Source organism: Pseudomonas sp. GW822-FHT06B12 (assembly GCF_058799675.1).
Genome location: NZ_JBXALR010000004.1, coordinates 1 through 111912 on the forward strand (window position 1 = coordinate 1; position 111912 = coordinate 111912).

Sequence of the window (111912 nt, forward strand, 5' to 3'; positions counted from 1 at the left end):
AGAGGATTTTGATACGGCCAAGCTTTTCAGCGAAAAGCACTTCGCGAAAGCTTGACCGGAAACAGAGTATCTACGGGGTAGCAGGTATCTGACCGTTCCCACGCGCGAGCCTGGGAATGATCAGCGGGGCAGCAGGTATTTAGACCGCCATTGGCGCGGTCATTGGCGCGTGGTGCTCGTAACCTTCCAGCGAGAAGTCGCTCGGCTCGATCTGCTCCAGCCACTCCGGTTGGTACACACCCGTCTTGGCGAACTCAGGCACACGCTCGGAAATCACCAGTTTGGGCATCGGGAACGGCTCGCGCTTGAGCTGTTCGTTGAGCATGTCCAGGTGGTTTTCGTAGACGTGGGCGTCACCGATAAAATAGGTGAACCAGCGCGGCGTGTAACCGGTCAGGCGACCGATCAGGCTCAGCAGCGCGGCGCCTTCGGTGAGGTTGAACGGCGTGCCCAGCCCCAGATCGTTGGAACGGATGTAGAGCGTCAGGGAAATCTCTTTGGTCTCGACGTTCGGGTGGAACTGATACAGCAGATGGCATGGCGGCAAGGCCATTTCATCGAGCTGGGCGCAGTTCCAGCCGTGGAACAGGATACGGCGGCTGCCCGGGTCCTTGATGATGGTGTCGACGCACTGGCGAATCTGGTCGATCGCCTTGTACAGCACCACGTAGGCCTGGCCGTCTTCTTCGCCTTCGGCGATCTGCCGATAACCCTGGTTCAGCGTCTGCTCGATAGCCGCCTGATTGCTGACCGGGATCTGCTTGTACGCCGGCCATTTGCGCCATTGCACACCGTAGATCTCGCCCAGGTCGTCTTCGCCCTGACGGAACGGGTTGGCCAGCCACTGGGCGTTTTCGTTGGCGTTCTGGTCCCAGACCTTGCAGCCCAACGCACGGAATTCAGCGGCGTTGTTCACGCCCCGCAGGAAACCGACCATCTCGCCGATGGCCGATTTGAAGGCCATCTTGCGGGTGGTGATCGCCGGGAAGCCTTCTTTCAGGTCATAGCGCAGCATCGCGCCGGGAAAGCTGATGGTGTTCACGCCGGTACGGTTGGCTTGCTTGGTGCCGTTCTTGATGACGTGGGCGACCAGATCGAGATATTGCTTCATGAATTACCTGTGTCCTTGAACGCAGGGTCGTGACCCTGCGTTCCGAATGTAGAGCGCGGCGCCTTAAGACGCCGGAGTCACGGGAGCTGCCGGCGCGCGGTGGTACGCCAGCCAGAGCAGGAACAGCCCGCCGATGATCATCGGGATGCACAGAATCTGCCCCATCGTCACCCAGCCGAACGCCAGGTAGCCAAGTTGCGCATCCGGCACTCGCACCAGTTCGACAACAAACCGGAAGATCCCGTAGAACAGCGCAAACATCCCGGACACTGCCATGGTCGGCCGCGGCTTGCGCGAGAACAACCAAAGAATGACGAACAAGGCCACGCCTTCGAGGGCGAACTGATACAACTGCGACGGGTGACGCGGCAGCTGCGCCGGATCGCTGAACGGCGGGAAAATCATCGCCCATGGCAAGTCGGTCGGCTTGCCCCACAACTCGGCGTTGATGAAGTTGCCGATACGCCCGGCACCCAGGCCGATCGGCACCATCGGTGCGACGAAGTCCATCAGTTGGAAGAACGACTTGCCGTTCTTTTTGCCGAACCACAGGGCCGCCAGCATCACGCCGATAAACCCGCCGTGGAACGACATGCCACCCTTCCACACTTCAAAAATCAGCGTCGGGCTGGCGATGTAGGCGCTCAGATCGTAAAACAGCACATACCCGAGCCTGCCGCCGACAATCACCCCCATCGACATCCAGAAGATCATGTCGGAGAGCTTCTCCTTGGTCCAGGTCGGGTCGAAGCGGTTCAATCGACGCGACGCCAGCATCCAGGCGCCGCCGATGCCGATCAGGTACATCAGGCCGTACCAGTGGATTTTCAGCGGGCCGATGGCCAGGGCCACCGGGTCAATCTGCGGGTAAGGCAGCATTGCGACTCCTCGTTAGAGTTGAAACCTAAAATTCCTGGCGCGACCGTGCCACGCCGGGATTAAGCCAGGATTGCGTAGCGGTTCCTGGCAAAAAGAACTCAAAGCAAAAAGCTCAGGCCCACGCAAAACAGCAAAGCGGCAAACAGTCTTTTCAGCAAACGCGGCGACAGCTTGTGGGCCAGTCGCGCACCGATGCGGGCAAAGACCATGCTGGTCAGGGCGATCCCCAACAGCGCCGGTAAATAAATGAACCCGAGACTATGAGCCGGCAGACGTGGATCGTGCCAGCCCAGAATCATGAAACTTAATGCACTGACGAGCGCAATCGGCAGACCGCAGGCCGAAGACGTGGCCACCGCTTGCTGCATCGGCACACTGCGCCAGGTCAGAAACGGCACCGTCAGCGAGCCTCCGCCGACCCCGAATATCGCCGAAGCCCAGCCGATCACACTGCCGGCCAGGGTCAGACCGAACTTGCCGGGAACCGTTCGGCTGGCCTTGGGTTTGACCTCCAGCGCCAGTTGTACGGCAACGATCAACGCGAACACGCCGATGATCTTCTGCAAGTTCGGCCCCGAGATGGCTTCGGCCGTCAGCGCGCCAAAACCCGCGCCGAGCAGAATACCAAGCGTCATCCAGACAAAGATCGGCCAACGCACGGCACCGCGGCGCTGATGCTCGCGCACTGCGTTGACCGAGGTAAAGATGATCGTCGCCAACGACGTGCCGACCGCCAGATGCGTCAGGATCGAGACATCGAAGCCTTGCAAGGTGAAACTGAACACCAGTACCGGGACGATGATGATCCCGCCACCCACGCCGAACAGCCCGGCCAGCACACCCGCACAGGCGCCCAGCCCCAGATAGAGCAGAAATTCCATGAGCGCATCCCGAAATAAGTGCGGCATGGTAACGGATGCATGGTCTCAAGCTCCACTGGATGGCGATGGATACCCACCGGATCTGTGCGTAGAGTGGGCAAAAAAAGCCAAGAGGGATCACCCCATGTGCTTGATCGTCTTCGCCTGGCGGCCGGGTCACGCCCAACCGCTGATCGTCGCGGCCAACCGTGACGAGTTCTATGCGCGCCCCAGCCTGCCGCTGGCGCAATGGCCCGAAGCGCCGCAGGTTTACGCCGGGCGCGACCTGGAGGCCGGCGGCACCTGGCTGGGTATTGGCGCCGACGGACGTTTCGCTGCATTGACCAACATCCGCAACCCGCACCAACCGCCAGCACGCAAATCGCGAGGCGAGCTGGTAGCGCGATTTCTGACCGGTAATTTGCCCATTGCTGAATATTTGGCCGACGTTGTCGACAGATCGCTGGAATATGCCGGGTTTAACCTGCTGATCGGTAATCGTCATGAGTTGTGGCACTACAACGCACGCGAGCCTGGGCCGGTCAAACTGCAATCAGGGATCCATGGGCTGTCGAATGCCGGGCTTGATACGCCGTGGCCGAAGGTGCTCAAGGCCAAGGCGGCGTTGAGTGAAGTACTGACTGATCCGCAGCCACAGGCTTTGCTGGCCCTTTTAGGCGACCCGCAAACGGCACCGTTCGCCGATTTGCCGGATACCGGCGTTGGGCTGGCGACCGAGAGTTTGTTGTCGAGCGTGTTTATTGCCAGCCCCACGTATGGCACGCGAGCGAGTACGGCGCTGATTGTGCAGGCGGACGGGACGCGGCTGATAGTCGAGCGCAGCTTCGGCCCGTATGGCGGGCATTTGGGGGAAGTGGAAGTCAGGGATTAGGCGGTGTCGGCACTGGCCTCATCGCGAGCAAGCTCGCTCCCACAGGGTTTTGTGTTGATCACAAAATAGTGAACCTACACAAATCCACTGTGGGAGCGAGCTTGCTCGCGATGGGTGCGCCACAGGCTCAGAGGGGCTTGATCGCTGCCGGATTAATCATCCGCGCCAACCCAAGGTTCTTCAGCGCCAATTGCAGCGAGCTGTGGATCACTTGCGGGTTGTCGATGGTCATCAGCTCGGCAAGCAGATCCCGGGCCCAACTCAGGTTGATCTGGCGCAGCATCCACTTCACTTTCGGCAAGTTGGTGGCGTTCATCGACAGGCTGTCGAAACCCATCGCCATCAACAGCACCGCTGCCGCCGGATCACCGGCCATCTCACCGCAGATACTCACTGGCTTGCCTTCGGCATGCGCGTCACGCACCACGTTTTGCAGCGCTTGCAGCACCGCCGGGTGCAGATAGTCGTAGAGATCGGCAACCCGTGGGTTGTTACGGTCCACGGCCAGCAGGTACTGGGTCAGGTCGTTGGAGCCAACCGACAGGAAGTCCACCTGCCGCGCCAGTTCCTTGGTTTGGTACACCGCTGCGGGAATCTCGATCATCACGCCAACCGGCGGCATCGGCACGTCGGTGCCTTCGTCGCGCACTTCACCCCAGGCGCGGTGAATCAGGTGCAGGGCTTCTTCCAGCTCATGGATACCGGAGATCATCGGCAACAGAATGCGCAGGTTGTTCAGGCCTTCACTGGCCTTGAGCATGGCGCGGGTCTGCACCAGGAAGATTTCCGGGTGGTCGAGGGTCACGCGAATCCCGCGCCAGCCGAGGAACGGGTTGTCTTCCTTGATCGGGAAGTACGACAGTGACTTGTCGCCGCCGATGTCCAGGCTGCGCATGGTCACCGGTTGCGGATGGAAGGCCGCGAGTTGCTCGCGATAAATCGCCAGCTGCTCCTTTTCGCTCGGGAAGCGCTGATTGATCATGAACGGCACTTCGGTGCGGTACAGACCCACGCCTTCGGCACCGCGCTTCTGCGCCCGCGCCACGTCCGCCAGCAGGCCGGTGTTGACCCACAGCGGCATGCGGTGACCATCGAGGGTCACGCACGGCAAATCACGCAGCGCATCCAGCCCCAGCGCCAGTTGTTTCTCTTCTTCGACCACGTCGGCGAACTGCTTGCGCAGCACGTCGCTCGGGTTGGTGTAGACCTCGCCGTGGTAGCCGTCGACGATCATCTGGATGCCGTCGACCTTGGAATACGGCAGATCGACCAGGCCCATCACCGTCGGGATGCCCATGGCTCGCGCCAGAATCGCCACGTGGGAGTTACCGGAACCGAGTACCGACACCAGCCCCACCAGCTTGCCTTCCGGCACCTCGCCGAGCATCGCCGGCGTCAGTTCTTCGCTGATCAGAATGGTGTTGTCGGGGTAGACCAGGGTCTGCTGACGTTCTTCCTGCAAGTAAGCCAGCAGGCGTCGACCGAGGTCTTTGACGTCCGAGGCGCGCTCACGCAGGTAGGCGTCGTCCATCAATTCGAAACGGTTGACGTGATCAGTGACCACCTGACGCAGCGCGCCCTGGGCCCACTGGCCAGTCTTGATCACGGTGGTCACTTCGCTGCCCAGCGAAGCGTCGTCGAGCATCATCAGGTAGACGTCGAACAGCGCCCGCTCTTCCGGCCGCAATTGCGTGGCGAGCTTGGCGGACAGCGCGCGCATGTCGGCGCGCACGCCTTCGATGGCGGTCTTGAACAGACCCAGCTCGGCATCGATGTCGGTGATGGTCTTGTCAGGCACCACGTCCAGATCGGCCGGCGGCAGCATGACCACCGCAGTACCGACCGCCGCACCGGGCGAACCGGGTACGCCGACGAACTTGGCTTCCTGGATGCCTTTGCCCTGACGCCCCAGACCACGGATTGAACCGGTGGCCTCGGCGTGGGCGATAACGCCCGCAAGCTGGGCGCTCATGGTCACCAGGAAGGCTTCTTCACCCTCGTCGAACTGACGACGTTCTTTTTGCTGGATGACCAACACGCCGACGACGCGGCGGTGGTGAATGATCGGGGCGCCGAGGAACGAGGCATACCGTTCTTCACCGGTTTCGGCGAAGTAGCGATAGCGCGGGTGATCCGCGGCGTTTTCGAGGTTAAGGGGTTCTTCACGCGTGCCGACCAGGCCAACCAGACCTTCGTTGGGCGCCATGCTGACCTTGCCGATCGAGCGCTTGTTCAAGCCCTCGGTGGCCATCAGCACGAAGCGGTTGGTCTCGGGGTCGAGCAGGTAGACCGAGCAGACCTGGCTGCCCATGGCCTCTTTGACGCGCAATACAATAATCCCCAACGCCGCCTTGAGATCCTTGGCGGAGTTAACTTCCTGGACGATCTTGCGCAGCGTATTGAGCATGGCTCGGGGTCGAACTCCGTCGTCAGTCGCGCGCTAAAAGGCGCGGGGCAAGCTCTTTGAGAGCGCGGCGATAAACTTCGCGCTTGAATGTCACCACCTGGCCCAACGGATACCAATAACTGACCCAGCGCCAGCCATCGAACTCCGGTTTACCGGTCAAATCCATCCGCACCCGCTGCTCGTTAGAGACCAGGCGCAGGAGAAACCATTTCTGTTTCTGGCCGATGCACAGCGGTTGGCTGTGCGTTCTGACCAGGCGTTGCGGCAAACGATAGCGCAACCAGCCCCGGGTGCAGGCGAGAATTTCAACATCTTCGCGCTCCAGCCCCACTTCTTCGTTCAACTCGCGGTACAAGGCGTCTTCCGGCGTCTCCTGAGGGTTGATACCACCTTGAGGAAACTGCCAGGCATCTTGATTGATACGGCGAGCCCATAGCACCTGGCCAGCATCATTCGTGAGAATGATCCCGACATTGGGGCGGAAACCATCGGGGTCGATCACGGCAACAACCTCGCAAACGCATGTCGCCGCATTGTTCCACAAAGGTTGTGAAGGCGGCAACGAAGCTTCCTACGTTATGTGCACTCTTGTGAAAAGACCGTATTCTGGACGCCTTTTTACAGACTTATCAGCGAGTAACTGCAATGCGTCTGGCTTTATTCGACTTGGACAACACACTTTTGGGCGGCGACAGCGATCACGCGTGGGGGGATTACCTGTGCGAACGCGGCTTCCTCGACGCCGTCGCCTACAAAACGCGCAACGACGAGTTCTACCAGGACTACCTGGCCGGCAAGCTGGACAACGCCGCGTACCTGAATTTTTGCCTGGAAGTGCTCGGTCGTACCGAGATGGCCGTGCTCGACGAATGGCACCGCAACTACATGCGCGACTGCATCGAACCGATCATATTGCCCAAGGGCCTCGAACTGCTGGCCAAGCACCGGGCGGCCGGCGACAAGCTGGTGATCATCACCGCCACCAACCGTTTCGTCACAGGTCCGATTGCCCAGCGTCTGGGCGTCGAAACCCTGATTGCCACTGAATGCGAAATGATCGACGGTCGCTACACCGGACGCAGCACCGACGTGCCGTGCTTCCGTGAAGGCAAGGTGACGCGCTTGAATCGCTGGCTGGAAGAGACCGGCATGTCGCTCGAAGACAGCTATTTCTATAGCGATTCGATGAACGATCTGGCGTTGCTGGAGGAAGTGGCAAACCCGGTGGCCGTGGACCCGGACCCGAATTTGCGGGCCGAGGCCGAGAAGCGTGGCTGGCCGGTAATGTCATTGCGCGACTGAATACGCCATCGCGAGCAAGCTCGCTCCCACAGGGTTTTGTGTTGATCACAGAATCGTGGACCTGCACAGACCCAGTGTGGGAGCGAGCTTGCTCGCGATGGGGCCAACCCGGTATCAGGCCTTAAACCGGTTTGGCGCCCATCAACCCGGCAATCGCGATAAAGCAGACAAAACTGAACAACGCCAAGGCAAACGTAAACTTGCCACTGCCCCCCGGCGCCACGCGCAGCTTGTTAAGCCGCACCAGCAGCCAGAACACCGCCAGCGCGCCGACGGTGTAGATCAGGCTGGAGCCCAGAATCCAGATCTGCCCCAGCGGCCAGCCCACCAGATGTACCATCCACCATCCCGTGAACGGCATGCTCAGCAATGCCAGGCCCATCACCAACCAGACAAACACCCACGGCCGCTGCAACGTGCGCGCGTGTGCCGTCACGTCACCGTTACGGCGAGCGCGCCAGACCCAGATTGCCAGCCCCAACGCACCGACCAGCAACAGTACGGTCGCCAGGACATGTGCAATTTTCAGGGCGGTTAACGTTTCCATTGTTCGATTTCCTTATGGATTGCCCATCAGCGTAGACGCTCAGCCGAGGAACAGCTTATACGCCGGGTTGTCGCTCTCATCCCAATACGGGTAGCCGATTTCTGCCAGCGCTGCTGGCACCAGATGACGCTCTTCGTGCGGCACTTGCAGACCGGCGACCACCCGACCATCGGCCGCGCCGTGGTTGCGGTAGTGGAACATCGAGATGTTCCAGCGTCCGCCGAGCTTGTGGAGGAAGTTGAACAGTGCGCCCGGACGCTCCGGGAACTCGAAGCGCAATACCACTTCATCGACGACATGTGCCGCACGACCGCCAACCATGTGGCGAATGTGCAACTTGGCCAGTTCGTTGTCGGTCAGGTCAAGCACCGGGAAGCCCTGCTCGGTCAGACTGGCGACCAGCGCGCTGCGTGGATCGTTTTCCGGGTGCGTCTGCACGCCGACAAAAATGTGCGCTTCGCTGCCGGTGTTGTAGCGGTAGTTGAATTCGGTGATCTGGCGCTTGCCGATGGCTTCGCAGAACGCCTTGAAACTGCCCGGTTTCTCCGGGATGGTCACGGCGATGATCGCTTCACGGCCTTCACCCAGCTCGGCGCGCTCGGCGACGTGGCGCAGGCGGTCAAAGTTGACGTTGGCGCCGGAGTCGATGGCCACCAGAGTCTGCCCGGTTACGCCGCGCAACTCGACGTACTTCTTGATCCCGGCCACGCCCAGGGCGCCGGCAGGTTCAGTGATCGAGCGAGTGTCGTCGTAGATATCCTTGATCGCCGCGCAGATTTCGTCGGTGCTGACGGTGATCACTTCATCGACGTAGTCTTTGCAGATCTCGAAGGTGTGCTGGCCGATCTGCGCCACCGCCACGCCATCGGCAAAGATCCCCACGGTCGGCAGCACCACGCGCTCGCCGGCCGCCATGGCCATTTGCAGGCAGTTGGAGTCGTCCGGCTCAACGCCGATGATCTTGATCTCGGGCCGCAGGTACTTCACGTATGCCGCAATCCCGGCGATCAGGCCGCCACCGCCCACCGGAACGAAAATCGCGTCGAGCGGGCCCGGGTGCTGGCGCAGTATCTCCATCGCCACGGTGCCCTGCCCGGCAATGGTGTGCGGATCATCGTAAGGATGGATGTAGACGTAGCCCTTTTCGTCGACCAGTTTCAGCGAGTAGGCCAGGGCTTCCGGGAAAGAATCACCGTGCAGCACCACTTTGCCGCCGCGTGAACGCACGCCTTCGACCTTGATCTCGGGGGTGGTCTTGGGCATGACGATGGTCGCTTTCACGCCCAACACCTTGGCCGCCAACGCCAGACCCTGCGCATGGTTACCTGCGGAGGCGGTGACCACGCCACGGGCGCGCTCTTCATCGCTCAATTGGGTCAGCTTGTTGTAAGCGCCGCGAATCTTGAACGAGAACACTGGCTGCAAGTCTTCGCGCTTGAGCCAAATCCTGTTGCCCAGCCGCTCGGAGAGCTGGCGAGCAGTCTGCAATGGGGTTTCTATGGCAACGTCATAAACGCGCGAGGTGAGGATCTTTTTGACGTACTGTTCGAGCATCGGAAAGCATCACTGAGCGGGTTGGGCAGGGCCAAGGAGTCTAACCCGGCTTTCGCTCGGACGACCACACGAATCCAGAGGATTTAGCCAGGCATGGGGCTATAATGCGGGCCTTTCGTTCCCCTTTGGCACCTCGGAGCCCGCATGACCCAGGATCAACTCAAACAGGCAGTGGCTCAGGCCGCCGTCGATTTCATCCTTCCAAAACTCGACGACAAGAGCATCGTCGGGGTCGGCACCGGCTCCACCGCCAACTGCTTCATCGATGCGCTGGCCCTGCACAAGGGTGCCTTCGACGGCGCGGTTGCCAGCTCCGAAGCCACCGCCGCGCGCCTCAAGGGCCACGGCATTCCGGTTTATGAGCTCAACACCGTCAGCGACCTGGAGTTCTACGTCGATGGCGCCGATGAAAGCGACGAACACCTGAACCTGATCAAGGGTGGCGGCGCCGCCCTGACCCGCGAGAAGATCGTTGCGGCCGTGGCCAAGACCTTCATCTGCATCGCCGACGCCAGCAAACTGGTACCGGTCCTGGGCGCGTTCCCGCTGCCGGTCGAAGTGATTCCGATGGCCCGCAGCCACGTGGCCCGCGAGCTGGTGAAACTCGGCGGCGATCCGGTTTACCGCGAAGGCGTGTTGACCGACAACGGCAACATCATCCTCGACGTGTTCAACATGCAGATCACCAATCCTGTCGAGCTTGAGACCCAAATCAACGCCATCGTCGGCGTGGTCACCAACGGCCTGTTCGCTGCCCGTCCGGCAGACTTGCTGCTGCTGGGCACGAGCGAAGGCGTGAAGACCCTGCGCGCCGAGTAAGGCGAACACATTATTGTGATGCCTCCTGTGGGAGCGAGCTTGCTCGCGATAGCGGTGTAACAGTCAACATGGATGTTGAATGTTATGACCGCATCGCGAGCAAGCTCGCTCCCACAGTTGTTCTGCGGTGTTAGCTAGGGTTGTGGTGGTTTCTTGAAGACGTAAAACAGGTTGGGCTCGCTGACCAGGTACAGCGTGCCACTGTGGTCCATGGCGATACCTTCAGCTTGCGGCACGGTCTTTTCTAACCCCTGACGCCCCTCATTCAGCGACATCGTGCTCAACGGCCGGCCGTCGATATCCAGTTCCAGCACCAGATGCGACTCATCCGACAGCGCCAGTAAATGGCCGCTGCGTTCGTCATATTGCAGGCTCGACAGGTCGCGCACGAACAGCCCGGCATCGCGCTTGGGGTTGTTGACCACGTGCACCGCGTAGGACTTCTCCGGGTTGTAATGCGGGAAACCCTGCACTTCATAGATCAGCATCGGGTCGCGCTCCTTGGCGACGAACAGCCGCTTGCCCACCGAATCATAGGCCAGGCCTTCAAAACCTTTATTGGTGCCCATGTGCACGCCTAGGGTCATCTGTTCGGCATCCGCGGCATCCAGAAACGTCGTTTCATCCTTCAGATGAATCTTGATCAGGCGCTGCTGGTACTCATCGGCGATCACATAGGTGTCGGCGCTGATGAACTCCACCGCCTCCGGGTCGCCAAAGCCGATCAACTTCACACGGCGCAGGATTCGCCCGTCGAGGGAGAGCTCGATCAGCTCGGCGTTTTTGTTGGTCACGGTGAACAGGCTTTTGCGCACCGGATCAAAGGTCAGCGCCGAAACGTCAGCGACCAGCCCTTCGATGACCTTCGCCTCGACGACCACCTGGTAATCATCGAGCGCGATGGACTGACCGTCGGCCGGATGCAACCAGGCTTGCAGGTTGAACCAGCCGCGCTCGAACAAACGATAATGCTGCCCAGCCGCGCCCAGCGCCACGACGGTAGCGAAGAGCACGATCAGGACTCGGTTTTGCGGTTTAGCGAACACTGCTCTTGAAGCTGCCGGCGCCCGGCAGTTCCAGCACCAGTTCATCGCCCACGTTCAACGGACCAACGCCGACCGGGGTGCCGGTCATGATCACGTCACCGGCTTGCAGCGAGAAGCAGCCCGCCATGTGCTGGATCATCGGCACGATCGGGTTGAGCATCGCGCTGCTGTTGCCGTCCTGGCGAACTTCACCGTTGATGGTCAGGCGGATACCGATGTCGGTCAGGTCCGCGAAGGTGCTGCTGACCACGAACGGCGCCAACACGCAGGCACCGTCGAACGACTTGGCGATTTCCCATGGCAGACCTTTGGATTTCAGCTCGGCCTGCTTGTCGCGCAAGGTCAGGTCCAGCCCCGGTGCAAACCCTGAGATCGCGTCCAACACTTCTTCGCGGCTCGGTTTGGTTGACAACGGCTTGCCGATCAACACCGAGATTTCCGCCTCGTAGTGCACCGAGCCACGCTCGGTCGGAATCGCAAAACCACCTTCCAGCGGCACCACGCAACTGCCCGGCTTGATGAACAACAGCGGCTCGGTCGGCACCGGGTTATCCAGCTCCTTGGCGTGTTCGGCGTAGTTACGCCCGATGCACACCACTTTCCCGACCGGGAAATGAATACGCGTACCGTCGACATACTGGTGCTGATAGCTCATTACCGACTCCTTCCTTATTGATTCATCAGGTACAGCGGCTTCAAACAGCGAAGATCTTGCCCGGATTCATGATGCCATTCGGGTCAAACACCGCTTTGACGGCTTTCATGTACTCGATCTCAACCGGGGAACGGCTGTAGGTCAAGTAATCACGCTTGGTCATGCCCACGCCGTGCTCGGCGGAGATCGAGCCGTTGTACTTCTCGACGGTTTCGAACACCCACTTGTTGACGGTCGCGCACTTGGCGAAGAACTCGTCCTTGCTGAGGTTTTCTGGCTTGAGGATGTTCAAGTGCAGGTTGCCGTCGCCGATGTGGCCGAACCAGACGATTTCGAAATCCGGGTAGTGTTCACCGACGATCGCGTCGATTTCCTTCAGGAATGCCGGCACTTTCGACACAGTGACCGAAATGTCGTTCTTGTACGGCGTCCAGTGGGAAATCGTTTCGGAGATGTATTCACGCAGCTTCCAGAGGTTTTGCAGCTGCGATTCGCTCTGGCTCATCACGCCGTCCAGCACCCAGCCCTCTTCGACGCAGTGTTCGAAGGTTTCCAGGGCGTGGTTGGCCACTTCCTCGGTGGTCGCTTCGAATTCCAGCAGCGCGTAGAACGGGCAATCGGATTCGAACGGCGCCGGCACGTCGCCGCGCGCGAGGACTTTGGCCAGGGCCTTGTCGGAGAAAAATTCGAACGCCGTCAGGTCGAGCTTGCTCTGGAACGCGTGCAACACCGGCATGATCGAGTCGAAATCGGCGGTGCCGAGGACCATCGCGGTGAGGTTTTTCGGGGCGCGATCAAGGCGCATGGTCGCTTCGACCACAAAACCCAGGGTGCCTTCGGCGCCGATGAATAGCTGACGGAGGTCGTAACCGGTAGCGTTCTTGATCAGGTCGCGGTTCAGTTCCAGCAGGTCGCCCTTGCCGGTCACGACTTTCATGCCGGCGACCCAGTTACGGGTCATGCCGTAGCGAATCACCTTGATCCCGCCGGCATTGGTGCCGATATTGCCGCCGATCTGGCTCGAACCGGCAGAAGCGAAGTCCACCGGGTAGTACAGGCCGTGCTCTTCGGCGCGATTTTGCAGTTGTTCAGTGACCACGCCCGGCTGGCAGACCGCAGTACGGTCGGTCAGGTTCACGTCGAGGATCTGGTTCATATAGTCGAAGGAAACGACCACTTCGCCATTGGCCGCCACGGCAGCAGCGGACAGCCCGGTGCGTCCGCCGGACGGCACCAGCGCAATCTTGTGCTCATTCGCCCAACGGACGATGGCCTGGACCTGTTCGGTGGTCTTGGGGAACACGATGGCCGTCGGGGCCGGGGCGAAATGCTTGGTCCAATCCTTACCGTAAGCATTCAGGGAGTCGGCATCGGTCAGCACCTTGCCAGGCTCAACCAGGGTCTTCAGCTCTTCAATCAGGGCGGGATTGGTCATCGACAGAACTCTCGAACAATTCATGGTCATCCTGAGTACGCTTCACGTCGCAGGAATGAGTGTTTGCGGGGTGCATATGCTAGCATACCGCCCCCGCAGGATAGTGCCCAAAGGCTGTTCTGCGGCGACGGCTTTCCTGCCGCTCGGGTCAGCGTCTGCTGGCCACTTCCCTGCCATTTTTCTCCGGGACACAGGTTTACGCAGATGAGCAAGACTTCTCTCGATAAGAGCAAGATCAAGTTCCTTCTTCTCGAAGGCGTCCACCAATCGGCTGTCGACGTCCTCAAGGCGGCGGGCTACACCAGCATCGAGTACCTGACGGGTTCTCTGCCGGAAGCCCAGCTGAAGGAAAAGATCGCTGATGCTCACTTCATCGGCATTCGCTCCCGCACTCAACTGACCGAAGAAATCTTCGATCACGCGAAGAAACTGGTGGCTGTCGGCTGTTTCTGCATCGGCACCAACCAGGTCGACCTCAACGCTGCTCGCGAACGCGGCATCGCGGTCTTCAACGCACCGTACTCCAACACCCGTTCGGTGGCCGAGCTGGTGCTGGCCGAAGCGATCCTGTTGCTGCGCGGCATCCCTGAGAAGAACGCTTCCTGCCACCGTGGCGGCTGGATCAAAAGCGCGGCCAACTCCTTCGAAATCCGCGGCAAGAAGCTGGGTATCGTCGGTTACGGCTCGATCGGCACTCAACTGTCGGTCCTGGCTGAAGGCCTGGGCATGCAGGTGTACTTCTACGACACCGTGACCAAGCTGCCTCTGGGTAACGCCACCCAGGTCGGCAACCTGCACGAGCTGCTGGGCATGTCCGACATCGTGACCCTGCACGTACCGGAAACCGCTGCCACCCAGTGGATGATCGGCGAGAAAGAAATCCGCGCCATCAAGAAGGGCGGAATCCTGATCAACGCTGCTCGCGGCACCGTGGTCGAGCTGGACGCCCTGGCGGACGCGATCAAGGACAAGCACCTGATCGGCGCGGCCATCGACGTATTCCCGGTGGAGCCACGCTCCAACGACGAAGAGTTCGCAAGCCCGCTGCGTGGCCTGGACAACGTGATCCTGACCCCGCACATCGGCGGCTCCACCGCTGAAGCGCAAGCCAACATCGGCCTGGAAGTGGCTGAGAAGCTGGTCAAGTACAGCGACAACGGTACGTCGGTGTCCTCGGTCAACTTCCCGGAAGTGGCCCTGCCGGCTCACCCTGGCAAGCACCGTTTGCTGCACATCCACGAAAACATTCCGGGTGTGATGAGCGAGATCAACAAGGTTTTCGCCGAAAACGGTATCAACATTTCCGGTCAGTTCCTGCAGACCAACGAGAAAGTCGGCTACGTCGTGATCGACGTCGACGCCGAATACTCGGACCTGGCGCAAGAGAAGCTGCAGCACATCAACGGCACCATTCGTTGCCGTGTGTTGTTTTAAGGGCAGCTACAAGCTTTAAGCTTCAAGCGGCAAGTCGAGGTCTGGCTGTTGCTTGAAGCTGATAGCTTGAAGCTTGAAGCCAATGAAAAGGGAGACCCGCGGGTCTCCCTTTTTGTTGGCGCTGCCTTTATTTCACCGTCACGGTGATTTTTTTCGAGACAATCGGCGCGTCGAACGGCACGTGGTTCTTGTCGCCCAGCTCCAGTTGCAAGGTGTGCTTGCCCGGCGTCAGGGTCACCTCGGTTTCGGTCTGGGCCTTGCCGAAATGCAAGTGGTTGGCGTCCGCCGGGATCGGCATGTTCTCGGCCGGCAATTTATCGACGTCGATCAGCAGGTGGTGGTGCCCGGTGTGTACGGTCTGGTCACCGGCTGGCGCCAGGGCAATGCCCTCAACCGCGAATCTGACCTTGAAGGTTTTGTCCACGGTCGCTCCGTCCGCCGGAGAGACGATATACACCTTCGCACCCGCAGGGGCCTTGGTGCGGGGGACGTCCGCGGCGCTCGCCAGCATCGAAGCGCTGAGCATCAGACCGGCGAGAACTGCACGTGACATAAAGGTTTTCATTCTTTTCTCCAGTTTTGAACTTAATCTTTACGGTTGTGACAACTTCGTCGCAATTCGTTGTCGAAGCTCCTCAACACCATAGCAAAGCGCACCGAAACAGCGCGTCGCACATAATGAATTCAAGGAGTGACCATGCGCTTTCTGCCTGGCCTGATACTTTTACTGCCCCTTTTGAGCCCTTTTGCTCACGCTGAACTGATCGATGATGTAAACGACCGAGGCGAGTTGCGCATTGCCCTTGAAGCCAACACACCACCGTTCAATTTCAAGGAAGACGGCAAGCTCAGCGGCTTCGAAGTCGAACTGGGCCAACTGCTGGCCGTTGAGCTGGATGTGCGCGCCGACTTCGTTGTCACCGATTCAACCGATCTGCTGCCGGGGGTCGAGAGCGGCAAGTACGACGTCGCCATCAACCACATAGCACTGACCCCGGAGCTCAAGGATCGTTTCGACTTCAGCGAGCCTTATAGTTATTCAAGCGCACAATTGATCGTGCGCCAGGAAGAACAACGCCCGCTCGGCACTTTGCTGGCGCTCAAGGATGTGGCGGGCAAACAGCTCGACGCAGCCTTCAGCGATCGCTTGCTGATTCCCTACGCCCCCCGCGACAGTCGTCTACCGGTGAAAGAAGGTGCCAAGGTCGGCCCGACCCTGAGCCTGGCGATTCCGTTTCAGAAGGGTAATCCGGCGTTCCAGGCCAGCCTCGACCGGGCCCTGCAACGGATCAAGGCAGACGGCCGATTGATGGCGCTGTCGGAGAAGTGGTTCGGCATGGACGCGAGCCAGCCGCCGAAACAGTAATCCAATGGAGATCCAATGTGGGAGCGAGCTTGCTCGCGATAGCGGCCTGACAGTCAACATCATTGTTGAATGTGATGCCCTCATCGCGAGCAAGCTCGCTCCCACATTAGTTATGTGAAGACTGTTGGATGAGTTGGGCCAACGCGAGCGCAGCCTCAGCCAACTCCAGTTCGCTGAACACCTGCACCCCATTGCGGGTCAACAAGGCCGCGGTGACGCCCTCGCCGCTGACCTTGACCCCGCTGAAGGTCCCGTCATAGGTCAGCAGGTTGCCGCAGGACGGGCTATTGGCCTTGAGCACGGCGATGCGGATGGCGTGTTTTTGCACCAGTTGCAATGCCTGATGGGCGCCCGAGAGAAACTCGGCGCTGACGTCCTCGCCCTCGGTCGTTATCACTCGCGCAGTACCGTCGAGCACCTGAACGCCCTGCCCGCCAGGAATTTCCGCCGCTGCCCGAGGCGTTGGCAAACCGCCGGCGACTTCCGGGCACAAGGGAATCACCCGACCTTCGGCGATCCACTGTTCCAGTTGATTGAACGGCCCACTGGCCCCGCCGTCGTAACGTACGCGGTGGCCCAGCAGACAACGACTCACCAGAATTTTCTGCATGATCAGAACGGCTCGTTGCCGCGCCGGCGAAACCAGCCCGTCAATGACAGGCGCTCGCGGGTCGCGGGCAGGACTTCATGGGGTACTTCGCCCGACAGGAACACCACCAGGCAACCGCCGGTGGGCACCACATCGTGCTCTCTGCCCTCCTCCAGGTACATCCGCAACTGGCCGCCATGCTCCGGCAGCCAGGCGTCGTTGAGGTAGATTACCGCCGAAACCATGCGCCGGTCGTCGTCACGAAAGCGGTCAACGTGCTTGAGGTAAAACGCACCCGGCGGGTACAGCGCGAAATGGCTTTCGAAATCCTCAAGCCCGAGAAACAACCCACGGTTCATTGCCTCGCGCAGACTGTCCATCAACCCCAGATAGCGGTCACAGGCGTCGACCTGCCCGGGCTCAAGCCACTGAATATGATCGCCGCGAATGCCTTCGCGAATCTCCGAGAAAGGCCCGCGTCCCACTGCCGCTGGCGCCAGTTCTCCCTCGGCCGCACGTTTACGGCACTCAGCCGCCAGTTCCTGGGTCAGCCCCAGAGGCAGGAAAATATTCTGCTGCGACCAGCCGCGTTCAGCCAGGTCGTCGACGATACGTAACAGCAGCGGGTGATCCGAGGGTATTTGCATGGCGCGCATAGTATTCCTGCGCCAGCAAATCCGACAGAGCCGTGTAGCGGAGGCTCGTCGGATAAGGTGATGACCCTGATACGAATTCTCGACAACCTGTGTTCGGCCCCGGAGAATAGTCGCCTGCCGACAGGAGTCCTTATGCGCCGTTTGCTTTTTTCACTGTTGATGCTCTGCACTTTGCCCACCTGGGCAGACGGCCACGACCAGTTGTACAAGGTCGCCGGTTGGCCAGACCAACGCGCGCATTTTAACGATGCCCTCTCCGCCGCCCAGCAGCGCTACCAAAGCAGCCTGCCGCCTGCGGTGTTCCAGGCCCTGGTCAATAACAGCAATCAGCGCTTTGCCCCACAGGCCATGGACCGTCGGGCCGAAGCGCAACTGCGCAAAAACCTCGCCGACCCTACACCTGCGCTGGCGTTTTTCCAGTCGCCCCTGGGTCGCAAAATCATCGCCGCCGAGCTGCTGGCGACCCGCCGCGACCAGTTGGCAAAGAACGCCAAGGGCCTGCCGAAAGTCGAAGCCAGCGACACCCGTCAGTTGATCATTGGTCATTTGGCCCAGGCCCTGCCGGCGCGCGAAGCCGGGGCTGAAGTCAGCCTGGCGATTGCCGGCGTGGCGGCCGACAGCCTGAGCCAGATGATCCCCGGCCTGCTCGGCGGCGGTCAGGCCCAAGGCATGCTGAACGGCCAACGCCAGCGCTTGATGGAACAGATCGGCTCCGACTTGAACAACACCCTGCTCTACGTTTATCGCGACTTATCGGATGACGAACTGGAGGAGTTCGCCACGTTTGCCGAGTCCTCTGAAGGCAAGGCTTATTACCAGGCGGCGTTGGCGGCGATTCGGGCGGGATTGGCGGTAGGACAAAGCACGTCGAGTCTCAGCCAGTAAGCTTCGGTGCCCGGAAGATCGCCATCGCGAGCAAGCTCGCTCCCACACTGGACCGAGTCGTCAGTAAATACGCGGTCAATTGTGGGAGCGAGCTTGCTCGCGATGGGGGCCCAACAGTCGCTAGAGATTCCGCCCTTTGATGCGCTTGGTCAAAAACCCGAAATACTCCTGGCGCAACGCCTGGGTTTCATTCGCCAGATGATGGCGGGCCTCGGGCAGCTTCAACACCTGCGGTCGATCGAACTTGCCCCCCAGCACTTCAAGGTTGTGTTCCCAATCCACCGTCATGTCCGCCTGCCCCTGAATGATCAGTGGCCGGCGATTGCTGCGCGGAGCCGCTTCGATACGCTTGATCCACCGCGCCAGAGCCCCAACCCAGGCAGTTGGTAAACGCAGCGGCTGTAGCGGATCGGCTTGCAGGAATGGCAAGAACGCCGGGTCGTTGGTGTTCTCGCTGAATCGCCGGGCAATGCCTTTGACGAAAGGCTTCATCAGGTGATAACTCAAGCGCGACCAGCCCCAGGAACGTGGCCGAACCAACGGCGAAAGCAGCACCACCTGCCCTTGCGCCGGACTGTCTGCACCTTGGTTCAGCACATGATCGATAACAATCGCGCCACCTGTACTCTGCCCACACAGGTGCCAGGGTTGCGGCAGGTCCAGAGCGCGCGCTTCATCGAACAACCCTTGCAGCGCCGCCTGATACTCGGCGAAATCCTTGATGTTGGCGCGCTCGCCGCTGGACAGTCCATGCCCCGGCAAATCGCAGGCAATCACCACGAACCCTTGATCCAGCGCCCAGTCGATCACATGCCGGTAAAGGCCCATATGATCGTAGAAACCGTGGAACACGAACATCGTCGCCACCGCCCGTTGCGGCCACCAGATCTGGCTGACCAACTGATAGCCATCGACCCGAAAACTGCCGAGTCCGCTCTTGGCCGGGACGCGGCGCTGTGGGAAATCCAGCCCATAAAAATGCTGATAGGCCTGCGCTTCCTCCGACAACGGCTGCGCCTCGGCCAAGGGCCGCAGGCTGGCACGCAGATGATCGGGGTTGAAGGTCGCAGGCATGACGGATTTCCAGGCAAAGCGCGCAGCGCAAAACAGACTTTATAGGCCTGCGATATTCATCTGTCGCGGCAAGCATGGCAAGCTACGCGACCTTCAAGGATGGTTCCGCATGCGCCCGCACTACCGCACGACACTGCTTGCCAGCCTGCTCGCCCTTATGTGCGCCGGCATGCTGTGGGCCGCGTATGACTGGTTTCAGGGGCGCTACCTGCGAGCGTTCAGCTCACACACGGCGGTGTTTTCCGGCGATCCGTTGAGCCTGCCCGCCAATCTTGCGGGCCCCGGCCCGATTCGCGTCGTGCATTTCTGGGACCCGGCCTGCCCGTGCAACGTCGGCAATCAACAGCATCTGGCCGAACTGCTTGAGCACTTTGTACCGCAAGGCGTCGAGTTTTATGCCGCCCAAAAACCCGGCAGTCATGGTCAGTTACCCAGCACCTTGAGCCGCCTGAAAACCCTCGACGTCCTGCCGGGTTCCGAGCAGATCCCCGCAAGCCCAGCGGTAGCGATCTGGGATCGCAGCGGCAAACTGGCGTATTTCGGGCCGTACAGCGAAGGCCTGACCTGCAACTCCAGCAACAGCTTTATCGAACCGATCCTCCAGGCACTGAGCGAAGACCGCCCGGTGAGCGCCACGCATACCCTCGCGGTGGGCTGCTACTGCCCGTGGGCGAAAGCCAACGAAACACGTTAGGGTATTCCGGACTTTTCAAGGAAGGTGATGCCCGGTACACAAGGTCTGTGCTAAATGTTGACGCCCCTGGCTGGCGCAACCCCAAAGAACAAGGAGTCACCATGAAACGCGTCCTGACCCTGCTGGCCCTGCTGCTCGTCGCCCTCGCGGCAGGTGGTGGCTGGTACGTGTACAGCAAGCAGCCGATACGTCAGGGTCAGGTGGAATTGCAGCGCCTGCAAGGCTCGGTGACAGTGCGTTACGACGAGCGCGGCGTACCGCATATCCGCGCCGAGAACGAAACCGACCTCTATCGTGCCCTCGGTTATGTACACGCCCAGGACCGGCTGTTCCAGATGGAAATGATGCGGCGCCTGTCCCGTGGCGAGCTGGCCGAAGTTCTCGGACCAAAACTGCTCGACACCGACAAACTGTTCCGCAGCCTGCGCATCCGCGAGCGTGCCGAGAGCTATGTGGCCGCACTCGACCGCCAGTCCCCGGCGTGGAAGGCCCTGCAAGCCTATCTGGACGGGATTAACCAGTATCAGGACAGCCACGCCGCGCCGATGGAGTTCGACGTACTGGGCATCCATAAGCGCGCGTTCACCGCTGAAGACACCGTCAGCGTCGCCGGCTACATGGCCTACAGTTTTGCCGCGGCGTTTCGCACCGAACCGTTGCTGACTTATGTGCGCGATCAACTGGGCAGCGATTACCTGAACGTCTTCGACCTCGACTGGCAGCCCAAGGGCGCGCTGGCCAAGCGTCAGTCCAGCAAGAGTCCGGTGCTCTCCGCCACTGACTGGAAAGACCTCAACGCCATTGCGCGTCTGAGTGAGCAGGCACTGGCCGACAACGGCCTGCCACAGTTCGAGGGCAGCAATGCCTGGGTGATTTCCGGCACGCGCACCCAAAGCGGCAAACCACTGCTGGCCGGTGATCCGCACATTCGTTTTTCGACGCCGTCGGTGTGGTACGAAGCGCAACTCTCGGCGCCGGGCTTTGAACTCTACGGGCACCATCAGGCCTTGGTGCCGTTTGCCTTCCTCGGCCACAACCTGGACTTCGGCTGGAGCCTGACCATGTTCCAGAACGACGACCTCGATCTGATCGCCGAGAAGGTCAACCCGGACAATGCCAATCAGGTCTGGTACCACGGAAAGTGGACCGACATGGTCAACACCGAACAGCAGATTGCCGTGAAGGGCCAGGCGCCCGTCACATTGATGCTGCGTCAGTCGCCTCACGGCCCGATCATCAACGACGTGCTCGGCGCCGGCGCCGGCAAAACACCGATCGCCATGTGGTGGGGGTTCCTCGAAACCCAGAACCCGATCCTCGAAGGCTTCTACCAGCTCAACCGCGCCGACACCCTGGCCAAGGCCCGTGCGGCAGCGGCCAAGGTTCATGCGCCGGGGCTGAATATCGTCTGGGCCAACGCCAAGGGTGACATTGGCTGGTGGGCGGCGGCACAACTGCCCAAACGCCCGGCCGGGGTCAAGCCGTGGTTCATTCTTGATGGCAGCACCAATCAGGCCGACAAGGAAGGTTTCTACCCGTTCAGCGCCAACCCTCAGGAAGAGAACCCGGCACGCGGTTACATCGTCTCGGCCAACTTCCAGCCGGTTTCGCCGACAGGCATGGAAATCCCTGGCTACTACAACCTGCCGGATCGCGGTCAGCAGCTCAACCGCCAGCTCAGCGACAAGAGCGTGAAATGGGACATCGACGCCAGCCAACAACTGCAACTGGGCACCACCACCGGCTACGGCCCTCGACTGCTGGCGCCGCTGTTGCCGGTACTGCGTGAAGTGGTCGGCGACCCGCAAGAGTTGAAACTGGTCGAGCAACTGGCGCAATGGAAAGGCGATTACCCGCTGTACTCCACCAGTGCCACACTGTTCAACCAGTTCGTGTTCAACCTGGCCGATGGGGCGTTTCACGACGAGCTCGGCGACAGCTTTTTCGAGACCCTGCTCTCGACCCGAGTCATCGATGCCGCGTTGCCTCGGCTCGCCGCGTCCGCGGATTCGCCGTGGTGGGACAACCGCAATACGCTTGGCAAGGAGACCCGCGCCGACGTCGTCAAAGCCGCGTGGCAGGCGAGCATCGCCCACCTGAAAGCCACCCTTGGCCCTGACCCGTCGCAATGGCTGTGGGGCAACGCCCACACCCTGACCCATGGCCATCCGCTGGGCATGCAAAAGCCATTGGATCGAATCTTCAATGTCGGCCCGTTCGACGCCCCCGGCAGCCACGAAGTACCGAACAACCTCTCGGCCAAAATCGGCCCGGCACCGTGGCCAGTGACCTACGGCCCATCGACCCGACGGATCATCGACTTCGCCGACCCGGCCCACGGCCTGACCATCAACCCGGTCGGCCAAAGCGGCGTGCCGTTCGACTCACATTACGATGACCAGGCCGAAGCCTATATCGATGGTATCTACCAAGAGGCGCATTTCAACGAGGAAGAAGTGACGGCCAATACCCGCAGCACCTTGAAGCTGTTGCCGGCGCGAGTGGCGCAGTAGGTCGAGATTTTTGTTGGTAGGGCTGCCGTCATCGTCGGATCGCCGCCCGGACCAAGCTCGCTCCCACACTTGATCTGCTTCGTACACAAATACTGTGTCCGCTGAAGATCTAATGTGGGAGCGAGCTTGCTCGCGATGAGGCCCTGGCAGGCAACACAAATCTAAATCCCCCGGCGCTTCGCCGTAGGTTTCCTTGAACTTCTTGCTGATCGAGTTCATTTGCGACGATTGGATAAATAACTGCCCGAGTGGACAAAACTGTACGTGTCGCCACAGTACCGCTCAAAGCATCGCCGAAAAATTCAGCCGAAACTGCTGCGGCGTCACGCCCAGCCGCCGATTGAACACACTGCGCATGTGCTGGGCATCCCGAAAACCGCATTGATACGCGACCGTCTTGAGCGGTGCCCGAGAGCTTTCGAGCATCACTCGGGCAGCGTCCACCCGTGCCTGCTCAACGAACTCTGCCGGAGTGACTCCGGCTTCTCGGGCGAACACCCGTGAGAAGTTACGCGAGCTCATGTTGGCCGCAGTCGCCAGGTCGGCGATGCCCAAATCGCCGGTCAGGTTGGCCAATACGTAATGCTGAACCATCGCCACAGGAGATGTCGCTTCGGCGTGCGGCGTCAGAAACGGGCTGAACTGCGATTGCCCGCCGGAGCGCTGGGTAAACACCACCAAGCGCTTGGCCACGCTCAAGGCCACTTGCGGGCCGTGATCCTTGGCGAGCAAGTACAGCGACAGATCGATCCCCGCCGTAACACCCGCCGAGGTGAACAGCTCAGCATCCTCGACATAGAGCCGATCGGCTTCGACCCGGGTCGACGGACACAACACCGCCAACGCGGCGGCATCGCTCCAGTGCGTGGTGACAGTACGCCCTTCAAGCAGCCCGGCACGGGCCAGTAGGAAGGCGCCGTTGCAGATCGAACCGAAACGCTGCGAACGCGCGCACGCCTCGCGTAACCAGTCATGAAACGGCGCGCCAAAATCCTCGAACGGCAACTGCGGCCCACCGGCCACCAACAACAAATCGTAAGCCTCCAGCGCCTCGCTGAAATGCCGATGAGCGTGCAGCGCCAAGCCGTTCGAGCATGGCATTACACCGCGTTCGAAGCCGATTACGTGCAGTTGATAGTGATCCTGCGGCGCAAGAAACCGATTGGCCTCGGAAAACACATCCATGGGACCGGTGACATCCAGCGACTGGACGCCAGAGAACACCACGATGGCAACGGATTTGTGCATGGTTCGAATTCACCTTCAATGTGAAAAAGATCGCAGGCTGCGGCAGCTTCTACAGAGGGCGAACCCTAACGAAACCGAACCCAAGAAGCGAACTGGCACGAATTGCACGTTGATTGGCCGGGATCGCAGCCGCGTGTCGATTGTTCGCTTTGGGAGGTGAGAACAGACTGGATTCATCAGCGCCGCCACGGCGTTCCTCACGAGGCAACCAGCATGAGCAGCAGCATCGCCGGCATCAAGATTCCCGACAGCGCCCTGGCCCGCGCTACCACCGACTACATCCGCGACATCGAGTCCGACCTGCTTTACCACCACTCGCGCCGGGTGTTTCTGTTCGGTGCCTTAAGCGGTGAACGCCAGAAACTGGCCTACGACCCGGAGTTGCTGTACGTCGGCGCAATGTTCCATGACCTGGGTTTGGTGGAAGGTCATCGCAGCACTGACGAACGTTTCGAAGTCGACGGGGCAAACGCTGCTGCAGCCTTCCTCAAACCGTACGGGTTGAGCGATGACGACATCGAGCAAGTCTGGCTGTCGATCGCCCTGCACACGACGCCGGGCATCCCCAAACATCTGCGGCCGACCGTGGCGCTGGTGACCGCTGGCGTGGAGATGGACGTGTTGGGAGTGGACTACGCGGCATTCTCAACCGTGCAGCGTGAAGCGGTGGTGCATGCGCATCCACGGGGTGACGGTTTCAAGGAGTGCATCATCTGCGCCTTTGCCGACGGCCTGCGCCATCGCCCGCAAACCACCTTCGGCAACGTGAAAACCGATGTGCTGGTGTACCAGGAGCCGGGGTTCAAGCCGATGAACTTCGTAGAAGTGATTCGCACATCGCCTTGGGTGGCATAAGCCAGTGTGTGTGTGGGAGCGAGCTTGCTCGCGATACAGGCAACTCGGTTCAACTGTAAACCGAGGTGATGCTATCGCGAGCGAGCTCGCTCCCACAGGGACAGCGGGGTTTAAGCCGCTTCCGGTGCTTGTGCGCGGCGTACGTCCGGTTGTTTCCAGGAGTCCGCAGCGCCCTCTTCGATGGCTTGCTGGATCGCACGTTTGCGACTTTCTTCAGCTCGGCGGCTGAAGAACCAGACCATGAAGGTCACGATCGACACCGCCAGCAGAATCAGGCTGGCCACGGCGTTGATCTCGGGCTTCACGCCCAGACGCACCGCCGAGAACACTTCCATCGGCAAGGTCGTGGAACCCGGGCCGGAGACGAAGCTCGCCAACACCAGGTCATCCAGCGACAGGGCGAACGACATCATGCCGCCGGCGGCCAGCGACGGCGCGATCATCGGGATGGTGATCAGGAAGAACACCTTCCACGGCCGCGCGCCCAGATCCATGGCCGCTTCTTCGATGGACAGGTCCAGCTCACGCAAACGCGCCGACACCACCACCGCCACATAGGCGGCGCAAAACGTGGTGTGGGCGATCCAGATGGTGACGATGCCACGTTCCTGCGGCCAGCCGATCATCTGCGCCATCGCCACGAACAGCAGCAACAGCGACAGACCGGTGATCACTTCCGGCATCACCAACGGCGCAGTGACCAGACCGCCGAACAGCGTGCGACCCTTGAAGCGGGTGACGCGGGTCAGCACGAAAGCGGCCAGCGTACCCAGCGCTACGGCGGCAACCGCGGTGTAGCAGGCGATTTCCAGCGAGCGCACCACCGAGCCCATCAGTTGGGTGTTATCCAGCAGACCGACGTACCACTTCACCGACCAACCGCCCCAAACCGTTACCAGTTTGGAGGCGTTGAACGAGTAGATCACCAGGATCAGCATCGGCAGGTAGATGAACAACAGGCCGAGCACCAGCATCAGGCTGGAGAAACGGAAGCGCTTCATTCTTTACCCTCCATTTCCTTCGCCTGACTGCGGTTGAACAGAATGATCGGCACAATCAGGATCGCCAGCATCACCACCGCCAGGGCGGACGCCACCGGCCAGTCACGGTTGTTGAAGAACTCTTGCCAGAGCACTTTACCGATCATCAGGGTTTCCGGGCCACCCAGCAGTTCCGGAATCACGAACTCACCGACCACCGGGATGAACACCAGCATGCAGCCTGCGATGATGCCGTTTTTCGACAACGGAACGGTGATCTTCCAGAAGCTGTTGAAGGTGCTCGACCCCAGATCCGACGCGGCTTCCAGCAGGCTGGTGTCGTGCTTCACGAGGTTGGCATAGAGCGGCAGGATCATGAACGGCAGGTACGAATAGACCACGCCGATATAAACCGCCAGGTTGGTGTTGAGGATCTGCAGCGGCTCGTTGATCCAGCCCATCGACATCAGGAAGCCGTTGAGCAGGCCGTTGTTGCTGAGGATACCCATCCACGCGTACACGCGGATCAGGATCGCCGTCCAGGTCGGCATCATGATCAGCAGCACCAGCACGGTCTGTATCTCTTTGCGCGCACTGGCGATGGCGTAGGCCATCGGGTAACCGATCAGCAGGCAAAGAATGGTGCTGAACAGCGCCATCTTCAGCGAGCCAAGATAGGCGGCGATATACAACTCGTCGCCGCCCAGCATCGTGTAGTTGCCTAGATTCAGCAGCAACTGGACCTTCTGATCGACGTAGCTGTAGATCTCGGTGTACGGCGGAATGGCCACGTCGGCTTCCGCAAAGCTGATCTTCAGGACAATGAAGAACGGCAGCATGAAGAACATGAACAGCCAGATAAACGGAACCCCGATGACCAGATGACGGCCACCGGGAATTATTCGACTGAGTTGGCGTTTGAGCTTTTGCGTGTTCATGAGCGCAGTACCACGCCGCTGTCATCCTCCCACCAGACGTAAACCTGATCGCCCCAGGTAGGGCGCTGGCCGCGACGCTCGGCGTTGGCCACGAACGACTGCACGATCTTGCCGCTTGGCAGTTCGACGTAGAACACCGAGTGGCCACCGAGGTAGGCGATGTCATGCACCTTGCCACTCGACCAGTTGTGTTCGCAGGTCGGCATCTCTGCCGTCACCAGCAGTTTTTCCGGACGAATCGCGTAGGTCACCGACTTGTCTTGCACCGAAGTGCTGATGCCGTGACCGACGTAGATGTTGCGGTCCAGGTCCTTGCAGGTAATCAGCGCGTGGCCCTCGGCATCGTCCACCACTTCACCGTCGAAGATGTTGACGTTGCCGATGAACTCGCAGACCAGACGGCTGGTCGGGGTTTCGTAGATGTCGATCGGGCTGCCGATCTGGGCGATCCAGCCCAGGTGCATGATCGCGATGCGCTCGGCCATGGTCATGGCCTCTTCCTGGTCGTGGGTCACCATGACGCAGGTCACGCCAACGCGCTCGATGATCTCCACCAGTTCGAGCTGCATCTGCGAACGCAGTTTCTTGTCCAGCGCGCCCATCGGCTCATCGAGCAGCAGCAGCTTCGGCTTCTTGGCCAGCGAGCGAGCCAGTGCAACACGCTGGCGCTGACCACCAGAGAGCTGGTGCGGCTTGCGCTTGGCGTACTGGCTCATCTGCACCAGCTTGAGCATCTCGGCCACGCGGGCGTCGACTTCAGCCGTCGGGATCTTGTCTTGCTTCAGGCCGAAGGCGATGTTCTGCGCCACGGTCATGTGCGGGAACAAGGCGTAGGACTGGAACATCATGTTGATCGGCCGCTCGTACGGCGGCATCTCGGTGATGTCTACGCCATCGAGGAAAATGCGCCCCTCCGTGGGCCGTTCGAAACCTGCGAGCATGCGCAGCAAGGTCGACTTGCCCGATCCCGAACCGCCGAGCAAAGCGAAGATCTCGCCTTTCTTGATTTCCAGGGACACATCGTCCACGGCAATCGTCTCGTCGAACTTCTTCGTGACCCGGTCGATTTTGACCAGCACCTGTTTAGGTGACTGGTCGCCCTCGAGGGCTTTCTTATAGGCGCCGGAGGCAACTGCCATTTACGAAACTCCCAACAAAATTTGCAGTTCACCCAATGCAGGCGAACCTTGGATAGTCTGAGCCTTTGTCACTATTTACCCGACTTGACCTTGGTCCAGCTGCGGGTCATCAAACGTTGAATCTTTGGCGGCAGCTCGATTGACACGTAAGTCTTGTCGAGAACCGCCTGCGGTGGATACACCGATTGGTCGGTACGAATCGACTGTTCCATCAGTTTGTCCGAGCCGGGGTTCGGGTTGGCATAGCCGACAGCATCACTCACTTGAGCGATCACGTCTGGCTTGAGCACATAGTTGATGAACGCATGGGCCTGTTTGACGTTGCTGGAGTCCATGGGAATCGCCAGCATGTCGAACCACAACGCGCCGCCCTCTTTGGGAATCGCGTAGGCAACCTTCACACCTTTACCGGCCTCGGCAGCACGGGCCTTGGCCTGAAAGATATCCCCGGAGAAACCGACCGCGACACAGATGTCACCGTTGGCCAGGTCCGAGATGTACTTGGACGAGTGGAAGTAGGTCACGTAAGGCCGTACCGCCAGCAGCTTGGCTTCAGCCTTCTTGTAGTCGTCCGGGTTGGTGCTGTTGGCATTCAGGCCCATGTAGTTGAGGACGGTCGGCAACATCTCGTCAGCCGAGTCGAGGAACGCTACGCCACAGCTGTTGAGCTTCTTGATGTTCTCGGGCTCGAACAGCACGGCCCAGGAATCGATCTTGTCGACGCCGAGTACAGCCTTGACCTTGTCGACGTTGTAACCGATGCCGTTGGTGCCCCACAGGTACGGCACGGCGTACTGGTTGCCCGGATCGTTCATCTCCAGGCGCTTGAGCAGCGCCGAATCAAGGTTGGAGTAGTTCGGCAACTGCGACCTGTCGAGCTTCTGGAACGCCCCGGCCTTGATCTGCTTGCCCAGGAAGTGGTTGGACGGCACGACCACGTCATAACCGGTACGCCCGGCCAGCAACTTGCCTTCCAGGGTTTCATTGGAATCGAACACGTCGTACACCGGCTTGATGCCGGTGGTTTTTTCGAAATCTACCAGGGTGGTCTGACCGATGTAGTCCGACCAGTTATAAATATGCACGGTAGGCGCAGCTTGAACACTGACGGCCAGCGTCAGGCCGGCGCCGACCAGCATGGCGTTGCGAAATAAAGAAATAGGCAAGTGAAGGTCCTCTAAAATAGTTGGGCCCAAGTTGCCCAGCGTTACGTGACAGCCATGGCTGCCTGGCAACAAAACCGGCGCGCAACTTACCCTCGATAAACCTTTCCAGCAAAACTTTCTGTCATTTAATTATTCCTGCAACCGCCGCCAGAGCGGCGACGGCTACAGGTTATTGCCTCAAACCGGCTTATTTACCGGATTTGATCTTGGTCCAGCTGCGGGTCAGCTCACGCTGAGTGGCGGCTGGCAAATCGGCGATTGCATACAGCTTGGACTGCACATCGGCTGTCGGGTAGATACCTGGATCCGAGGTGATTTCCTTGTTCACGTACTGAGTGGCTTCGGCGTTACCGTTAGGGAAACGCACGGCGTTGGTGATTTCAGCCATCACCTTCGGCTGCAACAGGTAGTTCATGAACTTGTAGGCACCCTCGACGTTTTCCGCATCTTTAGGGATAGCGACCATGTCGTAGAAGCTGCCAGCGCCTTCTTTCGGAATGGCGTAGCTGACTTTCACCTTGTCACCGGCTTCGGCGGCACGGGTTTTGGCCTGCTGGACGTCACCCGAATAGCCGACGGCTACGCAGATGTTGCCGTTGGCAAGGTCAGAGATGTACTTGGACGAGTGGAAGTAGGTAACCGAAGGACGGATCTTCAGGAACAGCTCTTCAGCCTTCTTCAGATCTTCCTTTTTCTGGCTGTCGGTTGGCAGCCCCAGGTAATGCAGGGCGACCGGCAGCATTTCGGTCGGCGAATCGAGGAAGCTCACGCCGCAGCCCTTGAGCTTGGCGAGGTTCTCTGGCTTGAGCACCACATCCCAGGAATCGATTTTGTCGACGCCCAGCGCGGCCTTGACCTTCTCGGCGTTGTAACCGATACCGATCGAGCCCCACATGTAAGGGAAGGCATGTTTGTTGTCCGGGTCGCTGATCGAAACCGCTTTGAGCAGCGACTTGTTCAGGTTGCCGTAATTGGACAGCTTGGACTTGTCCAGCTCTTGGTAAACACCGGCCTTGATCTGCTTGGCCAGGAAGTTGTTGGACGGCACAACCACGTCATAACCGGACTTGCCGGCCAGCAACTTGGCCTCGAGGGTTTCGTTGCTGTCGAACACGTCGTAGACGACCTTGATCCCGGACTCTTTCTCAAAGTTCGCGATGGTGTCCGGTGCGATGTAGTCGGACCAGTTGTAAACGTGCAGGACTTTATCGTCGGCCTGGGCTGCCCCAGCCATCACGCCCATCAGGGACAAGGCGAGCAGGGTCTTGCCAGTATTCTTCAAACCTAATGCCTTCATGCGTAACGCTCCAAGTTATTCTTTTTTAAGCACATTTTTTGTTAACCAAGATCCAGCGGCCGATTCCTTGGCAACTCAAACAGCGGATAGTCTGGCAAGTTACAAGGCAGGCTTTCAAGGAAAGCCCCATCCTTTGTGCGCTCTGAGCGAAGTGCCAGCCACGGACCTCGCTCAGAGCCTAGCACTTAGCTTTGCAGCGCACTCAGAGTCAGGTCCAGGCACTTGCGAGCCTTGGTGACCAGTTCGTCGATCTCGGCCTCGGTGATCACCAGCGGCGGAGCAATGATCATGGTGTCGCCGACGGCGCGCATGATCAGCCCGTTGTCGAAGCAGAACTGCCGGCAGATCATGCCAACACCCTTGCCGACGTACCGTGCACGGGTCGCCTTGTCCTGAACCAGCTCAATGGCCCCCAACAGACCTACCCCACGAACTTCACCCACCAATGGGTGATCGTTCAGTTCCCGTAGACGCTTTTGCAAATAAGGTGCCGTTTCTGCACGAACGCGCTCGACAATTTTTTCGTCGCGCAGAATACGGATGTTTTCCAGCGCCACCGCAGCGGCAACCGGGTGCCCGGAATAGGTGAAACCGTGGTTGAAGTCGCCACCTTCGTTCAGCACGTCGACCACTTCGTCACGCACGATCAGGCCACCCATCGGGATGTAGCCGGACGTCAGGCCTTTGGCGATGGTCATCATGTCGGGCTTGAGGCCGTAGAAATCGCTACCGAACCACTCGCCGGTACGGCCGAAACCACAGATCACCTCATCCGCGACGAACAGGATGTCGTACTTGGCGAGGATTTCCTTGATGCGCGGCCAGTAGCTGTCTGGCGGAATGATCACGCCGCCGGCGCCCTGGATCGGCTCGGCAATAAAGGCACCGACCGTGTCGACGCCGAGTTCGAGAATCTTTTCTTCCAGCTGGTTGGCCGCCCAGATACCGAACTCTTCCGGGCTCATGTCGCCACCCTCACCGAACCAGTACGGTTGCGGGATGTGAACGATGCCCGGGATCGGCAAGTCGCCCTGTTCGTGCATGTAGGTCATGCCGCCCAGGCTGGCGCCGGCCACGGTCGAACCGTGGTAACCGTTTTTGCGGCTGATGATGACTTTCTTCTTCGGCTGGCCTTTGATCGCCCAGTAATGGCGAACCATGCGCAGCATGGTGTCATTGCCTTCAGAGCCGGAACCGGTGAAGAACACATGGTTCATGCCTTCAGGCGCGATGTCGGAGATCGCCTTGGCCAGCTCCAGTACCGGCGGGTGGGCGGTCTGGAAAAAAAGATTGTAATAAGGCAGCTCGCGCATCTGTTTGCTGGCGGCATCGGCCAGTTCATCGCGACCGTAACCGATGGCCACGCACCACAGACCGGCCATGCCGTCGAGGATCTTGTTGCCTTCGCTGTCCCAGAGGTAAACGCCCTTGGCGTTGGTGATGATCCGCGGGCCTTTCTCTTTCAGCTGTTTGAAGTCGCTGAAAGGCGCCAGGTGGTGTTCGCTGCTCAGGGTTTGCCATTCACGGGTTTGCGGGTTCTTGCTGGTCATAAAGCTCTCCTGGTTGGGTGAGGGTGCGACTTTTCAGGGCCGCACCCGGCGCATCAGACGGCGAACAACAGGAACTCCCGCTCCCACGAACTGATCACGCGCTTGAAGTTTTCATGCTCGGCCCGCTTGACCGCGACGTAGCCAGTGATGAATTTTTTGCCCAGATACTTCTCGATGGTCGCGCTGTGTTCCATGCGTTCCAGTGCGTCTTCGATGGTCAGCGGCAGACGCAGATTGCGTCGCTCGTAACCACGCCCAACCACGGGTGCGCTTGGGGTGATGCCTTCCACCATGCCGATATAACCGCAGAGCAGGCTCGCGGCGATCGCCAGGTACGGGTTGGCATCGGCACCCGGCAGGCGGTTTTCCACCCGACGGTTTTGCGGGCCTGCGTCTGGTACTCGCAGGCCGACAGTGCGGTTCTCTTCGCCCCACTCCACGTTCACCGGCGCCGAGGTATCCGGCAGGAAGCGGCGGAACGAGTTGACGTTCGGCGCGAACAGCGGCAACAGCTCGGGGATGAACTTCTGCAAGCCACCGATGTGGTGCAGGAACAGCTCGCTCATGGTCCCGTCTTCATTAGAGAAGACATTTTTACCGGTTTCGATGTCGATGATGCTCTGGTGCAAGTGCATCGCACTGCCCGGCTCGCCAGTCATCGGCTTGGCCATGAAGGTCGCGGCCACGTTGTGCTTGAGCGCCGCTTCGCGCATGGTGCGCTTGAACACCAGAATCTGGTCGGCCAGGGACAGCGCGTCACCGTGACGGAAGTTGATTTCCATCTGCGCCGTGCCGTCTTCGTGGATCAGCGTGTCCAGATCCAGTTCTTGCAGTTCGCACCAGTCGTAGACGTCTTCGAACAACGGGTCGAATTCGTTGGCCGCCTCAATAGAGAACGACTGACGACCGGTTTCCGGGCGACCGGAGCGGCCAATCGGCGGCTGCAACGGGAAGTCCGGGTCTTCGCAGCGCTTGGTCAGGTAAAACTCCATCTCCGGCGCCACGATCGGCTGCCAGCCCTTGTCGGAATAGAGTTTCAGAACCTTCTTGAGCACGTTGCGCGGCGACAGCTCGATCGGGTTGCCCTGCTTGTCGTAGGTGTCGTGAATCACCTGTGCGGTCGGCTCGATGGCCCACGGCACGAGGAACACCGCGTTCGAGTCCGGGCGGCAGATCATGTCGATGTCGGCCGGGTCGAGCAGTTCGTAATAGATGTCGTCTTCGACGTAGTCGCCCGTCACTGTTTGCAACAGCACACTCTCGGGCAGGCGCATGCCTTTTTCGGCAATGAACTTGTTGGTCGGCGAAATCTTGCCACGGGTGATCCCGGTCAGATCGCCAATCATGCATTCGACTTCTGTGATCTTGTGGTCTTTCAACCAATCGGTGAGCTGGTCGAGGTTGTTACTCATAAATGCCTCTGGGCTGAGTGTCCTGACGTCTTTAAACGTCAGGCGTTGTTTGACGCATCCGCGTCGCGTTGTGTTGCCTGCTGGCTGGCGCAAATCAACGGGAGGGTAGTGGCGTCGCGTGCAGGATCATGAGCAGTTCCCGGCGCACTCGCAGGACCGCTATAGTGAAAAGGTTCTACAGTGGAAGGAGAGCCGGTAAACAGGATGCCATCCAGACCGTCAATAATATCGGTCGGATCAAGCAGTTCCGCCTGGGACGCAAGCATCAACGGCAGGCCCTTGGCAGCGGTGGCCACTGCGCGGGCGTACTTATCGCCAGTGATGTGATAAGCATGCAAACCGATCTGCCTGGAGCGGTCGGTGACGCCGATTAACGGCAGGCGAGACATGAAGCACCCCGGTATTATTGCTGTTATGGGTTTGATTCGAGCTTAGCGTTGTTCATTTTTTTACACAACACCCCCGTAAAAAATACAACACGCCCCGCTCAAGCCTGCGGCCGCCAAAGACCCCGAAGGCATAAAAACGCCCCAAAGCGCCTCAAAAATGCCCTTGGAGCGCTTTTTTAGGGCAAAAAAGGCCTCGCTTGACTTCGGCATGCCGTTCGGGTTGACTGGAATCTGAAAAGATCAATGATTGATATTTTTAACAATAAAGGTGTTGCATCATGTCGGTACCCCCGCGTGCCGTTCAGCTTAACGAAGCGAACGCGTTCCTTAAGGAACATCCTGAGGTTCTGTACGTTGACCTTCTGATTGCGGATATGAATGGTGTGGTGCGCGGCAAGCGCATCGAACGCACCAGCCTCCACAAGGTTTACGAGAAAGGCATCAACCTGCCGGCCTCTCTATTTGCTCTGGATATCAATGGCTCGACGGTGGAAAGCACCGGCCTGGGCCTGGACATCGGTGATGCTGACCGAATCTGCTATCCAATCCCCGATACGCTGTGCAATGAGCCCTGGCAGAAGCGCCCGACCGCGCAACTGTTAATGACCATGCACGAAATTGAAGGTGAACCTTTCTTCGCCGACCCGCGCGAAGTCCTGCGTCAAGTCGTGACCAAGTTCGACGAACTGGGTCTGACCATCTGCGCCGCATTCGAGCTTGAGTTCTACCTGATCGACCAGGAGAACGTGAATGGCCGGCCGCAACCTCCACGCTCGCCGATTTCCGGCAAACGTCCGCACTCGACCCAGGTTTACCTGATCGATGACCTCGACGAATACGTCGACTGCCTCCAGGACATTCTGGAAGGTGCGAAAGAGCAAGGCATCCCTGCCGACGCGATCGTCAAGGAAAGTGCTCCGGCGCAGTTCGAAGTGAACCTGCACCACGTTGCTGACCCGATCAAGGCCTGCGATTACGCGGTACTGCTCAAGCGTCTGATCAAAAACATCGCCTACGACCATGAAATGGACACCACCTTCATGGCCAAGCCTTACCCAGGCCAGGCGGGTAACGGTCTGCACGTCCATATCTCGATCCTTGATAAAGATGGCAAGAACATTTTTGCCAGTGAGGATCCCGAGCAGAACGCCGCACTGCGTCATGCGATCGGCGGTGTGCTCGAGACCCTACCGGCGCAGATGGCGTTCCTCTGCCCGAACGTCAACTCGTACCGTCGTTTCGGCGCACAGTTCTACGTGCCGAACTCACCGTGCTGGGGCCTGGACAACCGTACCGTAGCGATTCGCGTACCGACAGGCTCTTCCGATGCCGTACGTATCGAACACCGCGTTGCCGGCGCCGATGCCAACCCGTACTTGCTGATGGCTTCGGTATTGGCGGGCGTACACCACGGTCTGGTCAACAAGATCGAACCTGGCGCGCCAGTCGAAGGCAACAGCTACGAGCAGAACGAGCAGAGCCTGCCGAACAACCTGCGCGATGCACTGCGCGAGCTGGACGACAGCGAAGTCATGGCCAAGTACATCGATCCGAAATACATCGACATTTTTGTCGCCTGTAAAGAGAGCGAGCTGGAGGAGTTCGAACACTCCATCTCCGACCTCGAGTACAACTGGTACCTGCACACCGTGTAAGCGGTTGTAGTAAAAAACAACGCCGCCGGCTCACAGCCTGCGGCGTTTTTTTATGGGCTCATTCAGCTGGACCGAGGTGAATTCATCGCGAGCAAGCTCGCTCCCACAGTTGTTATGTATTGAACACGGATGTTGGGTACGCAACAGGTCCCTGTGGGAGCGAGCCTGCTCGCGAAGGCGGCCGACAAGACAACACACAACCCTGCTCGTACAATGCCCGCTGCCCTGCAGGAGACTCCAATGACGCGCCCCGCCCCCCTTCGCAAACCCCGCGCACGCAGCCAGGCCCGGATCGACTCGATACTCGACGCCGCCCGCACGCTGCTTGCCGCCGAGGGTGTGGCCAGCCTGTCGATCTACAGCGTCGCCGAACGCGCCGAGATCCCGCCGTCATCGGTCTACCACTTCTTCGCCAGCGTCCCGGCCCTGCTCGAAGCCCTGACCGCCGACGTCCACAGCGCCTTCCGCGCGTGCCTGCAAGAACCGATCGAAGTCGACTCGCTCAAGGGCTGGCGTGATCTGTCACGACTGGTCGAGCAACGCATGCTCGCCATCTACAGCGAAGACGCCGCCGCGCGCCAGCTGATCCTCGCTCAACACGGCCTGACCGAAGTCACCCAGGCCGACCGCCAGCACGACATCGAACTCGGTGACCTGATGCACAAACTCTTCGATCAGCATTTCGAACTGCCAGCGCTGCCCAAGGATGTCGATGTGTTTGCCCTAGCAATGGAATTGGGTGACCGGGTCTATGCCCGCTCGGTGCAACAGCATGGACAGATCACCCCACGCATGGCCGAAGAAGGCATGCGGGTGTTCGACGCTTATCTGGGACTGTATCTGCCGCCGTATTTGCCAAAACGTGCTATTCCAGCCTGATTTCTTTGCTGGCCTCACTGGCCTCATCGCGAGCAAGCTCGCTCCCACATTGGATCTGCGTCGTATACAAATTGTGTGTTCGCTGAAGATCTAATGTGGGAGCGAGCTTGCTCGCGATGGCCGCACCGCCGATACCCTGAGAAAAAACCACAAAAACCCCGAAGGGCTCACACCCTTCGGGGTTGTTCGCTGCACACGACTCACAACTTGGCGATCGACACCTCGGTGGACTTCACGAAGGCGATCACTTCGCTGCCAATCACCAGTTCCAGCTCTTTGACCGAGCGTGTGGTGATGACCGAGGTGACGATGCCGGACGCTGTCTGAACATCGATTTCCGAGAGCACGTCACCTTCGACGATTTCCTTGATGGTGCCTTTGAACTGGTTGCGAACGTTGATGGCTTTGATAGTCATGAGATTGATTCCTGTCGTTGGGAGAACGTTGCGTCAGTGAGCCCAGCGCAATTGCGTGGGCAAGGGTGAAACAGGTTCCGGTTCGGGCGGTGAGCCCGGCAGTGACAACACGCGGTTGAGTACTTCGGTTTCCAGCGCCGCCAGTCGATGTGAACCACGAACCCGAGGGCGCGGCAGTTCAACGTGCAGGTCGAGGCCGATTTCGCCCTCTTCGATCAGCAACACCCGGTCGGCAATCGCCACCGCTTCGCTGACGTCGTGGGTCACCAGCAACACGGTGAAACCGTGCTGTTGCCAGAGGCGTTCGATCAGTTGCTGCATTTCAATTCGGGTCAACGCATCCAGTGCGCCCAGCGGCTCATCGAGTAACAGCAAGCGCGGCTGATGGATCAGCGCCCGTGCCAAGGCCACCCGCTGCTTTTGCCCGCCGGACAACGCCGCCGGCCATTCATCGGCACGATCCGCCAGGCCCACGGCGTCCAGCGCATCCAAAGCCTGTTGGCGCCAATGGCCCTTGAGCCCGAGGCCGACGTTGTCGATGACCTTTTTCCATGGCAGCAAACGCGCTTCCTGAAACATCAGCCGAGTGTCTTCGCGCGCCTCGCTGAGCAGCGCAGAGCCGGCCAACAGTTCGCCCGCCGTGGGTTGATCAAGGCCCGCCAGCAAACGCAGCAAGGTACTTTTGCCGCAGCCGCTGCGACCGACCACTGCGACGAACTGACCGGCCGGAATGTGCAGGTCGATCTCGCGCAGCACCTGCCGCGCGCCAAAGGTTTTTTGCAGTTTGCGCACCGCCAGCGGAATTCCGCGCAGCAGGCGTGGAGGTTGTTGGGCCGTCATGCTGCACCGCCCTTGGCCACTTGATAGGCCGGATGCCAGCGCAACCAGACCCGCTCCAGACCACGCGCCGCGAGGTCGGCCAATTTGCCGAGCACCGCGTACAGAACAATCGCCAGCACCACCACATCCGTTTGCAAGAACTCCCGGGCATTCATCGCCAGGTAGCCGATGCCGGAGCTGGCAGAGATGGTTTCCGCGACGATCAGGGTCAGCCACATGAAGCCCAGGGCAAAACGCACGCCCACCAGAATCGAAGGCAGCGCGCCCGGTAGAATCACCTGACGGAACAGGCTGAAACCGGACAGACCGTAACTGCGCGCCATTTCCACCAAGGCCGGGTCGACGTTGCGAATGCCGTGGTAGGTGTTGAGGTAGATCGGGAACAACGTGCCCAGCGCCACCAGGAAAATCTTCGCCGACTCATCGATGCCAAACCAGAGGATCACCAGTGGAATCAGCGCCAGGTGCGGCACGTTGCGGATCATCTGCACCGAACTGTCGAGCAAACGCTCACCCCACTTCGACAGGCCGGTGATGAAACCCAATGCCAGACCGATACCGCCGCCAATCACAAAACCAATGCCGGCGCGCCAGCCACTGATCGCCAGGTGTTTCCAGATTTCGCCGCTGCGCACCAGGCTGACGCCCGCCTCGATCACCGCGCTCGGTGCCGGCAGAATCCGCGTCGACAACCAGCCCGCCGACACCGACAACTGCCACACCGCCAGTAACAGCACCGGCAAGGCCCAAGGCGCGAGGCTGTGGATAAGCTTTTCCCTTTTCATGGCGCGCCTCAGCTCTGGGACGCGGCTTTGGGAAGAATGTCGTTGGCGACCATTTCGCCAAACGGGCTGACGTAACCGGCGCTTTTCGGCAACTCGGGCCGCTCGATGTCGAGGTGCGGGAACAACAGCTCCGCGACCCGATACGACTCTTCCAGATGCGGGTAGCCCGAAAAGATGAAGGTATCGATGCCCAGGTCTGCGTATTCCTTGACCCGCGCCGCTACGGTCGGACCATCGCCGACCAGCGCTGTGCCAGCACCGCCACGTACCAGGCCGACGCCGGCCCAGAGGTTCGGGCTGACTTCGAGGTTGTCGCGGCTGCCGCCGTGCAGCGCGGCCATACGCTGCTGGCCGACCGAGTCGAAGCGCGCCAACGAAGCCTGAGCGCGGGCGATGGTCTCGTCGTCCAGATGGGAGATCAATCGGTCCGCCGCTTGCCAGGCTTCAACGTTGGTTTCACGGACGATCACATGCAAACGAATGCCGAAGCGCACAGTGCGCCCGAGCTTCGCGGCTTTGGCTCGCACTTGCTCGATCTTCTCGGCGACCGCGGCCGGCGGCTCGCCCCAGGTCAGGACCATTTCGACCTGTTCGGCCGCCAGATCCTGAGCGGCTTCCGAGGAGCCACCGAAGTACAGCGGCGGACGCGGTTGCTGAATCGGCGGGTAGAGCAATTTCGCGCCCTTCACGCTGATGTGCTGACCGTCGTAATCGACCGTCTCGCCTTCCAGCACCCGACGCCAGATCCGGGTGAATTCCACCGAGGCCTGGTAGCGCTCTTCGTGACTCAGGAACAATCCATCGCCGGCCAGCTCTTCCGGATCGCCGCCCGTTACCAGGTTGAACAGCGCACGCCCACCGGACAACCGATCCAGGGTCGCGGCCTGACGCGCGGCCACCGTCGGGGAAATGATCCCGGGGCGCAACGCGACCAGAAACTTCAAACGCTGGGTGACCGGGATCAGCGACGCGGCCACCAGCCACGAGTCTTCGCAGGAGCGTCCGGTGGGAATCAGCACCCCGCCGAACCCCAGACGATCCGCCGCTTGGGCGACTTGCTGCAAATAACCGTGATCGACGGCGCGAGCACCTTCGGCGGTGCCAAGGTAATGGCCGTCGCCGTGGGTAGGCAGGAACCAGAAAATATTGAGGCTCATGGAGTGGTCTCCTTGGGAAGTCGAATTACGGCGCGGTGGCAACGGCTGCCGGTGGCGTCCAGATCACGTCTTTGATGCTCAGGGGTTTCGGAATCAATTTGAGCTGATAGAAGCTGTCGGCGATTTTCTGTTGGGTCGCGACCACTTCCGGGGTGAGGAAATGCGCGCCGTAGCCCTGGCGTTTCACCGAGGTCAGGGTGATGTCTGCCGGCAAACCGAGCAGCGGCGAGACTTGTTGGGTCACCTCGACAGGGTTGGCTTTGGACCATTCGCCGATGGCGCGGACTTCTTCCACCAGCGCCTTGATCACGGCCGGATGTTTTTCGGCGTAAGGCTTGGTCGCCAGATAGAACTGATGGTTGTCGACGATGCCGCTGCCGTCACGCAGGGTGCGCGCTTGCAGTTGCTGTTCGGCGGCGGCCTGGTATGGGTCCCAGATCACCCAGGCATCGACGCTGCCACGTTCGAACGCGGCGCGGGCATCGGCCGGCGGCAGGAATACGGTTTGAATGTCGGTGTATTTGAGACCGGCGTCTTCCAGGGCGCGCACCAGCAGGTAGTGCACGTTGGAGCCTTTGTTGAGGACGACTTTCCTGCCCTTGAGGTCCTGCACCGATTTGATCGCCGAGTCTTTCGGTACCAGGATCGCCTCGCTGTGTGGCGCTGGCGGTTCATAGGCGACGTAGAGCAGATCGGCACCGGCCGCCTGCGCGAAGACCGGCGGGGTTTCGCCGGTCACGCCAAAATCGATCGAGCCGACGTTCAGTCCTTCAAGCAACTGCGGGCCGCCGGGAAATTCAGTCCATTGCACATCGACGCCTTGGGCGGCGAGGCGTTTTTCCAGTGTGCCGCGGGCTTTGAGCAGTACCAGAGTGCCGTACTTTTGATAGCCGATTCGCAAGGTCTCGGCCGCTTGAGCTTGAGTAATAACGCCGAAGGACACAGCCGCAGCAAACAGAGCGACCAGACCACGACGCAAAATGACAGTGCGCATAGCGCTCTCCTTTTTGCTGTTGGGTTTTGGCTGCACCTGCTTACCCGTTAGCGGGCGAGTAAGGCGAGTTTTTTGTCTGAAAAGTGCCTGCGCTCGATCATGCTGCGTTAAAAGTCAGCTCGGAATGCTCATTGACTAACGTCAACTCCGCTTACTCGCTAACTTTTGCCTTGCCTGATCTTCGCTCGGCGACTTTTCAAACTAAAAAAATAAATGCTTTAAATGCTCCAGCGAGCACTCAACAAACGTTCATTCAACAGACGTGGATCAAGGGGCTTTGGACGTCGGGCCATGGCGCTGAAGAACTGCTCCAGTGCCTCAAACAAACGCTGCTCCAACTGTGGCGCCAACTGCGCCTGGGCACTGCCTTCGCCGTAAGCGATCTGGCTGTCTTCGGCGAAAATCCCGTGAAGCATTTCCTGGGCTTTCAGCGCCGACAGCACCGGCTTGAGCGCGTAATCCACGGCCAGCATGTGGGCGATACTGCCGCCAGTGGCCATCGGCAATACAACCTTGTGGCTCAGGGCACGTTCAGGCAGCAGATCCAGTACGGTTTTCAGTGCGCCGGAAAACGACGCCTTGTAGACCGGTGTAGCAATCAGCAGGCCGTCGGCGTTTTCAATCTGTTGCAGCAGGTCGACTACCTTCGGGCTATCAAAACGTGCGTGCAGCAAGTCTTCAGCCGGGAAGTCCCGTACCTGATAACTCACCACTTCGACTCCTTGTTGCTGCAACCAGCGTTGGGAGCGATCCAGCAGCACCCCGGAGCGGGAGCGTTGGCTGGGACTTCCTCCGAGTGAGACGACCAGCATGCGGTAATTCCTTAAACTTTCTAGGCGATTCGCAGTGTGCGATCTCGCGACGATGGACAGACCTTAACAGCTGATTTATATATCCATAAATCATATTTATTTATGTGTTTATTCTTTAAATGCATATACGAAAAAGCACTCTCCAGACGAAAAAAAGGCCGTCGAAACGGCCTGAAACCCCCTGCATTTTGGATACCCTTGAAGCTGTTGCGCCTGGCAGATCGCTATCGCGAGCAAGCTCGCTCCCACAGTGGAATGCGTACACCTGTGGGAGCGAGCTTGCTCGCGATTGGATTTCAGTACCACCGAACAATCCGGACCTTATTTATTAGGCTGTGGCGTCAGACGCAGGTACGGTTTCACTGCGCGGTAGCCTTTAGGGAAACGTTTGCTGATTTCGTCTTCATCCTTCAACGATGGCACGATCACCACTTCATCACCGTCCTGCCAGTTGGCCGGGGTGGCCACTTTGTAGTTGTCGGTGAGTTGCAACGAATCGATCACCCGCAGGATCTCGTGGAAGTTGCGTCCGGTGCTGGCCGGGTAAGTGATGGTCAGGCGAACCTTCTTGTTCGGATCGATCACGAACAGCGAACGCACGGTCAGGGTGTCGTTGGCGTTCGGGTGGATCAGGTCATAGAGGTCGGAGACCTTGCGATCGGCGTCGGCGAGTATCGGGAAGTTGACGACGGTGTTCTGGGTTTCGTTGATGTCTTCGATCCACTTGTGGTGCGAATCCACCGGGTCGACCGACAGCGCGATGGCCCTGACGCCGCGCTTGGCAAATTCATCCTTGAGCCTGGCGGTAAAGCCCAGCTCCGTGGTGCACACCGGCGTGAAGTCTGCCGGATGGGAAAACAGCACGCCCCAGCTATCGCCCAGCCACTCGTGAAAACGGATGGTGCCGGCGCTGGAATCCTGTTCGAAATCGGGGGCAATGTCGCCCAGTCTGAGGCTCATGGTGCTGCTCCTGGTGAGTGCGTGATGAGCCTACTGTGCCTAGTGTCGTAACTTATTAAAAAGAATAAATATCGATTTATTTAGATCGCAAAGGAATATTAAAGATCTGTTCACTGGACGCATACGTCAACGAAGACCAGTCTTGGAACCAAGGTTCGAGAAGGCCTTGAGTTGCTGCAAAGAGGGAAATGAAGGAGGGTCTGCGGGGGTGGGCCCGACTTGAAACGCAAAAGCCCCGCCAGGCTTACGCCGAGCGGGGCTTTTTATACAGGCTTGTAAACGCCTGGGTATTACAACAGCGGGATCGAGTAGCTGACGATCAGGCGGTTTTCATCCTGGTCGCGCTGACCTGGGATGTCGTTGCGCCACATAGCGTTTTTCCACGCCACGCCCAGGTTCTTCAGCGGGCCTTGTGGAACCACGTAAGCCAGGGTCAGGTCACGTTCCCACTCGGTGCCGCCGTAGCCGCCAGTCAGAGTCTGAGTGCTGCCGACTTTACCAGCGGTGTCGATGTTGTTGCCGCGCAGGTAGATGATACCGGCGGTCAGGCCTGGAACACCGACTTTAGCGAAGTCATAGGCGTAGCGAGCTTGCCAGGTACGTTCGCCGGCACGGGCGAACTTCTGGATCTGCATGTCAGTGATGGTGCTGTTGGACGAACCGTCACCCTGGTTCAGCCACGGGAAATCGCTTTCGCCGTTGCTGTACTGGTAACCAGCACCGAAGGTGTGACCTTCAACCGAGTACAAAGCCAGGTAGCTGTACAGGTTGTTGTCGACCTTGCCACTGGTAGTGTTAGCCAGGGGAGTGTTGTCCGGGTAGTAGCCGGTGGTGAAGAAGTTCTTGTCGTTGCCGTTGGAACCGTTGTCGCGGCTACGGTAGTAGCGCAGGTCACTTTTCAGCACGCCAGGACCGATGGACCAGTTGTGCACCAGACCCAGGAAGTTCTGCGAGTAGAAGTCCTTCAGCTCGCCGTAGTAGTACGAGGCGGTCAGGTCCTTGGTAATTTTGTAGTCAGCGCCAGCGTAGTAGAACTTATTGCTGAACTTGCCTGTGTCGTAGTTGGAGCCTTTGTTGGCACCGGCGATGGACAGGCCTGCGTCGTTGCTGGAGTTACGGCCTTTGGCCTCATTGATCTCGCCGGCAGTCAGGGTCAGGTCCTTGATCTCGTTCGAGACCAGCTCGCCACCGGTGAAGGTTTGCGCCAGCATACGACCATCGTTGTACTTGATGACCGGGTTATTAGGCTGCAGGGTGCCGACTTTCAGCACGGTCTGCGAAACCTTGACCTTGCCGGTCAGGCCCAGGCTGGCGAAGTCGTTGACGGCGCCGTGGTCGGAGCCCTGAGTCGGGAACACGGTGCCGCCTGAAGCGCTGCCAGTCGGGTTGCCGGCTTTGGCCGGGCTGGAATCCAGTTTCACGCCGTACTGACCAATGGCATCAACACCGAAGCCGACAGTACCTTGGGTGAAGCCCGAGGTGAAGTTGAGCTGGAAGCCTTGCCCAGTCTCTTCAATCTTGCTTGGGGCTTTTGCGGCTTTGGTGTCGGAGTCGCGGTTATCGGTGTTGATGTAGAAAGTACGCAGACCCAAGGTCGCCTTACTGTCTTCGATGAAACCGGCGGCGCTTGCCTGCTGCGCCAAAACCCCTACGGCCACAGCCAGGGCCAAGGTGGACTTATTCATGTTTCGCTCCTCTACGTTTCTAATTTTTTGTGCACTTTGGTCCAGGATCTGGCGCCCCGGTTCCCATCGATGCGCGATTAGCGCAAGACCGTGACCGATAAGTCAATCGTAAGCAGTCGCGTCTACGACTTTGGTCTAATCGCAGTGTTTGGTCCGTTCAGGTTAATGACTTCCTCATAAACCCAAAAAGAACTGTTTATTCATTTTTCATACGATTCGGGAATATAGCTCAGCACACCTCAACCGAACCGGATCCTGGGGTATCGGCCTATGAGCTAATTCCTAAATGGTATTTACAGACGCTTCTTTAGTTCCATTCGAGCTGACGTATTCTTCATACGTCAATCACGATCAAATAAGCGACGCCATCATGGCGAAACGTGCATCTTCCCGTCAAATTGTTACAGTTTGTATACCGTTATAATTTTTTTTACCGCCCGTCCGGTGAACACCGTAACGGGCAGCAAAAACGGCAGAACTGATCGGCGCACGCCCTGCATGAGCAGGCGCAGCTGGCGATCTGTCAGTGCCCGGGGCGAAGTCTAGGCGCCTAAGGTTACAGAGTCTTTTCGAAGATCTTCGAATTACGCTGATAGTTGTACAGCGAGGCCCGGGCCGACGGGAGGCGCTCGACGCTGCTTGGCACAAAGCCACGCTCGCGGAACCAGTGCGCAGTGCGGGTGGTGAGGACAAACAGGGTGTTGAGCCCTTGAGCACGGGCCCGGGACTCGATCCGTTCCAGTAGTTCGTCACCACGGCCGCCATGGCGGTATTCCGGATTCACCGCCAGACAGGCCAGCTCCCCGGCATCCGAGTCGGCAATCTGATACAGCGCCGCACAGGCGATGATCATCCCTTCACGCTCGACCACGCTGAACTGCTCGATTTCGCGCTCCAGCACTTCGCGCGAACGACGCACCAGAATCCCCTGCTCTTCCAGCGGGCTGATCAGGTCCAGCAAACCACCGACGTCTTCGATAGCCGCTTCGCGCACCACTTCGAATTGCTCTTGGGCTACCAGCGTACCGCCACCGTCACGGGTGAAGAGCTCGGTCAGCAGCGCGCCGTCTTCGGCGTAACTGACAATATGGCTACGGCCGACGCCGCCACGGCAGGCTTCGGCCGCCGCATCCAGCAACTCTGCCTGATAGTTGGCGCCCAGACGCTGCAAGTGCGCAGGCACCTGTTGCGGGCGCAGTTCGCGGACCAAACGGCCGTTCTCGTCAATCAGCCCCAGGTCCGCGCCGAACAGCAGCAGCTTGTCGGCGCCCAGATCGATGGCGGCGCGGGTGGCGACGTCTTCGCATGCCAGGTTGAAAATTTCCCCGGTCGGCGAGTAGCCCAGCGGCGAGAGCAGCACGATGGAGCGCTCGTCCAGCAGACGGTTGATACCCTTGCGGTCAACCCGACGCACTTCGCCGGTGTGGTGATAGTCGACGCCTTCGAGCACACCGATCGGCCGTGCGGTCACCAGGTTGCCGCTGGCCACCCGCAAACGCGAGCCCTGCATCGGCGAGGACGCCATGTCCATCGACAAGCGCGCCTCGATGGCGATGCGCAGTTGGCCCACCGCGTCGATCACGCACTCCAGGGTCGCTGCATCGGTGATGCGCATCCCGTGGTGGTAATGCGGGGTCAGGCCCCGCGCGGCGAGGCGGGTTTCAATTTGTGGACGCGAACCGTGAACCAATACCAACCGCACACCCAGGCTGTGCAGCAGCACCAGGTCGTGGACGATATTGCCGAAGTTCGGGTGCTCGACGCCGTCGCCGGGCAGCATGACGACGAAGGTGCAATCACGGTGAGCGTTGATGTAAGGGGAAGCGTGACGAAGCCAATTAACGTATTCGGGCATAACACCTGCGCCTGTAATAAATAGCAGCCGATAAAAAGGACGAAGCAATACGCACAGCGGGCTGATGGTTATCGTCGGAACAGGCTTGGCGACACGCGCGCTCTCCTCATGAATACGGGTTAAACACCGGCAATTTAACTGCGAACCCCCTGTAGGAGCTGCCGAAGGCTGCTCCTACAAGATCTGTGAGTTTTGCGCCGGGGTCAGGCAATAATGTTCGATCAGTTGACGCAATAGATGCACGGTAGGCTGCAAACGTGACATTTCAAGGTATTCCCCCGGTTGGTGGGCGCAGGCGATATCGCCAGGGCCCAGCACCAACGTCTCGCAGCCAAGACGCTGAAGATAAGGCGCTTCAGTGCCGAACGCTACTGCTTCGGCGAGGTGGCCGGTGAGTTTTTCAGCAACCCGCACCAACTCCGAGTCCGCCGCCTGCTCGAAAGGAGGCACTTCGGGGAACAGCGGAGCGTAGTCGATCTTCACCTGATGGAGTTCGGCGACCGGTTCGAGTTTCTGCCGGATCGCCGCACGCAATGCGTTCGGGTCCATACCCGGCAAGGGCCGCAGATCGAACTCCAGCGAGCACTGGCCACAGATCCGGTTCGGGTTGTCGCCACCGTGGATGCAGCCGAAATTCAACGTCGGTTGCGGCACGCTGAACTGCGGATTGCGAAACTCGCGCTGCCATTGCAGGCGCAAGCCACGTAACTCGCCCATCGCATCATGCATGGCCTCCAGAGCACTGTGACCCAGACTCGGATCGGACGAATGGCCGCTCTGACCGAGAATGTCGATGCGCTCCATCATCACGCCTTTATGCAGACGGATCGGCTTCAGCCCCGTCGGTTCACCGATCACCGCGGCCCTGCCCAACGGCCGGCCGGCAGCAGCCAGGGCCCGAGCACCGGACATCGAGCTTTCTTCGTCACAGGTGGCGAGAATCATCAGCGGTTGCTTGAACGGTTTATCCAGCAGCGGCAGCACGGCTTCGATGGCGAGGGCGAAGAAGCCCTTCATGTCACAACTGCCGAGACCGACCCAACGGCCGTCGACTTCGGTCAGTTTCAGCGGATCGGTCTGCCACAGGGCGCCGTCGAACGGCACCGTGTCGCTGTGCCCGGCCAGCACCAGGCCGCCGGGGCCGCTGCCAAAACTGGCGAGCAGGTTGAATTTACCGGGGCTGACCTGCTGGATTTCGCAGGCAAAGCCCAGGTCGCCGAGCCAGGTCGCCAGCAGATCAATGACCGCACGATTGGATTGATCGAGGTTGGGTTGGGTACAGCTGACGGACGGTGCGGCGATCAGCGCAGCGAACTGTTCTTTCATGGACGGCAAAGGCATCGCTGACTCCCAACTCCCGAATTGAAGTCCATGATAGATCCATCCGGCGACAGGAATAAACCGTCGCGGCGCGTAGGTTTAGTGAGTGCTGTACACTGCACGGCCTTGGCAGCCACACATTCCCCCGGCTGCGCTCCCGATCCTGGATTTTCCGGCCATGCAGAAAGAAACCGAAATCAAACTCCGCGTCAGCCGCGAAACCCTCGCCGCCCTGCGCGAGCACCCGTTACTGAAAAAACGCAACAAAAGTGGCTGGGAACGCCGTGAGTTGATGAACCAGTACTTCGACACGCCAGAGCGTGACCTGGCCCGCGCCAAGGTCGCCCTGCGCCTGCGCCGCGATGGCGAAGAAGTGATTCAAACGCTCAAGACCCGTGGCCACAGCGTCGCCGGTCTGTCCGAGCGTCATGAATACGACTGGAACCTGCCCAAAGCCAAGCTCGACGTGAAGAAACTCGACGGCGAATGCTGGCCCAAAGAGCTGGCCGAGCTGGACAAGAAAACCCTGAAGGCGATTTTCACCACTGATTTCGTACGCGAACGTGCGGAAATCGCCTGGGGCCGTGGCAAGACCAAAGTGGTCATCGAAGCCGCGCTGGACCTGGGCCACGTGATTGCCGGCAAACAGAAAGAAGAAATCTGCGAGCTGGAACTGGAACTGCGCGAAGGCGAGCCGGCGGCATTGCTGGAACTGGCCGCCGAGCTGGCCGCGACCCTCGCACTGATGCCGTGCGACATAAGCAAGGCCGAGCGCGGCTACCGCTTGTTCGACGCCAACAGCTACTCGTTGAGCCTGCCGGCACCGCAGATCACCGCCGAAACGCCGCTGGACGACGCTTTCGCCGCACTGAGCTGGCACTTGCTGGGCAGCAGCCAGCGTCTGGCCGAACAATACCGTTTCAACGGCCACTGGCGCCTGTTGCAGGACTGGGTCGAAAACCTGGCTGAATTGCGCGCGCTGCTCAGCAGCCTGGGTCAAGCCGCACCACGTCAGTCGACTCACGATCTGCGTCTTGCACTGGATGCCTTGCTCGAAGACTGGCGCCCGCTGGTACAAGCCGGTCTGGACGACGAAGACGTGCGTAAAGCCGCGCCGGAGCAATTCCTCGAAGAACTGCAAGACCCGCGCTGGGGCCTGTTCTCCCTGAACACTTCGCGCTGGTTGCTGGCCCGTACCTGGGCTGCCGATCGCAACACCCGTGGCAATCGCCAGGGCGCTGCGCAACTGGGCAGCTGGCTGCCGCGCCTGCTGGGTGAAGAAGCTACGTCCCTGCAGTTGCAGCGTTATCAGCAACAGCCCGAAGACCTGGCCGAGCAACTGCCGCGTATCGAACGCATCCAGGCCTGGCTGCACCATGCCCGCAACGTGCTGGAGATCCCGGAAATGGATCGTCTGTACGGTGAGCTGAACAAACTCGCGCAACTGGCCAACGAGCCGATCACCGACGAAGTGCTGGATGCACGCAAGCAGCAGGCGATTGCGGTGTATCAGAACCGCGCGTGGAAGATGTTGCTGCGTATGTAATATCGCCATCGCGAGCAAGCTCGCTCCCACATTTGGTCTTCAGTGAACACAAATTTTGCGTACGACCGAAATCCAGTGTGGGAGCGAGCTTGCTCGCGATGAGGCCCGCGCATTCACTGCAAAACCCTACCCCCGCAAGACCGGCAAACTCGTCGTGGACTTGATTTCCGACAAGGCCACGATCGAGTTGACCTCCTGAATCCCCGGCACCATCGATAGCTTCTCGAAGAAGAAGCGCTCATAGGCTTCGATGTCTGCCGTGACGATTCGCAACAAAAAATCCACCGCGCCCATCAGCACATAACACTCCAGCACTTCCGGAAAACCGCGAATCGCCTCGGTGAACTCGGTGAAGTTCGAACGCCCGTGGGCGTTGAGTTTGATCTCGGCGAAGATCTGCGTGTTGAGGCCGATTTTCTTGCGATCGAGCAAGGTCACCTGCCCGCGAATCACGCCCTCCTCCTTCATCCGCTGAATGCGCCGCCAGCACGGCGACTGCGATAACCCGACCTGCTCGGCAATCTGCGCACTGGAAAGCGAGGCGTCCTCTTGCAGCAGCGCCAGAATCCGTCGGTCATATGCGTCAAGTTCGCTATGCATAGAAAAACCCGTATAGACATCAATTTAGAATTAAACAATTCGATTTATTGCCAATTACCCCCATCATAGATAAGAAATACCCGGCACCAAATGTAAAAATTTCTCCAGTGATTTGGAGACCGACCATGCCCCCGCTCGAAGCCGTCAGCAACACCCCCACCCGCACCGATGTGTGGAACGTCAGCAATGCCCATTGCCGCGTGCACTACCAACTGCTGGCCGAAGCCGAACCGGACGTGTTGTGCCGGACGCTGAATCTGTTTGCGTTGCAGTTTCTGGTGCCGCAGCACGTCAACGTACTGCGCCAGGACGACCTGCTGTCGATCGATATCGTCATGGACGCCCTGAGCTGGCACCGCGCCCAGGTCATCGCGGAAAAATTACGTAACCTGATCAGCGTGTGCTCGGTGGAACTGCAAACGGCTGATTCGCAACGGGTTCGGCCTGCACAGGCCACCGGCTGAAGCACCACTGCAAAAACTCGCAACGATCAATCGGGCAACGGCCAAACGGTCGGCCCTTGTGGGGACTATTCTTGGCATCTGTGGTCAGAGACGCACCTGTCTAAACCGCTCGTTGCAGGATCGTTTCCATAAGGAGCCCGGATGTCCGTTCAACTCGCCACTCAGGATCGCTGGCTGGATCTCAATGACCTGCTGCGCGAACTGGTCGCCCAAGGCTTCATCAGCCAGGACTCGGCCGAGCACGCGCTGACCACCCGCCGTAATACCAGCAACAGCCAGTTGCACCCGCTGGAGTTCCTCGCCAGCCAACACCTCGACGACCTCAGCCGCCCCGGCAAACGCCTGGATCTGGAAAGCCTGACCCTGTGGCTCTCGCAGCAGGCCGGTCAGCCTTATTTGCGCATCGACCCGCTGAAAATAAACGTCGCGCAAATCACCCCGCTGATGTCCTACGCCTTTGCCCAGCGCCACAAGATCCTCGCCGTATCGATCGACCGCGACGCCGTCACCGTCGCCAGTGCGCAGCCTTATGTGCGCAGCTGGGAAGCTGACCTGACCCACGTTCTACAGCTGCCGATCAAACGGGTAGTGGCCAACCCGGCAGACATCCAGCGCTTCAGTGTGGAGTTCTTCCGCCTGGCCAAATCGGTCAGTGGCGCGACCAACACCGATCAGCAGATGAACACCCTGGGCAACTTCGAACAACTGCTCAACCTCGGCGCCAGCGATCAGGAGCCGGATGCCAACGATGCGCACATCGTCAACATCGTCGACTGGCTGTTCCAGTACGCCTTCCAGCAGCGCGCCAGTGATATCCACATCGAACCGCGACGCGAGCAAGGCACCGTGCGCTTTCGCATCGACGGCGTATTGCACAACGTCTATCAATTTCCACCGCAGGTGACCATGGCGATTGTCAGTCGCCTGAAAAGCCTGGGGCGAATGAACGTCGCGGAAAAACGCAAACCCCAGGATGGCCGGGTCAAGACCAAGACTCCGGATGGCGGCGAAGTGGAGTTGCGGCTGTCGACGCTACCGACTGCGTTCGGCGAAAAAATGGTCATGCGGATCTTCGATCCGGAAGTGCTGCTCAAGGACTTCGACCAGCTCGGATTTTCTGCCGATGATCTGCGCCGCTGGCAGGACATGACTCGTCAACCCAACGGCATCATTCTGGTTACCGGGCCGACCGGTTCGGGCAAGACCACCACGCTCTACACCACGCTGAAAAAACTCGCGACGCCAGAGATCAACCTCTGCACCATCGAAGACCCGATCGAGATGGTCGAGCCGGCATTCAATCAGATGCAGGTCCAGCACAACATCGACCTGACCTTTGCCAGCGGCGTGCGTGCACTGATGCGACAGGATCCGGACATCATCATGATCGGCGAGATCCGCGACCTCGAAACCGCCGAAATGGCCATTCAGGCAGCACTCACTGGACACCTGGTGCTGTCGACCCTGCACACCAACGACGCGCCAAGCGCCATCAGCCGCTTACTGGAACTCGGCGTACCGCATTACCTGATCAAAGCCACTGTGCTGGGGGTCATGGCGCAACGGCTGGTCCGCACGTTATGCCCGCATTGCAAGGCGCCGCTGACCTTGGGCGAAGACGACTGGCAAACCTTGACCCGCCCCTGGCAAGCACCGCTGCCAAGCAACGCCCAACGCGCCATTGGCTGCCTGGAATGCCGCGACACCGGTTATCGCGGACGTGCCGGGGTCTATGAAATCATGCAAATGACCGACGGCGTCAAAGCCTTGATCAACCCCGACACCGACCTGCTCGCAGTCCGTCGCCAGGCATTCAAGGAAGGCATGCGCAGCCTGCGGCTGTCGGGTGCGCAAAAAGTGGCGGCGGGGCTGACGACGATTGAAGAGGTGCTGCGAGTGACGCCGCAGAGTGAGCAGAAATAGGGGGGGTTATCCTGGTCGAACACGCCGATGAACGCTACGGAACTCGTTTGGGGTATTGGCAATCCAACCTGCCAGAAATCCCACTGGAGTCACCCACAATGCGTTTTAAACTTGCTGCCGCTACGCTTGCCTTGCTGTCCCTGTCTGTAGGTTCAGCAATGGCTCGTGATCATGATCATGATGGCATCTTGCAAGAAGTTATTTCCTCAGGTGCGACCACCGCGTCCACCTACCTGACCTCCAGGGATCACAAGCTGGTCGTTGCCGCTCAGGACGACGCCAGCAGTTTCGTAGCCAGTGACGGCAATATCCGCGGTCCGTACCTGGAATCTGCAATGCAGAAAGTCCGTGCGGACAACCCAGGTTTGAAGGCTACCGACATGGAGTTGGCCAACGCAATTTTGGCCAAGAACGCGGTCGCCCCGGAATAATTTTGTTGCTGTAAAAATGCGATCCATTGTGGGAGCGAGCCTGCTCGCGATGACGGTGTAACAGTCAGCATAAATGTTGAATGTTATGACCCCATCGCGAGCAGGCTCGCTCCCACATTTGATTTGCGCCTCATCAAACCCGTGCGTTTCAGCGGTATTCATCCACCGGCACGCAGGCACAGAACAGGTTGCGATCTCCGTAAACGTTGTCCACGCGATTCACCGCCGGCCAATATTTATGCAGCCTGGTGTGCATATCCGGGGTCACCGCTTGCTCAATGCTGTAGGACCGATCCCAGACGCCGATAATATCCGCCAAGGTATGAGGCGAGCGTTTCAGCGGGTTGTCCTCGGCAGACCAATTGCCATTCTGCACCTCGGCAATTTCTGCGCGAATACTCAGCATCGCGCTGATAAAGCGATCCAGCTCAGCCTTGGACTCGCTTTCGGTAGGCTCGACCATCAACGTTCCCGGCACCGGGAAAGACATGGTCGGCGCATGGAAACCGTAATCCATCAGCCGCTTGGCGACGTCCTCTTCGCTGATACCGGTCTGCGCCTTGAGCGGGCGCAGGTCGAGGATGCATTCGTGCGCCACCCGCTCGTTGCGCCCGGTGTAGAGCACCGGGAAGGCACCGGACAAGTGTTTCGCCAGGTAGTTGGCCGAGAGAATCGCCACTTCGCTGGCATCGGCCAGTTGCGGCCCCATCATCGCGATGTACATCCAGCTGATCGGCAAAATGCTCGCACTGCCCCAAGGCGCCGCGCTGACCGCACCATTGTGTGGATCAGGTCCGTCGATCGGCACCACCGGGTGATTGGCCACGAACGGCGCCAAGTGCGCCCGCACGCCAATCGGCCCCATCCCCGGCCCGCCTCCGCCATGGGGAATGCAGAAGGTCTTGTGCAGGTTCATATGGGAAACATCAGCGCCGATATCCGCCGGCCGGGCCAGCCCGACCTGCGCATTGAGGTTGGCACCGTCCATGTACACCTGGCCGCCATGACTGTGGATAACTTCGCAGATTTCGCTGATGCCTTCCTCGTACACCCCATGAGTCGAAGGGTAAGTGGCCATCAGGCAGGAGAGTTTGTCGCCGGCAGCCGTCGCTTTGGCTTTCAGGTCATCGAGGTCGACGTTACCGGCATCGTCGCAGTCGACGATCACCACCCGCATCCCGGCCATCTGCGCCGAGGCCGGGTTGGTGCCATGGGCCGACGCGGGAATCAGACAGATGTCGCGCGCGCCTTGCTGACGGCTTTCGTGGTATTTGCGGATCGCCAGCAACCCGGCGTATTCACCTTGGGCGCCGGAGTTGGGTTGCATGCAGATCGCATCAAAACCAGTGATCTCGCAGAGCCAGCTCTCCAGTTCGCTGATCATCAGCGAATAGCCCACTGCCTGCTCCTTCGGTGCAAACGGGTGCAGATTGGCGAATGCTGGCCAGGTGATCGGGATCATTTCGCTGCTGGCGTTGAGTTTCATGGTGCAGGAGCCCAACGGGATCATCGACTGGTTGAGCGCCAGGTCCTTGTTCTCCAGTTGCTTGAGGTAGCGCAGCATCTCGGTTTCGCTGTGGTGGGCGTTGAACACCGGGTGGCGCAGATACGGCGTGGCCCGCAACAAGCCATCGGGAATGCCCGGGATCAGCGCTTCGCCATCCAGTCCGGCAACATCCAGCCCATGATCGGCACCGAGGAACACATCGAACAACTTCGCCACGGTGCCTTCATCGCAGCTCTCGTCGAGACTCAATCCGAGCTGCCCGCGCCCGAGAATCCGCAGGTTGATCTGTGCGGCTTTGGCGCTTTCCATGATTGCAGTCTGACTGCCGCCAACCTCCAGGGTCAGGGTGTCGAAGAAGTGCTGGTTGAGCCGGGCAATGCCGTTGCGCTCAAGCCCGGCAGCGAGGATGCAGGTCAGCCGATGCACTCGTTGAGCAATCCGTTTGAGCCCCTGCGGGCCATGGTAGACCGCGTAAAAACTGGCAATGTTGGCCAGCAATACCTGGGCCGTACAGATGTTCGAGTTGGCCTTCTCGCGGCGGATGTGTTGCTCGCGGGTTTGCAGGGCCATGCGCAGCGCGACGTTGCCGCGAGCATCTTTCGACACACCGATGATCCGCCCGGGAATCGCCCGTTTGTATTCATCGCGGCTGGCGAAGAACGCTGCGTGAGGGCCGCCATAACCCATCGGCACGCCAAAGCGCTGGGACGATCCAAACACCACATCAGCGCCCTGCTCACCCGGCGGCGTCAGCAACAACAGGCTCAGCAGATCCGTCGCAACGCAGGCCAGCGCCTGTTGCGCGTGCAAGTGGTCAATCAGCGGGCGCAGGTCGCGGATCTCACCGTGGGTATCGGGGTACTGCAGCAGTGCGCCAAATACCTGATGCTGTTTCAAGTTATCCACAGCGTCGACGATCAGCTCGAAGCCAAAACCCTCGGCGCGGGTCTGCACCACGGAAATGGTTTGCGGGTGGCAGTTTTCGTCGACGAAGAACAGATTGCTTTTCGACTTCGCGACACGCTTGGCCAGCGCCATGGCTTCGGCCGCAGCCGTGGCTTCGTCGAGCAACGAGGCGTTGGCCAGTTCCAGGCCCGTAAGGTCGATGGTCAATTGCTGGAAATTGAGCAGCGCTTCGAGTCGGCCCTGAGCAATCTCCGGCTGATACGGGGTGTAAGCGGTGTACCAGCCGGGATTTTCCAGCACATTGCGCAAGATCACCGCGGGCAGAAGGGTGCCGTGGTAACCCATGCCGATCAGGCTGGTCCAGACCTGATTCTGTTCGGCATAGCCGCGCAGTTTTGCCAGCGCGGCCTCTTCATCGAGCGCCGGCGGCAAGTCCAGTGCGCGGTTGAGGCGAATTCCCGGCGGCACCGTCTGCTCGATCAGCTCGACACGGCTGCCGAGCCCGAGGCTGTCGAGCATCGCCTGCTGCTCGGCGGTGTCCGGCCCCAAGTGGCGCCGCAGGAAGGCATTCGGGTCTCGTAACTGACTCAAGGATGGCAACTGGGACATGACGGGCTCTCTCTTGAATGGCGCTCAGCGTCGATGCAACTCGATCAAAGCAGCATAGCTCCCCTGCGCGGACGGCATGGCGTCTTTGCTCAATCAGGCTCATCATGTGCAGCGCATATAACTACCGTCAGCCAATCGGGTGCACTGATCGACATGAGCCAATTGCCTTTTCTGCCATTTTCCAAACCTACTATCGATGAAGCCACAATTGCCTCTGTCGGCGATGTCTTGCGCTCCGGCTGGATCACCAGCGGGCCCAAGGTTCAGGCGTTCGAAGCCCAGCTCTCGGAGTTTTTTGGCGGCCGCCCGGTGCGCACGTTCAACTCCGGGACCTGCACCATGGAGATCGCCCTGCGCATCGCCGGGATCGGTGCTGGTGACGAAGTCATCACCACGCCGATTTCCTGGGTCGCCACGGCCAACGTGATTCTCGAAGTGGGCGCCACCCCGGTGTTCGCCGACATCGACCCGATCACCCGCAACATCGACCTGGACCAGCTCGAAGCGGCCATTACCCCGCGCACCAAGGCAATCATCCCGGTGTACCTCGCCGGTTTGCCGGTGGACATGAGCCGCCTGTACGCGATCGCCAAGAAACATGGCCTGCGGATTGTCGAAGACGCCGCCCAGGCGCTGGGTTCGAGCTGGAATGGTCAGCGCATCGGCGCTACAGGCGATTTCGTGTCGTTCAGCTTCCAGGCGAACAAGAACGTCACCTCCTCGGAGGGTGGCTGCCTGGTGTTGAACAACGCTGAAGAAGTGCGGCTGGCCGAGAAATATCGCCTGCAAGGCGTGACCCGCACAGGCTTCGACGGCCTGGACGTCGACGTGCTGGGTGGCAAATTCAACATGACCGACGTGGCAGCGGCCATTGGTCTGGGCCAATTCGCGCACATTGACGCCATCACCGCTCACCGCCGCGAACTGGCCAAGCATTACTTCGCCTGTTTCGGCAGCGATTTCGAGGCCAAGTACGGTGCACAGCTGCCACCGGCAGACTTCACCAACAGCAACTGGCACCTGTTCCAACTGGTGCTGCCAGAGCGCAAGGACGGCAAACCGGCCCGCGCGACCTTCATGGAGCAAATGCAGGAACTGGGCGTCGGCATCGGCTACCACTACCCGCCTATCCACCTGCTGAGCCTTTACCGCGAACGCGGTTTCAAGGAAGGCATGTTCCCGGTGTCCGAACGTGTCGGTCGCCTGATCGTCTCGCTGCCGATGTTCACCGCCATGAGCAAAAGCGATGTCGAGCGTTCAGTGGCGGCGGTGAAAGCTGTATTGCAAAACGCCTGAGTCACCTGTCCAGCCTTTGAACAGGCTGACACTTGCAACACTCAAAACGCCCAATGCACTGCAGTGGGCGTTTTTTATTTCAGCAATAAGTGCAGTTACGGATAGTTATATATAGAGCGTTACTTACTCAGCACTTTGCGCCAAAAATAAAGCCTTCTACAGCCCCCTCTCCAACAGCCTGCGCAAACAGGTGATAACCTTGCATTAATCAACGCCCTCCCTTTTTGAAAAAATCAATCGCAATATATAAAATCCAGCAATAGCCAATGAATCTATAGGCCAAAAATCTGCATGCTATGTTTGTTGAGGACTGGGCAGCGGCGACAAAACTCCACTACACAGTTACACACAACATATTCTTCAATCTATTCGAAATGGAGTTCAAAAAATGAGCAGCCAACAAATAATTATATACATCGAAGAACAGCAGTTGATCGCACAAAAAAATAACAATTACAGCCTTTATCTAGCCAAAAAGGTAAACAATGAGTTCACTGTTATTTGGCAATCGAAAGGCCCCGTAGCCACCGTCGGAAGCCCAAGTTATCAGTACCAAAACACGTTTGATATTACAACTCCGTCCTTCATGGTCAACTATACAAATGACCCTGTAACAACCGGTAATGTCACCTTCACCTCCGGCGGGAAAAACCGGGCAATCAGCACAGGCCAGTCAACTATCCTGGATGCCAACGGTGTATTTTCACCTCCTGCGAATGATGCCAAGCCATCGGATATTTTAATCAGCAATATGTTGCAAGCCAATCCGCATGAAATATTGCTGGATTCCAAAGGAAAATATATCTGGGTCAACCGTCAGAGCGGCATGAACATTGGCACCGCAACGCTGACACCCAAAAATGAATATCAACTATGGTTCGGCAATCGTCAGGAAACAGGCACATTAATTGCCGAAAACCTGTCCAACTCGACAACGCAATCCCTGGTCGATGGACAAACGGTGATCATCACCTATACCAACGCCGGTATCTGGGTGCCTGGCGAACCCGCCAACCGCCTGAGCGTCAAACAAGTCGAGGCACTTCACGCCAGGGTCGGGATCAAAGAAACTGCGTAGCAAGCGGGCTGATCAAGCATCGTCTGCGAAACGCCGGCGTTTTTTAGGCCAATAAAAACCCTGTATATCGAGGATCTACAGGGTTTTTTATTGAGGGTATCGAGGCCGTAGTCAAATCGGGCCAGGTGGATTCGGAACTCCGTCATCAGTCACCTGCCGGATGAATGGGAGACCAGCCATGAGTAATCAGCAGATTATCGTTTATATTGAAGAGCAGCAATTGATCGCACAAAAAAACAACAACTACAGTCTCTATCTGGCAAAAAAAGTAAACGAAACCTTCACCGTCATCTGGCGTTCAGAGCCCCCATTTCCCACCGCAAACCAATCCGCCTATCAATATAATAACGTCTTCGACATTGCAAACGCCTCCTACATGGTTAACTTTACAAATACCCAACTACCAGAAGGAGACATCACCTTCACCTCGGGAGGAAAAAATTTGCCTATCCGTACCGGGCAAATGACGACCCTGGATAGATATGGTGTATTCAGCCCCGCAAACAGTGGAGGCACCCCAAACACAATTTCAATCATCAATCAATTGCTGGGTAATCCTCGTGCAGTATTACTGGACTCCCAAGGTCGTAACATTTGGGTTAATTGCTCAAATAGCATGAACATCGGCACAAGCATCATCACGCCAAACAACGAGTTTCAGTTATGGTTCGGCACGAATCAAGTGACGGGCTCGTTAATCCCTGACAACGTATCCAACGCTTGCAACGTAACGGTAATTGACGGCGCGCCCCAAACAGTCACTTACACCAACAATGGTCTCTGGGTTCCGGGCGCTCCTGCAATGAGCCTGACACTAGAGCAAGTGACAGCACTTCACTTCAGGGTAAACATGGCTGTAGCAAAGGCCGCATTAGCCGCCCGTGCAACCAGCCATTAAGCATTGAATAAAAAACGCCGCGCCCCCGATAAGGGAAACGCGGCGTTTTCCCGCTTTTGTAGGAGCTGGCGGAGCCTGCGATCTTTTGATCTTTTGATCGTCTGAACAAAGATCGCAGCCTGCGGCAGCTCCTACGGGGCGAGCATTACTCGCCGATGGCGTTCTTGTAGCCCGTCGGATCGAGCAACTTGTCCAGTTCAGCGGTATCCGTTGGCTCGAGTTTGAAGAACCAGCTGTCGTATGGCGCGCTGTTGACCAGTTCCGGGCTGTTGGCCAACTCTTCGTTAACGGCAATGACTGTACCGGAGACCGGCGAGTAGATATCCGAAGCAGCCTTGACCGACTCGACTACGCCCGCAGCTTCACCAGCAGCGAAGACTTTGCCGATTTCCGGCAATTCGACGAACACCACATCACCCAAGGCTTCCTGAGCATGGTCTGAAATCCCCACTTTTACACCACCGTCTTCGTCCAGACGGGCCCATTCGTGACTTTCGGCAAAACGCAGGTCTACAGGGATTTCGCTCATGTTCTGTGTCCTCAAGAAGAAATGTCAGCGGTGTTGGCCCGCCAGAAAATGTTAGATCAGGGTTTTGCCGTGACGCACGAAGGTCGGTTTGACCACCCGAACCGGGTACCACTTGCCACGAATTTCCACTTCTGCCCGGTCGGAGGTCGCCATCGGCACCCGCGCCAGGGCAATCGATTTGCTAAGCGTAGGAGAGAAACTACCACTGGTGATCTCCCCTTCGCCAACATCAGCGATGCGAACCACCTGATGGGCGCGTAAAACCCCACGTTCTTCGAGCACCAGACCGACCAGTTTGTGCTTCACGCCGGCGGCCCGTTCGGCCTCCAGTGCTACGCGGCCGATGAACTGACGAGTGGCCGGTTCCCAGGCAATGCTCCAGGCCATATTGGACGCCAGCGGTGAGACATCCTGATGAATGTCCTGACCGTAAAGGTTCATTCCGGCCTCAAGGCGCAGCGTGTCGCGGGCGCCGAGACCGATGGGCGATATACCCGCACCGATCAGATCGTTGAAGAATCCCGGTGCCTGATCGGCCGGCAAGGCAATCTCCAGACCGTCTTCGCCGGTATAACCGGTACGGGCGATAAACCAGTCGCCGTCACAGTGTCCTTCGAACGGTTTGAGTTGCTGGATCAACGTGCCACGGGACTGGGTCACCAGTTCGGCGATCTTTTGCCGCGCTTGCGGACCTTGAATCGCCAGCATCGCCAACTCGCTGCGCTCGTGCAGTTGCACCTGATAGGCGCCGAGCTGGGCCTGCATCCAGGCCATGTCCTGATCACAGGTGGCGGCGTTCACCACCAGGCGGTAAGCGTCTTCCAGGCGATAGACGATCATATCGTCGACCACCCCGCCCCGTTCATTGAGCATGGTGCTGTACAAGGCACGGCCGACGCTGTGCAGACGGTCGACATCATTGGCCAGCAAATGCTGGAGCCAGGCCTTGGCCTGAGGGCCGCTGACATCGATTACGGTCATATGGGATACATCGAAAACCCCACAGTCGCGGCGCACCTGATGGTGTTCCTCGACCTGCGAGCCGTAATGCAGTGGCATATCCCAACCGCCAAAATCGACCATCTTCGCGCCAAGTGCGAGATGAAGGTCATACAGAGGCGTACGCTGTCCCATGGGTTTCTCCTTCCGGGCGTGGCGAAGGTACGGACAGGCGCTGCGTGGTTGAAAGCCTTGAAATAGAAGGCTTCCAGCCAATTTCAGCAACCTGGTCTGAAGGACGAACCGCACCGAATGCCGCGCATTGTAGCCGCAAGGTGTAGGACTGACACCTAGCCGTTTCGATGTGCCGAACGTCTGATCAAGCCAATGACCGGCAACAGGCCCACCAGTATCAGCGTCAGCGCCGGCAATGACGCCCGCGCCCACTCGCCTTCGCTGGTCATTTCGAAGATCCGCACCGCCAGCGTGTCCCAGCCAAACGGGCGCATCAGCAAGGTCGCGGGCATTTCCTTGAGCACATCGACGAACACCAATAACGCCGCGCTCAACGTGCCGGGAAGCAACAGCGGCAGATACACTTTGAAAAACAGTCGTGGCCCACTGACACCCAAACAGCGTGCAGCTTCCGGCAACGACGGACGGATCCGCGCCAGACTGCTTTCCAACGGCCCGTAGGCCACCGCGATAAAGCGCACCAGATACGCCAGCAATAACGCCGACAGGCTGCCCAACAGCAACGGTTTGCCTGCACCACCGAGCCAGCCCGACAGCGGCACCACCAGTTCGCGGTCCAGATAACTGAACGCCAGCATGATCGATACCGCCAGCACCGAGCCCGGCAAGGCGTAGCCGATATTGGCCAGGCTGACCCCGGAGCGAATCGCCCGCGTCGGCGCCAGGCGCCGGGCAAACGCCAATAGCAACGCGACGCTGACGGTGATCAGCGCGGCCATGGCGCCCAGGTACAACGTATGCGTGATTAGCCCGGCGTAACGCTCATCCAGATCGAAGCGCCCACGCTGCCAGAACCACGCCACCAGTTGCAGCAAGGGAATGACAAACGCGCAGGCAAACACCAGCCCGCACCAACCGGTGGCCGCCACGGCCTTGAACCCGCGCAGGTGATAGAGCGCCTTGCCCCTGGGACGTTCGTTACTCGCCCGGCTGGCGCCGCGCGCACGGCGTTCGCCGTAAAGCAGCAACATCACCACCAGCAGTAACAGGCTGGCCAGTTGTGCGGCGCTCGACAGGCTGAAGAAGCCGTACCAGGTCTTGTAGATCGCCGTGGTGAAAGTGTCGAAATTGAACACCGATACCGCACCGAAATCCGCCAGCGTCTCCATCAACGCCAAGGCCACTCCGGCACCTATCGCCGGCCGCGCCATCGGCAACGCCACGCGCCAGAATGCTTGCCACGGCGATTGGCCGAGCACTCGCGCAGCCTCCATCAGACCTTTGCCCTGAGCCAGAAATGCGCTGCGCGCCAGCAGGTAGACGTAGGGATAAAACACCAGCACCAACACCAGAATCACCCCACCGGTGGAGCGCACACGCGGCAGCCGCAAACCGCTGCCGAACCCTTCACGCAGCAGGGTTTGCACGGGGCCTGAGAAATCCAGCAGCCCAACAAAAACGAACGCCAGCACATAGGCCGGGATCGCAAACGGCAGCATCAGCGCCCAGTCCAGCCAGCGTCGCCCGGGGAACTCGCAGAGGCTGGTCAGCCACGCCAGGCTCACGCCCAACAGCGTGACGCCTACTCCGACGCCGAGGATCAGCGTCAGGGTGTTGCCCAGCAGGCGCGGCATCTGGGTGTCCCACAGGTGCGACCAGATCTGCAGATCGACGGTTTGCCACGACAGCAGCAACACGCTCAGTGGCAACAGCACCAGAGCGGCAACGACGAAAACCAGCGGATACCAACGGCGTTGGGCGGGATGGGCCAAGGAAAAGCTCTCTGGGGGGAATCACGCAAAAAGATCGCAGCCTGCGGCAGCTGCTACGCGGGGTTGGTGTTCCCCTGTAGGAGCTGCCGCAGGCTGCGATCTTTTGATCTTTAGTGCTTCGGACTCAGTTCCAGCCCGCGCGGTCCATCAGGCGAATGGCTTCAGCCTGGCGCAGGCCAGCGACTTCAACCGGCAGGGTGTCCGGGATGAACTTGCCCCAGGCCTCGACTTCAGCGGACGGTTTCACCGTCGGGTTGGCCGGGAATTCCTGGTTGACGTCGGCGAAGATTTTTTGCGCTTCAGGCGTGGTCATCCATTCCACCAAAGCCTTGGCGGCTTCCGGGTGCGGCGCGTATTTGGTCAGGCCAATCCCCGACAGGTTCACGTGTACGCCACGGTCAGCCTGGTTCGGCCAGAACAGTTTGACCGGCAGGTCCGGCTTCTGCTGGTGCAGACGGCCATAGTAGTAAGTGTTGACGATACCGACGTCGCACTGCCCGGCGCTGATCGCTTGCAGTACGGCGATGTCGTCGGAGAACACGTCAGTGGACAGGTTGCGAACCCAACCCTTGATGATTTCTTCGGTTTTTTCCGCGCCATGGGTTTCGATCAGGGTCGCGGTCAGCGATTGGTTGTAGACCTTCTTCGCGGTACGCAGGCACAGACGACCTTCCCACTGCTTGTCAGCCAGTGCTTCGTAGGTGGTCAGGTCCGAGGGTTTTACCCGGTCGGTGGAATAGGCGATGGTCCGCGCCCGCAGGCTCAGACCGGTCCAGGCGTGAGAAGCGGCGCGGTATTGCAATGGAATGTTGGTATCGATCACTTTCGAGGTGAACGGCTGCAGGATGCCCATTTGCTCGGCCTGCCAGAGGTTGCCGGCATCGACGGTGAGCAGCAGGTCAGCGGTGGCGTTCTCGCCTTCGGCCTTGATGCGCTGCATCAGCGGTGCTTCCTTGTCGGTGATGAACTTCACCTTTACGCCGGTTTTTTGGGTGTAGGCATCGAAGACCGGTTTGATCAGTTCGTCGATACGCGAGGAGTAGACCACCACCTCGTCAGCGGCCTGAGCGGTGGTGCCAATCAGGGTCAGGGCGAGGGCTGTCAGTAGACGCTTCGGTGCCGACATGGGAGCGGTCTCTCGAAATCAAAAATGAGTCGAAATGATAAGGACTCACATTTAGCTTCTCAACCGATCCCGCCGTGGAGGAGTTACCGGATGTTGCACCACTGGGGATTGATGGTGAATGTGCCGCCGTCATCGCGAGCATGCTCGCTCCCACAGGGAATATTCTTGAAGCGCACATTCGTGTGAACAAAGAAGATCAAGTGTGGGAGCGAGCTTGCTCGCGATGAGGGCATCAGCTCCGACGCAAAATGTCAGGCCTTGGCGAGCTCCGGCAGATCCCCGATCAATCCAAGCGCTTCACGCACGAACAGCGCCTTGGCTTCGGGCATCTGGTCGACCATTTTCAATCCGGTGTTGCGCAACCAGCGCAGCGGCAAAGGGTCAGCCTGGAACAAGCGCTCAAAGCCTTCCATCGCCGCCATCAGCGCCAGGTTGTGGGGCATGCGTCGGCGCTCGTAGCGGCTGAGGACTTTCACATCCGCCAGGCGCTCGCCACGGCTGGCCGCGTGCAACAGCACTTCAGCCAGCACCGCGGCATCGAGGAAGCCAAGGTTGACGCCCTGCCCGGCCAACGGGTGAATGGTGTGAGCGGCGTCGCCGATCAGCGCCAGGCCTTCAGCCACATAGCGCTTGGCATGGCGCTGACGCAACGGCACACACAGTCGTGGGTCGGCGCTCAGCACACTGCCCAGGCGCCCTTCGAAGGCGCGCTCCAGCTCACGGCAAAAACCTTCCTCATCCAGCGCCATCAGCCGCTCGGCTTCGCTCGGGGTGGTCGACCAGACGATCGAGCACCAGTCTTGCTGGCCGTCACGTTCCAATGGCAGGAATGCCAGCGGACCATGGTCGGTGAAACGCTGCCAGGCCGTCATCTGGTGCGCCAGCGAACTGCGAACGCTGGTGACGATGGCGTGATGCAGGTAATCCCACTCGCGAGTCGCGACACCGGTGAGGCGGCGCACCGCCGAGTTGGCGCCGTCAGCCGCGATCACCAGCGGTGCACGCAGCGTGCGGCCATCGGCCAGGGTCAGCAGCCAGTCGTCGCCGGAACGGCGCATCTGCTCCAGGCGCGCATTGGCCAGCAGACCCAGGTCGCAATCATGCAGGCGATCGAGCAGCGCATCCTGCACCACCCGGTTCTCGACGATATGCCCGAGCGTCTCGGCATGGACGCTGGTGGCCGAGAAATGAATCTGCCCGGTGCCGCTGCCGTCCCAGACATGCATGTCGGTATAAGCGCTGCAGCGCCGACTGACGACGCCTTCCCACACACCCAGACGTTCCAGGATTCGCTGACTGGCGGCCGACAAGGCACTCACCCGAGGCTCGAACGCCGACTGCGCGTCGAAGGGTTTGACGCTCATGGGACTGCCGTCGAGCAGCAGGACTTCCAGCCCACTGTTCTGTAACGCCAGCGCCAACGCGCTCCCGACCATTCCGGCCCCGACAATCAGCAGATCTGCGCGCATTTCCATGCTTTAAGCCTGTCTCGCTTGCGGCTTGAGCCGCACGTAAAAAGTTTTATCGACCCGCGCCACCAAGCCGTCGTGAACATCGACCTGCAACCACTCAACCATCGGAACGTGTTCCCAACCCCATCGCTTGCCGAGCGAACCAGCGTTTGGCCGGCGGCAACAGATCGAGGCCCAATAGGCCGATGTTGCGGCCCAGCGATACCAGCGGTTGGGTACTGCCGAACAAACGGGTGACCTGATCGGAGAAACCCACGGTGAGGTTCTGGTCCAGGCGCTGGCGTTCGCGGTAAGCCTGCAAGGTGGCAAAGTCACCCGGCGTGTTCTGGCTGGCGAGCAGCGCTTCGGCCAGGGCCTGGGCGTCGCGCAGTGACAGGTTGAAGCCCTGGCCGGCAATCGGGTGCAGGCTGTGGGCAGCGTTGCCCAGTACGGCCAGATGCGGACGCACCTGCTCTTCGGCTTCGATCAACGACAACGGGTACAGATGCCGCGCACCGACCTGCTTGAGGGTGCCGAGGCGATAACCGAACACGCCCTGCAACTCGCTGAGAAAGCTGCGCTCATCGAGTGCGGCCAGACGCTGCGCGTCCATGCCCAGGCGAGTCCAGACCAGCGCGCAGCGGTTTTCCGGCAGCGGTAGCAAGGCCATCGGGCCGTCATCGGTGAAGCGCTCGAACGCCATGCCGTTGTGGTCTTCGCTGGGGGTGATGTTGGCGATCAATGCGCTCTGGTTGTATGGACGCTTTTTGACGCCGATCCCCAACTGCTCGCGCAAGCCCGAACGGCCGCCATCGGCCAGCACCGCGAGGTCGCATTCAAGGCTGGTTTCGTCGTTGAGGGTCAGGCGGTAACCGTCTTCCAGCGGCTCCATGCGCGTGACTTCGGCCGGGCAGCGCCAGCTGATCACGTCCTTGTCCAGGCCCTGCCAGAGGCATTGGCCCAGCCAGGCGTTTTCCACCACGTAACCCAGGGCCGGAACGCCCTCTTCCATGGCCGATAGCCGCGCGGTAGAGAAACGCCCACGGTCGGAGACATGAATCTGTTTGATCGGCTCGGCGCGGCGGGAGATTTCCTGCCACAGGCCCAGCCGCTGATAAATTTGCCGAGCACCAAAGGACAGCGCCGAAGAGCGCGCGTCATAGCTTGGCTGATAGGTATGGCCAGGCGCGAACGGCTCGATCAGCACGATCTTCCAGCCACGGGCACGGGCACCGGCCTGCAAGGCCAACGCCAGACTGGCGCCCACCAGACCGCCACCGATGATTGCCAGATTGACTCTGCTCATGCGGCTTCAGTCCGCGCAGCGGCCATCAAGGCCTCGATCTCGGCGACCGTTTTCGGCGCGCCGCTGGTCAGGATTTCACAGCCCTGTCTGGTTACCACCACGTCATCCTCGATACGTACGCCAATGCCGCGCCACTTCTTCGCCACGCTCATGTTGTTCGGGGCAATGTAGATGCCCGGCTCGACAGTCAACGCCATGCCGACTTCCAGCACCCGCCATTCACCGCCGACCTTGTACTCGCCGACGTCATGCACATCCATGCCCAGCCAATGGCCGGCGCGGTGCATGTAAAATGCCTTGTAGGCTTCGCTGGCGATCAACTCGTCTATGTCTCCCTGCAACAAACCGAGCTTCACCAGACCGGCCGTAATCACCTGAACCGTCGCCTCGTGCGCCTGATTCCAGTGCTTGTTGGGTGCGATCTGGGCGAACGCGGCTTCCTGCGACGCCAACACCAACTCGTAGATCGCCTTCTGTTCCGGCGAATACTTGCCGTTGACCGGCCAGGTGCGGGTGATGTCGCTGGCGTAGCAATCGATCTCGCAACCGGCGTCGATCAACACCAGATCGCCATCTTTGAGCAGCGCGTCATTCTGCTGGTAATGCAGGATGCAGCTGTTACGCCCGGCGGCAACGATCGAACCATAAGCCGGCATTTTCGCCCCGCCTTTGCGGAACTCGTAATCAAGCTCGGCTTCCAGGCTGAACTCATGCAAGCCGGCACGACTGGCCTGCATGGCGCGAATGTGGGCCTGCGCGGAAATCCGCGCGGCTTCGCGCATCACCTTCACTTCTGCCGCCGATTTATACAGGCGCATGTCGTGCAGCAGATGATCCAGCGCAACGAATTCGTTCGGCGGCTGGGCGCCCAGGTGCGCCTTGGAGCGGATCACGTTGATCCAGTCCATCAGGTGACGATCGAATTCGGGGTTGCTGCCCATGGCCGAATAGACCCGGTCACGGCCTTCGATCAGGCCCGGCAGGATGTCGTCGATGTCGGTGATCGGAAAGGCGTCGTCGGCACCGAAATCGCGGATCGCGCCTTCCTGCCCGGCACGCAGGCCATCCCACAGTTCACGTTCAGCGTTGCGTTCACGGCAGAACAGAAGGTATTCGCCATGCTCACGGCCAGGCATCAATACGATGACCGCCTGAGGCTCGGGAAAACCGCTCAGGTACTGGAAGTCGCTGTCCTGACGGTAAACGTGCTCGACGTCGCGGTTGCGAATCGCCACGGCGGCGGCCGGCAGGATTGCGATACTGTTGGGTTCCATCTGCGCCATTAGCGCCTTGCGGCGGCGGGTGTATTCCGATTTAGGGATATGAATCATGGGCAGATGGAAGTCCCTGGCAAACGATCAGTGCAGAGAAGGTTTGGCGGCCGGTGCGGCTGCTTTATTGTTCTCGGTGAACAGCAGCAATGGGGCGACCCGCAGGTACTCCATGACTTCCATGTAGTCGCTCTCACCGTCGTCGGACTCTTCCAGCGCATCCTGCACCTGGGCGATGGCGGCCAGGTCCTGCAGGACTTCGGTGGCCTCGGTGCTCAGCATGCTGCTGTCACGGCAGTTCAGGCCGAAACCGCTGAGGAAGCCCTGGCACCACTGGCCCAGTGCAACGGCACGTTCGGTGAGCGGCGCGTCGTCGCTCGGCAGCAGCAGAACGACAGTCATGTCGTCGCTGGTCAACTCGCCCTTGACCATCTCTTGCAGGCCGATCAGGGCGTTGCGGACGTTATCTTGTGGCTCACCTTCGAGCAATTCGGCGGCGTCGACCAACCAGCCGTCGACGTCAAAACCGGCACCGGCGCAACTGCGGCCGAGCAGCAGGCCGTGAAGTTCAGCAGGCGAGGCAGGATGGCCGCTGGTGCTCAGCAGGGTGGCGAAGGCGTTATACGGGGAATTCTGAATGGTCATGGGCAGCTAGGCGCCAGACGGCGCTATGTCTAGAATGAAGGCCTTGTATCCTACATCGACAGACTCGCCAAGACTATTAAAGGCTGCCAGTTACCGCCCATCAGACCAATCCCGTGGAACACTATGGAAGACAACGACCTGCAAGCGCTGATGGCCAGACTCGAGCTGCTAATTGCCCGAGTCGAGCAACTTAAGAGCCAAAACGGACTCTTATTAGCTCAGGAAAAGACCTGGCGCGAGGAACGCGCTCATCTCATTGAAAAAAACGAAATCGCCCGGCGTAAGGTCGAATCGATGATTTCGCGCCTCAAAGCCCTGGAGCAAGACTCATGAGTTCAAGCAATAGCGTTACCGTGCAGATCCTCGATAAAGAGTACTCGATCATTTGCCCCCAGGAAGAGCGCAGCAACCTGGTGAGCGCCGCCCGTTACCTGGACGGCAAAATGCGCGAGATCCGCAGCAGCGGCAAAGTCATCGGCGCCGATCGCATCGCCGTGATGGCCGCGCTGAACATCACCCACGATCTGCTGCACACACGGGAACGTCCTGATGTGCAGGCCAGTGGCTCGACCCGCGAGCAGGTGCGTGACCTGCTCGATCGCGTGGATCTGGTGCTTGCCACCGATCCGGATGTCAGCAAGGGCTGATTCCCGAAGGTGGTTGCGGTATACTCGCGCCACTCCCTGGGGTGCTTGCCAGTTGACGATGTCCCTGAGCCGATTCGCACTACCCTGGAAGTTGCACGTTGGGCCGGTGTGCATGTCCGCTAGACGGAAAGCCTTAAGGTCTACTGCATCTTCCACCTTGAACTTTCGGGTTCAAGGGCTAAGTCGACAGCGGTTCATCCGGGGAGCCTGATTCAAGCCGATGCCAGTTTTTGCTGGCATCGGCTTTTTACGAAGGCATCAATCTGCTGCCCTCGACACTCGAACAGCCCATGACGATGACCGAACCTGCGCCGCTTTCCCGCCCGCAACTTCGACGCATGCTGCGCAAGGCCCGTCGCGCACTCTCGCACTGCGAGCAACGCCAGGCCGCACGCGGGCTGTATCGGCAATTGGCGCAGCATCCGCTGTTTCGCCGCGCCAAACACATTTCCCTGTACCTGCCCACCGACGGTGAAATCGACCCGCGCCTGCTGCTGCGTGCCGCTCAACGCCGGGGCAAGGCGACCTATCTGCCGGTACTCAGTGCCTGGCCGCGGACCAAAATGGTCTTCCAGCGTATTCGCCCCGGCGAAAAGCTGCGGCCCAACCGCTTTCGCATTCTCGAACCACGGGTCAACCAGGCCAGGCAACGCAAGGTCTGGGCACTGGACCTGGTGTTGTTGCCGTTGGTCGGTTTTGACGAGCACGGTGGACGTCTGGGAATGGGCGGCGGTTTCTATGATCGCAGCCTGGCCTATCTGGCGCGCCGCAAAAACTGGCGCAAGCCGACGCTGCTGGGCCTGGCCCATGAATGTCAGAAAGTCGAAAAACTGGCTCAAGCGAGCTGGGATGTACCGATGCAGGGAACGGTGACTGACAGGAAGTGGTATTTCGCGGACTAGACCTGGACGCCACTGCCATCAGCGGCGTCGCTTGCAGCGGTTTTAGCGCTTGTGCGGCTTTAGAGGTTGTTTCTGTTGTTGCGCGACTTCGATCGGTGCATCAGTCTTGTTCGCCCACAGGCTTTGCGCATAACCCGTGGTTACGACGCCCAGGCCGAACACAATCACTAAAATCCACAGTAAATCCGGTTTGCGTTTCATCGATTGCCCCCCTCAAGGCATGTCGCACACGATGACAGCAACGTACCGAAATAGGCCGTGCTTGCCGCGTCTCGCTTAAAAGTCCGGCATTTTGCGGTAACGTGAAGCGACACGCAAACGCTGGCGTCAACCGACCGTCGGTTTGTCATAAAATTGCCGGGCACCTTTCCCGGCCACCGCTTTCGGAGCAAAAAAGATGGCCTATTGGCTTATGAAATCCGAGCCCGACGAGCTCTCGATCAAAGGCCTGGAGAAGCTCGGCAAAGCCCGCTGGGACGGCGTTCGCAACTATCAGGCACGCAACTTTCTGCGGACCATGGCGGTCGGCGACGAGTTCTTCTTTTATCACTCCAGCTGCCCCGAGCCGGGCATCGCCGGGATCGGGCGAATCATTGAAGCGGCGTATCCGGACCCGACGGCACTGGAGCCGGAGAGTGTTTATTTCGACCCGAAGGCCACGCCCGAGAAAAATGCCTGGAGCGCGATCGACGTTGGTCACGTCGAGACATTTCCCAAAGTGCTGAAGCTCGACTATCTGAAACAGCAGACCGCACTGGCAGAGATGCCGCTGGTACAGAAAGGCTCGCGATTGTCGGTGATGCCGGTGACGGCCGAGCAGTGGGCTGCGGTGTTGGTGTTGCGTTCGTGAGTAATGCGGCGACTGCACAAATGCTATCGCGAGCAAGCTCGCTCCCACAGGGGATTAGTGCCGTTCACAATACTGTGGACTGACACCGTTTCAGTGTGGGAGCGAGCTTGCTCGCGATGAGGGCCGCCCGAACAGCGAAGGACTTACTGGATGATCAGGTTGTTGAACAACAGGTCGTCAACCATCGGTTTGCCGGTTTCGTCATTCATCACTTGCTGGGTCTGCTTCAAGGCTTCCTGACGCAACTTCTCTTTCGCTTCGACGTTGTTCATGGTTTCAGTGGTTTGCTGGGCGAACAGCGCCACCAGCTGATTACGGATCAACGGCTCGTTGGCCTTCACCGCCTTGACCGCTTCGTCACCAGTTACCCGCAACGCCACATCAGCCTTGTAGACCTTGAGCTTCGGGGTACCATCCAGCCCGTAGTTACCCACGAACGGTGGGGTCAGGCTGATATAGCTGACTTTCGGCGCTTCGCCTTCTTTGGCTTCTTTGGCTTCTTCGGCCATCGCTGCCACAGGCAGAGACAGGGCCAGCATCAACATGATCCACGCTTTCACAATTCGCTCCTAATCCGGTTTGCGGCCTAGCATAGCGACCCGCAGCCCAAGCACAAAGCTTATGGCTGACTATCAGGGTCGGGCATGCTCGTTGACCCGTTGACTCACACACCTACACTTATCGGCCATCACTCCCAAAGGAATAGCCCTGATGAAAGCCGTGCTGTGCAAAGCCTTCGGCCCTGCCGAATCGCTGGTGCTGGAAGAAGTCGCCAGTCCTGTCGCCAAGAAGAACGAAATCCTGCTGGACGTGCATGCGGCCGGGGTGAACTTCCCGGACACGCTGATCATCGAGGGCAAATACCAGTTCAAGCCACCCTTCCCGTTTTCGCCCGGCGGTGAAGCCGCTGGCGTGGTGAGCGCGGTGGGCGAAAAAGTCAGCCACCTCAAGGTCGGTGACCGGGTCATGGCACTGACCGGCTGGGGCAGCTTCGCCGAGCAAGTCGCGGTGCCGGGCTACAACGTGCTGCCCATCCCGCCGTCCATGGACTTCAACACCGCCGCCGCTTTCAGCATGACCTATGGCACCTCGATGCACGCGCTGAAACAGCGCGGCAACCTGCAACCGGGGGAGACCCTGCTGGTGCTCGGCGCTTCGGGTGGTGTAGGCCTGGCTGCCGTGGAAATCGGTAAAGCCATGGGCGCCCGGGTCATTGCCGCCGCCAGCAGCACCGAGAAACTCGCGGTGGCCAAGGTTGCCGGCGCCGACGAGCTGATCAATTACAGCGAAGCCAACCTCAAGGACGAAATCAAACGCCTGACCGACGGCAACGGTGCCGACGTGATCTACGACCCGGTGGGTGGCGACCTGTTCGACCAGGCGATCCGCGCCATCGCCTGGAACGGTCGCCTGCTGGTAGTCGGTTTCGCCAGCGGACGCATCCCGGAACTGCCAGTAAACCTCGCCCTGCTCAAAGGCGCAGCAGTCGTTGGCGTGTTCTGGGGCTCCTTCGCCCAGCGCCAGCCGCAAGACAACGCCGCAAATTTCCAGCAACTGTTTGACTGGTTCGCCGAAGGCAAGCTCAAGCCTTTGGTGTCGCAGGTGTATCCGCTGGCTCAGGCCGCCAACGCCATCAATGATCTGGGCCAGCGCAAGGCCGTTGGAAAGGTGGTGGTGCAGGTACGGTGAACAAGACTCCCTGCTACGCTTCGAGTCTGTTTACCCATCACAGGACGGAGGATGAGCATGATGCTGCGCAAATTGTTATTGGGGATGGCGGTCTTGCCTGCACTGGTGATTTCAGCGCAGACACCGGCAAATCAGAGTGACAAGGCCGCTCAGGGCCTGAAAAATGTCACGGTGCTGATCGTCCGGCACGCGGAAAAGCCCGATCAGGGCACAGGATTGAGCCCGCGTGGCGAGCAGCGCGCTGAGGCTTATGCGCACTATTTCGACCCGCTGCAGCTGGGCGGCAAGAATCTGGTACCGCAACGACTGATCGCCACCAGCGACAGCAAGTCCAGCGCACGACCACGGCTGACTCTGACACCGCTGTCGCAGCGTCTGCACATTCCGATCGAGCAACCCTATGCCGATGAAGAAGTCGACAAACTGGTCAAATCGCTGGGCAAGAAGAACCAGGCCCCGGTCGTATTGATCGCCTGGCATCACGGGCATATCGACAATTTGATCGAAGCGTTCGGTGGCGATGGCCAAGCGTTGACCGGGCAGAAATCCTGGCCAGAAGACGTCTTTGACTGGCTGATCGTGTTGCGCTTCGATGACCAGGGGAATTTGGTCGAATCCCATAGCCAGAAGGTCCAGGAACATCTGTTGCCCGGAGATGGCAGCTGATTCTCCGGATCCCCTTCCTTGCGCCAGATCTACCCCGATCTGGTGCACAAGACGCCCCATGCTCCGCCCCTCCCATTTCTTCCAGCTGAGCGACATGTTCATAAAGGAACATGCGCTTTCGTTCACTTCTCTCAATTTCCTTGACGACAAGCGGTGCTTTTTTCGGTAACGAAACTGTAACATTCGCATCCGCAGTCAAAACAAGAAATTTGGAGCTCTTGAATGTTTGCTTTCTTTCGTCCTGCCGCACATCAGGCTCCATTGCCTGAAGAACACGTAGACAGCACTTACCGGCGCTTGCGCTGGCAAATCTTCGCCGGGATTTTCTTTGGCTACGCGGGTTATTACCTGCTGCGCAAAAACTTCTCCCTGGCCATGCCGTACCTGATCGACGAAGGCTACACCCGTGGCCAGTTGGGCCTGGCGATGTCGGCGATCGCGATCGCCTACGGCTTGTCGAAGTTTTTGATGGGGCTGGTGTCCGACCGCTCCAACCCGCGTTATTTCCTGCCCTTTGGCTTGCTGGTATCGGCCGGGGTCATGTTCATTTTCGGTTTCGCACCCTGGGCAACGTCCAGCGTGACCATGATGTTCATCCTGCTGTTCATCAACGGCTGGGCCCAGGGCATGGGCTGGCCGCCGAGTGGCCGGACCATGGTGCACTGGTGGTCGCAGAAGGAACGCGGTGGCGTGGTGTCGGTCTGGAACGTCGCGCATAACGTCGGCGGCGGCCTGATTGGCCCGCTGTTCCTGCTCGGCATGGGCCTGTTCAACGACTGGCACGCGGCGTTCTACGTCCCGGCAGCCGTGGCCTTGCTGGTGGCAGTGTTCGCCTTCATGGTGATGCGCGATACCCCGCAATCGGTGGGCCTACCGCCCATCGAGAAGTACAAGAACGATTACCCGGAAGGCTACGACGCCAGCCACGAAGACGAATTCAGCGCCAAGGAAATCTTCGTCAAGTACGTGCTGCGCAACAAAATGCTCTGGTACATCGCCATGGCCAACGTCTTTGTCTACCTGCTGCGCTACGGCGTGCTGGACTGGGCGCCGACCTACCTGAAGGAAGCCAAGCACTTCGACGTGGATAAAACCTCGTGGGCGTACTTTTTCTACGAGTGGGCCGGTATCCCGGGCACGCTGCTGTGCGGCTGGATGTCAGACAAGATCTTCCGTGGCAACCGTGGCCTGACCGGCATGGTGTTCATGGCATTGGTCACCGTGGCGACCCTGGTTTACTGGCTGAACCCAGCCGGCAACCCGACCATCGACATGATCGCGCTGTTCTCTATCGGCTTCCTGATCTATGGCCCGGTGATGCTGATCGGTCTGCAAGCGCTGGAGCTGGCGCCGAAGAAAGCCGCCGGCACCGCTGCGGGTTTCACCGGTTTGTTCGGTTATCTGGGCGGGTCGGTCGCGGCCAGTGCAGCGATGGGCTACACCGTGGACCACTTCGGCTGGGATGGCGGTTTCGTGTTGTTGGTCGGTGCGTGTCTGTTGGCGATGGCCTGCCTGGCACCGACCTTGTGGCACAAGCAAGTCGCCAGTCAGGGTCGTGAAGCACTCGCTTAAGCCTTGCAGCGCTTGAGCCGCGCCTCCAGATTCCGGTCTGGCATGGCGTGGCTACGCAGGGCGTGTGCAGTCTGCTCGACATAATCGCGAGTGGTACCGTAACGCCCGCAAGCGCTTTCGAACACCTGGCTCAGCACATGGTCCGGCAAGTTGCCGGCATAGCTGGGCAGGTGCCGCTCCAAAACAAACCCCAATGCCTGAACCTTGCTTCCGTCTTCCAGCCGGCAATTGAGCCAGTGCGGGCGATAAGACGGCACCGGCATTTCGCGCTGCCAAAGTGCGTACAGCGATGCTTCCAATTGCTCCTCGGGCAACCGATAGGCAAAGCCGCTGCAAGAGCCTCCGCGATCCAGCCCAAACACCAGCCCCGGCATTTCCGGCGTACCGCGGTGTTCGTGGGACCACAGGTACAAGCCTCGATGGTAACCATGCACGCGCCCGCGCACCCGCTCGACGGCTGTGCATTCCGGGCGCCAGATCAATGAGCCATAAGCGAATAACCAGACTGGCCCCCCCTTGTGCCGAGCCATGGTGGACTGCATCGAGCTGAGCAATTGTTCGTGAGTCAGCTGCGCGCCCAGATCGAGCCGCGGAGGGTAAGCCAGATTCAAACAAGCAGATTCAATGGCGGTCATGGCAAAGGGTGTTCAGTCCCACAAGTATTACAAGATGTAAGCAAGATTAACGTCATAGAACATATAGCAGTAAACGTAAAACGAAAAGTGCTAAAGGACGTATGACCCTTCTATATCAAGGACTGCAACCCATGAAAGAGCCTGATATATAGCCTAATACTCTTTGGGGAATATCTTAAATACCCGAATGAAATATGCATAAGCCTTGCGGCCGTTCAGAATCAACCGTCATTTAACAGATCTTTCTGACGTATTCGTCTGATACCCTGCCGCCCCTTCTTTGAATGCAGGCGTATAGCAGCCTCCACAGGCGCAAGCCGAATTACCAATAGAGGTCGCAAGATGAAAAACCTGAAAATGTACGGTCTGCTGTTACTGGCGCTGGCCACCCCGGCGCTGGCAGTAGAAAGCCCGACTCGGGAAGACAAGGGTTTCTGGTACCTGCAAGGTAGCCTCTACACCAAACACTATTCGCCAGACCCCGATCACAATAACAATCAGGACCTGATCGGCCTTGAACGCAATGAAGCATCCGGCTGGTTGTTTGGCGCAGCGACTTTTCGTAACTCGTTCAGTCAGCGCTCGTATTACGCCTATGCGGGGAAGCGTTACGAGAGCGCCGACTATCCGGTGTATATAAAGCTGACCGGTGGATTACTTCAGGGTTACAGCGGCGAGTACAAAGACAAGATTCCGCTCAACCACTTCGGCGTAGCGCCCGTGATCATTCCATCACTGGGCGCGCATTACGGTCCGGTGGCCGCCGAGCTGGTGCTGCTCGGCTTTAATGCCGCGCTGATCACCACCGGCGTGCGCTTCTAGCTTGCTTGCGGCCGGGGCGCGTAGGCGAAGACGTCAGCGCGCATCTGGTGGGCATCCATCCCGGCATTGACCAAGGCGTCCAGGGTGCCGTAAACCATCGCCGGCGAACCGCTCGCATACACATGCAGGGATTTCAGATCGGGGAAATCCTCGCAAACCGCCTCGTGCAACATGCCACAACGCCCTTCCCAACCGCACAGATCGCTGACGACCTTGTGCAGGAACAGGTTGGGCAGCTTCAGCCATTCATCCCAATGCTCGATCTGATAAAAATCTTCCGGTCGCCGCACACCCCAGTACAAATGCACCGGATGCTTGAAACCCTTGGCCCGGCAATGCTCGATCAGGCTGTGGATCTGCCCCATGCCGGTACCCGCAGCCATCAACACCAGCGGACTGTCGGGCAACTCGGCCAGATGCGTATCGCCGAAGGGCATTTCGATGCGCACCATGCGATTGCGCTGCAACTGCTCGATCAGGCTCAGTGCGCTGGCTTCGCGCGCCAGCACATGAATTTCCAGATCGCGCCCCGAATGCGGTGCCGAGGCCAATGAGAAGGCAGATTTTTCGCCATTCTCGCGCTCGATCAGCAGGTACTGCCCGGCGTGATAGCGCGGCGGCTTGCCAGCCGGTGCCCGCAGTCGAACCCGCCAGGTATCACCGCCAACGTCTATGCATTCAGTGACCTGACACGACACACTGCGCACCGGCAGCTCTCCCAGCGCAAGGACGCCATCCCACAATACGATGCAGTCTTCCAGCGGCTCTGCTATGCAAGTGTAGAACTCGCCGTGGTCGCGCACATCGCCTGACTGCTTGACCCGACCTTCAACCAGCAACGCGCCACAAACGTGGCAGTTGCCATTACGGCAGCTTTGCGGGCACTCATAGCCCAGGCGCCGCGCCCCATCGAGAATCCGCTCGCCGGGCAGTATCTCAAGCACTGCTCCGGACGGCTGCAAGGTTACACGCATCAATCTATTCCTAACTGATTCCAGATGGCATCGATCCGGCGTGTCACCGCCTCATCCTTGACGATCACCCGGCCCCACTCGCGGGTGGTTTCACCGGGCCATTTATGCGTGGCATCGAGCCCCATCTTCGAACCCAGGCCGGAAATCGGCGAGGCGAAGTCGAGGTAGTCGATCGGCGTGTTATCGATCATCACCGTATCGCGCTTGGGGTCCATGCGCGTGGTGATGGCCCAGATCACGTCGTTCCAGTCGCGGGCGTTGATATCGTCGTCAGTGACGATAACGAACTTGGTATACATGAACTGTCGCAAAAACGACCAGACACCGAGCATTACCCGCTTGGCGTGGCCGGGATACTGCTTCTTCATGGTCACAATAGCCATGCGGTACGAGCAGCCTTCGGGCGGCAGGTAGAAGTCGGTGATCTCCGGAAACTGCTTTTGCAGGATCGGCACGAACACTTCGTTCAGCGCCACGCCGAGGATCGCTGGCTCATCAGGCGGACGGCCGGTGTAGGTGCTGTGGTAGATCGGCTTGATGCGGTGCGTGATGCGCTCGACGGTAAACACCGGGAAGCTGTCGACTTCGTTGTAATAGCCGGTGTGGTCGCCGTAAGGACCTTCGTCAGCCATTTCGCCCGGATGGATCACGCCTTCGAGGATGATCTCGGCGGTGGCCGGCACTTGCAGGTCGTTGCCACGGCACTTCACCAACTCGGTGCGGTTACCGCGCAACAGGCCGGCGAAGGCGTACTCGGACAGGCTGTCCGGCACCGGCGTAACGGCACCTAGAATGGTCGCAGGGTCGGCGCCCAGCGCCACGGACACCGGGAACGGCTGGCCCGGATGCTTCTCGCACCACTCGCGGTAGTCCAGCGCGCCGCCACGGTGGCTGAGCCAGCGCATGATGACTTTGTTACGACCGATCACCTGCTGGCGATAGATGCCGAGGTTCTGGCGATCCTTGTTCGGACCTTTGGTGACCGTCAGGCCCCAGGTGATAAGCGGGCCGACATCGCCGGGCCAGCAGGTCTGCACCGGCAGCATCGCCAGGTCGACGTCATCGCCTTCGATGACCACTTCCTGGCAGATCGCGTCTTTGACGACTTTCGGCGCCATGGCGATGATCTTGCGGAAGATCGGCAGCTTGGACCAGGCGTCTTTCAGACCCTTTGGCGGCTCAGGCTCTTTGAGGAAGGCCAGCAGCTTGCCAATCTCGCGCAGTTCGCTGACGGCTTCGGCGCCCATGCCCAAAGCCACGCGCTCAGGCGTACCGAACAAGTTGCCGAGCACGGGAATGTCATAACCGGTGGGGTTTTCGAACAGCAGCGCCGGGCCCTTGGCCCGCAAGGTGCGATCGCAGACCTCGGTCATTTCCAGCACTGGTGACACCGGAACCTGGATGCGCTTGAGCTCGCCGCGCTGTTCCAGGCCGCTGATAAAGTCGCGCAAGTCGCGATACTGCATGCATTAGCCTCGTTTTGGCCATGGCGTTCGGGGGCATGAGTTTAGCCTCGAACCCACCCGTTCAGAAGAGTGACCTGGCAAATCATCAAAAATCAGATAGCAAAAAGCCGGGTTTCCCCGGCTTTTGCGTTCCTGCTCGACTTACTTGCGTTTCATCGACAGGAAGAACTCATCGTTAGTCTTGGTCTGTTTCAGCTTGTCGACCAGGAACTCGATGGCAGCGACTTCATCCATAGGATGCAGCAGCTTGCGCAGGATCCACATGCGCTGCAACTCGTCGTCGGCGGTCAGCAACTCTTCGCGGCGAGTGCCGGAGCGGTTGATGTTGATGGCCGGGAAGACGCGCTTTTCAGCGATCTTGCGATCCAGAGGCAGTTCCATGTTGCCGGTGCCTTTGAACTCTTCGTAGATCACTTCATCCATCTTCGAGCCGGTTTCAACCAGCGCGGTAGCGATGATGGTCAGCGAGCCGCCTTCTTCGATGTTCCGTGCAGCACCGAAGAAACGCTTTGGTTTCTCCAGGGCGTGGGCATCGACACCACCGGTGAGGACCTTGCCGGAGCTCGGGATCACGGTGTTGTAGGCACGCGCCAGACGGGTGATGGAGTCGAGCAGGATGACCACGTCTTTCTTGTGTTCAACCAGGCGCTTGGCCTTCTCGATCACCATCTCGGCAACCTGCACGTGGCGGGTTGGCGGCTCGTCGAACGTCGAGGCAACCACTTCGCCGCGCACGGTGCGCTGCATTTCGGTTACTTCTTCCGGACGCTCGTCGATCAGCAGCACGATCAGATGAACTTCAGGGTTGTTACGAGCGATGTTGGCAGCGATGTTCTGCAGCATGATCGTCTTGCCCGCTTTTGGCGGAGCAACGATCAGACCGCGCTGGCCTTTACCGATCGGGGCGCACAGGTCGATGACACGACCGGTCAGGTCTTCGGTGGAACCGTTACCGGCTTCCATCTTCATGCGCACGGTCGGGAACAGCGGGGTCAGGTTCTCGAAGAGAATCTTGTTTTTCGCGTTCTCGGGACGATCGTAGTTGATCGTGTCGACCTTGAGCAGTGCGAAATAACGCTCGCCTTCCTTTGGAGGACGGATCTTGCCAACGATGGTGTCACCGGTGCGCAAGTTGAAGCGACGGATCTGGCTCGGCGAGACGTAGATATCGTCTGGGCCGGCAAGATAGGAAGCGTCAGCAGAACGGAGGAAGCCGAAGCCGTCCTGGAGAATCTCCAGCACGCCATCACCGGAGATTTCCTCGCCGCTTTTCGCGTGCTTTTTCAACAAGGAGAAAATCACGTCCTGCTTGCGCGAACGGGCCATATTTTCTATGCCCATCTGTTCGGCCAATTCGAGCAGTTCGGTAATCGGCTTTTGCTTGAGTTCAGTCAGATTCATATAGGAATGACGTAATCATTTATGGAGGGGGGGAAATTAAGCTTTTGGCTTAATGAGGCCGCGCCGCAGAGAAGGCGACAGGATCGCGTACTTATTCGAAAAGGAGAGCGTCGGCGACGGCTTGCAGGGGGCGCTGGAGAAACCAGTGCGGGGCCGAATGTAACACCTGAGTTTCGGAGCGTCTAGCCCTGAATAACGAAAAGGCCCCGCTATTTACGGGGCCTTTTGGGTGACACTTGCAACGACGCTTAGATGTTGGCGTCGAGGAAGGCAGCCAGCTGCGACTTCGACAGCGCGCCAACCTTGGTCGCTTCGACGTTGCCATTTTTGAACAACATCAGGGTCGGGATACCACGCACGCCGTGCTTGGCCGGGGTTTCCTGGTTTTCGTCGATGTTCAGCTTGGCAACGGTCAGCTTGCCTTTGTAGGTTTCAGCGATTTCGTCCAGAACCGGAGCGATCATCTTGCATGGGCCACACCACTCAGCCCAGTAGTCGACCAGTACAGCACCTTCGGCCTTGAGTACGTCAGCTTCGAAGCTAGCGTCGCTAACGTGTTTGATAAGATCGCTGCTCATGGAAGTCTCCAGGTTGTAAGCAAAAAAACGTGGCCCATCATAGCTGCCCTTCCCTCGTTCAGGAAGCCGCAGATGATTGAGTCTCGCTATGGCGGCCCATGAGTTTGGGTATAGCTCAAGTCACGGCGTGGCGGGGGTCACGAAGGAGATTCCAGTGCGCAGGGCCGCGTTGCGCACATGCTCCTGCATAGCCTTCTGGGCGGCACTCGAAGCCCGGCGGGCCAGCGCTCGAAGGATCTTGCGGTGTTCTTGCCAGGTTTCCATGGCCCGTTCGGCCCGGATGAACGGTAGTTTCTGGCTCTCCAGAAAGAGCTCGGCACTCGCCGTCAGAATGCTCAACATCGCCTGATTGCCGCTGGCCAGCAGGATTCGCCGATGGAATTCGAAATCCAGCCGCGCCGCCGCGTCGAAGTCCCCGGCTCGCAACTCGTCGCGCATCGCTGCGACGTTGTCTTCAAGGGCATCCAGCTCATCGGCGCTCAACGTCACCGCCGCCAACCCTGCCGCGAAACCCTCCAGGGCATAGCGCAGTTGAAAGATATCCACAGGCGAGGCTTGAGCAGCGAACGGCCAACTCACCCCCGACACCGCCGGGGATGGTTCAACCGCCTGCACGAACACCCCCTTGCCCGGCTGCACGCTGATCACCCCCAAGGCGCTCAAGGATGACAGCGCCTCGCGCAGCGACGCCCGGCTCACACCCAGTTGCACTGCCAGATCGCGCTGCGAAGGCAGCACATCCCCCGGCCCGAAACCCTGTTCGGCAATCAGTTTACGGATGGCGTGCAGCGCCACTTCGGGTACGGCGCGGGAGATGGAATTCATGTTTTTTCAGACGAGCCAGACCAGTGAGCGGCTAGTTGTAAAGCTAATCGCCGAGTCAGGCAAGTCGTGCCCCACGGGGGTTCGAGCGCCTTGGGCGATGCCCGATCAAGGTGCGAAAAAACCAGCAACTGTTCAGACCAGTAAGACCGATCAATGCCAGTAAATCCGCGGTCTGACAGGCATTTCGCCGGGGGTTGGCACGGGCTGTGCTCTGTCGATTCGCAGAAATTACTTGCCGAATCCGGAGATTTGCCATGACCCAGCGTTGCAGCGCCCTGCTCACTGCCCTGTTCGCCAGCCTGATGCTCTGTCAGTTCCCCGCCCATGCCGACGGCCTGGAGGATGTGGTCAAACGCGGAACACTCAAGGTCGCCGTACCTCAGGACTTCCCGCCGTTTGGCTCGGTGGGTCCCGACATGAAGCCCCGCGGCCTGGACATCGACACCGCCAAATTGCTGGCCGACCAGCTCAAGGTCAAACTCGAACTGACGCCGGTCAACAGCACCAACCGCATTCCGTTCCTGACCACCGGCAAGGTCGACCTGGTGATCTCCAGCCTCGGCAAAAACCCTGAGCGCGAGAAGGTCATCGACTTCTCCCGCGCCTATGCACCCTTCTATCTCGCGGTATTCGGCCCACCCCAGGCCGCCATCAACGGCCTGGATGACCTCAAAGGCAAAACCATCAGCGTCACCCGTGGCGCCATCGAAGACATCGAGCTGACCGCCGTTGCCCCGCAAGGCGTGACCATCAAGCGCTTCGAAGACAACAACTCGACCGTCGCCGCTTACCTCGCAGGCCAGGTCGACCTGATCGCCAGCGGCAATGTGGTGATGGTGGCCATCAGTGAACGCAACCCGAAACGCATTCCAGCGCTGAAAGTGAAACTCAAGGACTCGCCGGTCTACGTTGGCGTGAACAAGAACGAGCCGGCGCTGCTGGACAAGGTCAACCAGATCCTCGCCACCGCCAGGACCGATGGCAGCCTGGAGAAAAATTCCCAGACCTGGCTCAAGCAACCGCTGCCGGCCGATCTCTGATTGTCGCGACGCCGCTTAATCGAGGAACCTGTCCATGGCCTATCAGTTCGACTTTTTACCGGTGGTGCAAAACACCGACCTGTTGCTGCGCGGTGCGCTGTTCACCCTTGAGCTAACGGCCATCGGCGCGCTGCTCGGGGTCAGCCTGGGGACTGTCGGCGCCGTGGTGCGGGCGTGGAATATCCGTCCGTTTGCCGGGATTTTCGGGGTTTATGTCGAGTTGATCCGCAACACGCCGTTTCTGGTGCAACTGTTTTTCATCTTCTTCGGCTTGCCGTCGCTGGGCCTGCAAATCTCCGAATGGCAGGCCGCGGTGCTGGCGATGGTGATCAACCTCGGCGCCTATTCGACGGAAATCATTCGCGCCGGCATTCAAGCGATCCCGCGCGGCCAGCTGGAAGCCGCGGCGGCGTTGGCGATGAGCCGCTTCGAAGCGTTCCGCCACGTGGTGCTGCTGCCGGCGCTGGGCAAGGTCTGGCCGGCCCTGAGCAGCCAGATCATCATTGTCATGCTCGGTTCGGCGGTGTGCTCGCAGATCGCCACGGAAGAGCTGAGTTTTGCCGCCAACTTCATTCAGTCGCGCAACTTTCGCGCCTTCGAAACCTACGCCCTTACCACACTGGTCTATCTGTGCATGGCGTTGATGATCCGCCAGTTGCTGGGCTGGATTGGGCGACGGTTTATAGCAAGAAGCAGCGCGAGGAACGGCCAATGAGCGATTTCACCTTCTGGGACATCGTGCGCAACCTGCTCACCGGCCTGCAATGGACCTTGGCACTGTCGCTGGTGGCGTTTATCGGTGGCGGGCTGATCGGCTTGCTGATCATGACCCTGCGCATCTCGAAAAACGCCCTGCCACGCAATTTTGCCCGCACCTGGATCGAACTGTTCCAGGGCACGCCACTGTTGATGCAGCTGTTTCTGGTGTTTTTCGGCGTGGCGCTACTGGGGATCGAGATTTCGCCGTGGCTGGCGGCGGCGATTGCCCTGACGCTGTTTACCAGCGCTTACCTCGCGGAGATCTGGCGCGGTTGTGTCGACTCGATCGCCAACGGTCAGTGGGAAGCGTCGGCGAGCCTGGCGCTCACTCCCTTTGAACAACTGCGTTACGTGATCCTGCCGCAAGCCCTGCGCATTGCCGTGGCACCGACCGTGGGTTTCTCGGTGCAGGTGGTCAAAGGCACAGCCGTGACCTCGATCATCGGCTTCACCGAACTCACCAAAACCGGCGGCATGCTCGCCAATGCGACCTTCGAACCCTTCATGGTCTACGGCCTGGTGGCGCTCGGTTACTTCCTGCTCTGCTACCCGTTGTCCCTCAGTGCCCGCTACCTGGAAAGGAGACTGCATGCCTCTGCTTAGAATTTCCGCCCTGCATAAATATTACGGCGATCACCATGTGCTCAAAGGCATCGACCTGAGCATCGACGAAGGCCAGGTGGTGGCGATCATCGGTCGCAGTGGCTCGGGAAAATCGACCCTGCTGCGCACCTTGAACGGCCTGGAGTCGATCAACGACGGGGTGATCGAAGTCGACGGCGAATACCTCGACGCCGCCCGCGCCGACCTGCGCAGCCTCAGGCAGAAGGTCGGCATGGTGTTTCAGCAGTTCAACCTGTTCCCACACCTGACGGTGGGCGAAAACGTCATGCTCGCACCGCAAGTGGTGCAGAAAGTCTCCAAGATCAAAGCCGCCGAGCTGGCGCGGCAGATGCTTGAGCGGGTCGGGCTCGCGGAAAAGTTCGATGCGTTCCCCGATCGGCTGTCCGGCGGCCAGCAACAGCGGGTCGCGATCGCCCGAGCCTTGGCGATGTCTCCAAAAGTGCTGCTGTGCGACGAAATCACCTCGGCGCTCGATCCGGAATTGGTCAACGAGGTGCTGAGCGTGGTCCGGCAACTGGCCAGGGACGGGATGACGCTGATCATGGTCACCCACGAAATGCGCTTCGCCCGGGAAGTTGGGGACAAACTGGTGTTCATGCATCAGGGCAAAGTGCATGAGGTGGGCGATCCAAAGGTGTTGTTTGCCAATCCGCAGACGGCGGAACTGGCGAATTTCATCGGCACCGTGGAAGCCGCAGGCTAAGACGATCGTTCCCACGCTCCCGCGTGGGAATGCCTCAATGGACGCTCTGCGTCCGCTCTTGGGACGCAGAGCGTCCCGGGCTGCATTCCCACGCAGAGCGTGGGAACGATCAACATAAGGGTCGTGCACTGCTCTGGATCAAGGATCGCAGCCTTTGGCTGATGCTACGCGTTGGCGGCAGCGGTTGATCGTGGCACGATGGTCGGGTTATCGACCGAGACCTCTAAACCATGCCTCAATCCCAAGCCAAGAATCTGTCCCTGATCGCCGCTATCGACCTGGGCTCGAACAGCTTTCATATGGTCGTGGCCAAGGCCTACCACAATGAAATCCGTATTCTCGAGCGGCTTGGCGAGAAGGTTCAACTGGCCGCCGGGATCGACGAAGAGCGCCAACTCACCGAAGAATCCATACAGCGCGGGCTCGATTGCCTGAAGCGCTTTGCCCAGCTGATCAACGGTATGCCACAGGGCGCCGTGCGGATCGTCGGGACCAATGCCCTGCGCGAGGCGCGCAACCGCGGCGAATTCATCCGTCGCGCCGAAGAAATCCTCGGCCACCCGGTAGAAGTCATTTCCGGTCGTGAAGAAGCACGTTTGATCTACCTTGGCGTCTCCCACACCCTCGCCGACACCCCAGGCAAGCGTCTGGTGGCCGACATCGGCGGCGGCAGTACCGAATTCATCATCGGCCAGCGCTTCGAACCGCTGCTGCGCGAAAGCCTGCAAATGGGCTGCGTGAGCTACACCCAGCGTTATTTCCGCGACGGCAAGATCACCCCGGCCCGCTACGCCCAGGCGTACACCGCAGCGCGGCTGGAGATCATGAGCATTGAACACGCCCTCCACCGCCTGACCTGGGATGAAGCCATCGGCTCCTCGGGCACCATCCGCGCCATCGGTCTGGCGCTGAAGGCCGGCGGTCATGGCGCTGGCGAGGTCAACGCCGAGGGTCTGTCCTGGCTCAAGCGCAAGCTGATCAAGCTCGGCGACGTCGAGAAAATCGATTTCGAAGGCATCAAACCGGATCGCCGGGCGATTTTCCCGGCCGGCCTGGCGATTCTCGAAGCGATCTTCGACGCACTCGAATTGCAACGCATGGATCACTGTGAGGGCGCTCTGCGTGAAGGCGTGCTCTACGACCTGCTGGGCCGTCATCACCACGAAGACGTCCGCGAACGCACCCTCAGCTCGCTCATGGAGCGTTACCACGTCGATGTGGGACAGGCCGACCGCGTCGAACGCAAGGCGCTTCACGCGTTCGACCAGGTGGCCGAGGACTGGGATCTGAATGACGGAGTCTGGCGCGAACTGCTGGGCTGGGCGGCCAAGGTCCACGAAGTCGGGCTGGACATCGCCCACTATCAATTCCACAAGCACGGTGCCTACCTGATCGAACACTCCGATCTGGCCGGTTTTTCCCGTGAAGACCAGCTGATGCTGGCGCTGCTGGTACGCGGCCACCGCCGCAACATTCCCAAGGACAGGTTTGCCGAGTTCGGTGATGACGGAATCAAGCTGATTCGCCTCTGCGTGCTGCTGCGCTTCGCGATTCTGTTCCATCACATCCGCGGCACCCAAAAGATGCCGCAGGTCACGTTGCAGGCCAACGGCGACACCCTGGATGTGTTGTTCCCGGAGAACTGGCTGGACGAAAACCAGCTGACTCAGGCGGACTTCGCACTGGAAGCGGAATGGCTGACCCGCGTCAACTTCGTACTTAACGTTCGCTAACCCGCTCGATTACACACAGCAAAACCAATGTGGGAGCGAGCCTGCTCGCGATAGCGGTGCAGCAGTCAACATGGATGTTGAATGTCACTCCGTCATCGCGAGCAGGCTCGCTCCCACATTTAGGCTGCGCTATTTCGACATTGGCCTTCCATGGCCTTTGCGTGAGGTGTCCCCGGACCTCAATTGACGGTCAGAATCGGGCTGCCCAAACGCTCCAGCAAGGTTGCCTGGGCACTGCGCGGGTTCTGGTTGCCGGTCGGCGTGTTACGGATGTAACGACCGTCCGACTGCAGGCTCCAGCTGTGGGTGTTATCGGTGAGGTAAAGCTCCAGCTCTTTTTTGACCCGGGTAATCAGCTTCTTGCCCTCGACCGGGAAGCAGGTCTCGACGCGTTTATCGAGGTTGCGCTCCATCCAGTCGGCACTCGACAGGAACATCTGCTCTTCGCCGCCATTGAGGAAGTAGAAGACCCGCGTGTGCTCCAGGAAGCGGCCAATGATCGAGCGTACATGGATGTTGTGTGAAACCCCGGCGATACCCGGCCGCAGGCAGCACATGCCACGTATCACCAGATCGATCCGCACCCCTGACTGGCTGGCCTTGTACAGCGCGCGGATGACCTTCGGGTCGGTCAGCGAGTTGAACTTGGCGATGATGTGCGCCGGTTTGCCGTCGAGGGCGAACTGGGTCTCGCGGGCAATCATGTCGAGCATGCCCTTCTTCAACGTGAACGGCGCGTGCAGCAGTTTCTTCATGCGCAGGGTTTTACCCATGCCGATCAACTGGCTGAACAGCTTGCCGACGTCTTCGCACAAGGCGTCATCGGAGGTCAGCAAGCTGTAGTCGGTGTACAGACGGGCGTTGGCCGCGTGGTAGTTGCCGGTGCCCAAGTGGGCGTAACGGACAATCTCGCCAGCCTCGCGGCGCAGAATGAGCATCATCTTGGCGTGGGTCTTGAAGCCCACCACGCCGTAGATCACCACCGCGCCAGCGGCTTGCAGACGGCTGGCCAGTTGCAGGTTGGACTCTTCATCGAACCGCGCGCGCAATTCGATCACCGCGGTAACTTCCTTGCCGTTACGCGCCGCGTCGACCAGAGCATCGACGATTTCCGAGTTGGCGCCGCTGCGATAGAGGGTCTGACGGACCGCCAACACGTGCGGGTCCTTGGCAGCCTGGCGCAGCAGGTCGACCACCGGGGTGAACGACTCGAACGGGTGCAGCAGCAGGATGTCCTGCTTGCTGATCACGCTGAAAATATTCTCGCTGTTTTGCAGCAGTTTCGGAATCTGCGGGGTGAACGGCGTGTATTGCAGCTCTGGGTGACTGTCCAGACCGGTGATGCTGAACAGCCGCGTCAGGTTGACCGGACCGTTGACCCGATACAGCTCGGTCTCTTGCAGGTTGAACTGCTTGAGCAGGTAGTCGGCCAGGTGTTTCGGGCAGGTGTCCGCCACTTCCAGACGCACCGCGTCACCGTAGCGACGGGAGAACAGCTCACCGCGCAGGGCGCGGGCCAGGTCTTCGACGTCTTCGGTGTCGACTGCCAGGTCGGCGTTTCGGGTCAGCCGGAACTGGTAGCAGCCCTTGACCTTCATGCCCTGGAACAGGTCATCGGCGTGTGCGTGGATCATCGACGACAGGAACACGTAGTTGTCACCCGTGCCACCCACCTCTTCCGGCACCTTGATGACCCGCGGCAGCAGACGCGGTGCCGGGATAATCGCCAGACCGGAATCGCGACCGAACGCATCGATACCTTCGAGTTCGACGATGAAGTTCAGGCTCTTGTTCACCAGCAACGGGAACGGGTGCGTCGGGTCGAGACCGATCGGGGTGATGATCGGCGCGATCTCGTCGCGGAAATAGCGGCGCACCCAGGTCTTGAGCTTGGTGGTCCAGTAGCGACGACGGATGAAGCGGACCTGATGTTTTTCCAGTTCCGGCAACAGAATGTCGTTGAGGATCGCGTATTGGCGATCGACGTGGCCGTGCACCAGATCGCTGATGCGCGCCAACGCCTGATGCGGTTGCAGACCATCGGCACCGGCCTGTTCACGGGCGAAGGTGATCTGCTTTTTAAGCCCTGCTACACGAATCTCGAAGAACTCGTCCAGGTTGCTGGAGAAGATCAGCAAAAACTTCAGCCGCTCCAGCAAGGGATAGGACTCATCCAGCGCCTGCTCCAGTACGCGGATGTTGAACTGCAGTTGCGACAGCTCGCGATGGATATACAGGCTGCTGTCATCCAGACCAGGAACCGTGATCGCAGGCGTCGCCGGCACAGCGTCGGCCACCACCACGGGAGCAACAGGTTCCGGCGTGGTTTCGACGACGGGCTCGACCATAGGTTGAGCTTCGTTTACGGCAACTTCAGTGAGTCCTTCGGTATTCATCGAGTGTTCCTGGGAGGGCTATTGTTGCTCTCGTAACAATTGAGCGGCACGTACGGCAAAGTAAGTCAGGATGCCATCAGCGCCAGCACGTTTAAAGGCGGTCAGGGATTCAAGAATAACCCCTTCGCTTAACCAGCCATTCTGGATCGCTGCCATATGCATCGCGTATTCACCGCTGACCTGATAGACAAAGGTCGGCACTTTAAATTCTTCTTTGACGCGGTAAAGGATGTCCAGGTACGGCATGCCTGGCTTGACCATGACCATATCCGCGCCTTCTGACAAGTCGCTGGCCACCTCGTGCAGGGCTTCGTTGCCGTTGGCCGGGTCCATTTGATAGGACGCCTTGTTCGCCTTGCCCAGGTTCAGCGCCGAACCGACCGCATCGCGGAACGGGCCGTAATAGGCGCTGGCGTACTTGGCCGAGTAAGCCATGATCCGCACGTTGACGTGATCGGCCAGTTCCAGCGCCTCACGGATCGCCTGGATGCGGCCGTCCATCATGTCCGACGGAGCCACCACCTGCGCACCGGCAGCCGCATGGGACAAGGCTTGCTTGACCAGTGCATCGACAGTGATGTCGTTCTGCACATAGCCTTCTTCATCCAGAATACCGTCCTGACCGTGGGTGGTGAACGGGTCCAGCGCCACGTCGGTAATCACCCCCAGTTCCGGGAAGCGTGCACGCAGGGCGCGGGTGGCGCGTTGGGCGATGCCCTCCGGGTTCCAGGCTTCAGCGGCGTCGAGGGATTTGAGCTCGGGCGGAGTGACCGGGAACAGCGCGACGGCGGGAATACCCAGCTCGACCCACAGGGCCGCTTCTTCGAGCAACAGGTCGATGGTCAGACGTTCTACGCCTGGCATCGAGGCGACCGCTTCGCGACGGTTTTCACCGTCCAGCACAAAGACCGGAAGAATCAGGTCATTGGTGGTCAGGACGTTTTCGCGGACCAGACGGCGCGAAAATTCATCACGACGGTTGCGACGCAGGCGGGTTGCAGGAAACAAACGGTTGGCGGGGGTAAAGCTCACGGCAGACTCCTGAGCCCGCGCTGGCGGGCGAGCGTGACAGTTATAAGCGCCCATTATGACCAACACATTACAGTTATGTGCACCCCTGTGACCCGTAGTCGCAACCATTGTCCTTGTAGGAAATGTTCACGTCGAGACACATTTCGACACTTTCCTGAATGTGTCTGAAGGGTTAGGCTGCGCGTTCATTTCGCCAGCACCCAGACAATGCTCCAACAATTTCTGCATGACTTCGGCTACTTTGCCCTTTTCCTCGGCACGTTCTTCGAAGGCGAAACCATTCTGGTACTCGCAGGCTTCCTCGCGTTCCGCGGATACATGGACATCAACCTGGTGGTGGTCGTGGCGTTCTTCGGCAGTTATGCCGGCGATCAGCTGTGGTACTTCCTGGGGCGCAAACACGGCCGCAAACTGCTGGCGCGCAAACCACGCTGGCAATTGATGGGTGATCGGGCGCTTGAGCATATCCGCAAGCACCCGGACATCTGGGTGCTGAGCTTTCGCTTCGTCTACGGCCTGCGCACGGTGATGCCCGTGGCCATCGGCCTGTCGGGTTATCCGCCAGGACGCTACCTGATACTCAATGGTATTGGTGCGGCGATATGGGCCAGCGCCCTGGCGGCCGCCGCTTACCACTTTGGCGCGGTGCTCGAAGGCATGCTCGGCAGCGTCAAGAAGTACGAGTTGTGGGTTCTCGGCGCCCTGCTGGTGCTGGGCTTCTGCCTGTGGCTGCGTCGGCGCTTCAAGAATGCTCGCCTGGCCAAGCAGATCTACGAAGACGATCAGGTCCTGCAAGCTGAAAAGGCCAAGAGCAGCGAACCTACGACGCCAGTCGAGTGATGCGGTTTTTGCAGCAGTAGAGACCGATGCCGCTGAGCAGGCTGTAACTGAGCAGGCCGATCCAGCCCACCGCGCTGGCCGGCCACAGCCCGACCAGCGGCGCCAGCCACACCAGCGGCAGGTTCAGCGCCAGCCGCAGCAGCTCCAGCTTCAACGCCTGCGGGCGATTCTCCAGGGCCACGCCCAACACAAACAAACCCAGCGCCACCGCCCCCCAACCCAACACCAGGGCCGCGGTCGACAAGCTTCGTTCCAGATTCATCAGGTAGCTGCCCAGCGCGATGTACACGCAAAATTGCAGTGCGACATACAGCTGCTGGCGGCCGTCCAGCGGCACCTCGAATTTACGGAACTGACTCAGGTCGGGCTTGTTCATCGGGTACTTCGCCACCACGTCCGCCGGACGCCAGCCAGTGCGCATGAACCAGATCCGCAGCTTGTCCCACAGGCTCTCGGCGCGTCGAGCATCGGCCCACAACTGCGCATAGAACTGCAGGTTCGCCCACAACGGATTCCAGCTCGCCAGCGGCGTGGTCACGCCAAAAATCACCGGCTCGTTGTCGTCCTCCTCCTGGAACGAACCAAACAACCGGTCCCAGACAATGAACACCCCACCGTAGTTGCGATCCATGTACAGCGCGTTCTGCGCGTGGTGAGCCCGATGGTTGGACGGCGTGACGAAGAACCATTCGAACCAGCCGAGCTTGGGAATGTGTTTGGTGTGGACCCAGAATTGATACAGCAGGTTCAGCGCCGCGACGCTGACGAACACCAGCAGCGGCACACCGAGCACCGCCATCGGCAGGTAGAAAATCCAGCTCAGCAGGAACCCGGTGCTGGTCTGGCGCAATGCCGTGGAGAGGTTGTAGTCCTCGCTTTGATGGTGCACCGAATGCGCCGCCCAGAGGATGTTGCGCTCATGCCCCATGCGGTGCAGCCAGTAGTAGCAGAAGTCGTAAAGGACAAAGGCAAACACCCAAACCCAAACGCTCTCGGCCGACAGCTCGAACAACGCCAGATGTTTCAGCGCAAAGGCGTACGTCAGCAGTCCCACGCCTTTGGTCAACAGGCCGGTGGTGGTCGACAGCACGCCGGTGCTGAGGCTGTTGATCGCATCGGCCAGGCGATAATTACTCACCCCGCGCCAGCGGTCCGCCAACAGCTCGACGGCAATCAACACAAAGAAAAACGGCACCGCATACAGAATGAAGTCCATGACGCGACCTGATCACAATTGTTGCCAAAAGATTAGGTGTAGACGCGAAATAACCCTATGGCAACGAATGACAAATTAGTGGACATTTAACGCCATGAATCTGGAGAAGAACCCATGAGCAAAAAAGTTGCAGTGATACTTTCCGGCTGTGGCGTCTATGACGGCGCCGAGATCCATGAAAGCGTGATCACCCTGCTACGCCTTGACCAACGCGGTGCGCAGGTCCAGTGCTTCGCCCCTGATATCGCGCAATTGCATGTGATCAACCACCTGACGGGCGAAGAAATGCCCGAGTCGCGCAACGTGCTGGTGGAGTCGGCGCGCATCGCCCGTGGACACGTAAAAGACCTGCGTGAAGCCAACGCCGAAGACTTCGACGCGTTGATCGTGCCCGGCGGTTTTGGCGCCGCGAAGAACCTGTCCAACTTCGCCATCGAAGGCGCCGGTTGCAGCCTTCAGCCAGAAGTCCTGGCGCTGGCCGAAGCCTTTGCCGAAGCCGGCAAGCCGGTTGGCCTGATCTGTATCTCGCCGGCGCTGGCGGCGAAGATCTATGGCCCGGGCGTGACCTGCACCATCGGCAACGACACCGACACTGCCGCTGCAATGACCAAAATGGGCGCTACCCACGCAGACTGCGCGGTCGGCGACATCATTGAGGACAAGGCCCGCAAACTGGTGAGCACCCCGGCTTATATGCTCGCGCAGTCGATCAGCGAAGCGGCTTCAGGGATCAACAAGCTGGTTGATCGGGTGCTGGAGCTGACGCACGAGAATGATGCGTAACACGGTTTAAATGTGGGAGCGAGCTTGCTCGCGATAGCGACCTAACCGTCAACATTAATGTTGGATGTGCTGGCCCTATCGCGAGCAAGCTCGCTCCCACAGGGTTCACTGCAAGGCTCAAGACTTTCGGGTCAGCCGGGTGATGATCCGGTCCAGCGCATTGGCGAACGCCTGCTTCTCCCGTTCACCAAACGGCGCGGGACCACCGCTCATCTGGCCCTGCTCGCGCAGATCGGTGAACAGGTTGCGCACCGCCAACCGATCGCCCATGTTCTGCGCATCGAACTCCTTGCCGCGCGGATCAAGCGCCGCCACACCCTTCTTCACCAGCCGATCAGCCAGCGGCACGTCACTGCAAATCACCAGATCACCGGGCAGCGCATGTTCAACCAGGTAATCATCGGCCGCGTCCGGACCGCTCGGCACCACGATCAGCTTCACCAGGGCCAGGCTCGGCTTGATCTGCGGCTGCCCGGCCACCAGCACCACTTCGAACTGGCGCTTGAGGGCGAACTTCACCACCAGGTCCTTCGCCGCCCGAGGGCAGGCGTCGGCATCGATCCAGACACGCATTGTTGTTACCTCTTCCAAAAAGCATCGCGAGCAGGCTCGCTCCCACAGGTTATACGCAATCCTGTGGGAGCGAGCTTGCTCGCGATTGTGAGCGCAGCGAATGCTGTTAAGAGGCTTGAACCCGCCGCTTCTCCGCCATACGACTGCGACTGTACAGCACGACAATCGCCAGAATCGCCACCGCCTGTGCGCTCAGCGAATAGGCATCAGCGTGAATCCCCAGCCAGTCGAAGTCAAAGAATGCCACCGGACGAGTGCCAAAGATCCCGGCCTCCTGCAAGGCTTTGACACCATGCCCGGCGAACACCACCGACAACGCGCAGAGCAAACCGGCGTTGATCCCGAAGAACAGCGCCAACGGCAGTTTCGCCGAGCCGCGCAGGATCACCCAGGCCAGACCGACCAACAACACCAACGCCGTGGCGCCACCCGCCAGTACCGCGTTATGCCCGGCCGGGCCTGCTTGCAGCCACAAGGTCTCGTAAAACAGCACCACTTCGAACAGCTCGCGGTAGACCGAGAAAAACGCCAGCGCCGCAAAACCGAAACGCCCGCCGCCGCTGACCAGGCTGCTCTTGATGTAGTCCTGCCAGGCGGCCGCGTGACGACGGTCGTGCATCCAGACCCCGAGCCAGAGCACCATGACACTGGCAAACAGCGCGGTGCAGCCTTCGAGCAACTCACGCTGGGAACCACTGACATCGATCACATACGCCGCCAGCGCCCAGGTCGCCAGACCCGCTACCAGCGCCAAGCCCCAGCCAATATTGACGCTGCGAATCGCCGACTGTTGACCAGTGTTGCGCAAGAATGCCAGCACCGCAGCCAGTACCAGAATCGCTTCCAATCCTTCGCGCAACAGAATCAGCAGACCCGATACGTAGCTCAACGACCAGCTCAATCCATCGCTGCCCAGCAGGTCAGCTGACTCTTTCAACTTGGCCTTGGCAAACGCCAGACGTTGCTCGGCTTGCTCGATCGGCAGCCCGTCCTGCAACGACTGACGGTAAGCCATCAGGGATTTTTCAGTGTCTTTGCGCACCACGGTGTTGACGTTATCCAGCGAGCTTTCGACCAGTTCGAAGCCCTCCAGATACGCCGCCACCGACAGGTCATAGGCCTGATCGTGCGCGCCGGCACGGTACGCGGCGATGCTCTTGTCGAGGGTCGCTGCGGTGTAATCGAGCAACTGCGCCGGACCGCGTTTGACTTGCGGCGGCTGCGCACGCTGGGCGCGGAACGTAGCAGCTGCCTGAGGGCCTTCGGCCGTCAGCACTTCAGCCGGGGTCTGTCGGGCCAGGTCGGCGAGGTTGAAGTTCCTTTCGCTTTTCGCCGCAGTCGGATCGGCGCTGAACGCGGCGATATAGGTCGCCAGATCCCAGCGCTGACGCTCGTCGAGTTGATCGGCGAAGGCCGGCATGTCAGTGCCCTCGATACCCTGCCCCAACGTGCTGTAGATCGCATACAGGCTCAGGCGGTCCAGCCGCGTGGCATCGCGCAGATTGGCGGGTGGCGGCGTCAGGCCGACACCTGCGGGACCATCACCGGCACCGGCGTCGCCATGGCACACCGAGCAATGCTGGGCATACAACGGCGCGCCGCGTGTGGGGTCCGGCGTAATGATCGGTGCCTGGCTGACTTCATAGGCCACTGCCAGTTTCGCGCCCAGTTGCCGCGCCAGACGGGCCACCTCCGCACCGTCTTGACGCAGGGTTACAGCGTTACGCAGATTGCTCACACCCTGCTCAAGCTCCGCGCGTTCGGGTCTGGCCGGCAGCGCAGCGATCAGCCCCTGCAAGACACCGAGAAACTCCAGTTGCTCACGATATTCGCCATCATCGATGACCTGTCCCGCCTCCACAGTCGCCGGATAATCGGCACCAATATAATCGAGCAAATGCAGTGCCTGTGGCGCACCTTCCACCGTGTCGGCCAGCAGGTTGAAACTGCACAAGGCAAACAAAGGGAAGACCAGCCAGGCCAGGAAACGGGACGGGGCAGTCATGAATGAATCTCAATTGATAATACGAAGTAACACATTGTTCACTCTCAATGCTTTCCGCTCAAGCTTTGTCGTCCATTGTTCGTGGATTCAGACACCTCCCACATGGTGGCACCCAAAGAAAAAATGAAATTAAAAAGCCATTACATGGCCAGTATCCGCGCTTATAATGCCGCGCCCTCGTTATTGCGATCGGGTATTTAAGCTCCTCTTTTTATGAGGAATTGGCATGGAAAGCCACCTTCCCTGTCGATTGGTTCACCCAGCCCGACCAGCACGCTCGGCTGTTTAAACTCAGGGAAGAAGTACCCATGGCATCCCGCGCCCTTACCTCGATCGCGCTCAGCGCAGTCACTTTGCTTGCCGGTTGTTCGGCCTTTCGCAGCTACGACACAGAACTGCAAGAAACCAACCAGCAGTTGGCCAGCGGTAACGTCGACGCCGCACTGACGCTGCTGGAAAAAAACAACACCGGTGAAAACAAGGACCTGCTCTATTACTTCGAGAAAGGTGAACTGCTGCGCGCCAAGGGCGACCTGACCGGCAGCCAGACCGCGTGGAGAAGCGCGGACCAGGTCGTCGGTACCTGGGAAGAGTCGGTCAAGCTGGATACCGACAAGTACCTGGCTCAGTTCGGCAGCTTTCTGGTCAATGACAAGGTCCGCCGCTACGAAGGGTATGACTACGAAAAAGTCATGCTGACCACGCAAATGGCCTTGAACCTGCTGGCAGTGAACGATTTCGACGGTGCCCGCACCGAAATCAAGAAGACCCACGAACGTGAAGCGGTGATCGCCGAACTGCGGGACAAGGAATACCTCAAGCGCGAAGACGAAGCCGAGAAGCAAGGCGTCAAGACTCAATACAAGGACCTGAAGGGTTACCCGGTGGCGAGTCTCGACGCGCCTGACGTGGTCGGCCTGAAGAACAGCTATCAGAGTGCGTTCAGTCATTACCTGGCCGGTTTCGTCTACGAAGCCCTGGGTGAAAAAGACCTGGCCGCGCCGGGTTATCGCAAAGCCGCCGAACTGCGCCCCAACACTCCGTTGCTCGAACAAGCGCTGCTCAACCTGGACAAGCCGGCCGGCAAAAACGAAGAAAGCGACATCCTGATCGTCGTGCAAAGCGGCCTTGCGCCGAGCCGTGATTCCATTCGCATTCCCTTGCCACTGCCAATCAGCAATAACGTGGTGATCACCCCGCTGTCGTTCCCGGTAATCAAGCCTGACACCTCGACCGTGACGTATGCCCAGATCGGTGTCGACGGCCAGCAACAGAACCTGACCCAGCTCAACAGCACCACCGCCATGTCCCGCCGCGCCCTGCGTGACGACATGCCCGGGATCATTCTGCGCACCACCGTACGGGCCGTGACTCGCGCCGTGGCGCAAAAGAAGATCAACGAAACCAACCCTCTGGCCGGTCTGGCCGTAGGCATCACGTCGGCGGTGATGGAAGGGGCGGATACCCGCACCTGGCGCACCCTGCCCGACAACACCCAGGTTGTGCGCCTGCGCCTGGCCAAAGGCGAGCACCAACTGAGCCTGCCGAACGCTCTGGGCGGTTCGCGAATCACCGTCAAGGTCGATCAGCGTTACCAGGTGATCGGCCTGCGTACGGTGGGCAATCAGGTGTTCGCCAGTGGCGTCGCCGCCCACGTGATCCCAAGCGCCACCCCGCAAGTCGTGGCCAGCGTCAAACAACCTTAAGCGGAGCTTCTCCATGCGTTTCAAACTGATTGCTGTCGCCGCCCTGGCTCTGCTGGCCGGTTGCGCCACCCCGCCGCCACCTGCGCCTGGCAGTGCCGAGAGCAAAGTCGTGGTGATGAACAAGTTCAAAAACATCGCCATTGGCGCGATGCGGGTCGCCCGTGAAAACGGCTTCCTGACCGTCAAGGTCGCGCTGAACAACACCAGCCACACCAACATGACGATGTACTACCGCTTCGTCTGGCTGGGCGATGACGGGTTCCCGGTGGCCGATGAAGAAAACTGGAAAACCCTGAACCTGTATGCCGCGCAGGCCACGTTCCTGCCAGCCATTGCGCCTGTGCCCAAGGCCACCGACTTCCGCCTTGAAGTCAAAACCCCTTAAGCCCCCCCCTATTTCGTGACAGAGAGACATTCCCATGTTTGTACGCTTTTCGTTCCTCGCCGTGGTCGCCCTTCTGGCCAGCGGCTGCGCCAACAACTCGCCGGTTCTGGGCGGGAAAAACATCGGTTACGGCGACAGCAAGGCTGTTGAGCTGGTGACCAACGAGTTCGGCTCCACTGACCTGCAGATGATTGCGGAATCCATGACCCGCTCCCTGGCCCAATCCGGCATCTTGCAAGGCCGCCCGGTCGTGCAGGTCTACGACGTGAAGAACAAGACCAGCGAATACATCGATACCCGCGAAATCACCACCAGCATCAAGACTCAACTGATGAAGTCCGGCACCGCCCGTTTTGCCAGCGACAACACCGCGATGCAGAGCCAGGTCGACCAGCTCAAACTGCAAAACCAGAGCGGCCTGTACAAGAAAGGCACCGTGGCCAAGACCGGCAATATGGTCGCTGCCAAATACCGTCTTGAAGGCTCGATCAGCTCGATCGTCAAGCGCAGCAGCGATTACAAAGACGTTTTCTACAAGTTCAGCCTGCAACTGATCGACGTTGAAAGCGGTCTGGCCGAGTGGATGGACGAGAAAGAGATCCGCAAAACCACGGAGCGTTAAGCAATGCGTGCATGGATTGGCATCATGGCCCTGGCCTGCGCGTTTGGCGCGCAGGCGGCCCCGAAAATCGCGGTCACCGACCTCGCCTACCAAGAGCGGGTGGAGCAGTACATCCACATCGTCTCCGCACAGAGCAATATGCAGGCGGGCATGTATCACGCCAGTGGCTCGTCGAGCTACAACGAGATCGAGGCCAGCAGCAGCTACATCGAGCAAGGCGAGCTTCGCAAGTTCAGCGGCGACATCAAGGGCGAGATTCTCAAGTCCGGGATGTTCCAGCTGGTGCAAGGCACCCCGTACACTGCCAAGTCCAAGGAAGACGTCTACGACGTGATCAAACGGATCAAGGCCGGTAACTACAAGGGCGCCGACTATGTGTTGTTCGGCACCCTGTCGGATATCGACTTCACCCGCGACATCACCTCGCTGGCCAACACCGATAGCTATTCGGCGATTCTCGGCCTGAGCCTGGTGGCGGACTTCAGTCTGATCAACACCCGGACGTTTGAAATCACGTCGGCATTCACCGCCATGGGTGACGGCCAGGACACCAAACTGGTGAACGGCGAAGACGTCAAAGTGTCGCTGAACCGCCCACGGGTGGTGCGTGACGTGTCCAAGTCGCTGGGCGAGGACGTGGCCCGTCAGTTGGGCGAACAACTCGGTCGCGGCACTCAGCAACAGCCGGGGCAAGCGCCACTGCGCAATAACCTGCCACGTGATACGGCGCCGGTTATTCTGCGCTGAGTCATCCATGCGGGAACGAAAAAGGCGACCTCTTGAGGTCGCCTTTTTTGTGCCTTGCGGGTTTTACACCGCAGCTCTACGAATGGTCGCCAGCAGCCCGGCAGCACCAATGAACAGCCCGGCAAACGTGCGGTTCATCCGTCGTTGTTGCTTGGGTGTGCGCAGCAGTCGCAACACCTTGGAGGCAAGGCCGGTGTAACCCGCCATGACGATCAGGTCGACGCAGATCATGGTCACGCCAAGGATCAGGTACTGCGCCACCAATGGCGCGTGCGGGTCGATGAACTGCGGCAGCACCGCCAGCATGAACACCAGCGCCTTGGGGTTGCTGACATTCACCAGGAAACCGCGAAATACCAACGCCAGCGGTTTGCCGATCTGCCGAATGGCCGCGTCATCGCTCATGTTGCTGGGCAGTGCGCGCCATTGCTTGACCGCCAGATACACCAGATAAGCCACGCCAAACCATTTGATCGCGTAGAAGGCCGTGGCCGACGTGGCGAGAATTGCGCCCACTCCGGCGGCGACAATCGCAATCTGCATCGCCAGCCCCAGTTGCAGGCCCAGGGCGTTCCAGTAGCCACGCCAGAAACCGTACTGCAAACCGCAGGACATCGACGCAATGGCGCCGGCGCCCGGGGAAAGACTGATCACCCAACAGGCGGCAAAAAACGCCAGCCATGTCTCAAGCACCATCGCACACCTCGACTCAGACTCGTTATAGACGTCTAAGCTAATGTGCTGGCTTGTGAATGACTATCGATTTTTTGCAGAAAAATCGCCCTGCCGACCAGCGTTACCGGCAGTCCGGCTACTTTTCGAAGCCGCTCGACAACACGTCGTTGCCGCGCCAGCGTCGTACCGAGCGCTGGCAGGCCTCTATCAGGACAGCGCTTCCAGCTCTGCCTGCATGCTTTCGAGCAGCTCCAGAGCTTCCATCCAGGTTTCTTCAAGCTCGGCTTCGCGAACCTTCAGCCTGGCCTGTTCGGCCAGCAGATCGCGCAGCTCATCCTTGCGGGCGGCTTCGTAGACGGCGCTGTCGCCGAGGCTGGTTTCGATCTTCGCCAGCTTCTCGTGCAACTTGCCCAACTCGGCTTCAAGCTTATCGGCTTCGCGTTTGTGCGGCGCCAGTTGCTGACGCAACGCAGCAGCGGCCTGACGCTGGGCTTTCTTGTCGGTCTTGTCCGGATTGACCGGCGAGTTGTTCACCGGCGCATTGCGCTGGCGATAATCGACCAGCCAACGGGCATAGTCTTCCAGATCGCCGTCGAACTCTTCGACCTTGCCATCGGCCACCAGGAAGAAGTTATCCGTGGTGCTTTTCAGCAGATGACGATCGTGGGAAACCACCAGCACTGCGCCACTGAATTCTTGCAGGGCCATGGTCAGCGCCAGGCGCATTTCCAGGTCCAGGTGGTTGGTCGGTTCGTCGAGCAGCAACAGGTTCGGCCGGTCCCAGGCGATCAACGCCAGTGCCAGTCGGGCCTTTTCGCCGCCGGAGAAATTCAGCACCGGCTCGTCGATCCGCGCACCACGGAAGTCGAAACCACCGAGGAAGTCGCGCAGGGTCTGTTCACGCTCGGTGGGCGCCAGACGCTGCAAGTGCAGCAACGGGCTGGCCTTGGAATCCAGCGAGTCCAGCTGATGCTGGGCGAAGTAACCGACGACAGTGTTCTCGCCACGGGTCAGTCGGCCGGACAATGGCTCGAGTTCACCGGCGAGGTTTTTGATCAGCGTCGACTTACCTGCGCCGTTGGGGCCGAGCAAGCCGATCCGCGCACCTGGCGTCAGTTGCAGCTTGACCTTCTCCAGCACGGTTCGCTCGCCATAACCCAGACGGGCGTCGGAGAGGTCAATCAACGGGCTGGAAATCTTCGCCGACTCGCGGAAGACGAAGTCGAACGGCGAATCGACGTGGGCGGCGGACAACTCTTCCATCCGCTCCAGCGCCTTGATCCGGCTCTGGGCCTGGCGGGCCTTGGTGGCCTGGGCCTTGAAGCGGGCGATGTAGCTTTCCATGTGCGCACGTTGCGCCTGTTGCTTCTCGTAGGCCTGTTGTTGCTGGGCCAAACGTTCGGCACGGGCACGTTCGAACGCCGAGTAGCCACCGCGATAGAGGGTAATCTTGCGCTGATCGACGTGAGCCACGTGATCGACCACGGCGTCGAGGAAGTCACGGTCGTGGGAAATCAGCAGCAAGGTGCCGGGGTAGCTCTTGAGCCACTCTTCCAGCCAGATAATCGCGTCGAGGTCCAAGTGGTTGGTCGGTTCGTCGAGCAACAACAGGTCCGACGGGCACATCAGCGCCTGCGCCAGGTTCAGACGCATCCGCCAGCCACCGGAGAAATCTCCGACCTGCCGATCCATCTGTTCATTGGTGAAGCCCAGGCCTGCGAGCAACTTGCGCGCCCGGGCGTCGGCGGTGTACCCGTCGGCGCTGTCGAGCTCTGCGTGCAGACGGGCCTGAGCAGCACCGTCATGGGCCGCTTCGGCTGCGGCGAGGTCGCGTTGCACCTCGCGCAGACGCAGGTCACCATCGAGCACATAGTCGACCGCGATGCGATCGAGGGTGTCGATCTCTTGGCGCATGTGGGCGATGCGCCAGTCGGCCGGCAAGAAGCAGTCACCCGAGTCCGGGTGCAGGTCACCCAGAAGCAAGGCGAACAGGCTCGATTTGCCGGCGCCGTTGGCACCGATCAGGCCGGCTTTGTGACCGGCGTGCAGGGTCAGCTCGGCGTCTTCTAGCAGACGTTGCGGGCCACGTTGTAAAGTCAGGTTCTGAAGTCGAATCATAATGGCGGCGGAGTCTACCAGCTTCGCTCGCAACTGGCGCGAGTAGCACTATGTCCTCTGACCTGTGGAGCTTTTCCCTCACCCTCTACACCCGACCGGGTGTTGAAGACGCCTGCCTGAAGCTGCAAGCAGCCGGGGCCAACGTTTGCCTGCTGTTGTGCGCAGCCTGGCTCGGACAGCACGGCGTGAGATGCAATGCGCAACGCCTGCAACAACTACAGCACCTGGCCGGCCCGTGGCATACGGAAGTCGTGCAACCGCTTCGACAACTGCGTACGCAGTGGAAGGCCGCAGCCCTCGCCGACGAAGAACTGAACACGTTACGAGCGCAAGTCAAAGCTCTGGAGCTGGAAGCGGAGCGGCAACTGTTGTTGCGTCTGGAAAATGCGGCGCAAGCATGGCCGCAGGGTCAAGCCAAAGACCTGGCCGTGTGGCTGGAAGGATTGGCGGCGGGCGCCGCCAACCTGAACCGCGACGCGCTGCTTCAGCTGCGCGTCGCGGTGACCGGCACTTAGGAAGCGCTGGTCGGGGTGCTGGTAGTGCTTGCAGCAGCTGCCGGTGCAGGCGAAGCGGCTGGCGTGCTCGCGGCTGGCGCAGGTGCAGCAGCCGGTGCAGACGTCACAGGCTTGGCGGCCGCTGGTGCGGTTGCCGGTTTTGCAGCCGCTGGTTTGGCGGCAGCAGGTTTGGCCACGACTGGTTTTTTCAGCGCTGGCTTGGCGGCTGGTTTTGCAGCAACCGGCTTGACGGCAGCAGGTTTGGCAGCGCTGGACGCTGCAGGCTTGGCAGCGGCTACTGGTTTAGCGGCAGGCTTGGCCGGCGCTTTGGCAGCTGCGGGTTTGGCCGCTGGCTTGGCGGCAGGTTTTGCAGCGACCGGTTTAGCGGCTGGCTTGGCAGCCGGTTTGGCCGCTGCGGTTTTTGCTGCTGGCTTGGCGGCAGGTTTTGCAGCGGTGGTTTTCGCTACTGCAGGTTTGGCAGCCGGTTTGGCGGCGGCAGTTTTAGCAGCAGGTTTTGCTGCTGGTTTGGCGGCAGCTGGTTTGGCAGCGGCTTTGGCAGCTGCCGGTTTAGCGGCGCTGGCAGCGACAGGTTTTTTCGCCGCAGGTTTGGCGGCTGCTTTCGCTGGAGCCTTGGCCGGTGCCTTGGCGGCTGCGGGTTTGGCAGCTGGTTTTTTCGCGGCGCCCGCAGCGGCGGCTGGCTTGGCCGAACGCAGGGTCAGCGTTTTGCCGACGGCTTCTTTCACGCGACCAATACCCTGGGCCAGTTTCAGGCTTTCCTGGGCATCGCGCTTGAGTTGCAGAATGTAGCCGCGAGTTTCGGACTGACGATCCTTGAGCGCATCAAGCAGATCTTCAAGTTCTTGTACCGCATCTTTGGCCTTGGCTTGTGCCTTGGCTTTGCCGGCCGCCGCAGCGTCCTGCAATTTGGTGCGAGATTTGTGCAATTTTTCCTGTGCTTTTCCGCGCTGCTTTTCCAGTTTGGCGAGCAGTTTTTCAGCATCAGCCAAGGCTTGGGAACAAGCGTTTTCCAAATGCTCGAGCAAGCTGCCCGAAAGCTGATGGAGTAAGTGCAACGGAGTATTTACAGGCTTCTTATTGGCCGACATGATTTACCTCCTGGCTGACGTGAATGCGGCTCATACTAGACCTCTGCTGCTACCGCCGCTAGGGCATGTTGACAGTATCGATTGCTGTGCGTTGCACCGATTTTAAAATGTTCTGCAGACACCTCAAAGCAGTTCACCGCTCACGGCATTCTCACTGGCATAATCCTGCGCATCTCAGGCTGGAGAGCGCCCATGTCGCGTTACCTTTTTTTACCCTTGTGCGTGTTTTTTTCGTTGGCTCATGCTGCGGAAAAATCCACGGAAAATGACGCCCACGATCTCGCTTACAGCCTGGGTGCAAGTCTGGGTGAACGTCTGCGCCAAGAGGTTCCAGACCTGCAAATTCAGGCACTGGTCGAAGGCTTGCAGCAGGCCTATCAAGGCAAGCCACTGGCGCTGAAAGATCAGCAGATCGAAAAAATCCTGGCCGAGCACGAAGCGCAAATTGCCGAGCAGCCAGCGATACCGCAAAGCGAAGTAGCCCTGGACAAGGAACAACGCTTCCTGACAGCCGAGAAGGCAAAACCCGGGGTTCGCGAACTGGCAGATGGCATCCTGCTGACCGAACTGGTCGCAGGTAACGGCGCCAAGGCCGGACCCAGTGGCAAGGTGCAGGTTCGCTACATCGGCAAGCTGCCCGACGGCACGGTGTTCGATCAGAACACTCAGGCGCAGTGGTTCAGCCTCGACAGTGTGATCAGTGGCTGGCGCAGTGCGTTGCAGCAGATGCCAGTAGGTGCGAAATGGCGCCTGGTGATTCCATCCGCGCAAGCCTACGGAGCCGATGGCGCAGGGGACCTGATCGCGCCGTTCACGCCTCTGGTGTTTGAAATCGAACTGCTCGGCGCGACTGGCTGAGCAATCGCCCAAACGAAAAACGGTGCGCAGAGCGCACCGTTCAAGGGATCTTTTACAACACGTGAGAACTCAGGCTTGCTCTGGAGTTTCTTCCTTATGAGCCGTGTGCAGCACTTCGATCAGGCAATCTTCCAGTTCGAAGCGCTCGTGCAACAGGCCACCGAGCTCCTTGAATTTCTCCGCAACGCACTTGCCTTGATCGCAGAGATCGTTGAAAGCCAGCAGCTTCTCGGTGATCACATCAATGCGCGGATAAATGGTTTCGGCCAATTCAAGCCCGCGCGTATCACCGAACGCCTTGGCTTCGCCCGTCAGCTGTTCGTAGATTTCGAAGTGGCCGGCAGAGACGTAATCGACCAGGACACCACAGAACTCCTGCAACGGTTTGCGGTTCTCGCCCAGAGCCTCAGGCTTGGCGCCGAGAGCATCATAGGCTCGAACCAGTTCGTGACGCTCCTGCAACCAACGATCGATCAGCAGATGCACTCCACCCCAGCGTTCCTGAGCATTCTGACAACTTTCGAGCATGGTGATCTCTCTTCCCTTATGGGTAATGCCGCCCGCACTCGCCGCAAGACTTGAAGATCAAGATTTGGCCAGGCAGAGCATCATCGAGCAACATAATTCCAATGATACGTGCGGGCCAGATTATGCCCGCACGACAACACCTTCAAGGTACGCAGGAGATAAAGTTCATACAAGTGTTTAATCACCCACCCGGTCCCCATGCGACGACTCGCCGCTGGGCGGTCGCTGATACGCGTACCAGACCAGCCGCAAGATCTGATAAGCCCCGAGAATCGTCATTCCGACAAAAAACAACAAACTCCATTCAGGGATACTCAGGTCGAACAGCGTCCAGGAAATTTCCGCGCAGTCAGCGGTTCCGTTGAATACCCGTTTCACAACACACAGCCAGGGCATGTCTGCGAACAGACCTTCCAGGCTGGTAGAGCACTCCGACACCTGTTGAGCCGGATCGCTTTGCAATACCACCTGACGCCACGCCGTAACAATCCCCGCCAGGCTGCTGAACAGGCTGAGCAACCAATACAGTAAACAGCCCAGACGCCTGGGCCCGTGCAGCGCGGCAACCAGGCAAACAGTCGTGAACAGGGCCAAAAAAAGCCGCTGCAACAGGCACAGCCCACACGGCTTGAGCCCGATGGCGTATTCCAGATAGTACGAAGCGCCCAAGACCAGGGCTCCCGCGATGAAGGCCATGAAAAACAATGAGCGTGTGCTGGCCAAAGACATGGCTTATCCGTAACAGAAGAGACAGGCAGTTACGGTAGAGGAAAGCCCTCTGGCCTTTCAAGGCAAGGCAGCGTGGACACTTCGCCACAGGTGTAGGGAATTCCCGACAGAAGAGACAGGATCAAATGTAGTCTCTTGTAAGACTCTGCCTATAGCCAGCATGACAGGGAAGAATTCTCGATTTGCCAATGGCCGGATCGCCTGCCTGGGCGACCCGGCCGCCGCGCATTTTACGCGCGCGCAGGCACCGGCAAAGGCGAAGCCAGCAGGCGCTTGTCCAGCAGACCCAAGCCTTCCTGGAAGAGCTGATTACTACGCTCGGTATCACCCAACTGAGCCAGCAGGCGGGCGAGCTCGGCACAGGCCTCGGGGTTACGCTGAACCCGCAGACTACTTTCCAGATAGTCCCGCGCCTTGCCCCACAGGCTGCTTTGCAAACACAACCGCCCCAACGTCAGCAGCAAGCTTGGGTCACCAGGATGGTCCTTCAACCAACCCTCGGCCGTTTGCAGTTGCCGCGCCGGGTCGCTGCCACGCAGCAAGCCATACAGTCGCGCCAGATGGCTGTCATATTTACGCTTGAGCGCCCCGCGCAGAACTTCCTCTGCCTCGACCTCAGCGCCCAGTTGCCGCAATTGTTCGGCGTAGGCAAGCACCAGCTGCGGTTCCTGGCGCTGAGCGGACGTCAGCTGTTGCCAGGCGCGATTGAGCGCCTGCAAACCCACGGCGCCGTCTTCCTCCCGGCGAGCGGCCAAGGTGAGGTTTTCACCCCATGCCCGACGTTCCAGCTCCGCCAGCTCGCTGGCCGGCAAAACCTTGTCCTTGCGCAATTCCGGCAACAGGCGGATGACCGCCGACCAGTCGCCGCGCTGCTGCAGCAAACGTTGCAACTGACGCAAGACCTGAACGCTGTGAGGATGACGCTCGTGCATGGCCTGCAGTGTTGTCAGCGCACCTTCGGTATCGCCACGGTCGGTCTGCAACTGCGCGTGACTCAAGGCAATCGCCAACTCGGCCTGAGGCTGACGCTCCAGCGCACGCTCCAGCAAGCTGTCACTTTCGTCATAGTGACCCTGCTCGTTCGCCGCTCGCGCGGCACCCAGGTAATAGAGCAGCGGCTGGCGTTCGGCTTCAGCGGCGCGATACAAGTGACGCTGGGCGCTGGCCCACCGACCTTCAGCGAGGTCCAACTGACCGTGCTCGATCGCCACCTGCACACGACGACTGCGGTTGCGGTTCGACCAGGGGTTGACCACACCACTGGAAGTGGCCACCAACTCGATCAGCATCTTGATGCCCCATAGCACCAGCCAGATTACCGCCACCAGCAGCAGGGTCGCCCACAGGCTCGACTCATAGCGAAAGGTCCTGTAAGCGATCAGCACATAACCAGAGTGCTGAGCAATCGCCAACCCCAGGGCCCCGGCGGCGGCGATGACCAAAAACACAATCACATAAAGTCGCTTCATGGGCTGGTCCCCGGCGTGGTGCTCGCAGCAGGCTTGGCGACGGCTTTCACCGAGTCCTCTGCACTGATATTACGGCGCTCCAGGTATGCCTGCACCGTGCTCAGGGTGGTCGTCAGATCAGGCGTGATGACCGTTACCGGTTGCTTGCTCAATTCGACAACCCGCTCGAGCATCACTTTGCTTTGCGGATTATCCTGATTGAAGCTGCCCTTGAGCACATCCCGCGCCTCAACCAGCGCCTGGGTATACACAGGCGCCTGGCCGTTGAGCGCAGCCCATTGCGCTTGCTCAAGCGCCAGGCTCAAAGCCAGGCGGACCTGACTCAGGCTTTGCCCGGCGAGCAATGGACGAATGTTTTTATCGGCGTTGAAATCAATCCGGATGTAGCGCGAGATCTGGTCCCACCATTGCGCCCAGCGACTGGCTCCATCGCCATCGGAGGTCAGGCTCGATAGAGAATCGCGCTCATGAAACTCGGGGGCCAGCTCGCTGAGTTCGACCACTTGATCACGCAGGGCTCCCAGTTGCAGGAACAACCCGGTGCGGTCCGGTTGCTCGGTACTGCGCAGTGCCGCAAGACTCTTCGCAATCTGCTCGCGGGCAGCGAAAGATCCCGGATCATTCTGCTCGCGCAGGATTTCATCAGCACCTTGCACCAGCGCCTGAGCGCTGCTGATGTCCTGCAAGGCAGACAGACGCAAACTGGCCAGACGCAGCAAGTGCTCGGCCTCGGCCAATCGCCAATCCTTGCGGCTGGCGCCCAGAACCGTTTCCAGACGCTGATTCAAGCGCTGCTGATCGCCCTGCAACTGGGTCACCAGGCGTCTGCGGTCTTCCAGTTCATCGGCGGGAGGTAATTGCTCAAGCCGGGCTGTCAGGCGCTGCTCATTGAGCTTGAGGCTTTGCGCCTGATCGTTCAGGGCCTGCAACTGCCCCAGCTGTTGCTGATTGTTGGTTTGCAGGCTGCGCACCTGCCAGATCCCCCAACCGCCAGCGGCAACACCCGCGGCACCCAGCAGCAACGCCAGGATCACCAGCCCGTTGCCACGACGCGGCTCAGGACTCTTCACAGTTTCAACCGACGCATCGAGCGCAGGCTGGACGTCATCTTTAGGCAAGGCTGTTTCGCTCACGTATCCATCCTTTGCATTAGAAAACGGGCCGGGTTTCCCGCAACGCCGTTAGCAAAGCCGTGGCACTGGCGCCACGACAATCCACAACTGTTTGGGCCCCTGCGGCCCGCGCCATCTCGGCCACCCGAGGGCTTGGAACAAACAATGGCAACCGCGCCAACTCAGGCCAGGCACTGCCCGCCAATTGGTACAGGTGCTCAAAACCCTGTCCACTGCTGACCACCAGACCGTTCAGGTGTTCCGATTGAATCCGCTCAGGCAACGCGCCCTCGACATACCGCGGCAAGCCGCGACGGTACAACTCCAGATAATCGACACTAGCACCTTGCTCGCGTAAACGCTCTGCGAGCAGTTCACGCCCACCCTCGCCGCGCATGATCAACACACGGGCGTCGGGCCGGGCGATAGCCTCGCGCAACAACGGAAGCTCAAGCAAGGATTCGCTGTCATCGCCATCCACCGGGAAGCTGACGTCCAACCCGTGATCCAGGAGGACCTGCGCGGTCGCCGCGCCCACGCTGAACCACTTCAAGCACCGCGATTGCGGCCAGTACCGGTCGACCAGATCCACACCGATTCGGGCGGCCGGTTTGCTGACCACGATCACCGCGCAATAGCGATCCATACCCTGAATCACTTCGCGCATTGTCTCAGAGACAGGAATCGGCTCTATTTCCAAAAGCGGCAAACTGCTGCTGAAAATCCCCTCTTCGGCCAGAACACGGGTCAGCGCCGCCGAATCATCCGCGGGACGCGTCAACAGCAGGCGCCAACCCGTCACTCGTGACCCGCCTCGCCATAGACTGCTTTCAGAATGTCGTTGGCGCCCTGGCCAAGGAGGTCTTCGGCAACTTGCACACCCAGAGCTTCGGCATCACTGCGTGGCGCACGAGCCTCGGCAGTCAGCAGCAGGCCACCCTTCGGATCACCCACCAGACCACGCAGCCAGATCTGCTCGCCTTCGAGCACCGCATAGCAGGCGATCGGTACCTGACAGCCGCCGTTCAAGTGCTTGTTCAGCGCACGTTCGGCAGTGACGCGGGTGGCGGTGTCCTGATGATGCAGAGGGGCAAGCAGTGCGTGAATTTCAGTGTCAGCGCTGCGGCATTCGATACCGACCGCGCCCTGACCACCGGCTGGAAGACTGTCATCGACGCTGATCGAAGAGGCGATGCGATCTTCGAAGCCCAGGCGAATCAAACCGGCTGCCGCGAGGATGATCGCGTCGTACTCACCGGCATCGAGCTTGGCCAGGCGGGTGTTGACGTTGCCGCGCAGGAAGCGGATTTGCAGGTCCGGGCGACGGGTCAGCAACTGCGCCTGGCGACGCAGGCTCGAGGTGCCGACCACGCCGCCCTGAGGCAGTTCGTCGAGGCTGGCATAGGTGTTGGAAACAAAGGCGTCACGCGGATCTTCGCGCTCGCAGATGCAAAACAGACCCAGGCCTTCAGGGAAGTCCATCGGCACGTCTTTCATCGAGTGCACGGCAATGTCGGCTTCATTGTCGAGCAACGCGGTTTCCAGTTCTTTGACGAACAGGCCCTTGCCGCCGATTTTCGACAATGGCGAGTCGAGCAACTTGTCACCGCGACTGACCATGGGCACCAGCGTCACGAGCAGGCCTGGGTGAGCCTGCTCCAGACGGGCTTTGACGTATTCGGCCTGCCACAAGGCCAAGGCACTTTTGCGGGTAGCGATGCGGATTTCGCGAGGGGACATGGATCAATCCGTACTGAATAGATACGGCGGATAATAACAGCTCAGCCAAATCCGCTTTGACTTGTATCAGAAACAGCATGGCCTCCCTGGCCTCACCTGCCCGGCAATGGGGAGTGAAATCCGTGCGCGAACAGCGGGCTAAAGCTGTTGCATCATTTTGCGCACACCCGCGACATGACGTCGACTGACAATCAGCGCGTCACCGTTAAGCCCCTTGAGAAACAGCTGGAAGTGCCCAAGCGGTGTGCGTTGTAACCGCTCGATACGCTCGCGTGCCACCAGCGCATTGCGGTGAATACGCACAAAGCGGTCGCCAAATTCATCTTCGAGGGCTTTCAACGGCTCGTCCAGCAACACCTCGCCCGCCTCGTGGCGCAAGGTCACGTATTTGTGGTCGGCGATAAAATAGACAACTTGAGCCAACGGAATCAGCTCGATGCCTTTGCGGGTTCGCGCACTGATATGGCTGCGTGGGCCACTGCCGCTTTCTGCCGCTGGCCGGGTCAGCGCCGCGAGCTGAACGCGGTTGGGACGCTCGGCTTTTTTCAAGGCATCGAGCAGCAGCTCCGAACGCACCGGCTTGACCAGGTAACCCACCTCGCTGGTTTGCAAGGCGTCTATGGCAAATTCATCCTGGGCCGTACAAAACACCACCGCCGGTGGCGTCTCGCGTTCGCACAACCTTGCAGCGACTTGCAAACCGTCGAGGCCAGACATGCGGATGTCGAGCAGCACGATATCGGGCTTCAGGCTGTCGATCAGGGTCAACGCCTCATCGCCATTGGTGGCGCTGGGCTCCAGGACACTGTATCCCTCGAGCTCGCCGACCATACGGCTCAGGCGCTCGCGGGCTTGGGGTTCGTCATCAACGATCAGGACATTCATATTGCGCTGGATTCCTGCGTGAGTCTCGCACAAGGATAGCGTAGACAGGTGAAGTGACGTCCGTCACCGCGATCCACGCTAAGACTAGCGCGACCGCCAAAAAGTGCCGCACGTCGGGTTGCAATATTTACCGGTGCCTGCGCAGTTCCGTTCGAAGCCTGCCGCGGCGTGGCGTCACCATAGGGTTTGCTGATACACAATATGAACACCCCTTCTTTTATAGTCGGCTTCGACGCTGGCCGTAGCGCGCTTTGCAGCAATGCGGATGAGGCCCACCAGACGATCGGCAATTGCGCTGACCCTCAAGTCCAACTGTAGACGTTTGCCACGACGAAAGTGCTCATTTGACAAATATCGTTGCGTAATCGCAGAGGTGGCCCTTTGAGTATGGCCGGTCAAATAAGAAAAAAACGTATCGACCAGTGTCACCGACAGGATTGGCAACCCTGTTATTATCCGCGGCAGGTTTTACGCCATTTTCCTTCAGCCGATCACGAGCGAATTCATGAGCACTGACAAGACCAATCAGTCCTGGGGCGGCCGCTTCAGTGAGCCCGTCGACGCCTTCGTCGCCCGCTTCACCGCCTCCGTCACTTTCGACCAGCGCCTCTATCGTCACGACATCATGGGCTCCGTCGCCCACGCCACCATGCTGGCCAAGGTCGGCGTGCTGACCGATGCCGAGCGCGACAGCATCATCGACGGCCTGAAGACCATCCAGAGCGAAATCGAGGCCGGCACCTTCGACTGGCGCATCGACCTCGAAGACGTGCACATGAACATCGAAGCGCGTCTGACCGACCGCATCGGCGTCACCGGCAAGAAACTGCACACCGGCCGCAGCCGTAACGACCAGGTGGCGACCGATATCCGCCTGTGGCTGCGTGACGAGATCGACCTGATCCTGGACGAAATCACCCGCTTGCAAAAAGGTCTGCTGGAGCAGGCAGAACGCGAATCCGGCACCATCATGCCCGGCTTCACCCACCTGCAAACCGCACAGCCAGTGACTTTCGGTCACCACATGCTAGCCTGGTTCGAAATGCTCAGCCGCGACTACGAGCGCCTGGTCGATTGCCGCAAGCGCACCAACCGCATGCCGCTCGGCAGCGCCGCACTGGCCGGTACCACGTACCCGATCGACCGCGAACTGACTGCCCAATTGCTGGGCTTCGACGCTGTTGGCGGCAACTCGCTGGACAACGTCTCGGATCGCGACTTCGCCATCGAGTTCTGCTCGGCAGCGAGCATCGCGATGATGCACCTGTCGCGCTTCTCCGAAGAGCTGGTGCTGTGGACCAGCGCGCAGTTCCAGTTCATCGATCTGCCTGACCGCTTCTGCACCGGCAGCTCGATCATGCCGCAAAAGAAAAACCCCGACGTCCCGGAACTGGTGCGCGGCAAAAGCGGCCGGGTGTTCGGTGCGCTGATGGGCCTGCTGACCCTGATGAAAGGCCAGCCACTGGCCTACAACAAGGACAACCAGGAAGACAAAGAGCCGCTGTTCGACGCCGCCGACACTTTGCGCGACTCGCTGCGGGCCTTTGCCGACATGATCCCGGCGATCAAGCCAAAGCACGCCATCATGCGTGAAGCGGCGCTGCGCGGTTTCTCCACGGCTACCGACCTGGCCGACTACCTGGTGCGCCGCGGCCTGCCGTTCCGTGACTGCCACGAAATCGTCGGTCACGCCGTGAAGTACGGTGTGGAAAGCGGCAAGGATCTGGCAGAGATGAGCCTGGAAGAACTGCGCAAATTCAGCGATCAGATCGAGCAGGACGTGTTTGCCGTTCTGACTCTGGAAGGCTCGGTGAATGCCCGTAACCACATCGGCGGCACCGCGCCGGTGCAGGTGAAGGCAGCTGTGGTTCGCGGCCAGGCGTTGCTGGCCAGCCGCTAAACCGCTAAAAGCATCGCGAGCAAGCTCGCTCCCACAGGGTTTGGTGTGTTCAACACGGTCCAGTGTGGGAGCGAGCTTGGTCCGGGCGGCGATCCGACGATGACTGACTTCAGATCACTACAAGACTTACTTCCTGGAAGCGATCATCGCCAAAAACCCTGGCATCGCCGCTTCCTTGTCCGCCGCAATCCGCTTGGCATGCGGTGTTTGTTCCAGCTGCTCAAGCAATGCCCTGGCCGCCGGCAACTCTGCCAGCAAATCCAGATCGAAGAGCTTTTTGCCGACCGCGCAGGCAATGCTGACGCTGTACAGGAAGTACAGATCCGCCACGCTCAGCGTCTCGCCCGCCACATACGGCGCGAACTTGCCGTGACGTCCCAGCGACGCAATCCCCAGCAGCAGTTCGGCCTTGGCTTTTTCCTTGATCGCTTCCGGCACCGGCATGCCGAAAAAGGCTTCAGCGAAACAGGCGCGAGCCGGCAGTTCGATGTACAGCTCGATTTCCTTGGCCAGCGCCAGAGCCTGAGCCCGCTCGAAAGGTGTTTTGGGCAGCAGCGCAGGACCC

Annotated in this window: 106 protein-coding genes, 1 other RNA gene and 3 pseudogenes (1 of these 110 only partly in view); 41 read left to right on the plus strand and 69 right to left on the minus strand. The window is 59.7% G+C overall.

Annotated features, from left to right (window positions below; genetic code table 11):
- Positions 1 to 139: 139 nt before the first annotated feature.
- The 3 genes from AC1RKH_RS10005 to AC1RKH_RS10015 form a co-directional block, all read right to left on the minus strand.
- Positions 140 to 1111 (minus strand): thymidylate synthase, encoded by a 972-nt coding sequence (locus AC1RKH_RS10005; RefSeq protein WP_493062562.1) that lies wholly within the window; start codon positions 1109 to 1111, stop codon positions 140 to 142.
- Positions 1112 to 1174: 63 nt separating this feature from the next.
- Positions 1175 to 1990 (minus strand): prolipoprotein diacylglyceryl transferase, encoded by an 816-nt coding sequence (lgt, locus tag AC1RKH_RS10010; protein WP_123426307.1) that lies wholly within the window; start codon positions 1988 to 1990, stop codon positions 1175 to 1177.
- A gap of 98 nt (positions 1991 to 2088) precedes the next feature.
- Positions 2089 to 2871: a sulfite exporter TauE/SafE family protein gene (locus tag AC1RKH_RS10015; protein WP_493062563.1), complete on the minus strand. Its 783-nt coding sequence runs from the start codon at positions 2869 to 2871 to the stop codon at positions 2089 to 2091.
- A gap of 124 nt (positions 2872 to 2995) precedes the next feature.
- On the opposite strand from AC1RKH_RS10015, the gene AC1RKH_RS10020 reads away from it, so the two are divergent.
- Positions 2996 to 3742 carry an NRDE family protein gene (locus tag AC1RKH_RS10020; protein WP_493062564.1) on the plus strand — a complete coding sequence of 249 codons (747 nt, stop codon included), beginning with the start codon at positions 2996 to 2998 and terminating at the stop codon, positions 3740 to 3742.
- 127 nt (positions 3743 to 3869) lie between these two features.
- Here the strand turns inward: AC1RKH_RS10020 and ptsP are convergent, their stop codons facing one another.
- Both ptsP and AC1RKH_RS10030 read right to left on the minus strand, forming a co-directional pair.
- The gene (gene ptsP / locus AC1RKH_RS10025) at positions 3870 to 6149 is read right to left on the minus strand and encodes a phosphoenolpyruvate--protein phosphotransferase (protein WP_123426304.1); all 2280 of its coding nucleotides are present in this window, start codon (positions 6147 to 6149) and stop codon (positions 3870 to 3872) included.
- Positions 6150 to 6171: 22 nt separating this feature from the next.
- Complete coding sequence (locus AC1RKH_RS10030; protein WP_008064982.1) at positions 6172 to 6651, minus strand: RNA pyrophosphohydrolase; 480 nt, start codon at positions 6649 to 6651, stop codon at positions 6172 to 6174.
- Positions 6652 to 6794: 143 nt separating this feature from the next.
- On the opposite strand from AC1RKH_RS10030, the gene AC1RKH_RS10035 reads away from it, so the two are divergent.
- The gene (locus AC1RKH_RS10035; RefSeq protein WP_493062565.1) at positions 6795 to 7451 is read left to right on the plus strand and encodes a histidinol-phosphatase; all 657 of its coding nucleotides are present in this window, start codon (positions 6795 to 6797) and stop codon (positions 7449 to 7451) included.
- A 121-nt stretch (positions 7452 to 7572) separates the two neighbouring features.
- Here the strand turns inward: AC1RKH_RS10035 and AC1RKH_RS10040 are convergent, their stop codons facing one another.
- Positions 7573 to 7998 (minus strand): DUF2269 family protein, encoded by a 426-nt coding sequence (locus AC1RKH_RS10040; protein WP_493062566.1) that lies wholly within the window; start codon positions 7996 to 7998, stop codon positions 7573 to 7575.
- Positions 7999 to 8037: 39 nt separating this feature from the next.
- Complete coding sequence (gene ilvA, locus AC1RKH_RS10045) at positions 8038 to 9552, minus strand: threonine ammonia-lyase, biosynthetic (protein ID WP_493062567.1); 1515 nt, start codon at positions 9550 to 9552, stop codon at positions 8038 to 8040.
- Positions 9553 to 9696: 144 nt separating this feature from the next.
- Here ilvA and rpiA point away from each other — a divergent pair, with 144 nt between their 5' ends.
- Entirely contained in the window at positions 9697 to 10371 is a 675-nt protein-coding gene (gene rpiA, locus AC1RKH_RS10050; RefSeq protein ID WP_123426300.1) for a ribose-5-phosphate isomerase RpiA, read from the plus strand.
- Between the two features lie 134 nt (positions 10372 to 10505).
- Here the strand turns inward: rpiA and AC1RKH_RS10055 are convergent, their stop codons facing one another.
- From AC1RKH_RS10055 to AC1RKH_RS10065, 3 genes are read right to left on the minus strand one after another with little or no spacing between them, the layout of a single operon-like run.
- The gene (locus AC1RKH_RS10055) at positions 10506 to 11417 is read right to left on the minus strand and encodes an SdiA-regulated domain-containing protein (RefSeq protein ID WP_493062568.1); all 912 of its coding nucleotides are present in this window, start codon (positions 11415 to 11417) and stop codon (positions 10506 to 10508) included.
- Entirely contained in the window at positions 11407 to 12072 is a 666-nt protein-coding gene (locus AC1RKH_RS10060) for a fumarylacetoacetate hydrolase family protein (protein ID WP_493062569.1), read from the minus strand. Before AC1RKH_RS10060 ends, AC1RKH_RS10055 begins: the two co-directional genes overlap by 11 nt.
- A 40-nt stretch (positions 12073 to 12112) precedes the next feature.
- The gene (locus tag AC1RKH_RS10065) at positions 12113 to 13507 is read right to left on the minus strand and encodes an FAD-binding oxidoreductase (protein WP_123581388.1); all 1395 of its coding nucleotides are present in this window, start codon (positions 13505 to 13507) and stop codon (positions 12113 to 12115) included.
- Between the two features lie 204 nt (positions 13508 to 13711).
- Here AC1RKH_RS10065 and serA point away from each other — a divergent pair, with 204 nt between their 5' ends.
- The gene (serA, locus tag AC1RKH_RS10070) at positions 13712 to 14941 is read left to right on the plus strand and encodes a phosphoglycerate dehydrogenase (protein ID WP_401121734.1); all 1230 of its coding nucleotides are present in this window, start codon (positions 13712 to 13714) and stop codon (positions 14939 to 14941) included.
- Between the two features lie 127 nt (positions 14942 to 15068).
- Here the strand turns inward: serA and AC1RKH_RS10075 are convergent, their stop codons facing one another.
- Positions 15069 to 15506, minus strand: a complete 438-nt coding sequence (locus tag AC1RKH_RS10075; protein ID WP_493062570.1) for a DUF4399 domain-containing protein — start codon at positions 15504 to 15506, stop codon at positions 15069 to 15071.
- A 132-nt stretch (positions 15507 to 15638) separates the two neighbouring features.
- Here AC1RKH_RS10075 and AC1RKH_RS10080 point away from each other — a divergent pair, with 132 nt between their 5' ends.
- Positions 15639 to 16307: a transporter substrate-binding domain-containing protein gene (locus AC1RKH_RS10080; RefSeq protein WP_493062571.1), complete on the plus strand. Its 669-nt coding sequence runs from the start codon at positions 15639 to 15641 to the stop codon at positions 16305 to 16307.
- A gap of 106 nt (positions 16308 to 16413) precedes the next feature.
- Here the strand turns inward: AC1RKH_RS10080 and AC1RKH_RS10085 are convergent, their stop codons facing one another.
- Entirely contained in the window at positions 16414 to 16917 is a 504-nt protein-coding gene (locus AC1RKH_RS10085) for a 2-thiouracil desulfurase family protein (RefSeq protein WP_123426293.1), read from the minus strand.
- Positions 16918 to 16919: 2 nt separating this feature from the next.
- Complete coding sequence (locus AC1RKH_RS10090; protein WP_123426292.1) at positions 16920 to 17552, minus strand: 2OG-Fe(II) oxygenase; 633 nt, start codon at positions 17550 to 17552, stop codon at positions 16920 to 16922.
- A 132-nt stretch (positions 17553 to 17684) separates the two neighbouring features.
- On the opposite strand from AC1RKH_RS10090, the gene AC1RKH_RS10095 reads away from it, so the two are divergent.
- Complete coding sequence (locus AC1RKH_RS10095; protein WP_493062572.1) at positions 17685 to 18437, plus strand: DUF2059 domain-containing protein; 753 nt, start codon at positions 17685 to 17687, stop codon at positions 18435 to 18437.
- Between the two features lie 120 nt (positions 18438 to 18557).
- Here the strand turns inward: AC1RKH_RS10095 and bipL are convergent, their stop codons facing one another.
- On the minus strand, positions 18558 to 19511 hold the full coding sequence (bipL, locus tag AC1RKH_RS10100; protein WP_493062573.1) for a phospholipase BipL: 954 nt from the start codon (positions 19509 to 19511) through the stop codon (positions 18558 to 18560).
- A gap of 109 nt (positions 19512 to 19620) precedes the next feature.
- On the opposite strand from bipL, the gene AC1RKH_RS10105 reads away from it, so the two are divergent.
- A complete protein-coding gene (locus tag AC1RKH_RS10105) occupies positions 19621 to 20205 on the plus strand; it encodes a DUF6436 domain-containing protein (protein ID WP_493062574.1) in 585 nt (194 codons plus the stop codon).
- A gap of 101 nt (positions 20206 to 20306) precedes the next feature.
- Complete coding sequence (locus AC1RKH_RS10110) at positions 20307 to 22718, plus strand: penicillin acylase family protein (RefSeq protein ID WP_493062575.1); 2412 nt, start codon at positions 20307 to 20309, stop codon at positions 22716 to 22718.
- Positions 22719 to 23000: 282 nt separating this feature from the next.
- Here AC1RKH_RS10110 and AC1RKH_RS10115 read toward each other — a convergent pair whose 3' ends face one another.
- The gene (locus tag AC1RKH_RS10115) at positions 23001 to 23966 is read right to left on the minus strand and encodes a GlxA family transcriptional regulator (RefSeq protein WP_493062576.1); all 966 of its coding nucleotides are present in this window, start codon (positions 23964 to 23966) and stop codon (positions 23001 to 23003) included.
- A 213-nt stretch (positions 23967 to 24179) separates the two neighbouring features.
- Here AC1RKH_RS10115 and AC1RKH_RS10120 point away from each other — a divergent pair, with 213 nt between their 5' ends.
- Positions 24180 to 24821 (plus strand): HD domain-containing protein, encoded by a 642-nt coding sequence (locus tag AC1RKH_RS10120; RefSeq protein ID WP_493062577.1) that lies wholly within the window; start codon positions 24180 to 24182, stop codon positions 24819 to 24821.
- Between the two features lie 110 nt (positions 24822 to 24931).
- Here the strand turns inward: AC1RKH_RS10120 and AC1RKH_RS10125 are convergent, their stop codons facing one another.
- The 8 genes and pseudogenes from AC1RKH_RS10125 to AC1RKH_RS10160 all read right to left on the minus strand — a co-directional run.
- Positions 24932 to 25822 (minus strand): ABC transporter permease subunit, encoded by an 891-nt coding sequence (locus AC1RKH_RS10125; protein ID WP_493062578.1) that lies wholly within the window; start codon positions 25820 to 25822, stop codon positions 24932 to 24934.
- Positions 25819 to 26700: an ABC transporter permease subunit gene (locus AC1RKH_RS10130; RefSeq protein WP_185019772.1), complete on the minus strand. Its 882-nt coding sequence runs from the start codon at positions 26698 to 26700 to the stop codon at positions 25819 to 25821. The genes AC1RKH_RS10125 and AC1RKH_RS10130 overlap by 4 nt, the downstream gene beginning before the upstream one ends.
- Positions 26701 to 26735: 35 nt before the next feature.
- Positions 26736 to 27878 (minus strand): ABC transporter ATP-binding protein, encoded by a 1143-nt coding sequence (locus AC1RKH_RS10135; RefSeq protein WP_123426282.1) that lies wholly within the window; start codon positions 27876 to 27878, stop codon positions 26736 to 26738.
- Between the two features lie 71 nt (positions 27879 to 27949).
- The gene (locus AC1RKH_RS10140; RefSeq protein WP_493062579.1) at positions 27950 to 29044 is read right to left on the minus strand and encodes a polyamine ABC transporter substrate-binding protein; all 1095 of its coding nucleotides are present in this window, start codon (positions 29042 to 29044) and stop codon (positions 27950 to 27952) included.
- Positions 29045 to 29231: 187 nt separating this feature from the next.
- Positions 29232 to 30326, minus strand: a complete 1095-nt coding sequence (locus AC1RKH_RS10145; RefSeq protein ID WP_123426332.1) for a polyamine ABC transporter substrate-binding protein — start codon at positions 30324 to 30326, stop codon at positions 29232 to 29234.
- Positions 30327 to 30526: 200 nt separating this feature from the next.
- A complete protein-coding gene (locus tag AC1RKH_RS10150; protein WP_071552893.1) occupies positions 30527 to 31891 on the minus strand; it encodes an aspartate aminotransferase family protein in 1365 nt (454 codons plus the stop codon).
- Between the two features lie 53 nt (positions 31892 to 31944).
- Complete coding sequence (locus AC1RKH_RS10155; protein WP_071552892.1) at positions 31945 to 33303, minus strand: glutamine synthetase family protein; 1359 nt, start codon at positions 33301 to 33303, stop codon at positions 31945 to 31947.
- 74 nt (positions 33304 to 33377) lie between these two features.
- Positions 33378 to 33692 (minus strand): annotated as a pseudogene (locus AC1RKH_RS10160) (gamma-glutamyl-gamma-aminobutyrate hydrolase family protein); the annotation flags it as partial.
- Positions 33693 to 33970: 278 nt separating this feature from the next.
- Between AC1RKH_RS10160 and AC1RKH_RS10165 the strand changes: the two are divergent.
- Both AC1RKH_RS10165 and AC1RKH_RS10170 read left to right on the plus strand, forming a co-directional pair.
- Entirely contained in the window at positions 33971 to 35347 is a 1377-nt protein-coding gene (locus AC1RKH_RS10165; RefSeq protein WP_493062580.1) for a glutamine synthetase family protein, read from the plus strand.
- A 240-nt stretch (positions 35348 to 35587) separates the two neighbouring features.
- Positions 35588 to 36226, plus strand: coding sequence for a TetR/AcrR family transcriptional regulator (locus AC1RKH_RS10170; protein ID WP_123426277.1), 639 nt, complete (start codon positions 35588 to 35590; stop codon positions 36224 to 36226).
- Between the two features lie 200 nt (positions 36227 to 36426).
- Here the strand turns inward: AC1RKH_RS10170 and AC1RKH_RS10175 are convergent, their stop codons facing one another.
- The 10 genes from AC1RKH_RS10175 to argE all read right to left on the minus strand — a co-directional run bounded on the left by AC1RKH_RS10175 (position 36427) and on the right by argE (position 47071).
- Complete coding sequence (locus AC1RKH_RS10175; protein ID WP_003213899.1) at positions 36427 to 36642, minus strand: TOBE domain-containing protein; 216 nt, start codon at positions 36640 to 36642, stop codon at positions 36427 to 36429.
- A gap of 33 nt (positions 36643 to 36675) precedes the next feature.
- Positions 36676 to 37482, minus strand: a complete 807-nt coding sequence (gene ssuB / locus AC1RKH_RS10180; RefSeq protein WP_493062581.1) for an aliphatic sulfonates ABC transporter ATP-binding protein — start codon at positions 37480 to 37482, stop codon at positions 36676 to 36678.
- A complete protein-coding gene (gene ssuC / locus AC1RKH_RS10185) occupies positions 37479 to 38267 on the minus strand; it encodes an aliphatic sulfonate ABC transporter permease SsuC (RefSeq protein WP_123580989.1) in 789 nt (262 codons plus the stop codon). The genes ssuB and ssuC overlap by 4 nt, the downstream gene beginning before the upstream one ends.
- A gap of 8 nt (positions 38268 to 38275) precedes the next feature.
- Positions 38276 to 39424, minus strand: coding sequence for an FMNH2-dependent alkanesulfonate monooxygenase (gene ssuD, locus AC1RKH_RS10190; RefSeq protein WP_493062582.1), 1149 nt, complete (start codon positions 39422 to 39424; stop codon positions 38276 to 38278).
- Positions 39425 to 39449: 25 nt separating this feature from the next.
- Complete coding sequence (locus AC1RKH_RS10195; RefSeq protein ID WP_493062583.1) at positions 39450 to 40418, minus strand: sulfonate ABC transporter substrate-binding protein; 969 nt, start codon at positions 40416 to 40418, stop codon at positions 39450 to 39452.
- A gap of 218 nt (positions 40419 to 40636) precedes the next feature.
- The gene (ssuE, locus tag AC1RKH_RS10200) at positions 40637 to 41230 is read right to left on the minus strand and encodes an NADPH-dependent FMN reductase (RefSeq protein ID WP_493062584.1); all 594 of its coding nucleotides are present in this window, start codon (positions 41228 to 41230) and stop codon (positions 40637 to 40639) included.
- 321 nt (positions 41231 to 41551) lie between these two features.
- Positions 41552 to 42190, minus strand: a complete 639-nt coding sequence (locus AC1RKH_RS10205) for a peroxiredoxin (RefSeq protein WP_493062585.1) — start codon at positions 42188 to 42190, stop codon at positions 41552 to 41554.
- Between the two features lie 290 nt (positions 42191 to 42480).
- Positions 42481 to 43875, minus strand: coding sequence for an OprD family porin (locus AC1RKH_RS10210; RefSeq protein WP_493062586.1), 1395 nt, complete (start codon positions 43873 to 43875; stop codon positions 42481 to 42483).
- Positions 43876 to 44431: 556 nt separating this feature from the next.
- Positions 44432 to 45730 (minus strand): amino-acid N-acetyltransferase, encoded by a 1299-nt coding sequence (gene argA / locus AC1RKH_RS10215; protein ID WP_493062587.1) that lies wholly within the window; start codon positions 45728 to 45730, stop codon positions 44432 to 44434.
- Positions 45731 to 45904: 174 nt separating this feature from the next.
- Positions 45905 to 47071, minus strand: coding sequence for an acetylornithine deacetylase (gene argE / locus AC1RKH_RS10220; RefSeq protein WP_493062588.1), 1167 nt, complete (start codon positions 47069 to 47071; stop codon positions 45905 to 45907).
- Positions 47072 to 47228: 157 nt separating this feature from the next.
- On the opposite strand from argE, the gene AC1RKH_RS10225 reads away from it, so the two are divergent.
- Positions 47229 to 48596 (plus strand): CYTH domain-containing protein, encoded by a 1368-nt coding sequence (locus AC1RKH_RS10225; RefSeq protein WP_493062589.1) that lies wholly within the window; start codon positions 47229 to 47231, stop codon positions 48594 to 48596.
- A 126-nt stretch (positions 48597 to 48722) separates the two neighbouring features.
- On the opposite strand, the gene AC1RKH_RS10230 is transcribed toward AC1RKH_RS10225, so the two are convergent.
- Positions 48723 to 49196, minus strand: a complete 474-nt coding sequence (locus tag AC1RKH_RS10230) for an Lrp/AsnC family transcriptional regulator (protein WP_123426265.1) — start codon at positions 49194 to 49196, stop codon at positions 48723 to 48725.
- Positions 49197 to 49321: 125 nt separating this feature from the next.
- Here AC1RKH_RS10230 and AC1RKH_RS10235 point away from each other — a divergent pair, with 125 nt between their 5' ends.
- From AC1RKH_RS10235 to AC1RKH_RS10245, 3 genes are all read left to right on the plus strand, one after another.
- Entirely contained in the window at positions 49322 to 49660 is a 339-nt protein-coding gene (locus AC1RKH_RS10235; protein WP_493062590.1) for an ACT-like domain-containing protein, read from the plus strand.
- A gap of 141 nt (positions 49661 to 49801) precedes the next feature.
- Positions 49802 to 51583, plus strand: a complete 1782-nt coding sequence (gene tfpB / locus AC1RKH_RS10240; protein WP_493062591.1) for a type IV pilus assembly ATPase TfpB — start codon at positions 49802 to 49804, stop codon at positions 51581 to 51583.
- Positions 51584 to 51681: 98 nt separating this feature from the next.
- Positions 51682 to 52014, plus strand: a complete 333-nt coding sequence (locus AC1RKH_RS10245) for a DUF2388 domain-containing protein (RefSeq protein ID WP_123426262.1) — start codon at positions 51682 to 51684, stop codon at positions 52012 to 52014.
- A 148-nt stretch (positions 52015 to 52162) separates the two neighbouring features.
- Here the strand turns inward: AC1RKH_RS10245 and gcvP are convergent, their stop codons facing one another.
- Positions 52163 to 55036, minus strand: a complete 2874-nt coding sequence (gcvP, locus tag AC1RKH_RS10250) for an aminomethyl-transferring glycine dehydrogenase (protein ID WP_493062592.1) — start codon at positions 55034 to 55036, stop codon at positions 52163 to 52165.
- 153 nt (positions 55037 to 55189) lie between these two features.
- On the opposite strand from gcvP, the gene AC1RKH_RS10255 reads away from it, so the two are divergent.
- From AC1RKH_RS10255 to AC1RKH_RS10265, 3 genes are all read left to right on the plus strand, one after another.
- Complete coding sequence (locus AC1RKH_RS10255; protein ID WP_123426260.1) at positions 55190 to 56332, plus strand: DegT/DnrJ/EryC1/StrS family aminotransferase; 1143 nt, start codon at positions 55190 to 55192, stop codon at positions 56330 to 56332.
- A 388-nt stretch (positions 56333 to 56720) separates the two neighbouring features.
- Positions 56721 to 57410, plus strand: coding sequence for a hypothetical protein (locus AC1RKH_RS10260; RefSeq protein ID WP_493062593.1), 690 nt, complete (start codon positions 56721 to 56723; stop codon positions 57408 to 57410).
- A gap of 178 nt (positions 57411 to 57588) precedes the next feature.
- Positions 57589 to 58308, plus strand: a complete 720-nt coding sequence (locus tag AC1RKH_RS10265) for a hypothetical protein (protein ID WP_493062594.1) — start codon at positions 57589 to 57591, stop codon at positions 58306 to 58308.
- Between the two features lie 145 nt (positions 58309 to 58453).
- Here AC1RKH_RS10265 and gcvH read toward each other — a convergent pair whose 3' ends face one another.
- From gcvH to AC1RKH_RS10310, 9 genes and pseudogenes are all read right to left on the minus strand, one after another.
- Positions 58454 to 58837 carry a glycine cleavage system protein GcvH gene (gene gcvH / locus AC1RKH_RS10270; protein ID WP_493062595.1) on the minus strand — a complete coding sequence of 128 codons (384 nt, stop codon included), beginning with the start codon at positions 58835 to 58837 and terminating at the stop codon, positions 58454 to 58456.
- Positions 58838 to 58888: 51 nt separating this feature from the next.
- Positions 58889 to 59971 carry a glycine cleavage system aminomethyltransferase GcvT gene (gene gcvT / locus AC1RKH_RS10275; RefSeq protein WP_493062596.1) on the minus strand — a complete coding sequence of 361 codons (1083 nt, stop codon included), beginning with the start codon at positions 59969 to 59971 and terminating at the stop codon, positions 58889 to 58891.
- Positions 59972 to 60126: 155 nt separating this feature from the next.
- Positions 60127 to 61743: an ABC transporter permease gene (locus tag AC1RKH_RS10280; RefSeq protein WP_493062597.1), complete on the minus strand. Its 1617-nt coding sequence runs from the start codon at positions 61741 to 61743 to the stop codon at positions 60127 to 60129.
- A gap of 124 nt (positions 61744 to 61867) precedes the next feature.
- Positions 61868 to 62869 carry an extracellular solute-binding protein gene (locus AC1RKH_RS10285; protein ID WP_493062598.1) on the minus strand — a complete coding sequence of 334 codons (1002 nt, stop codon included), beginning with the start codon at positions 62867 to 62869 and terminating at the stop codon, positions 61868 to 61870.
- A 251-nt stretch (positions 62870 to 63120) separates the two neighbouring features.
- Entirely contained in the window at positions 63121 to 64338 is a 1218-nt protein-coding gene (locus AC1RKH_RS10290) for a 2-octaprenyl-3-methyl-6-methoxy-1,4-benzoquinol hydroxylase (protein ID WP_493062819.1), read from the minus strand.
- Between the two features lie 9 nt (positions 64339 to 64347).
- Positions 64348 to 64434: pseudogene (locus AC1RKH_RS10295) on the minus strand (tetrameric acyl-CoA thioesterase); the annotation flags it as partial.
- Between the two features lie 4 nt (positions 64435 to 64438).
- Positions 64439 to 65626 carry a 2-octaprenyl-6-methoxyphenyl hydroxylase gene (ubiH, locus tag AC1RKH_RS10300; protein WP_493062599.1) on the minus strand — a complete coding sequence of 396 codons (1188 nt, stop codon included), beginning with the start codon at positions 65624 to 65626 and terminating at the stop codon, positions 64439 to 64441.
- Complete coding sequence (pepP, locus tag AC1RKH_RS10305) at positions 65623 to 66957, minus strand: Xaa-Pro aminopeptidase (RefSeq protein WP_493062600.1); 1335 nt, start codon at positions 66955 to 66957, stop codon at positions 65623 to 65625. The genes ubiH and pepP overlap by 4 nt, the downstream gene beginning before the upstream one ends.
- Positions 66958 to 66984: 27 nt before the next feature.
- Positions 66985 to 67542: a YecA/YgfB family protein gene (locus AC1RKH_RS10310; RefSeq protein ID WP_493062601.1), complete on the minus strand. Its 558-nt coding sequence runs from the start codon at positions 67540 to 67542 to the stop codon at positions 66985 to 66987.
- Between the two features lie 123 nt (positions 67543 to 67665).
- Here AC1RKH_RS10310 and AC1RKH_RS10315 point away from each other — a divergent pair, with 123 nt between their 5' ends.
- The 4 genes from AC1RKH_RS10315 to AC1RKH_RS10330 all read left to right on the plus strand — a co-directional run bounded on the left by AC1RKH_RS10315 (position 67666) and on the right by AC1RKH_RS10330 (position 69091).
- Positions 67666 to 67875 (plus strand): TIGR02449 family protein, encoded by a 210-nt coding sequence (locus tag AC1RKH_RS10315; protein ID WP_123426250.1) that lies wholly within the window; start codon positions 67666 to 67668, stop codon positions 67873 to 67875.
- Positions 67872 to 68189, plus strand: coding sequence for a cell division protein ZapA (locus AC1RKH_RS10320; protein WP_019694181.1), 318 nt, complete (start codon positions 67872 to 67874; stop codon positions 68187 to 68189). Before AC1RKH_RS10315 ends, AC1RKH_RS10320 begins: the two co-directional genes overlap by 4 nt.
- Before the next feature lie 30 nt (positions 68190 to 68219).
- A non-coding RNA gene (gene ssrS / locus AC1RKH_RS10325) (6S RNA) lies at positions 68220 to 68398 on the plus strand.
- Between the two features lie 87 nt (positions 68399 to 68485).
- A complete protein-coding gene (locus tag AC1RKH_RS10330) occupies positions 68486 to 69091 on the plus strand; it encodes a 5-formyltetrahydrofolate cyclo-ligase (protein ID WP_493062820.1) in 606 nt (201 codons plus the stop codon).
- Between the two features lie 42 nt (positions 69092 to 69133).
- Here AC1RKH_RS10330 and AC1RKH_RS10335 read toward each other — a convergent pair whose 3' ends face one another.
- The gene (locus tag AC1RKH_RS10335) at positions 69134 to 69292 is read right to left on the minus strand and encodes a hypothetical protein (protein ID WP_178098566.1); all 159 of its coding nucleotides are present in this window, start codon (positions 69290 to 69292) and stop codon (positions 69134 to 69136) included.
- Between the two features lie 196 nt (positions 69293 to 69488).
- Between AC1RKH_RS10335 and AC1RKH_RS10340 the strand changes: the two genes are divergently transcribed.
- The gene (locus AC1RKH_RS10340; RefSeq protein ID WP_493062602.1) at positions 69489 to 69941 is read left to right on the plus strand and encodes an EVE domain-containing protein; all 453 of its coding nucleotides are present in this window, start codon (positions 69489 to 69491) and stop codon (positions 69939 to 69941) included.
- A gap of 143 nt (positions 69942 to 70084) precedes the next feature.
- On the opposite strand, the gene AC1RKH_RS10345 is transcribed toward AC1RKH_RS10340, so the two are convergent.
- Positions 70085 to 70501, minus strand: a complete 417-nt coding sequence (locus tag AC1RKH_RS10345) for a flagellar basal body-associated protein FliL (protein WP_493062603.1) — start codon at positions 70499 to 70501, stop codon at positions 70085 to 70087.
- Positions 70502 to 70652: 151 nt separating this feature from the next.
- Between AC1RKH_RS10345 and AC1RKH_RS10350 the strand changes: the two genes are divergently transcribed.
- From AC1RKH_RS10350 to glpT, 3 genes are all read left to right on the plus strand, one after another.
- Entirely contained in the window at positions 70653 to 71630 is a 978-nt protein-coding gene (locus AC1RKH_RS10350) for an NADPH:quinone oxidoreductase family protein (protein WP_493062604.1), read from the plus strand.
- Between the two features lie 51 nt (positions 71631 to 71681).
- Positions 71682 to 72296 carry a flagellar basal body-associated protein FliL gene (locus tag AC1RKH_RS10355; protein WP_493062605.1) on the plus strand — a complete coding sequence of 205 codons (615 nt, stop codon included), beginning with the start codon at positions 71682 to 71684 and terminating at the stop codon, positions 72294 to 72296.
- A 222-nt stretch (positions 72297 to 72518) separates the two neighbouring features.
- Positions 72519 to 73868 carry a glycerol-3-phosphate transporter gene (gene glpT / locus AC1RKH_RS10360; RefSeq protein ID WP_054594577.1) on the plus strand — a complete coding sequence of 450 codons (1350 nt, stop codon included), beginning with the start codon at positions 72519 to 72521 and terminating at the stop codon, positions 73866 to 73868.
- On the opposite strand, the gene AC1RKH_RS10365 is transcribed toward glpT, so the two are convergent.
- On the minus strand, positions 73865 to 74503 hold the full coding sequence (locus AC1RKH_RS10365; RefSeq protein WP_123426244.1) for a gamma-glutamylcyclotransferase: 639 nt from the start codon (positions 74501 to 74503) through the stop codon (positions 73865 to 73867). The genes glpT and AC1RKH_RS10365 overlap by 4 nt on opposite strands.
- A gap of 342 nt (positions 74504 to 74845) precedes the next feature.
- On the opposite strand from AC1RKH_RS10365, the gene AC1RKH_RS10370 reads away from it, so the two are divergent.
- Positions 74846 to 75325 (plus strand): sn-glycerol-3-phosphate transporter, encoded by a 480-nt coding sequence (locus AC1RKH_RS10370; RefSeq protein WP_493062606.1) that lies wholly within the window; start codon positions 74846 to 74848, stop codon positions 75323 to 75325.
- Here AC1RKH_RS10370 and AC1RKH_RS10375 read toward each other — a convergent pair.
- The 5 genes from AC1RKH_RS10375 to AC1RKH_RS10395 form a co-directional block, all read right to left on the minus strand.
- Positions 75322 to 76299 (minus strand): CDP-6-deoxy-delta-3,4-glucoseen reductase, encoded by a 978-nt coding sequence (locus tag AC1RKH_RS10375; RefSeq protein WP_493062607.1) that lies wholly within the window; start codon positions 76297 to 76299, stop codon positions 75322 to 75324. The genes AC1RKH_RS10370 and AC1RKH_RS10375 overlap by 4 nt on opposite strands.
- Positions 76299 to 77765 carry a 4-hydroxy-3-polyprenylbenzoate decarboxylase gene (gene ubiD / locus AC1RKH_RS10380; RefSeq protein ID WP_123426241.1) on the minus strand — a complete coding sequence of 489 codons (1467 nt, stop codon included), beginning with the start codon at positions 77763 to 77765 and terminating at the stop codon, positions 76299 to 76301. Before ubiD ends, AC1RKH_RS10375 begins: the two co-directional genes overlap by 1 nt.
- 141 nt (positions 77766 to 77906) lie before the next feature.
- Positions 77907 to 79166 carry a transcription termination factor Rho gene (gene rho / locus AC1RKH_RS10385; RefSeq protein WP_019694195.1) on the minus strand — a complete coding sequence of 420 codons (1260 nt, stop codon included), beginning with the start codon at positions 79164 to 79166 and terminating at the stop codon, positions 77907 to 77909.
- Between the two features lie 248 nt (positions 79167 to 79414).
- The gene (gene trxA, locus AC1RKH_RS10390; protein ID WP_003206727.1) at positions 79415 to 79744 is read right to left on the minus strand and encodes a thioredoxin TrxA; all 330 of its coding nucleotides are present in this window, start codon (positions 79742 to 79744) and stop codon (positions 79415 to 79417) included.
- Positions 79745 to 79864: 120 nt separating this feature from the next.
- The gene (locus AC1RKH_RS10395) at positions 79865 to 80569 is read right to left on the minus strand and encodes a FadR/GntR family transcriptional regulator (RefSeq protein WP_493062608.1); all 705 of its coding nucleotides are present in this window, start codon (positions 80567 to 80569) and stop codon (positions 79865 to 79867) included.
- Between the two features lie 254 nt (positions 80570 to 80823).
- Here AC1RKH_RS10395 and AC1RKH_RS10400 point away from each other — a divergent pair, with 254 nt between their 5' ends.
- The 5 genes from AC1RKH_RS10400 (at position 80824) to ppx (ending at position 85428) form a co-directional block, all read left to right on the plus strand.
- Entirely contained in the window at positions 80824 to 81609 is a 786-nt protein-coding gene (locus tag AC1RKH_RS10400; protein ID WP_493062609.1) for a transporter substrate-binding domain-containing protein, read from the plus strand.
- A gap of 34 nt (positions 81610 to 81643) precedes the next feature.
- Positions 81644 to 82324, plus strand: a complete 681-nt coding sequence (locus AC1RKH_RS10405) for an amino acid ABC transporter permease (protein ID WP_493062610.1) — start codon at positions 81644 to 81646, stop codon at positions 82322 to 82324.
- Complete coding sequence (locus tag AC1RKH_RS10410) at positions 82321 to 82971, plus strand: amino acid ABC transporter permease (RefSeq protein ID WP_493062611.1); 651 nt, start codon at positions 82321 to 82323, stop codon at positions 82969 to 82971. Before AC1RKH_RS10405 ends, AC1RKH_RS10410 begins: the two co-directional genes overlap by 4 nt.
- A complete protein-coding gene (locus AC1RKH_RS10415) occupies positions 82958 to 83695 on the plus strand; it encodes an amino acid ABC transporter ATP-binding protein (protein WP_493062612.1) in 738 nt (245 codons plus the stop codon). Before AC1RKH_RS10410 ends, AC1RKH_RS10415 begins: the two co-directional genes overlap by 14 nt.
- A gap of 230 nt (positions 83696 to 83925) precedes the next feature.
- Positions 83926 to 85428: an exopolyphosphatase gene (gene ppx / locus AC1RKH_RS10420; RefSeq protein ID WP_493062613.1), complete on the plus strand. Its 1503-nt coding sequence runs from the start codon at positions 83926 to 83928 to the stop codon at positions 85426 to 85428.
- A gap of 179 nt (positions 85429 to 85607) precedes the next feature.
- Here ppx and ppk1 read toward each other — a convergent pair whose 3' ends face one another.
- Entirely contained in the window at positions 85608 to 87824 is a 2217-nt protein-coding gene (gene ppk1, locus AC1RKH_RS10425; protein ID WP_493062614.1) for a polyphosphate kinase 1, read from the minus strand.
- A gap of 18 nt (positions 87825 to 87842) precedes the next feature.
- Positions 87843 to 88856 (minus strand): porphobilinogen synthase, encoded by a 1014-nt coding sequence (hemB, locus tag AC1RKH_RS10430; protein WP_493062615.1) that lies wholly within the window; start codon positions 88854 to 88856, stop codon positions 87843 to 87845.
- Positions 88857 to 89063: 207 nt separating this feature from the next.
- Between hemB and AC1RKH_RS10435 the strand changes: the two genes are divergently transcribed.
- Positions 89064 to 89696, plus strand: a complete 633-nt coding sequence (locus AC1RKH_RS10435; RefSeq protein ID WP_493062616.1) for a DedA family protein — start codon at positions 89064 to 89066, stop codon at positions 89694 to 89696.
- Here AC1RKH_RS10435 and AC1RKH_RS10440 read toward each other — a convergent pair.
- Positions 89677 to 90912, minus strand: a complete 1236-nt coding sequence (locus tag AC1RKH_RS10440; RefSeq protein WP_493062617.1) for a sterol desaturase family protein — start codon at positions 90910 to 90912, stop codon at positions 89677 to 89679. The genes AC1RKH_RS10435 and AC1RKH_RS10440 overlap by 20 nt on opposite strands.
- 114 nt (positions 90913 to 91026) lie before the next feature.
- Between AC1RKH_RS10440 and elbB the strand changes: the two genes are divergently transcribed.
- Positions 91027 to 91695, plus strand: a complete 669-nt coding sequence (gene elbB, locus AC1RKH_RS10445) for an isoprenoid biosynthesis glyoxalase ElbB (protein ID WP_123426229.1) — start codon at positions 91027 to 91029, stop codon at positions 91693 to 91695.
- Between the two features lie 117 nt (positions 91696 to 91812).
- On the opposite strand, the gene AC1RKH_RS10450 is transcribed toward elbB, so the two are convergent.
- Positions 91813 to 92268 (minus strand): YaiI/YqxD family protein, encoded by a 456-nt coding sequence (locus AC1RKH_RS10450; RefSeq protein ID WP_493062618.1) that lies wholly within the window; start codon positions 92266 to 92268, stop codon positions 91813 to 91815.
- Between the two features lie 106 nt (positions 92269 to 92374).
- Positions 92375 to 94273: an FTR1 family protein gene (locus AC1RKH_RS10455; RefSeq protein WP_493062619.1), complete on the minus strand. Its 1899-nt coding sequence runs from the start codon at positions 94271 to 94273 to the stop codon at positions 92375 to 92377.
- A gap of 308 nt (positions 94274 to 94581) precedes the next feature.
- Between AC1RKH_RS10455 and AC1RKH_RS10460 the strand changes: the two genes are divergently transcribed.
- The 4 genes from AC1RKH_RS10460 to AC1RKH_RS10475 are packed head-to-tail and all read left to right on the plus strand — an operon-like array spanning position 94582 to position 97733.
- A complete protein-coding gene (locus tag AC1RKH_RS10460; RefSeq protein ID WP_493062620.1) occupies positions 94582 to 95979 on the plus strand; it encodes a COG3014 family protein in 1398 nt (465 codons plus the stop codon).
- Between the two features lie 13 nt (positions 95980 to 95992).
- Positions 95993 to 96364 carry a YcfL family putative periplasmic lipoprotein gene (locus AC1RKH_RS10465; protein ID WP_493062621.1) on the plus strand — a complete coding sequence of 124 codons (372 nt, stop codon included), beginning with the start codon at positions 95993 to 95995 and terminating at the stop codon, positions 96362 to 96364.
- Between the two features lie 34 nt (positions 96365 to 96398).
- Positions 96399 to 96986, plus strand: coding sequence for a penicillin-binding protein activator LpoB (lpoB, locus tag AC1RKH_RS10470; protein WP_071552841.1), 588 nt, complete (start codon positions 96399 to 96401; stop codon positions 96984 to 96986).
- A 3-nt stretch (positions 96987 to 96989) separates the two neighbouring features.
- Positions 96990 to 97733: a penicillin-binding protein activator LpoB gene (locus AC1RKH_RS10475; RefSeq protein ID WP_123426224.1), complete on the plus strand. Its 744-nt coding sequence runs from the start codon at positions 96990 to 96992 to the stop codon at positions 97731 to 97733.
- Positions 97734 to 97796: 63 nt separating this feature from the next.
- On the opposite strand, the gene AC1RKH_RS10480 is transcribed toward AC1RKH_RS10475, so the two are convergent.
- Both AC1RKH_RS10480 and AC1RKH_RS10485 read right to left on the minus strand, forming a co-directional pair.
- The gene (locus AC1RKH_RS10480) at positions 97797 to 98429 is read right to left on the minus strand and encodes a LysE family transporter (RefSeq protein ID WP_103317873.1); all 633 of its coding nucleotides are present in this window, start codon (positions 98427 to 98429) and stop codon (positions 97797 to 97799) included.
- A 186-nt stretch (positions 98430 to 98615) separates the two neighbouring features.
- A complete protein-coding gene (locus AC1RKH_RS10485; protein WP_493062622.1) occupies positions 98616 to 100526 on the minus strand; it encodes an ATP-binding cassette domain-containing protein in 1911 nt (636 codons plus the stop codon).
- Positions 100527 to 100576: 50 nt separating this feature from the next.
- On the opposite strand from AC1RKH_RS10485, the gene AC1RKH_RS10490 reads away from it, so the two are divergent.
- A complete protein-coding gene (locus AC1RKH_RS10490; RefSeq protein ID WP_493062623.1) occupies positions 100577 to 101041 on the plus strand; it encodes a TIGR02444 family protein in 465 nt (154 codons plus the stop codon).
- Here AC1RKH_RS10490 and AC1RKH_RS10495 read toward each other — a convergent pair.
- Positions 101038 to 102126, minus strand: coding sequence for an AlgP family protein (locus tag AC1RKH_RS10495; RefSeq protein WP_493062624.1), 1089 nt, complete (start codon positions 102124 to 102126; stop codon positions 101038 to 101040). The genes AC1RKH_RS10490 and AC1RKH_RS10495 overlap by 4 nt on opposite strands.
- A gap of 192 nt (positions 102127 to 102318) precedes the next feature.
- Between AC1RKH_RS10495 and AC1RKH_RS10500 the strand changes: the two genes are divergently transcribed.
- Positions 102319 to 102984: an FKBP-type peptidyl-prolyl cis-trans isomerase gene (locus AC1RKH_RS10500; protein WP_493062625.1), complete on the plus strand. Its 666-nt coding sequence runs from the start codon at positions 102319 to 102321 to the stop codon at positions 102982 to 102984.
- 69 nt (positions 102985 to 103053) lie between these two features.
- On the opposite strand, the gene rsd is transcribed toward AC1RKH_RS10500, so the two are convergent.
- From rsd to AC1RKH_RS10540, 8 genes and pseudogenes are all read right to left on the minus strand, one after another.
- Complete coding sequence (gene rsd / locus AC1RKH_RS10505; RefSeq protein WP_123426219.1) at positions 103054 to 103512, minus strand: sigma D regulator; 459 nt, start codon at positions 103510 to 103512, stop codon at positions 103054 to 103056.
- A 177-nt stretch (positions 103513 to 103689) separates the two neighbouring features.
- The gene (locus AC1RKH_RS10510; protein ID WP_493062626.1) at positions 103690 to 104241 is read right to left on the minus strand and encodes a disulfide bond formation protein B; all 552 of its coding nucleotides are present in this window, start codon (positions 104239 to 104241) and stop codon (positions 103690 to 103692) included.
- A 230-nt stretch (positions 104242 to 104471) separates the two neighbouring features.
- Positions 104472 to 105710 carry a heme biosynthesis protein HemY gene (locus AC1RKH_RS10515; protein ID WP_493062627.1) on the minus strand — a complete coding sequence of 413 codons (1239 nt, stop codon included), beginning with the start codon at positions 105708 to 105710 and terminating at the stop codon, positions 104472 to 104474.
- On the minus strand, positions 105707 to 106843 hold the full coding sequence (locus AC1RKH_RS10520; RefSeq protein WP_493062628.1) for a uroporphyrinogen-III C-methyltransferase: 1137 nt from the start codon (positions 106841 to 106843) through the stop codon (positions 105707 to 105709). Before AC1RKH_RS10520 ends, AC1RKH_RS10515 begins: the two co-directional genes overlap by 4 nt.
- A gap of 16 nt (positions 106844 to 106859) precedes the next feature.
- Positions 106860 to 107624 (minus strand): uroporphyrinogen-III synthase, encoded by a 765-nt coding sequence (locus tag AC1RKH_RS10525; protein ID WP_493062629.1) that lies wholly within the window; start codon positions 107622 to 107624, stop codon positions 106860 to 106862.
- Positions 107621 to 108562 (minus strand): hydroxymethylbilane synthase, encoded by a 942-nt coding sequence (gene hemC / locus AC1RKH_RS10530; RefSeq protein ID WP_493062630.1) that lies wholly within the window; start codon positions 108560 to 108562, stop codon positions 107621 to 107623. The genes AC1RKH_RS10525 and hemC overlap by 4 nt, the downstream gene beginning before the upstream one ends.
- Before the next feature lie 138 nt (positions 108563 to 108700).
- Positions 108701 to 109447 (minus strand): LytR/AlgR family response regulator transcription factor, encoded by a 747-nt coding sequence (locus tag AC1RKH_RS10535; protein WP_123426213.1) that lies wholly within the window; start codon positions 109445 to 109447, stop codon positions 108701 to 108703.
- A pseudogene (locus AC1RKH_RS10540) lies at positions 109444 to 109816 on the minus strand (sensor histidine kinase); the annotation flags it as partial. The pseudogene AC1RKH_RS10540 and the gene AC1RKH_RS10535, both read right to left, overlap by 4 nt.
- Before the next feature lie 136 nt (positions 109817 to 109952).
- Here AC1RKH_RS10540 and argH point away from each other — a divergent pair.
- Positions 109953 to 111347, plus strand: a complete 1395-nt coding sequence (gene argH, locus AC1RKH_RS10545) for an argininosuccinate lyase (RefSeq protein ID WP_493062631.1) — start codon at positions 109953 to 109955, stop codon at positions 111345 to 111347.
- Positions 111348 to 111473: 126 nt separating this feature from the next.
- Here argH and AC1RKH_RS10550 read toward each other — a convergent pair whose 3' ends face one another.
- Positions 111474 to 111912: the 3' portion of a glutathione S-transferase family protein gene (locus AC1RKH_RS10550; RefSeq protein WP_493062632.1), read on the minus strand. It continues 221 nt past the right edge of the window; 439 of the gene's 660 nt are visible here — the last part of the coding sequence; its start codon lies off the right edge, out of view; the stop codon is at positions 111474 to 111476.

Excerpts from the sequence above, each read along its gene's own strand:
- AC1RKH_RS10510 (WP_493062626.1), bottom strand. The coding sequence starts at position 104,241 with ATGTCTTTGGCCAGCACACGCTCATTGTTTTTCATGGCCTTCATCGCG.
- gcvT (WP_493062596.1), bottom strand. The coding sequence starts at position 59,971 with ATGGGACAGCGTACGCCTCTGTATGACCTTCATCTCGCACTTGGCGCG.
- AC1RKH_RS10465 (WP_493062621.1), top strand. The coding sequence starts at position 95,993 with ATGCGTTTCAAACTGATTGCTGTCGCCGCCCTGGCTCTGCTGGCCGGT.
- AC1RKH_RS10040 (WP_493062566.1), bottom strand. The coding sequence starts at position 7,998 with ATGGAAACGTTAACCGCCCTGAAAATTGCACATGTCCTGGCGACCGTA.
- AC1RKH_RS10455 (WP_493062619.1), bottom strand. The coding sequence starts at position 94,273 with ATGACTGCCCCGTCCCGTTTCCTGGCCTGGCTGGTCTTCCCTTTGTTT.
- AC1RKH_RS10210 (WP_493062586.1), bottom strand. The coding sequence starts at position 43,875 with ATGAATAAGTCCACCTTGGCCCTGGCTGTGGCCGTAGGGGTTTTGGCG.
- ssuD (WP_493062582.1), bottom strand. The coding sequence starts at position 39,424 with ATGAGCCTCAATATTTTCTGGTTCCTGCCTACCCACGGCGACGGCCAT.
- argH (WP_493062631.1), top strand. The coding sequence starts at position 109,953 with ATGAGCACTGACAAGACCAATCAGTCCTGGGGCGGCCGCTTCAGTGAG.
- AC1RKH_RS10340 (WP_493062602.1), top strand. The coding sequence starts at position 69,489 with ATGGCCTATTGGCTTATGAAATCCGAGCCCGACGAGCTCTCGATCAAA.
- AC1RKH_RS10115 (WP_493062576.1), bottom strand. The coding sequence starts at position 23,966 with ATGCACAAATCCGTTGCCATCGTGGTGTTCTCTGGCGTCCAGTCGCTG.
- AC1RKH_RS10355 (WP_493062605.1), top strand. The coding sequence starts at position 71,682 with ATGAGCATGATGCTGCGCAAATTGTTATTGGGGATGGCGGTCTTGCCT.
- AC1RKH_RS10535 (WP_123426213.1), bottom strand. The coding sequence starts at position 109,447 with ATGAATGTCCTGATCGTTGATGACGAACCCCAAGCCCGCGAGCGCCTG.
- AC1RKH_RS10075 (WP_493062570.1), bottom strand. The coding sequence starts at position 15,506 with ATGAAAACCTTTATGTCACGTGCAGTTCTCGCCGGTCTGATGCTCAGC.
- AC1RKH_RS10265 (WP_493062594.1), top strand. The coding sequence starts at position 57,589 with ATGAGTAATCAGCAGATTATCGTTTATATTGAAGAGCAGCAATTGATC.
- AC1RKH_RS10120 (WP_493062577.1), top strand. The coding sequence starts at position 24,180 with ATGAGCAGCAGCATCGCCGGCATCAAGATTCCCGACAGCGCCCTGGCC.
- AC1RKH_RS10225 (WP_493062589.1), top strand. The coding sequence starts at position 47,229 with ATGCAGAAAGAAACCGAAATCAAACTCCGCGTCAGCCGCGAAACCCTC.
- ubiH (WP_493062599.1), bottom strand. The coding sequence starts at position 65,626 with ATGAGCAGAGTCAATCTGGCAATCATCGGTGGCGGTCTGGTGGGCGCC.
- elbB (WP_123426229.1), top strand. The coding sequence starts at position 91,027 with ATGAGCAAAAAAGTTGCAGTGATACTTTCCGGCTGTGGCGTCTATGAC.
- AC1RKH_RS10005 (WP_493062562.1), bottom strand. The coding sequence starts at position 1,111 with ATGAAGCAATATCTCGATCTGGTCGCCCACGTCATCAAGAACGGCACC.
- AC1RKH_RS10440 (WP_493062617.1), bottom strand. The coding sequence starts at position 90,912 with ATGGACTTCATTCTGTATGCGGTGCCGTTTTTCTTTGTGTTGATTGCC.
- AC1RKH_RS10135 (WP_123426282.1), bottom strand. The coding sequence starts at position 27,878 with ATGGCAGTTGCCTCCGGCGCCTATAAGAAAGCCCTCGAGGGCGACCAG.
- AC1RKH_RS10490 (WP_493062623.1), top strand. The coding sequence starts at position 100,577 with ATGTCCTCTGACCTGTGGAGCTTTTCCCTCACCCTCTACACCCGACCG.
- AC1RKH_RS10365 (WP_123426244.1), bottom strand. The coding sequence starts at position 74,503 with ATGACCGCCATTGAATCTGCTTGTTTGAATCTGGCTTACCCTCCGCGG.
- gcvH (WP_493062595.1), bottom strand. The coding sequence starts at position 58,837 with ATGAGCGAAATCCCTGTAGACCTGCGTTTTGCCGAAAGTCACGAATGG.
- argE (WP_493062588.1), bottom strand. The coding sequence starts at position 47,071 with ATGCCTTTGCCGTCCATGAAAGAACAGTTCGCTGCGCTGATCGCCGCA.
- lgt (WP_123426307.1), bottom strand. The coding sequence starts at position 1,990 with ATGCTGCCTTACCCGCAGATTGACCCGGTGGCCCTGGCCATCGGCCCG.
- AC1RKH_RS10020 (WP_493062564.1), top strand. The coding sequence starts at position 2,996 with ATGTGCTTGATCGTCTTCGCCTGGCGGCCGGGTCACGCCCAACCGCTG.
- ppk1 (WP_493062614.1), bottom strand. The coding sequence starts at position 87,824 with ATGAATACCGAAGGACTCACTGAAGTTGCCGTAAACGAAGCTCAACCT.
- AC1RKH_RS10125 (WP_493062578.1), bottom strand. The coding sequence starts at position 25,822 with ATGAAGCGCTTCCGTTTCTCCAGCCTGATGCTGGTGCTCGGCCTGTTG.
- AC1RKH_RS10375 (WP_493062607.1), bottom strand. The coding sequence starts at position 76,299 with ATGCGTGTAACCTTGCAGCCGTCCGGAGCAGTGCTTGAGATACTGCCC.
- hemC (WP_493062630.1), bottom strand. The coding sequence starts at position 108,562 with ATGTCCCCTCGCGAAATCCGCATCGCTACCCGCAAAAGTGCCTTGGCC.
- AC1RKH_RS10315 (WP_123426250.1), top strand. The coding sequence starts at position 67,666 with ATGGAAGACAACGACCTGCAAGCGCTGATGGCCAGACTCGAGCTGCTA.
- ilvA (WP_493062567.1), bottom strand. The coding sequence starts at position 9,552 with ATGCTCGAACAGTACGTCAAAAAGATCCTCACCTCGCGCGTTTATGAC.
- lpoB (WP_071552841.1), top strand. The coding sequence starts at position 96,399 with ATGTTTGTACGCTTTTCGTTCCTCGCCGTGGTCGCCCTTCTGGCCAGC.
- AC1RKH_RS10080 (WP_493062571.1), top strand. The coding sequence starts at position 15,639 with ATGCGCTTTCTGCCTGGCCTGATACTTTTACTGCCCCTTTTGAGCCCT.
- ubiD (WP_123426241.1), bottom strand. The coding sequence starts at position 77,765 with ATGCAGTATCGCGACTTGCGCGACTTTATCAGCGGCCTGGAACAGCGC.
- AC1RKH_RS10170 (WP_123426277.1), top strand. The coding sequence starts at position 35,588 with ATGACGCGCCCCGCCCCCCTTCGCAAACCCCGCGCACGCAGCCAGGCC.
- ssuC (WP_123580989.1), bottom strand. The coding sequence starts at position 38,267 with ATGAAAAGGGAAAAGCTTATCCACAGCCTCGCGCCTTGGGCCTTGCCG.
- AC1RKH_RS10245 (WP_123426262.1), top strand. The coding sequence starts at position 51,682 with ATGCGTTTTAAACTTGCTGCCGCTACGCTTGCCTTGCTGTCCCTGTCT.
- argA (WP_493062587.1), bottom strand. The coding sequence starts at position 45,730 with ATGCCCGAATACGTTAATTGGCTTCGTCACGCTTCCCCTTACATCAAC.
- AC1RKH_RS10060 (WP_493062569.1), bottom strand. The coding sequence starts at position 12,072 with ATGAGCTATCAGCACCAGTATGTCGACGGTACGCGTATTCATTTCCCG.
- ppx (WP_493062613.1), top strand. The coding sequence starts at position 83,926 with ATGCCTCAATCCCAAGCCAAGAATCTGTCCCTGATCGCCGCTATCGAC.
- AC1RKH_RS10065 (WP_123581388.1), bottom strand. The coding sequence starts at position 13,507 with ATGACCAATCCCGCCCTGATTGAAGAGCTGAAGACCCTGGTTGAGCCT.
- AC1RKH_RS10255 (WP_123426260.1), top strand. The coding sequence starts at position 55,190 with ATGAGCCAATTGCCTTTTCTGCCATTTTCCAAACCTACTATCGATGAA.
- AC1RKH_RS10460 (WP_493062620.1), top strand. The coding sequence starts at position 94,582 with ATGGCATCCCGCGCCCTTACCTCGATCGCGCTCAGCGCAGTCACTTTG.
- pepP (WP_493062600.1), bottom strand. The coding sequence starts at position 66,957 with ATGATTCATATCCCTAAATCGGAATACACCCGCCGCCGCAAGGCGCTA.
- AC1RKH_RS10395 (WP_493062608.1), bottom strand. The coding sequence starts at position 80,569 with ATGAATTCCATCTCCCGCGCCGTACCCGAAGTGGCGCTGCACGCCATC.
- AC1RKH_RS10195 (WP_493062583.1), bottom strand. The coding sequence starts at position 40,418 with ATGCGCACTGTCATTTTGCGTCGTGGTCTGGTCGCTCTGTTTGCTGCG.
- AC1RKH_RS10235 (WP_493062590.1), top strand. The coding sequence starts at position 49,322 with ATGCCCCCGCTCGAAGCCGTCAGCAACACCCCCACCCGCACCGATGTG.
- AC1RKH_RS10310 (WP_493062601.1), bottom strand. The coding sequence starts at position 67,542 with ATGACCATTCAGAATTCCCCGTATAACGCCTTCGCCACCCTGCTGAGC.
- AC1RKH_RS10090 (WP_123426292.1), bottom strand. The coding sequence starts at position 17,552 with ATGCGCGCCATGCAAATACCCTCGGATCACCCGCTGCTGTTACGTATC.
- AC1RKH_RS10150 (WP_071552893.1), bottom strand. The coding sequence starts at position 31,891 with ATGACCAGCAAGAACCCGCAAACCCGTGAATGGCAAACCCTGAGCAGC.
- trxA (WP_003206727.1), bottom strand. The coding sequence starts at position 79,744 with ATGAGCAGCGATCTTATCAAACACGTTAGCGACGCTAGCTTCGAAGCT.
- AC1RKH_RS10175 (WP_003213899.1), bottom strand. The coding sequence starts at position 36,642 with ATGACTATCAAAGCCATCAACGTTCGCAACCAGTTCAAAGGCACCATC.
- bipL (WP_493062573.1), bottom strand. The coding sequence starts at position 19,511 with ATGCCTGCGACCTTCAACCCCGATCATCTGCGTGCCAGCCTGCGGCCC.
- AC1RKH_RS10205 (WP_493062585.1), bottom strand. The coding sequence starts at position 42,190 with ATGAGCCTCAGACTGGGCGACATTGCCCCCGATTTCGAACAGGATTCC.
- AC1RKH_RS10495 (WP_493062624.1), bottom strand. The coding sequence starts at position 102,126 with ATGTCGGCCAATAAGAAGCCTGTAAATACTCCGTTGCACTTACTCCAT.
- AC1RKH_RS10435 (WP_493062616.1), top strand. The coding sequence starts at position 89,064 with ATGCTCCAACAATTTCTGCATGACTTCGGCTACTTTGCCCTTTTCCTC.
- rsd (WP_123426219.1), bottom strand. The coding sequence starts at position 103,512 with ATGCTCGAAAGTTGTCAGAATGCTCAGGAACGCTGGGGTGGAGTGCAT.
- ssuE (WP_493062584.1), bottom strand. The coding sequence starts at position 41,230 with ATGCTGGTCGTCTCACTCGGAGGAAGTCCCAGCCAACGCTCCCGCTCC.
- AC1RKH_RS10110 (WP_493062575.1), top strand. The coding sequence starts at position 20,307 with ATGAAACGCGTCCTGACCCTGCTGGCCCTGCTGCTCGTCGCCCTCGCG.
- AC1RKH_RS10330 (WP_493062820.1), top strand. The coding sequence starts at position 68,486 with ATGACCGAACCTGCGCCGCTTTCCCGCCCGCAACTTCGACGCATGCTG.
- AC1RKH_RS10320 (WP_019694181.1), top strand. The coding sequence starts at position 67,872 with ATGAGTTCAAGCAATAGCGTTACCGTGCAGATCCTCGATAAAGAGTAC.
- AC1RKH_RS10230 (WP_123426265.1), bottom strand. The coding sequence starts at position 49,196 with ATGCATAGCGAACTTGACGCATATGACCGACGGATTCTGGCGCTGCTG.
- AC1RKH_RS10015 (WP_493062563.1), bottom strand. The coding sequence starts at position 2,871 with ATGGAATTTCTGCTCTATCTGGGGCTGGGCGCCTGTGCGGGTGTGCTG.
- rho (WP_019694195.1), bottom strand. The coding sequence starts at position 79,166 with ATGAATCTGACTGAACTCAAGCAAAAGCCGATTACCGAACTGCTCGAA.
- AC1RKH_RS10410 (WP_493062611.1), top strand. The coding sequence starts at position 82,321 with ATGAGCGATTTCACCTTCTGGGACATCGTGCGCAACCTGCTCACCGGC.
- AC1RKH_RS10290 (WP_493062819.1), bottom strand. The coding sequence starts at position 64,338 with ATGCGCGCAGATCTGCTGATTGTCGGGGCCGGAATGGTCGGGAGCGCG.
- AC1RKH_RS10475 (WP_123426224.1), top strand. The coding sequence starts at position 96,990 with ATGCGTGCATGGATTGGCATCATGGCCCTGGCCTGCGCGTTTGGCGCG.
- AC1RKH_RS10285 (WP_493062598.1), bottom strand. The coding sequence starts at position 62,869 with ATGTCGGCACCGAAGCGTCTACTGACAGCCCTCGCCCTGACCCTGATT.
- AC1RKH_RS10085 (WP_123426293.1), bottom strand. The coding sequence starts at position 16,917 with ATGCAGAAAATTCTGGTGAGTCGTTGTCTGCTGGGCCACCGCGTACGT.
- AC1RKH_RS10260 (WP_493062593.1), top strand. The coding sequence starts at position 56,721 with ATGAGCAGCCAACAAATAATTATATACATCGAAGAACAGCAGTTGATC.
- AC1RKH_RS10035 (WP_493062565.1), top strand. The coding sequence starts at position 6,795 with ATGCGTCTGGCTTTATTCGACTTGGACAACACACTTTTGGGCGGCGAC.
- AC1RKH_RS10415 (WP_493062612.1), top strand. The coding sequence starts at position 82,958 with ATGCCTCTGCTTAGAATTTCCGCCCTGCATAAATATTACGGCGATCAC.
- rpiA (WP_123426300.1), top strand. The coding sequence starts at position 9,697 with ATGACCCAGGATCAACTCAAACAGGCAGTGGCTCAGGCCGCCGTCGAT.
- AC1RKH_RS10450 (WP_493062618.1), bottom strand. The coding sequence starts at position 92,268 with ATGCGTGTCTGGATCGATGCCGACGCCTGCCCTCGGGCGGCGAAGGAC.
- AC1RKH_RS10105 (WP_493062574.1), top strand. The coding sequence starts at position 19,621 with ATGCGCCCGCACTACCGCACGACACTGCTTGCCAGCCTGCTCGCCCTT.
- glpT (WP_054594577.1), top strand. The coding sequence starts at position 72,519 with ATGTTTGCTTTCTTTCGTCCTGCCGCACATCAGGCTCCATTGCCTGAA.
- AC1RKH_RS10335 (WP_178098566.1), bottom strand. The coding sequence starts at position 69,292 with ATGAAACGCAAACCGGATTTACTGTGGATTTTAGTGATTGTGTTCGGC.
- AC1RKH_RS10155 (WP_071552892.1), bottom strand. The coding sequence starts at position 33,303 with ATGAGTAACAACCTCGACCAGCTCACCGATTGGTTGAAAGACCACAAG.
- AC1RKH_RS10400 (WP_493062609.1), top strand. The coding sequence starts at position 80,824 with ATGACCCAGCGTTGCAGCGCCCTGCTCACTGCCCTGTTCGCCAGCCTG.
- AC1RKH_RS10095 (WP_493062572.1), top strand. The coding sequence starts at position 17,685 with ATGCGCCGTTTGCTTTTTTCACTGTTGATGCTCTGCACTTTGCCCACC.
- AC1RKH_RS10350 (WP_493062604.1), top strand. The coding sequence starts at position 70,653 with ATGAAAGCCGTGCTGTGCAAAGCCTTCGGCCCTGCCGAATCGCTGGTG.
- AC1RKH_RS10480 (WP_103317873.1), bottom strand. The coding sequence starts at position 98,429 with ATGGTGCTTGAGACATGGCTGGCGTTTTTTGCCGCCTGTTGGGTGATC.
- ptsP (WP_123426304.1), bottom strand. The coding sequence starts at position 6,149 with ATGCTCAATACGCTGCGCAAGATCGTCCAGGAAGTTAACTCCGCCAAG.
- AC1RKH_RS10165 (WP_493062580.1), top strand. The coding sequence starts at position 33,971 with ATGTCGGTACCCCCGCGTGCCGTTCAGCTTAACGAAGCGAACGCGTTC.
- gcvP (WP_493062592.1), bottom strand. The coding sequence starts at position 55,036 with ATGTCCCAGTTGCCATCCTTGAGTCAGTTACGAGACCCGAATGCCTTC.
- AC1RKH_RS10370 (WP_493062606.1), top strand. The coding sequence starts at position 74,846 with ATGAAAAACCTGAAAATGTACGGTCTGCTGTTACTGGCGCTGGCCACC.
- AC1RKH_RS10405 (WP_493062610.1), top strand. The coding sequence starts at position 81,644 with ATGGCCTATCAGTTCGACTTTTTACCGGTGGTGCAAAACACCGACCTG.
- AC1RKH_RS10485 (WP_493062622.1), bottom strand. The coding sequence starts at position 100,526 with ATGATTCGACTTCAGAACCTGACTTTACAACGTGGCCCGCAACGTCTG.
- AC1RKH_RS10515 (WP_493062627.1), bottom strand. The coding sequence starts at position 105,710 with ATGAAGCGACTTTATGTGATTGTGTTTTTGGTCATCGCCGCCGCCGGG.
- AC1RKH_RS10500 (WP_493062625.1), top strand. The coding sequence starts at position 102,319 with ATGTCGCGTTACCTTTTTTTACCCTTGTGCGTGTTTTTTTCGTTGGCT.
- tfpB (WP_493062591.1), top strand. The coding sequence starts at position 49,802 with ATGTCCGTTCAACTCGCCACTCAGGATCGCTGGCTGGATCTCAATGAC.
- serA (WP_401121734.1), top strand. The coding sequence starts at position 13,712 with ATGAGCAAGACTTCTCTCGATAAGAGCAAGATCAAGTTCCTTCTTCTC.
- ssuB (WP_493062581.1), bottom strand. The coding sequence starts at position 37,482 with ATGACGGCCCAACAACCTCCACGCCTGCTGCGCGGAATTCCGCTGGCG.